At 66.2% G+C, this 114962-nt stretch carries 95 protein-coding genes, 1 tRNA gene and 2 pseudogenes (2 of these 98 running past the window's edge); 36 read left to right on the top strand and 62 right to left on the bottom strand.

What is annotated here, in order from left to right:
- The 4 genes from BES08_RS15115 to BES08_RS15100 all read right to left on the bottom strand — a co-directional run.
- A protein-coding gene (locus BES08_RS15115) for a type I polyketide synthase (RefSeq protein ID WP_069708800.1) crosses the window boundary here: on the bottom strand, positions 1 to 2373 show its beginning. It extends 4239 nt beyond the left edge of the window; only the first 2373 of its 6612 coding nucleotides appear in the window; the start codon lies at positions 2371 to 2373; its stop codon lies off the left edge, out of view.
- Between the two features lie 3 nt (positions 2374 to 2376).
- Positions 2377 to 7047 carry a MupA/Atu3671 family FMN-dependent luciferase-like monooxygenase gene (locus BES08_RS15110; RefSeq protein WP_083274697.1) on the bottom strand — a complete coding sequence of 1557 codons (4671 nt, stop codon included), beginning with the start codon at positions 7045 to 7047 and terminating at the stop codon, positions 2377 to 2379.
- A 132-nt stretch (positions 7048 to 7179) separates the two neighbouring features.
- Positions 7180 to 8106: a glycosyltransferase family 2 protein gene (locus tag BES08_RS15105; protein ID WP_156799879.1), complete on the bottom strand. Its 927-nt coding sequence runs from the start codon at positions 8104 to 8106 to the stop codon at positions 7180 to 7182.
- Positions 8103 to 9287 (bottom strand): glycosyltransferase family 2 protein, encoded by a 1185-nt coding sequence (locus BES08_RS15100; protein ID WP_069708798.1) that lies wholly within the window; start codon positions 9285 to 9287, stop codon positions 8103 to 8105. The genes BES08_RS15105 and BES08_RS15100 overlap by 4 nt, the downstream gene beginning before the upstream one ends.
- 262 nt (positions 9288 to 9549) lie before the next feature.
- Here BES08_RS15100 and BES08_RS15095 point away from each other — a divergent pair, with 262 nt between their 5' ends.
- Together BES08_RS15095 and BES08_RS15090 are read left to right on the top strand one after the other, a co-directional pair.
- Positions 9550 to 10926, top strand: coding sequence for an oligosaccharide flippase family protein (locus tag BES08_RS15095; RefSeq protein ID WP_008830605.1), 1377 nt, complete (start codon positions 9550 to 9552; stop codon positions 10924 to 10926).
- On the top strand, positions 10923 to 12227 hold the full coding sequence (locus BES08_RS15090) for a glycosyltransferase (RefSeq protein WP_069708797.1): 1305 nt from the start codon (positions 10923 to 10925) through the stop codon (positions 12225 to 12227). Before BES08_RS15095 ends, BES08_RS15090 begins: the two co-directional genes overlap by 4 nt.
- Positions 12228 to 12400: 173 nt before the next feature.
- Here BES08_RS15090 and BES08_RS15085 read toward each other — a convergent pair whose 3' ends face one another.
- Genes BES08_RS15085 through BES08_RS15075 form a run of 3 tightly spaced genes read right to left on the bottom strand, consistent with a single transcriptional unit; the run spans position 12401 to position 16470 of the window.
- Entirely contained in the window at positions 12401 to 13987 is a 1587-nt protein-coding gene (locus BES08_RS15085; protein ID WP_069708796.1) for an O-antigen ligase family protein, read from the bottom strand.
- A 20-nt stretch (positions 13988 to 14007) separates the two neighbouring features.
- On the bottom strand, positions 14008 to 15543 hold the full coding sequence (locus tag BES08_RS15080) for a hypothetical protein (RefSeq protein WP_083274696.1): 1536 nt from the start codon (positions 15541 to 15543) through the stop codon (positions 14008 to 14010).
- A 27-nt stretch (positions 15544 to 15570) separates the two neighbouring features.
- On the bottom strand, positions 15571 to 16470 hold the full coding sequence (locus tag BES08_RS15075; RefSeq protein WP_069708795.1) for a WecB/TagA/CpsF family glycosyltransferase: 900 nt from the start codon (positions 16468 to 16470) through the stop codon (positions 15571 to 15573).
- Between the two features lie 257 nt (positions 16471 to 16727).
- Here BES08_RS15075 and BES08_RS15070 point away from each other — a divergent pair, with 257 nt between their 5' ends.
- Genes BES08_RS15070 through BES08_RS15050 form a run of 5 tightly spaced genes read left to right on the top strand, consistent with a single transcriptional unit; the run spans position 16728 to position 21883 of the window.
- Complete coding sequence (locus BES08_RS15070) at positions 16728 to 17444, top strand: polysaccharide biosynthesis/export family protein (protein ID WP_231958049.1); 717 nt, start codon at positions 16728 to 16730, stop codon at positions 17442 to 17444.
- Entirely contained in the window at positions 17441 to 18595 is a 1155-nt protein-coding gene (locus tag BES08_RS15065; protein ID WP_231958046.1) for a hypothetical protein, read from the top strand. Before BES08_RS15070 ends, BES08_RS15065 begins: the two co-directional genes overlap by 4 nt.
- Positions 18592 to 20088, top strand: coding sequence for a GumC family protein (locus tag BES08_RS15060; RefSeq protein ID WP_069708794.1), 1497 nt, complete (start codon positions 18592 to 18594; stop codon positions 20086 to 20088). Before BES08_RS15065 ends, BES08_RS15060 begins: the two co-directional genes overlap by 4 nt.
- A 24-nt stretch (positions 20089 to 20112) precedes the next feature.
- Entirely contained in the window at positions 20113 to 20883 is a 771-nt protein-coding gene (locus BES08_RS15055) for a CpsD/CapB family tyrosine-protein kinase (RefSeq protein WP_008828313.1), read from the top strand.
- A 34-nt stretch (positions 20884 to 20917) separates the two neighbouring features.
- Entirely contained in the window at positions 20918 to 21883 is a 966-nt protein-coding gene (locus tag BES08_RS15050; RefSeq protein ID WP_069708793.1) for a phytanoyl-CoA dioxygenase family protein, read from the top strand.
- Between the two features lie 117 nt (positions 21884 to 22000).
- On the opposite strand, the gene BES08_RS15045 is transcribed toward BES08_RS15050, so the two are convergent.
- Positions 22001 to 23317: a glycosyltransferase family 4 protein gene (locus BES08_RS15045; RefSeq protein ID WP_083274694.1), complete on the bottom strand. Its 1317-nt coding sequence runs from the start codon at positions 23315 to 23317 to the stop codon at positions 22001 to 22003.
- Between the two features lie 235 nt (positions 23318 to 23552).
- Here BES08_RS15045 and BES08_RS15040 point away from each other — a divergent pair, with 235 nt between their 5' ends.
- From BES08_RS15040 to BES08_RS15025, 4 genes are all read left to right on the top strand, one after another.
- The gene (locus BES08_RS15040) at positions 23553 to 24704 is read left to right on the top strand and encodes a cell wall hydrolase (protein WP_069709283.1); all 1152 of its coding nucleotides are present in this window, start codon (positions 23553 to 23555) and stop codon (positions 24702 to 24704) included.
- A 101-nt stretch (positions 24705 to 24805) separates the two neighbouring features.
- Positions 24806 to 26857 carry an acyltransferase family protein gene (locus tag BES08_RS15035; protein ID WP_069708792.1) on the top strand — a complete coding sequence of 684 codons (2052 nt, stop codon included), beginning with the start codon at positions 24806 to 24808 and terminating at the stop codon, positions 26855 to 26857.
- The gene (locus tag BES08_RS15030; protein ID WP_069708791.1) at positions 26854 to 28464 is read left to right on the top strand and encodes a GMC oxidoreductase; all 1611 of its coding nucleotides are present in this window, start codon (positions 26854 to 26856) and stop codon (positions 28462 to 28464) included. The genes BES08_RS15035 and BES08_RS15030 overlap by 4 nt, the downstream gene beginning before the upstream one ends.
- Entirely contained in the window at positions 28461 to 29219 is a 759-nt protein-coding gene (locus BES08_RS15025; RefSeq protein WP_069708790.1) for an SDR family NAD(P)-dependent oxidoreductase, read from the top strand. The genes BES08_RS15030 and BES08_RS15025 overlap by 4 nt, the downstream gene beginning before the upstream one ends.
- On the opposite strand, the pseudogene BES08_RS15020 reads toward BES08_RS15025, so the two are convergent.
- Positions 29132 to 29541 (bottom strand): annotated as a pseudogene (locus BES08_RS15020) (transposase); the annotation flags it as partial. The gene BES08_RS15025 and the pseudogene BES08_RS15020 overlap by 88 nt on opposite strands.
- A gap of 338 nt (positions 29542 to 29879) precedes the next feature.
- Between BES08_RS15020 and BES08_RS15015 the strand changes: the two are divergent.
- From BES08_RS15015 to BES08_RS14995, 5 genes are all read left to right on the top strand, one after another.
- On the top strand, positions 29880 to 30389 hold the full coding sequence (locus BES08_RS15015) for a helix-turn-helix domain-containing protein (RefSeq protein WP_008828305.1): 510 nt from the start codon (positions 29880 to 29882) through the stop codon (positions 30387 to 30389).
- Between the two features lie 25 nt (positions 30390 to 30414).
- The gene (locus tag BES08_RS15010; protein WP_197524393.1) at positions 30415 to 30783 is read left to right on the top strand and encodes a hypothetical protein; all 369 of its coding nucleotides are present in this window, start codon (positions 30415 to 30417) and stop codon (positions 30781 to 30783) included.
- A gap of 147 nt (positions 30784 to 30930) precedes the next feature.
- Entirely contained in the window at positions 30931 to 31278 is a 348-nt protein-coding gene (locus BES08_RS15005) for a hypothetical protein (protein WP_156799878.1), read from the top strand.
- The gene (locus BES08_RS15000; protein ID WP_008828302.1) at positions 31253 to 31726 is read left to right on the top strand and encodes a hypothetical protein; all 474 of its coding nucleotides are present in this window, start codon (positions 31253 to 31255) and stop codon (positions 31724 to 31726) included. The genes BES08_RS15005 and BES08_RS15000 overlap by 26 nt, the downstream gene beginning before the upstream one ends.
- Before the next feature lie 32 nt (positions 31727 to 31758).
- Entirely contained in the window at positions 31759 to 32076 is a 318-nt protein-coding gene (locus BES08_RS14995) for a hypothetical protein (protein ID WP_037517656.1), read from the top strand.
- Positions 32077 to 32099: 23 nt separating this feature from the next.
- Here the strand turns inward: BES08_RS14995 and BES08_RS14990 are convergent, their stop codons facing one another.
- The 7 genes and pseudogenes from BES08_RS14990 to BES08_RS14970 all read right to left on the bottom strand — a co-directional run bounded on the left by BES08_RS14990 (position 32100) and on the right by BES08_RS14970 (position 39060).
- Positions 32100 to 32402, bottom strand: coding sequence for a hypothetical protein (locus tag BES08_RS14990; protein ID WP_008828300.1), 303 nt, complete (start codon positions 32400 to 32402; stop codon positions 32100 to 32102).
- Positions 32403 to 32697: 295 nt separating this feature from the next.
- The gene (locus BES08_RS14985) at positions 32698 to 34338 is read right to left on the bottom strand and encodes an FMN-binding glutamate synthase family protein (protein WP_069708787.1); all 1641 of its coding nucleotides are present in this window, start codon (positions 34336 to 34338) and stop codon (positions 32698 to 32700) included.
- Positions 34335 to 36044 (bottom strand): thiamine pyrophosphate-dependent enzyme, encoded by a 1710-nt coding sequence (locus BES08_RS14980; RefSeq protein ID WP_069708786.1) that lies wholly within the window; start codon positions 36042 to 36044, stop codon positions 34335 to 34337. Before BES08_RS14980 ends, BES08_RS14985 begins: the two co-directional genes overlap by 4 nt.
- A 182-nt stretch (positions 36045 to 36226) precedes the next feature.
- Positions 36227 to 36460: pseudogene (locus BES08_RS34035) on the bottom strand (tyrosine-type recombinase/integrase); the annotation flags it as partial.
- A gap of 212 nt (positions 36461 to 36672) precedes the next feature.
- Positions 36673 to 36746: transfer RNA gene (locus BES08_RS14975), tRNA-Gly, on the bottom strand.
- A 290-nt stretch (positions 36747 to 37036) separates the two neighbouring features.
- Positions 37037 to 37699, bottom strand: a complete 663-nt coding sequence (locus BES08_RS32945; protein WP_156799877.1) for an SGNH hydrolase domain-containing protein — start codon at positions 37697 to 37699, stop codon at positions 37037 to 37039.
- Positions 37684 to 39060, bottom strand: a complete 1377-nt coding sequence (locus tag BES08_RS14970; protein ID WP_008833256.1) for an IS701 family transposase — start codon at positions 39058 to 39060, stop codon at positions 37684 to 37686. Before BES08_RS14970 ends, BES08_RS32945 begins: the two co-directional genes overlap by 16 nt.
- 105 nt (positions 39061 to 39165) lie before the next feature.
- On the opposite strand from BES08_RS14970, the gene BES08_RS14965 reads away from it, so the two are divergent.
- Positions 39166 to 39450, top strand: coding sequence for a hypothetical protein (locus tag BES08_RS14965; protein ID WP_036528601.1), 285 nt, complete (start codon positions 39166 to 39168; stop codon positions 39448 to 39450).
- 55 nt (positions 39451 to 39505) lie between these two features.
- Here the strand turns inward: BES08_RS14965 and BES08_RS14960 are convergent, their stop codons facing one another.
- Together BES08_RS14960 and BES08_RS14955 are read right to left on the bottom strand one after the other, a co-directional pair.
- Positions 39506 to 40327, bottom strand: a complete 822-nt coding sequence (locus BES08_RS14960) for an IS5 family transposase (protein WP_069709282.1) — start codon at positions 40325 to 40327, stop codon at positions 39506 to 39508.
- 84 nt (positions 40328 to 40411) lie between these two features.
- On the bottom strand, positions 40412 to 41779 hold the full coding sequence (locus BES08_RS14955; protein ID WP_069708785.1) for an acyltransferase family protein: 1368 nt from the start codon (positions 41777 to 41779) through the stop codon (positions 40412 to 40414).
- A gap of 410 nt (positions 41780 to 42189) precedes the next feature.
- On the opposite strand from BES08_RS14955, the gene BES08_RS14950 reads away from it, so the two are divergent.
- A complete protein-coding gene (locus BES08_RS14950; protein ID WP_069708784.1) occupies positions 42190 to 43536 on the top strand; it encodes a malonyl-CoA decarboxylase domain-containing protein in 1347 nt (448 codons plus the stop codon).
- A gap of 148 nt (positions 43537 to 43684) precedes the next feature.
- On the opposite strand, the gene BES08_RS14945 is transcribed toward BES08_RS14950, so the two are convergent.
- The 6 genes from BES08_RS14945 to pepN form a co-directional block, all read right to left on the bottom strand.
- Positions 43685 to 44221 carry an adenine phosphoribosyltransferase gene (locus tag BES08_RS14945; protein WP_036528437.1) on the bottom strand — a complete coding sequence of 179 codons (537 nt, stop codon included), beginning with the start codon at positions 44219 to 44221 and terminating at the stop codon, positions 43685 to 43687.
- A 106-nt stretch (positions 44222 to 44327) separates the two neighbouring features.
- Entirely contained in the window at positions 44328 to 45167 is an 840-nt protein-coding gene (locus BES08_RS14940) for a cytochrome c1 (RefSeq protein ID WP_008830911.1), read from the bottom strand.
- Between the two features lie 26 nt (positions 45168 to 45193).
- Positions 45194 to 46495 (bottom strand): cytochrome b, encoded by a 1302-nt coding sequence (locus BES08_RS14935; RefSeq protein ID WP_008830912.1) that lies wholly within the window; start codon positions 46493 to 46495, stop codon positions 45194 to 45196.
- A gap of 23 nt (positions 46496 to 46518) precedes the next feature.
- Positions 46519 to 47052 carry a ubiquinol-cytochrome c reductase iron-sulfur subunit gene (gene petA / locus BES08_RS14930; RefSeq protein WP_008830913.1) on the bottom strand — a complete coding sequence of 178 codons (534 nt, stop codon included), beginning with the start codon at positions 47050 to 47052 and terminating at the stop codon, positions 46519 to 46521.
- A 906-nt stretch (positions 47053 to 47958) separates the two neighbouring features.
- Positions 47959 to 48729, bottom strand: a complete 771-nt coding sequence (pgeF, locus tag BES08_RS14925) for a peptidoglycan editing factor PgeF (RefSeq protein WP_069708783.1) — start codon at positions 48727 to 48729, stop codon at positions 47959 to 47961.
- Positions 48722 to 51376, bottom strand: a complete 2655-nt coding sequence (gene pepN, locus BES08_RS14920; protein ID WP_069708782.1) for an aminopeptidase N — start codon at positions 51374 to 51376, stop codon at positions 48722 to 48724. Before pepN ends, pgeF begins: the two co-directional genes overlap by 8 nt.
- Positions 51377 to 51547: 171 nt before the next feature.
- Between pepN and BES08_RS14915 the strand changes: the two genes are divergently transcribed.
- Positions 51548 to 52351, top strand: coding sequence for a Rossmann-fold NAD(P)-binding domain-containing protein (locus BES08_RS14915; RefSeq protein WP_069708781.1), 804 nt, complete (start codon positions 51548 to 51550; stop codon positions 52349 to 52351).
- On the opposite strand, the gene BES08_RS14910 is transcribed toward BES08_RS14915, so the two are convergent.
- Both BES08_RS14910 and BES08_RS14905 read right to left on the bottom strand, forming a co-directional pair.
- Positions 52316 to 53224, bottom strand: a complete 909-nt coding sequence (locus BES08_RS14910) for a DMT family transporter (protein ID WP_008829720.1) — start codon at positions 53222 to 53224, stop codon at positions 52316 to 52318. The two genes, BES08_RS14915 and BES08_RS14910, sit on opposite strands and share 36 nt — an antisense overlap.
- On the bottom strand, positions 53221 to 54216 hold the full coding sequence (locus BES08_RS14905) for a threonine aldolase family protein (RefSeq protein WP_069709281.1): 996 nt from the start codon (positions 54214 to 54216) through the stop codon (positions 53221 to 53223). The genes BES08_RS14910 and BES08_RS14905 overlap by 4 nt, the downstream gene beginning before the upstream one ends.
- Positions 54217 to 54277: 61 nt before the next feature.
- Between BES08_RS14905 and BES08_RS14900 the strand changes: the two genes are divergently transcribed.
- Positions 54278 to 54568: a GNAT family N-acetyltransferase gene (locus BES08_RS14900; RefSeq protein WP_008829718.1), complete on the top strand. Its 291-nt coding sequence runs from the start codon at positions 54278 to 54280 to the stop codon at positions 54566 to 54568.
- A 118-nt stretch (positions 54569 to 54686) separates the two neighbouring features.
- Here BES08_RS14900 and BES08_RS14895 read toward each other — a convergent pair whose 3' ends face one another.
- Together BES08_RS14895 and BES08_RS14890 are read right to left on the bottom strand one after the other, a co-directional pair.
- Positions 54687 to 55907, bottom strand: a complete 1221-nt coding sequence (locus tag BES08_RS14895; RefSeq protein WP_069708780.1) for a M20 metallopeptidase family protein — start codon at positions 55905 to 55907, stop codon at positions 54687 to 54689.
- A 33-nt stretch (positions 55908 to 55940) separates the two neighbouring features.
- Positions 55941 to 57308, bottom strand: coding sequence for a lipopolysaccharide biosynthesis protein (locus BES08_RS14890; protein WP_008829716.1), 1368 nt, complete (start codon positions 57306 to 57308; stop codon positions 55941 to 55943).
- 149 nt (positions 57309 to 57457) lie between these two features.
- Here BES08_RS14890 and BES08_RS14885 point away from each other — a divergent pair, with 149 nt between their 5' ends.
- Positions 57458 to 58213 carry a phosphocholine cytidylyltransferase family protein gene (locus BES08_RS14885; protein WP_036528447.1) on the top strand — a complete coding sequence of 252 codons (756 nt, stop codon included), beginning with the start codon at positions 57458 to 57460 and terminating at the stop codon, positions 58211 to 58213.
- Positions 58214 to 58334: 121 nt separating this feature from the next.
- Here BES08_RS14885 and BES08_RS14880 read toward each other — a convergent pair whose 3' ends face one another.
- Positions 58335 to 58766 carry an HIT family protein gene (locus BES08_RS14880; RefSeq protein WP_008829714.1) on the bottom strand — a complete coding sequence of 144 codons (432 nt, stop codon included), beginning with the start codon at positions 58764 to 58766 and terminating at the stop codon, positions 58335 to 58337.
- A gap of 5 nt (positions 58767 to 58771) precedes the next feature.
- Complete coding sequence (locus BES08_RS14875; protein ID WP_069708779.1) at positions 58772 to 59905, bottom strand: CDP-alcohol phosphatidyltransferase family protein; 1134 nt, start codon at positions 59903 to 59905, stop codon at positions 58772 to 58774.
- Between the two features lie 162 nt (positions 59906 to 60067).
- Here BES08_RS14875 and BES08_RS14870 point away from each other — a divergent pair, with 162 nt between their 5' ends.
- From BES08_RS14870 to BES08_RS14850, 5 genes are all read left to right on the top strand, one after another.
- Positions 60068 to 61111: a diacylglycerol kinase family protein gene (locus tag BES08_RS14870; RefSeq protein WP_008829712.1), complete on the top strand. Its 1044-nt coding sequence runs from the start codon at positions 60068 to 60070 to the stop codon at positions 61109 to 61111.
- 66 nt (positions 61112 to 61177) lie between these two features.
- Entirely contained in the window at positions 61178 to 62083 is a 906-nt protein-coding gene (locus BES08_RS14865) for a hypothetical protein (RefSeq protein ID WP_069708778.1), read from the top strand.
- Positions 62080 to 62847 (top strand): nucleotidyltransferase family protein, encoded by a 768-nt coding sequence (locus BES08_RS14860; protein WP_069708777.1) that lies wholly within the window; start codon positions 62080 to 62082, stop codon positions 62845 to 62847. The genes BES08_RS14865 and BES08_RS14860 overlap by 4 nt, the downstream gene beginning before the upstream one ends.
- A 173-nt stretch (positions 62848 to 63020) precedes the next feature.
- Positions 63021 to 63794, top strand: coding sequence for a universal stress protein (locus BES08_RS14855; protein ID WP_069708776.1), 774 nt, complete (start codon positions 63021 to 63023; stop codon positions 63792 to 63794).
- Between the two features lie 553 nt (positions 63795 to 64347).
- The gene (locus BES08_RS14850) at positions 64348 to 66657 is read left to right on the top strand and encodes a CDC48 family AAA ATPase (RefSeq protein WP_069708775.1); all 2310 of its coding nucleotides are present in this window, start codon (positions 64348 to 64350) and stop codon (positions 66655 to 66657) included.
- Between the two features lie 263 nt (positions 66658 to 66920).
- Here BES08_RS14850 and BES08_RS14845 read toward each other — a convergent pair whose 3' ends face one another.
- Complete coding sequence (locus BES08_RS14845; RefSeq protein ID WP_069708774.1) at positions 66921 to 67997, bottom strand: type I restriction endonuclease; 1077 nt, start codon at positions 67995 to 67997, stop codon at positions 66921 to 66923.
- Between the two features lie 397 nt (positions 67998 to 68394).
- Between BES08_RS14845 and BES08_RS32940 the strand changes: the two genes are divergently transcribed.
- Entirely contained in the window at positions 68395 to 68622 is a 228-nt protein-coding gene (locus tag BES08_RS32940) for a hypothetical protein (RefSeq protein ID WP_156799876.1), read from the top strand.
- Between the two features lie 120 nt (positions 68623 to 68742).
- Here BES08_RS32940 and BES08_RS14835 read toward each other — a convergent pair whose 3' ends face one another.
- On the bottom strand, positions 68743 to 69867 hold the full coding sequence (locus BES08_RS14835) for a mechanosensitive ion channel family protein (RefSeq protein ID WP_051587067.1): 1125 nt from the start codon (positions 69865 to 69867) through the stop codon (positions 68743 to 68745).
- A 176-nt stretch (positions 69868 to 70043) separates the two neighbouring features.
- Entirely contained in the window at positions 70044 to 72887 is a 2844-nt protein-coding gene (polA, locus tag BES08_RS14830; RefSeq protein WP_069708773.1) for a DNA polymerase I, read from the bottom strand.
- A 200-nt stretch (positions 72888 to 73087) separates the two neighbouring features.
- Here polA and BES08_RS14825 point away from each other — a divergent pair, with 200 nt between their 5' ends.
- Positions 73088 to 73414 (top strand): hypothetical protein, encoded by a 327-nt coding sequence (locus tag BES08_RS14825; RefSeq protein ID WP_036528456.1) that lies wholly within the window; start codon positions 73088 to 73090, stop codon positions 73412 to 73414.
- 73 nt (positions 73415 to 73487) lie between these two features.
- On the opposite strand, the gene BES08_RS14820 is transcribed toward BES08_RS14825, so the two are convergent.
- The 4 genes from BES08_RS14820 to BES08_RS14805 all read right to left on the bottom strand — a co-directional run bounded on the left by BES08_RS14820 (position 73488) and on the right by BES08_RS14805 (position 78441).
- The gene (locus BES08_RS14820; protein WP_081799148.1) at positions 73488 to 74549 is read right to left on the bottom strand and encodes a serine hydrolase; all 1062 of its coding nucleotides are present in this window, start codon (positions 74547 to 74549) and stop codon (positions 73488 to 73490) included.
- A gap of 324 nt (positions 74550 to 74873) precedes the next feature.
- Positions 74874 to 76517, bottom strand: coding sequence for a chaperonin GroEL (gene groL / locus BES08_RS14815; protein ID WP_008829391.1), 1644 nt, complete (start codon positions 76515 to 76517; stop codon positions 74874 to 74876).
- A 41-nt stretch (positions 76518 to 76558) separates the two neighbouring features.
- On the bottom strand, positions 76559 to 76846 hold the full coding sequence (groES, locus tag BES08_RS14810) for a co-chaperone GroES (RefSeq protein ID WP_008829392.1): 288 nt from the start codon (positions 76844 to 76846) through the stop codon (positions 76559 to 76561).
- A gap of 176 nt (positions 76847 to 77022) precedes the next feature.
- Positions 77023 to 78441, bottom strand: coding sequence for an MATE family efflux transporter (locus BES08_RS14805; protein ID WP_037518747.1), 1419 nt, complete (start codon positions 78439 to 78441; stop codon positions 77023 to 77025).
- A gap of 90 nt (positions 78442 to 78531) precedes the next feature.
- On the opposite strand from BES08_RS14805, the gene BES08_RS14800 reads away from it, so the two are divergent.
- Together BES08_RS14800 and BES08_RS14795 are read left to right on the top strand one after the other, a co-directional pair.
- Entirely contained in the window at positions 78532 to 78954 is a 423-nt protein-coding gene (locus BES08_RS14800) for a c-type cytochrome (RefSeq protein ID WP_231958043.1), read from the top strand.
- Positions 78951 to 79385 (top strand): nuclear transport factor 2 family protein, encoded by a 435-nt coding sequence (locus tag BES08_RS14795; protein WP_008829395.1) that lies wholly within the window; start codon positions 78951 to 78953, stop codon positions 79383 to 79385. Before BES08_RS14800 ends, BES08_RS14795 begins: the two co-directional genes overlap by 4 nt.
- Positions 79386 to 79479: 94 nt before the next feature.
- On the opposite strand, the gene BES08_RS14790 is transcribed toward BES08_RS14795, so the two are convergent.
- The 8 genes from BES08_RS14790 to BES08_RS14760 all read right to left on the bottom strand — a co-directional run bounded on the left by BES08_RS14790 (position 79480) and on the right by BES08_RS14760 (position 85050).
- Positions 79480 to 80094 (bottom strand): hypothetical protein, encoded by a 615-nt coding sequence (locus BES08_RS14790; RefSeq protein ID WP_069708771.1) that lies wholly within the window; start codon positions 80092 to 80094, stop codon positions 79480 to 79482.
- A 164-nt stretch (positions 80095 to 80258) separates the two neighbouring features.
- Complete coding sequence (rplL, locus tag BES08_RS14785) at positions 80259 to 80633, bottom strand: 50S ribosomal protein L7/L12 (protein WP_008829397.1); 375 nt, start codon at positions 80631 to 80633, stop codon at positions 80259 to 80261.
- 87 nt (positions 80634 to 80720) lie between these two features.
- On the bottom strand, positions 80721 to 81233 hold the full coding sequence (rplJ, locus tag BES08_RS14780) for a 50S ribosomal protein L10 (protein WP_008829398.1): 513 nt from the start codon (positions 81231 to 81233) through the stop codon (positions 80721 to 80723).
- Between the two features lie 310 nt (positions 81234 to 81543).
- Positions 81544 to 82710, bottom strand: coding sequence for a low temperature requirement protein A (locus tag BES08_RS14775; RefSeq protein ID WP_036528465.1), 1167 nt, complete (start codon positions 82708 to 82710; stop codon positions 81544 to 81546).
- Between the two features lie 83 nt (positions 82711 to 82793).
- Positions 82794 to 83021, bottom strand: coding sequence for a helix-turn-helix domain-containing protein (locus tag BES08_RS14770; protein ID WP_008829400.1), 228 nt, complete (start codon positions 83019 to 83021; stop codon positions 82794 to 82796).
- A complete protein-coding gene (locus BES08_RS14765; protein ID WP_008829401.1) occupies positions 83021 to 83566 on the bottom strand; it encodes a DUF2975 domain-containing protein in 546 nt (181 codons plus the stop codon). Before BES08_RS14765 ends, BES08_RS14770 begins: the two co-directional genes overlap by 1 nt.
- Positions 83567 to 83590: 24 nt before the next feature.
- Positions 83591 to 83758, bottom strand: coding sequence for a hypothetical protein (locus BES08_RS32935; protein ID WP_156799875.1), 168 nt, complete (start codon positions 83756 to 83758; stop codon positions 83591 to 83593).
- Positions 83759 to 83943: 185 nt separating this feature from the next.
- Positions 83944 to 85050, bottom strand: coding sequence for a hypothetical protein (locus BES08_RS14760; protein WP_069708770.1), 1107 nt, complete (start codon positions 85048 to 85050; stop codon positions 83944 to 83946).
- A gap of 445 nt (positions 85051 to 85495) precedes the next feature.
- Here BES08_RS14760 and rpoB point away from each other — a divergent pair, with 445 nt between their 5' ends.
- The 3 genes from rpoB to BES08_RS14745 all read left to right on the top strand — a co-directional run bounded on the left by rpoB (position 85496) and on the right by BES08_RS14745 (position 95084).
- The gene (gene rpoB, locus BES08_RS14755; RefSeq protein ID WP_069708769.1) at positions 85496 to 89662 is read left to right on the top strand and encodes a DNA-directed RNA polymerase subunit beta; all 4167 of its coding nucleotides are present in this window, start codon (positions 85496 to 85498) and stop codon (positions 89660 to 89662) included.
- Between the two features lie 78 nt (positions 89663 to 89740).
- A complete protein-coding gene (rpoC, locus tag BES08_RS14750; RefSeq protein WP_069708768.1) occupies positions 89741 to 94039 on the top strand; it encodes a DNA-directed RNA polymerase subunit beta' in 4299 nt (1432 codons plus the stop codon).
- A 466-nt stretch (positions 94040 to 94505) separates the two neighbouring features.
- Positions 94506 to 95084: a hypothetical protein gene (locus BES08_RS14745; protein ID WP_008829405.1), complete on the top strand. Its 579-nt coding sequence runs from the start codon at positions 94506 to 94508 to the stop codon at positions 95082 to 95084.
- A gap of 76 nt (positions 95085 to 95160) precedes the next feature.
- Here BES08_RS14745 and BES08_RS14740 read toward each other — a convergent pair whose 3' ends face one another.
- From BES08_RS14740 to BES08_RS14720, 5 genes are all read right to left on the bottom strand, one after another.
- Entirely contained in the window at positions 95161 to 96528 is a 1368-nt protein-coding gene (locus tag BES08_RS14740; protein WP_069708767.1) for a carbohydrate porin, read from the bottom strand.
- 124 nt (positions 96529 to 96652) lie between these two features.
- On the bottom strand, positions 96653 to 97528 hold the full coding sequence (locus tag BES08_RS14735; RefSeq protein WP_069708766.1) for an NAD(P)-dependent oxidoreductase: 876 nt from the start codon (positions 97526 to 97528) through the stop codon (positions 96653 to 96655).
- Positions 97529 to 97546: 18 nt separating this feature from the next.
- Complete coding sequence (locus tag BES08_RS14730; protein ID WP_231958041.1) at positions 97547 to 98863, bottom strand: MFS transporter; 1317 nt, start codon at positions 98861 to 98863, stop codon at positions 97547 to 97549.
- Between the two features lie 100 nt (positions 98864 to 98963).
- Entirely contained in the window at positions 98964 to 99971 is a 1008-nt protein-coding gene (locus BES08_RS14725) for a transketolase family protein (RefSeq protein ID WP_069708765.1), read from the bottom strand.
- Positions 99972 to 100002: 31 nt separating this feature from the next.
- Positions 100003 to 100860, bottom strand: coding sequence for a transketolase (locus BES08_RS14720; RefSeq protein WP_036528477.1), 858 nt, complete (start codon positions 100858 to 100860; stop codon positions 100003 to 100005).
- A gap of 162 nt (positions 100861 to 101022) precedes the next feature.
- Between BES08_RS14720 and BES08_RS14715 the strand changes: the two genes are divergently transcribed.
- Positions 101023 to 101895: a LysR substrate-binding domain-containing protein gene (locus BES08_RS14715; protein WP_069708764.1), complete on the top strand. Its 873-nt coding sequence runs from the start codon at positions 101023 to 101025 to the stop codon at positions 101893 to 101895.
- 150 nt (positions 101896 to 102045) lie between these two features.
- On the opposite strand, the gene ispG is transcribed toward BES08_RS14715, so the two are convergent.
- Positions 102046 to 103176 carry a flavodoxin-dependent (E)-4-hydroxy-3-methylbut-2-enyl-diphosphate synthase gene (gene ispG / locus BES08_RS14710; RefSeq protein WP_036528480.1) on the bottom strand — a complete coding sequence of 377 codons (1131 nt, stop codon included), beginning with the start codon at positions 103174 to 103176 and terminating at the stop codon, positions 102046 to 102048.
- 88 nt (positions 103177 to 103264) lie between these two features.
- On the opposite strand from ispG, the gene BES08_RS14705 reads away from it, so the two are divergent.
- Complete coding sequence (locus tag BES08_RS14705; RefSeq protein WP_069708763.1) at positions 103265 to 104287, top strand: zinc transporter ZntB; 1023 nt, start codon at positions 103265 to 103267, stop codon at positions 104285 to 104287.
- 122 nt (positions 104288 to 104409) lie between these two features.
- On the opposite strand, the gene BES08_RS14700 is transcribed toward BES08_RS14705, so the two are convergent.
- The 9 genes from BES08_RS14700 to BES08_RS14660 form a co-directional block, all read right to left on the bottom strand.
- On the bottom strand, positions 104410 to 104922 hold the full coding sequence (locus BES08_RS14700; protein WP_069708762.1) for a GNAT family N-acetyltransferase: 513 nt from the start codon (positions 104920 to 104922) through the stop codon (positions 104410 to 104412).
- Complete coding sequence (locus tag BES08_RS14695) at positions 104922 to 105398, bottom strand: GNAT family N-acetyltransferase (protein WP_069709279.1); 477 nt, start codon at positions 105396 to 105398, stop codon at positions 104922 to 104924. Before BES08_RS14695 ends, BES08_RS14700 begins: the two co-directional genes overlap by 1 nt.
- Positions 105399 to 105517: 119 nt before the next feature.
- Entirely contained in the window at positions 105518 to 106423 is a 906-nt protein-coding gene (locus BES08_RS14690; RefSeq protein ID WP_069708761.1) for an RDD family protein, read from the bottom strand.
- Complete coding sequence (locus BES08_RS14685) at positions 106420 to 107439, bottom strand: stage II sporulation protein M (protein ID WP_069708760.1); 1020 nt, start codon at positions 107437 to 107439, stop codon at positions 106420 to 106422. Before BES08_RS14685 ends, BES08_RS14690 begins: the two co-directional genes overlap by 4 nt.
- Positions 107436 to 108764: a DUF58 domain-containing protein gene (locus tag BES08_RS14680; RefSeq protein WP_069708759.1), complete on the bottom strand. Its 1329-nt coding sequence runs from the start codon at positions 108762 to 108764 to the stop codon at positions 107436 to 107438. Before BES08_RS14680 ends, BES08_RS14685 begins: the two co-directional genes overlap by 4 nt.
- Before the next feature lie 4 nt (positions 108765 to 108768).
- Entirely contained in the window at positions 108769 to 109740 is a 972-nt protein-coding gene (locus BES08_RS14675; RefSeq protein WP_008832972.1) for an AAA family ATPase, read from the bottom strand.
- Positions 109737 to 111056, bottom strand: coding sequence for a DUF4350 domain-containing protein (locus BES08_RS14670; RefSeq protein WP_069708758.1), 1320 nt, complete (start codon positions 111054 to 111056; stop codon positions 109737 to 109739). Before BES08_RS14670 ends, BES08_RS14675 begins: the two co-directional genes overlap by 4 nt.
- The gene (locus BES08_RS14665; RefSeq protein ID WP_083274692.1) at positions 111053 to 111754 is read right to left on the bottom strand and encodes a hypothetical protein; all 702 of its coding nucleotides are present in this window, start codon (positions 111752 to 111754) and stop codon (positions 111053 to 111055) included. The genes BES08_RS14670 and BES08_RS14665 overlap by 4 nt, the downstream gene beginning before the upstream one ends.
- A gap of 159 nt (positions 111755 to 111913) precedes the next feature.
- Positions 111914 to 112813 (bottom strand): prephenate dehydratase, encoded by a 900-nt coding sequence (locus BES08_RS14660; protein WP_008832975.1) that lies wholly within the window; start codon positions 112811 to 112813, stop codon positions 111914 to 111916.
- Positions 112814 to 112948: 135 nt separating this feature from the next.
- On the opposite strand from BES08_RS14660, the gene BES08_RS14655 reads away from it, so the two are divergent.
- Positions 112949 to 113560 (top strand): c-type cytochrome, encoded by a 612-nt coding sequence (locus BES08_RS14655; protein WP_008832976.1) that lies wholly within the window; start codon positions 112949 to 112951, stop codon positions 113558 to 113560.
- A gap of 706 nt (positions 113561 to 114266) precedes the next feature.
- Here the strand turns inward: BES08_RS14655 and BES08_RS14650 are convergent.
- Together BES08_RS14650 and BES08_RS14645 are read right to left on the bottom strand one after the other, a co-directional pair.
- Positions 114267 to 114947 carry an RlmE family RNA methyltransferase gene (locus BES08_RS14650; protein ID WP_008833541.1) on the bottom strand — a complete coding sequence of 227 codons (681 nt, stop codon included), beginning with the start codon at positions 114945 to 114947 and terminating at the stop codon, positions 114267 to 114269.
- Positions 114944 to 114962, bottom strand: partial view of a Ppx/GppA phosphatase family protein gene (locus tag BES08_RS14645; RefSeq protein ID WP_036528496.1) — the 3' portion only. 1346 nt of this gene lie beyond the right edge of the window; only the last 19 of its 1365 coding nucleotides appear in the window; the start codon falls outside the window, past its right edge; its stop codon occupies positions 114944 to 114946. Before BES08_RS14645 ends, BES08_RS14650 begins: the two co-directional genes overlap by 4 nt.

Below are 114962 nucleotides of genomic sequence, written 5' to 3'. Positions count from 1 at the left end.
CGCCGAATGCGCGGCGACCTCGATGGGGATCGGCTGCGCTTCGATCTCACGCGCGCGCAAGTCGTCGAGGAAGGCCGCCACCGCGTCCGCCGCGCCCGATACGACGCACAGGGACGGGGCGTTGATCGTCGCGATCGAAACCCCGGGCGGCAGCATCGGCGCAAGTTCCGCCTCGGAAAGCGGCACGCTGATCATGCCGCCTTTCGCGGTCGTCTCGAACAGGCGGCCGCGCGCGTGGACGATGCGCAGGCCCGCTTCGAGGTCCACCACGCCCGCAACATGCGCCGCAGCATACTCGCCGCAGCTGTGGCCGATCATCGCGGCCGGCGCGATCCCCAGCGCCATCCAGAAGCGGGCGAGCGCGGTCTGGACGATGAACAGCGCAGGCAGCGCGTTGGAGGGACGTTCAAGCTCGGCGGCCGCAGCATCGCGGTCGGCCTCGACCGGGAACAGCCAGCGCTTGAGGTCCGGCACGCCGATGCGCGCAAGCACGGCGAGGCCCTTGTCCACGTCGGCACGGAACGCGGCCTCGGTCTGGTAGAGATCACGCGCCATATCGACATGCTGCAGCCCGCCGCCGCAGAACTGGAAGGCGACCGGGCGGCCGGGCACGCAAACCTGCTTCGCGGACGACTGGCGACTTGCGGTTTCGAGCGCAGCGGCGGCTTCAGCCCCGTCCTGACCCACCGCGAACCGACGCCATGCCAGCGCGCGGCGGCCGGTGTTGAGGGTGAAGGCCGCGTCGGCGAGATGCCGGGCTTCGTCGCCCGTGTTCGCTGCGTTCCCCCTCCCCGCTTCGTCATTGCGAGCCCCGAAGGGGCGCGGCAATCCAGAGGCGGCGTCAACCGCCCTGGATTGCTTCGCTTCGCTCGCAATGACGGAGGTGGTTGCTGGTTGTTTGTTGCTATCTCCGGCGAAATACTGCGCCAGCGCCGCAGCATTGGCATCCGCCGCACCTTGCGTGGCGCCCGAGGTCATCAGCAGCTGGCGACGGCGGCTCGGCCCGCTGGGCGCGCGCGGCGGCGCTTCCTCCATGACGATGTGGGCATTGGTGCCCCCCACGCCGAGTGAGCTGACCCCGGCGCGACGGGGGCGATCGTCGCGCCGGAGCCAGGGCGCGCTGGTGGCCTGTACGCGGAAAAGGCCAGTATCCAGCGCGCATTCGGGATTTGCGGCCCCGAAATGCGGAACAGGGGGAAGCTCGGCGTGGCGCATCGCCAGCGCCACCTTGATGACGCCCGCCGCGCCTGCGGCGGTGTCGGTGTGACCGATGTTGGCCTTCACCGAACCCAGCGCGCAGGGCTCGGGCCTTGCGCCAGACTGGGCGAAGACCTGCCGCAGCGCCGCCACTTCGATCGGGTCGCCGATCGGCGTGCCGGTGCCGTGCGCCTCGACATAGTCGATGGCCGAAGGCGCGATGCCGGACACCGCGAGGGCCTCGGCGATCACCGCCGCCTGCCCGTCCACGCTGGGGGCGAGGTAGCCGACCTTGCCCGCGCCGTCGTTGTTGATCGCCGAGCCCCGGATCACCGCATGGATGTGGTCGCCGGCGGCAATGGCATCCTCCAGTCGGCGCAGCGCCACCACGGCGACGCCGCTGCCGAACACGGTGCCCTTGGAGTCCGCGTCGAAGGGACGGCACAGGCCGTCGGGAGAAAGGATCTCGCCCTGCTCGTAGAGGTAGCCCCGGCGGTGCGGCAGCTCGATCGAGGTTCCGCCCGCGAGCGCCATGTCGCACTCGCCCGACAGCAGGCTCTGCGCCGCCATGTGGATCGAGACGAGCGAGGTCGAGCACGCGGTCTGGACGTTGATGCTCGGCCCCTTGAGGTCGAACAGGTACGACACCCGCGTCGTCAGGAAGTCCTTGTCATTGCTGGTATGGCGCAGCAGGAACAGGCCGACCTCGTTCACCAGCTTGCCGTTGGTGAGCAGGTTGTAGGGCATGTAGGCGTTGTGGCCCGATCCCGCGAAGACGCCGATCACACCGCCTGTTCCCTCGGCAAAGCCCTGCGGCGTATGGCCTGCGTCCTCCAGCGCCTCCCACGAGCATTCGAGGAAGTGGCGATGCTGCGGGTCCATGACTGCAGCATCGCGCTTCGACAGGCCGAACAGCGCGGCGTCGAAGCACTCCATGTCCGCGAGCGGCGCGCCGCGGCGCACGTAGTCGGGGTTGCGCAGCAGGGCGGGCGAGACTCCGGCGGCGAGCAGTTCCTCCTCGGAATAAGTCTCGATCCCGTCGCGGCCTTCGCTCAGGAGCGACCAGAATTCCTCCGGGCCGCGCGCCCTGGCGAAGCGGCACGCCATGCCGACGATGGCCACCGCGCTGGAGGTGTCGAGCGAGGGGTCGAACGGTTCTTCGATGGGCTGGTGCATGGTTTAGACCCTCACGCCGATGCGGGCGGTCGCGCGGCGATTACGTGCCTGATTGCGCATTTCGGCGCGGTTCTGACCGGCGAGCGCGGCGGCATCGTCCTGCCCGCCCGACAAGTGCGCGCCGAGCGCGGCGATGGTCGGGAAGCGGAAGATGTCGGTCAGCGCGACCGCCTGAGCTAGTCCGGCTCCCGTCAGTTCGGCGGACAGGCGGCGGTGGACCTGGATGGCGAGCAGCGAGTGACCGCCGATGTCGAAGAAGTTCTCGGTCAGGCGCACTTGCGGCAGCTTGAGCACGTCGCACCAGATCGCCTGGATCTGGGCCTCCACGCCGGTCGCCGGGGCGGCGCTGTCATCCATGTTGTCGACGACCACGCTGACCGGCTCGGGCAGGGCATTGCGGTCGATCTTGCCGTTGGGCGTGCGCGGCAGGGCTTCGAGCAGGACGAAGTTGCCGGGGACCATGAAGTCGGGCAGCCGCTCCCGCAGATGCGCGCGCAAGTCCTCGACCGCCGGGGCGCCGGTGCGCGGGGCGAGGTAGGCGACGAGGCGGGTGGCGGCGCCTTCCTTGCGGGCGACCACGACGGCCTCGGTAACCTCCGGGTGCGCGGTGAGCGCGGCCTCGATCTCGCCCAGTTCGATGCGGTAGCCGCGGATCTTCACCTGATGGTCGAGGCGGCCGAGGAATTCGAGCGTGCCGTCCTCGCGCTGGCGGGCGAGGTCGCCGGTGCGGTAGACGCGCGCGCGCGGATTGAACGGGTCGGCAACGAAGCGCTCGGCGGTCAGCTCGGGCCGGTCGTGGTAGCCGCGCACGACCCCCGCGCCGCCGATGACCAGCTCGCCCGGCGTGCCCTGCCGCACCGGCTGCAGCCGCCGGTCGAGGATGTAGATCTGCTGGTTGAGCAGCGGCCTGCCGAGCGGCGGCGCGCCCCCTTCATCCAGCGCGTGGACGGCGGACCACACGGTCGTCTCGGTCGGCCCGTACATGTTCATGACGGTGCCGGAAACGAGGCCGGTCATGTCGGTCGCCAGCTGCGGCGGGAACGCCTCGCCGCCGACCATGAGGTGCTGGAGTGCCTGCAGGCGTGGGCGGGCAGCCGGGTCGCTTGCGAGCACCTGAAGCAGGGACGGCGTACACTGCAGGTGCGTCACCCCGTGGCGCGCCATCAGGTCGTGCAGCTGGCGTTCTGCGGCGTAATGGTCCTGTTGAGTGCCGTTGAGTGCCAGTGTGCGCAAACGCGCGATTTGCGGCAGATGTTCGATAACCGTCTGGGAATCCACGCCAAAATCGACGAGGCAGCCGATCTCGTCGACGCCGATCGCCGACAGGCGGTGGACCAGTGCGACGTTGTCCTCAGGCGTGCCGAACAAGCCGCTGGTCTCGAAGTAGCGCTCGAAGGCATGGTCGAGCAGCGCGTCGGTCTCCTCCTCGGAAATGTCGGAAAGTTCCAGTCTTTCAGCACCTTGCGGCGTCTTGAAAGCCGGGAACGACCAGGCGTACTGCTTGAGCAGATTGGTCGAGGTGCGCAGGTACTCGATGAGCGCAGGCTTGACGGCCGCACGCACCGCATCTTCGCTTTCTCCAAGAAAAGTGTGCAACATCAAGGTGATGCGCCCTTCTCCCGAATGCCCGGCCTCGTGCCAGGCGCTACGATAGGCAGCGATCTTGGTCGCCACCTCCTCGATCGACTGCCCCAGCAGGTGCGTCAGCACATTGGCGCCGACCCGCCCTGCCTCGCGGAAAGTCTCTGAATTTCCAGCAGAAGTTATCCAGACCGGCAGCTCCGGCTGGACCGGACGCGGGTACGTGCGCACCGAAACATCGTGCCCCAGCGGCCCCGGATAGGCCCGCGCCTCGCCCCGCCACAGGCCCCGGACATCCTCGACACACCGCTTGAGAACGCCCGCACGATCGGCATAAGCCACTGGATTCAGGACGAAATCGTCCGGCTGCCAGCCGGAGGCGAAAGCAATCCCCACGCGCCCGCCGGACAAGTTGTCGACCAGCGCCCACTCCTCGGCGATGCGAAGGGGATGGTGCAAGGTCCCGATCACGCTGCCGGCACGGATCTGCACCCGCGACGTGATCGCCGCGATCGCCGCTGCGGCGACGGCGGGATTCGGGTAAGGTCCTCCAAAGTCATGGAAATGTCGCTCCGGCGTCCAGATCGCCTCGAAGCCCTCGGCATCGGCGAAGCGGGCGCCTTCCAGCAGGAGGTTGTACTGCTCGGCCGCGCTGCCCGCGCTGGAACTGGCGAAGTAGAACAGGCTGAAACCGACCCGCCGCGCATCCACCGCCGCCACTTCCGGCACATCGCCGCGCACTTCGCGCTCGCTGGCGATGACGATGTGGTAGCCGTGCATCAGCGGCCACATCAGTTCCAGCGTGGAGATGTCGAAGCTGAGGCTGGTGACCGCCAGCCACGTCCCGTCCGGCGCGATCTTGCGGTCCATTCCCGCGTAGAAATTCAGCAGGTTACGGTGCTCGACCATGACGCCTTTGGGCAAACCGGTCGAGCCGGAGGTGTAGATCATGTAGGCCAGGTTCACGCCTTCCGCGCCGCCGTCGAACGGATCGGACGGGCACGCGGCGAAGACCTCGCGCATGGTATCGACGTGCAGGATCGACGCCTCAGTCCGGGGCAGATCGCCCGCCAGAGCGGTCTCGCTGAGGATCAGGCCGAGACCCGAATCCGCCACCATGTGCGCGATGCGATCTCGCGGATAGGACGGATCGAGCGGCACGTAGGCACCCCCCGCCTTGTGCACGCCGATAAGGCAGGCGAGCATCTCGACAGAGCGCGACAGGTGCAGCCCGACGAGAACCTCAGGCCCTACGCCGCGTGCGGCGAGGTCGCGGGCGATACGGTTGGAGAGCGCGTCCAGTTCGGCATAAGTCAGCGAGGTACCGAGGGCGGTCACCGCCGGCTTTTCCGGCGTGCGCGCCGCCTGTTCGGCGAAATGGTGATACCAGGCGGGGCCGGTGAGGAACGGGCCTTCGGTCGCATTCCAGGCGCCGACGATCCGCGCATGTTCCTCGGGCTCGAGCAGCGACAGGCTGCCGACCGGCGCATCGGAGGCACCCGCGCACATCGCCTCGAAGCCGCGCACAAGGTCCTCGGCATCGGCGCGGGCGAGACGGGTGCCGTCGCAAGTCCAACGCAGCGTGCCTTCGGAGGCGCAGACGGCGATGTCGAGTACGGCATCGCTGGCGCGCGCTTCGTCGAGGCGCTTCACGACCTGTATGCTGACAGGGTGGTCGAAGCCGGTCCGCCCGCGCAGTTCCGGGCTGCGAGCGATCAGGTCGGCGGAGATGGCCACGCGGCGGTGCATCCCGGCCACTTCGCGCTCCAGCGTATCGCGCAAGGCGGCGATGGGAGCGCCGAAATCGACCGCAACCTTGAGCGGCATTTCCGGCGCGAACCAGCCCGCCACATCGTCCAGTCGCGCGCGGCTGACACAGTCGCAGTACCCGATCTCGACACTCGCGCGGTCTGCAGCGCGCGCCAGCCATGCGACCAGAGCGGCCAAGGCCTCCCCGGTACCCAACCCCTGCGGCAAGGCGCGGTCAAGGACGAAGGGCTGCGCAGGCCCGTCACCGACGCGCGGAGTGAACTGCGGCAGTTGCAGGCTCTCGCGCTGCTGCAGTCGGCGGCGCCACCATGCCTCGTAGCGTCCGGCGGCGGCATCGAGGCCGTCCAACTGATCACGGCGCGTATCGTCGATCACGGTGAATCCGCCCGCCCCGATGAGCAGTTCACCGACCTGCGCACCACTCAACACTTCGCCCGAAAGCGTGGCGAGGCGATCGATCCGCATGTCCAGATCACCGGTCGCGACCACAGGTGTCGGGCCGGAGACGAGGATAGTGCCCGGTGCGCGGCCCGATGCACTGGCGAGCGGCGTGACCTGCTGTACCAGCAACAGATGCTCGTCCAAGAGCGCCTTTGGAGCGCCCATCGGGTTCGCGTAAGCGCCGAAGTCGAGCGCGCGGACGAAGCGGGCGATCTCCTCGGCCGAGCGGCTCCAATCGATGGTGGCGGCCGCCTGCGGGCGGTCGGCGCGGCCGACCATGCGATCGGGCGCGCGGTCCTGCCGGACGGCCGCTGCGACCGCGCCGCCCAGATCGGCGACGAGCCCTTCGAAGCAGCGCAGGCCCGCCTCGAAGCAGCGGGTGTTGAGCGACAGCGCGGTTTCCTCTTTGGCGATGTCGAAGCGTTCGGCGGCGAGGATGGCGCCTTCGTCCACCGCGCCGGTCATCAGGTGCCAGGTCACGCCGTGGCGCGGCGCTCCGTCCAGCAGCGCCCAGACCGGGGTGTTGAGGCCTGCCAGTTCGGGCAGCGGCCCGTCATGGAAGTTGATCGCCGCGCGCGAAGCCAGCGCCAGAACTTCGGCCGGAAGGACGGCGAGGTTGGAGATGCTGAAGACGTAGTCAACGCTGCCGATTTCGGCCGCCAACAGGGCGCGCGGTTTCTCGAACAGCGCAATGCCGTGACGGCGCGCCCAGTCGGCGGCGGGAGACATCGGCGCCGCGGCGACGGCGGCGATCCGGTGCCCGCGATCGAGGAGCAGCCTGCCGCATTCCGCGAGCAGGGTTTCATTGCCGATGAGAATGCTGCTCATGTCCGAACCAACAGGCGATTGCCCGTTGCCGGTGAAGTCGTCGAAAGACGCCATGTGATGCCCCACGCCTGAATGATTTCCCCCAAGTCGATACCGACTGTATTGGGGCTGAATTTGGAAAACTATGTCCCAAACCCCGCCCCTGTTTTCACCATGGATGGTTACTTGGGTGTTTTAGGGAGCGAATTACTTATACTCGATCAGACGGGCGGGCCGCGCCGTGATGTGCCGGGACTTGCGGCGGCGCCAGTAATCGATCTGGCCCTGCAGATGCGGCAACTTGCCCAGGATCAGCCAGGTCGCCTGAAGCGGGTCCTTGCGCGCCCGGATGCGCAGCCAGAGCACGGGCCAGAGCAGCCATAGCGGCGGCAGCGACCAGACCACGTTGCTCAGGACCTTGCGGCGCAAGTCGCGCCCCGCTTCAGGGTCCTGCGCGCCGCGCATCGCCAGTGCCTCCGCCGTCGCATAGCCGCTGCGTCGGTTGCGCTGCCACCACTGGCCAAAGCGCATCATCGCCGCGTCGTGGATGGTCATGTCGCCCTCGATCCGGCGAATGAGCCAGCCGCGCCGCCGCATGCGATGGCACATGTCCGGCTCCTCCCCGGCGATCAGGGTCTCGTCGTAGCCGTTGACCTGGCGCAGCGCCGCGACGCGGAAAAGGGCGTCGCCGCCGACGCTTTCGGCAAGGCCGATCGGCGTGTTCCACTCGGCCTCGCACAGCCGGTTGTAGCGGCTGGCGTCGGGAGCCCTCTCGCGCCGGCGGCCGCAGACGGCAGCCAGCCCGCTATCGGCCAGCAGCGCGGTCCGCGCCTTTTCGAGCCAGCCGGGAATCAGTTCGCAGTCGCCGTCGATGAAGTGGACGAGTTCCAGTTGCGGGTCGTTGTCGAGATGCCACTGCAGCCCGGCGTTGCGCGCCCGTGCGGCAGTGAAGGGCGCGGCGGGGTCGAGTTCGACCACCGGCAGCCCCCGTGCCCTGACCCGCTCCACGCTGCCGTCGGTCGAGCCGGAATCTACGTAGACCACGCGCTGTCCGGTCCGCATGACGCTGTCGATGCACAAGGTCAGGCGCGCGCCTTCGTTGCGGCCGATGATGACGAAGCCTACTGGCGTCACGGTAAACGCTCCGTGCGGGTCCATTCCCGCTCGCGCCGGGTCACGAACTGGGCGATCAGCGGCAGCTTCCAGACGAAGTAGCCCGGCAGTTCGCGCAAGGACGACCACGGCAGCGCGTCGCGCCCGTGATGCCACCATGCGAGCGACACGCCGAGCGCCGCCGCGACCTGAGCCGCCAGCAAGGTCAGGAACGGCGCCGTCGGTCCCGCCAACGCGAGCACGATCCCCAGAGCGGCCGCCGAGCAAAGCGCCAGCAGCACGGTCGGCGGCACCATGAGGTCCAGCGCCACCACCGCCAGCGCCGGGCGCCGTACCGCGCGTGCCAGCAGTCTGGGAACGTAGCGCCAGGCGGTCTGCATCATCCCATGCTCCCAGCGGCGGCGCTGGCTGCCCGTGCCCTCGACCGAACTGGTGGCGCTCAGGATGCGGGCGCCGGGCTCGACGACCACGCGCCTGCCCGCGAGCAGCAGGTCGAGACCCATCTCCAGGTCCTCGACCAGAGAGCCGCCGGGCCAGCGCATTTCCAAGTACATCGCGCGCGGAAAGGCCATGCCCGAACCCTGCAGCAGCGCCATGCCGGACAGGCGGGCCAGCCCCTGCAGCCGCACGAGGTTCTTGACGAGGAAGGCGAAGCTGGAAACCCGCACGACCGCGCCCGCATCGCGCGGGGCGGCAAGCAGGAAGATGCCCTGCACGGCGGCATCGCGCCGCGCCGCCGTCTCCGCCAGCGCCGTCAGGGAGCCCGGCATCGCCCGGCAATCGGCATCGAGCACGATTACCGCGCCGCAGTCCGGACGATGCTCGGCGATGAAGGCACGGGCGTAGTCCAGCGCATGGCCCTTGCCGCGAAGGTCGGGGTCGCGGCGTTCGATCACCGTCGCGCCCAGCGCGCGTGCTCTTGCCGCCGTATCGTCGGAACAGTTGTCGGCGACCACCAGCAGTTCGTCGTCGCCACGCAGCTGCGCCAGAGCCGCGCGCACGCTAGCTTCGATCCCGGCGGCTTCGTCGTGGGCGGGCATGACGACGATGAAGGACGGCGCCTCCCCGCTCTCCACCGAAGGTCCACGCCGTGCACCGACGAGGCATTCGAGCGCCAGCATCGCCGTCGGCAACCCCGCCGCGACCGCCATCCACCATGCAGAGCCCAGCGCCATGCGATCGGCGAGCGCAAGCACATCCATCCGCTTCCCCCTCTCGCGCCCCCACGGCGCCAGCTTCACCGGGGCCGAGGATAAGGAGCCACCGAGGGGCCGGGCAGCCCTGAAACTCCCTTGGAAGTTCTCATGATCGACACCGGACTGCCCCGGCCAATAGACTTGAGCCCGAAGCTTCATTGCGGATTTTCAAGGAGAGTTGCTGCGTGCACATCGGGCTCTGCTCACATCGTCGGCTGCCGTTTGCGCGCACGATGACCGGACGCGTGACGCCCGGAAGCGCGACACAATGACCGCGCAGGCCCCGAGCGCCGGATGGGCGCCGCTCCGCCCCGGCCTGATGAGCCGACTGCGCGGCGCTGCCCTGCGGGACACCAACGTCGTCGTCGCCTCGGTGGTGGTCACGAACCTGCTGCGGGCGGTGAGCAGCATGATCCTCACCCGGCTGCTGGCACCGGAGGTGTTCGGCATATCGGGCGTCATCGCCTCGCTGCAGTTGACCATCGCCTTGCTCAGCGACTTCGGCTTCCAGGGCTTCATCGTCCGGCAGAAGGACGGCGACCGCAAGCGCTTCCTCGACACGGTGTGGACGGTGGCGGTGCTCCGTTCGCTGCTCCTCACGGCGATCATGGCGCTGCTGGCGGTGCCGATGGCGCATGTCCTCGGCAGGCCCGAACTGGCCCCGCTGATCGCCGCCGCCTCGCTGCTGTTCCTGGTGGACGGCCTCGCATCGACCAGCATGATCACGGCGCTGCGCAGCGGCCGCATCCTGCGGCTGTCGGGCGTCGAACTCTTCGCGCTGATGATGCAGATCGCCGCGAGCGCCCTGCTGGCATGGGCCTGGCCGACCTACTGGGCGATCCTGGGCGGCATGTTCATCGGCACCGGGCTGAAGTCGCTGCTGAGCTTTGTGGTGTTCCCCGACGCCCGGCGCGCCTTCGGGCTGGAGCGCGAGACGCTGAAGGCGCTCTGGGCGTTCTCCCGCTACGTCACGGGATCGAGCATCATCTACCTGATGGTCACCCAGTGCGACAAGCTGGTGCTGGCCAAGTTCATGCCGCTGGACCAGTTCGGGTTCTACGTCCTTGCTGGCAACCTCGCCTCCGCGCCGCTGGCCTTCGCGGGCAACTACACCAGCCGCGTGCTGCTGCCCGCCTATGCCGCGCTGTGGCGCGAGGGTGCGAGCGACCTGAAGGCGCAGTTCTATGCCCGGCGAAGACTGCCTTCCATCCTCTACGCCGCCGCGACCGGCGGGATCATCGGCAGTGCGCCGCTCATCATCGGTCTGTTCTACCACTCCATCTACGCCGAGACGGCATTCTACATGCAGATCCTGTGCATCTCCTCGCTGCTGGCGATGCCCTCCAATGCGGCGAACGAAAGCCTGATCGCGACCGGCCGCGTCAGCGCCTACTTCGAAGCCAACCTCGCCAAGCTCGCGTGGCTGATCGTGATGGGAACCGCGGGCTATCTCCTGTGGGGACAGATCGGGCTGGTCGTGACGGTTGGCACCATCGAAGGCGCGGCGCTGGGGCTCAAGTGGTGGCGCATGTGGCAGGTGAACCTGCTGGACTTGTGGCAGGAGGGACTGTTCCTCGGCGCCGGGCTCGTCGGCGCGCTGCTCGGAGTGGGGGCCAATCTCGTGCTGGGCCCGTTCCTGACATGAGCGACATTCCGGACAACGACACGCTGCTGATCTATGCGCCGGTGCCGCTGCACCGCGATGCGGCGGGCAATCTCTTCGTCGAGGCGCAGGCGGTGAATGGTCTGCGGCTGTGGGCCGCAAACTTCGCGCGCGTCATCGTCATGATGCCGCTGAGCCCGGAGCCGGTTCCTGCGGGCTGGGTGCCGGTTTCCGACACCGGCGGCAAGCTGGACCGGGTCCGCTTCGAGATGCTGCCGATGGCCTACCGCCCGGACCAGTTCCTGCGTCATCTGCCGGCGACGCGTCGCCATATCCGCAGGCTGATCGCCGAGGCGCAGTGGCTCAGCTTCGCGATCGGCGGCCTGTTCGGGGACTGGGGCGCGGTTGCCGGTTTCGCAGCCCACGACATGGGCCGCCCCTTCGCCGTGTGGACCGACCGCGTGGAATCCGAAGTCGTCCGCAAGTCGTCGGCGAGCGGCCCCTGGAAGGAGCGTCTGCGCGCCCGGCTGACTCACCGGCCGATGGCGTGGCTGGAACGCGCAGTGATCCGCCGCGCCGCGCTCGGCCTGTTCCACGGGCGGGAGACTTACGAGACTTACGCGCCCTTCGCCACAGGCCCGGCGGAGGTGGTCCACGACATCCACATCGCGCCCGGCGACCACATCACCGCGGATCGCCTCGCCGTCAAGGTCGCGCAGGCGGGTGAAGGGCCGCTGCGGCTGGTCTACACCGGGCGAGCCGATCCGATGAAAGGCCCGCTCGACTGGATCGAGGTGCTGGAGCGCCTTGCCGCGACGGGCGTGGACTTCCGCGCCCGCTGGCTGGGCGACGGATCGGAACGGCCCGCGATGCTCGCCCGCATCGCCGCCGCCGGGCTGGAAGCGCGCGTCGAGATGCCCGGCTTCGTGACCGACCGCACCGCGATCCTCGAAGAACTGCGCGGCGCCCATGCTTTCCTGTTCTGCCACCTGACGCCGGAATCGCCGCGCTGCCTGATCGAGGCGCTGGCGTCCGGCTGTCCGATCGTCGGCTACGGCAGCACTTATCCGGCGGACCTCATCTCCGTCCACGGCGCGGGCGTGCTCGTGCCGATGGGCGACAGGGCCGCGCTGGCCGGGGAACTGGCCCGGCTGGACGCGGACCGCCCCCGGCTCTCGGACCTGATCGTCAAGGCATCGCGCGACGGCGCGCCGTTTACCGACGAGCACGTCTTCGAACACCGCAGCGAAGTCATCCGCCGCCATCTCGGCCCGGCCAATGCCATGGCGGGAAGCCATCCGGTACGGCCGCGAGCGGGCAAGCCGGCGATCTCCGGGGCCTGACGACCCGCCGCCGTTATCGGGTCCGAAATGGCGCATCCTTGTTCATTTGTATCGTCGTCATTCCCGCGAAGGCAGGAACCCATCTCCTGACATTGCCTGTTGCACGGCTTTCAGATGGGTTCCCGCTTTCGCGGGAATGACTGGCGCTGGTTTCGATCGAGGCAAGGTCAGGTTTACGCCGATGCCAATCCCGGCTGCGCGGTCGCCTGCCGCACACCCGACGCGGGCCGCTGCCGCAGCGTCTGCTGGTACTCTTCCTCCGCCTGATGCGCGGCATAAGTCCGGCTGATGGCCCGGATGGCGGCGGCGAAGCCCATGAAGCCGATCGTCAGGTAGGCCATGCGGGTGGCGAAGAACGTGAAGAACAGCGTTGCCGCCAGCGCGGCGAGGCTGCCGAACACGAAAGCCGCGGGCACCGCCGTCCCCGTCGCGATCTCGGCGCGGCGCATGCGCCACAAGTACGAGAGCGGGGCCGTGAAATTCCACACGAAGGCTGCCAGCCCGATGACCCCCGAAACGAGCGCGAACCACAGGTACGAGTTCACGTAGTCGATGATGCCCTCTCCCTGGCGCATGTCGTTCAGGCGCACTTCGAGCTGGTCACGGGAAAAGCCGACGATCGGGCTGTCCCAGAACTCCTGCACGCCGCGATCGAAGAGGGCGCGACGATATTCGCCGGTCTCGCTCGCCTGGCCCGACAGGCCGAGGGAGTCGGAGAAGGACGGGTAGATGCTGGCCGCAGCGAAGATCAGCGTCAGCGCCGCCGCCGTCGGCGCGGCCTTGCGAACGAGCGCGCTCCAGCGACCGAGGAACATGTCGGCGAGCAGGACCGCGATGCCCAGCGCCACCCAGGCATTGCGCGACTGCGGCGCAGAAAGGCCGAGGAACAGGGCCGCGCAGAGCAGACCATGGCGCATCCGGGTCCGGAAATCGTCGCGAATGAGCCACAAGGCAAGCATGCACAAGGTCATGACCAGCGCGATCGAGGTCGGCTCGTTGAACGGTCCGCCCGGTCGCATGAAGGCACCGCGCACTTTGACCGCGAGCAGCTTGGGCACGTCGTAATGCCAGTACAATTCGTTGTACATCGGCCAGTTCTGCACCATCTCGAATACGAGCACGCCTGAAATCGCGATGCCGGAGCAGGCGAACCAGCGCATCCCCGTGCGCATCGAGGCGAGATCCCTGAAACCCCGGCTGAGGATGAAGTACGGCATGCCGTAATCGAAACCGATGTTGATCGTCGTGCGCAGGAAGTGCGTAAGGCTCGTCTCGCGGGCCGATGCAAAGACCATGACGAGCAGAACCGCGGCGACGCGCATGTCATCGCCGCGCCCGATCCGCGCCTTGCCGGGCGCGATGACGATCGCAATGACCGCGCCCAGGGCCAGCATATCGTGCACGCTGATGTCGAACAGCTTGATGCCGGCCAGCTCGACCGCCTGATCGAGACTGGGAAGCAGCATCAGGCTGTACAGATAGACCCCCGCGATCTCTTCTGACCGACGGGCGAACAGCGGAACCCACATCAGCATGACGAAGTAGAGCATCCACACGTTCGGCAGCAGCCAGGCGACGGCGGGCATGAAGAAGGTGATGAGCACCGCCTTCACCGCCATCTCCTCGCGCAGAGGCGCGCGCAGGCATCGCAGGAACCAGAGCACGCCTGCCGTACTGCAGACGGCGCCGTAGAATCCCGGCTTGGCGACGACGAACAGGATGGCGGCCGTGACCAGCATAGCCACTACGATGAGCGGCATCGCTGACGAATTCTGTCGGTTCAATGGCTTGCCTCCAGGAAGCGGTGCACGGCCTGATACTTGGGCGCCTCGGCGATCGGCTGGCCGCCGTATTCGCGCAGGCCCCACGAGCCGTATTCGGAGATCGGCGCGGTCGATGCATAGAGCATCATCGTGTCGCCGAAGCGGTCGCGCCACTCGGTAAGATAGCGGGCATAGGCCTGCCCCATGCGCGGATCGCGCTGCACCGCCCGGGCGAGCGCCATGTCGGGCGTGACAAGGTGCTGCCCGGCCTCATAAGTGATGTAGCGCTTGCCGTACTGCGCGGCGATCTCGCGCTGCTCGCCCGCCATGTCGAGCGACTTCTCGATCGCGGCGGGCATCGCCGCGAAGACGCGGTCGGTATCGCCGGCATGGTAGGCGTCCATGTCCATCCACACGTAAGGCGCGGTCGCCAGGGCATCGACCCAGTCGGCGGTATCGCGAAAGCCCAGGATCATGCGCGCAAGACCGGCGTTGGCGTTCTGCGTCGCGGCGACCCGCACCAGCGCGCCGGGCCTGTCGGCGAACACCTGCGTCCAGATCCGCATCGTCTCGGTCACCCGCTCGGCGTAGCGCTCCATCGCGGCGCGAGTGGCGTTGCCCTCGCCCAGCCCCCGCGCCAGCCCCTCGCGCTCGGCGTCTTTGGTCGCGTCGAACATGTCGTTCCAGACCTCGTTGCCCAGTTCGACGTAGACCCGGCTGCCCGGATCGAGCCGCTGGTGGACGAGCTGCGCGAAGCTGCGGACGTAAGCCTCGTCGGCGTGGAAGGGCAGGGTGAACCAGGCATCGGCGTGGACCGTGTTGGCAAGGTCGACCATGTCCTCCACCGACGCGCCTGCCGGGCCGGACTGCGAAGAGGTTTGCGGGAGTGCCCGCTGGCTCCAGGTCAGGCGCAAGTTGTCGTTGGTGCGCTGCCAGTCCATGAAGCGCAGCACCCCGAAGCCCGACACGAAGTTCACGAACTCGGGGTCGAAGCGGACGCTGGCGGGCGTGCCTGCCTTGCGGCAGTCGATGTCGCGCACCGGATCGCGCGGGTCGGTGCGGGTAAGCTCGATCCACGCCATCTCGTTCTCCTGGCCGGTCGGCGAGAGTTTCAGGTCGAGGCTGTGCGGCCCGCGCCCGGTCACTTCGACCACGCCGTCGGCTTCAAGCTGGCCGGTGCCCAGGAAAGTGCAGCGCACTTCGACCGGCCGGAACGGCGCGGCGGGCATGACAAGCAGCCGCGTCGCGCTCTGGCCCGGCTCGAGCTGTTTCACCCACCCCAGCGCGTCGAGCTGGCCTGCAGGCATCGGACTCCAGCCCTCTCCGCGCGACTGGAACCATTCGCTTTGCGCGATCATGTTCGCGAAGGCCTGCTGGCGGTTGTACCAGTGCAGCGTGAACAGGTTGATTCCGATGGTCGTTTCCGGCGCGGGCGCGACCCGGACCGACCGCAGTTCGGTGCCCCCGGCGGCCTGCCACGCCCCTCCGACGTAGAGCAGCGCGGACAGCGATGCCGCCCCTCCGACCAGCATCGCCAGTGCCATGCGGTTCATGATTCGCCCCCGGATCATGCCCCGCGCCTATGCGTGCAGCGGCGTTCGCGCCGGGACCGGAGCCCGGCTGCTGCGCCACATCTGGTGGATACGGAAGATTTGCGGCCCCTCGATCAGATAGCGCCGCCAGAGCCGCTGCGGGTTGGAGCAGAGCCGGAAGGCCCACTCCATCGACATCTGCTGGATAACCACCGGCGCACGCTCCTGCTCGCCGGACAGGAATTCGAGGCTGGCGCCGATGCAGAAGCCGATACCCTGCCCGCCGCGCGCTTTGGAGACGCGCCGCGCGATGATCTCCTGCTGCGGCGAGCCGACGGCGAGGAAGGAATAGCGCGCCTTCGCCTCGACGAGGAAGCGCACCGCCCGCGCCGTCTCGCGCGGGTCCTTGATGAAGCCCATCGGCGGGTTGTAGTACCGCACGTTGCGCAGTCCGTAGAGATCCTTGATCCGCGCCACGGTGGCCTCGCTGCCGCCCAGGATCGCGACGGCGTCGTCGGGGGCTATGCCCTGCTCGAACAGGCGTAGCGTCAGGTCGCTGCCCGTCACCACCGGAAGCTCGCGGCCGTCACCGCGCGCCAGGCGGGCGAGGATGCGGCTGTCGCACAAGGTCATCCACGCGTCGCGGTACGCGGGCCACAAGTCCGAACGCCGCCGCAGCAGCCGCACGACATGATCGACGTTGGGCGTGACGATATAGGTGAAGGGCGCCGTGGGCGGCCGCTTGCACACCGCGTCCATCGCCGTCGGCAGGTCGATCGGCGTGAAGTCGATGTCGAGGAATTCGACATCGTCGCGGTGCGCTCCGCGATCGGCAGCCTCATGCCCGGCATCGAGATCGAGCACATCCGGCAGCGGCAGACCCAGGGCGGGTGCCAGTGCGGGCGCAGGAATTTCAAGGCCGGTGATGTTCAGGTGTTCAAGCGACATAGAGCGTACCTCCCCACACGCGATTATGCCGCCGCCCTGCGCCGTGGTCTTCCCGAGCAACTGCGCAGGGTGAAGGGAGAGGCCCATTCCGCCTGCCGAAAATCCCCCTGGGAAATATTCGCAAGGTGCGCGCGACGAGCCGATGCGGGTTTCTCCCCACGGATAAGCACGCCCTCCAATGGGAGAATTTTCGGCAAGTACCGCATGGGGTTAGCTTTTCGACAGACCGGCATTCGATGTCGGCTGTGGGGGTAGACATGCTTCAATCGAACGATTCACATCGGTCGCGCACCGCGCGCCGGTCGATCCGAGCCGTTGCGGCGGCCGCTTCGCTGATCGCCCTGGGCCTTGCGGTCCACCCGGTCGCAGCGCAGGTCAAGGCTGGCAGCCCTGCCGGTCCGGCGATCGCGCCCGCCGTGTCCGGCGCCCAGTCCGCCGCCGCCATGCCCGACGCCGCCTCGGCCACGCGCTACAAGGTGAAGGCGGGCGACCAGCTCGACGTCTTCGTCTGGGGCGAGGAGCGCATGCAGCGCCAGGTCCTGGTCCAGCCGGACGGCACGTTCGCCTTCCCGCTGGCGGGAACGATCCGCGCCGACGGCCGCAACGTCACCGACATCGCCGACGAGATCCGCGGCCGCATCGCGCTCAATTACACGGCCGCACCGCCCGACGTGACGGTGACCGTGCGCGAGACCGACGGCACGCGCTTCTACGTGCTCGGCAAAGTCCGCACGCCCGGCAGCTACACCAGCCGCTCGGTCCCGAACATCCTGCAGGCACTCAGCATGGCCGGCGGCACCGCCGAGTTCGCCGATACCGGCAGCGCAGTGATCCTGCGCCAGACCCGCAATGGCCAGGTGGTGGAGCGCATCCAGCTGAGCAAGCTGCTGAAGGGCGCCCGCTCGCTCAATTCCGGTGCCCTCGGCACCCCGCTGCCGACGCTCCAGAGCGGCGACGTCCTGCTGATCCCGTGACGGCGGTACGTCGTGGCACCCTGCTCCTCCTGGCCGTCGCCCCGTCGACGCTGGGGCTCGCTTCCACCGATGCGGCCGCGCAGGAGCAGCCGCCCTACATCGAGTTCGACATGACGGGGTTCACGGGGCGCAACCCGTTCCTCACCACGGACGACCGCAAGATGACCTCGGGCGGCGAAGTCTCCGCGCAAGGCAGCGCGGGGATCAGGATCGATCCCAAGACCACGCTCGATCTGGACGGCAAGCTCGCCTATCGCCGCTACAGCCGTCGGTACGGGGATTTCGTCACGGGGTACGCCCGGACGGCGATCGACTATCGCGGCAGCGAGCGCTTTTCGGCCCGCACCGAGGGTGGCTTCGAGCGCCTCCTTCCGCTGGAAGGCGGCACCGGCTCGATCGATGCCGCGATCGACCCGGTGAGCCTGCAGGAACGCTACGAACTCAAGCAGAGCATGCGCTGGCGTCCCGACCAGTACATGACGGTCAGCGGCGAGGCGGCGTGGAGCCGGTTGTCGCCGCAAGGTTCGCTGCTGCTGCGCCGAACCGACGCCACCAGCTTCGGCCTCGGCCTGGAGCGCAGGCTTTCGGGCACCTCCTGGGTCGGCCTCGGCGGTATGGCGACGTTCAGCAAGTCGGCGGACCGATCGGAATCGGATTCGGCGATCTTCGTCCTCAAGGCCGGTTCGCGCATCGCGCCGAACCTGTCGATCCAGGCCGAAACGGGCGTCTCGAAGATCACCCGGCGCGAACCGGGACGGCCGAACGAGAACAACCCGTTCCAGCTCACCACCGCCCTGTCGGTATGCTACGATCCGCGCCGTCTGCGGGTGTGCATCGAGGGCCGCATCTCGCCGGTCGTCACCAGTTTCGGCGGCATCCAGCGCGAGAAGGTGCTGACCACCACCTTCGACTTCCAGACCAGCGATCGCGGCAGGCTGAGCGCGAGCGGCGAGTATCGCTCGGTTCCCAGTCCCACCTTCGGATCGGACGCGAAGATCGTGCGCCTGTCCACGACTTACGAGCACCGCCTCGACGACCGCTTTCGCCTTCACATCGGCGCGGACTATGACCGCCGCACCGGCATGACCACCCAGACGCAGAAGTCCTGGACGATCCGGGCAGGCGTCACCTTCCGGATACCCAGCCGATGACCAGCACGACCCAGACATCCGCGCCCGTTTCGCCGCCGGCATCCATCGTGGGCGATACCGACTCCCTCGGCATCTACCCGGTCGAGATCCTGGCCATGCTGCGTCGCCGGTGGCGCTGGCTGATCGCGCCGACCCTGCTCGGAGCCGCCGCAGCGGCGGGCTCGGTGGTGATGCGAGAGCCGGTCTACCGGTCCTACGCGACGTTGCTGATCGATTCCCCGCAGATCCCGCAGAGCCTGATCTCCTCGCCCATCACCGAAGTGGCGGACGAGCGCATCGCCAAGATCCGCCAGCAGATCGTCAGCCGCGACAGCCTGACGCGACTGATCGAGCAGAACAGGCTCTATCCCAGCGAGCGCGCGGCGATGGACTATCCCAAACTGCTCGAGATCATGCGCACGAAGATCGGGGTGAACCTCGTCGCCGCCAACCAGGCGCAGGGACGCGGCGGCACGATCGCCTTCAACCTCACCTTCGACTACCGCGATGCCCGCACCGCGCAGGCGGTGACCGAGCAGCTGACCAAGATGTTCCTCGTCGAGGACAAGCGCTTCCGCACCGAGCAGGCCACCGGAACCGCCGCCTTCCTCGCCAAGCGCTCCGACGAACTGCGCCGCCAGCTGCGCGACCTTGCCGAGAAGCGCCGCGGCGTGCAGGCCCGCTATGCTGGTTCCCTGCCCACCGACGTCGCGCTCAGTTCGCAGTCGAGTTCGGCGATGCGCGCGGAAATCTCGCGCACCGATGCCGAGACGCAGGGACTGGTGCAGCAGTCCAGCCTGCTCGCCGCCCGCCAGCAGGAACTGGAGCGCACCCCGCCCGGCATCGAAGGTATGCAGCGCGCCGAGGAACGCCTCTCCGCACTGCTTTCCACCCATTCGGAAAATTTCCCCGACGTGATCGCCGCCCGCGCCGAAGTGGCACGTCAGCGCGCCCTGGTCGCGCGGGAACCGGGCCGGGGCGAGACGCTGATCGAGGCCGAGATCGCCGCCGGGCGCGAGCGCATCTCCACCCTCGCCGCCCGCCGCGCGGAACTGGTGCGCACGATGGCCGACATCGACGCCCGCGTCGCGCAGGCACCGCAATCGGCCTACGAACTCAACACGATCGAGCGCGAGTACGACAACATCAAGCGCCAGTACGACTCCCTGCGGGAAAAGCAGCTCGACGCGCAAGTCGCCGCCAACCTCCAGTCGGAGGACAAGGGCGAACGCTTCACCGTGGTGGATGCGCCCAACCTGCCGCTGCACCCGCTCGGCCAGAAGGGCTGGATGGTCGTGCTGATGGGCATCGCCGCCGGGTTCGTCATGGGCCTCGTCCTGATCATCGGCCGCGAGATGCTGACCGGCACGATCCACGGCACCGAAAGCCTGCGCCGCGCCGTCCGCGCCCCGCTGTTCGGAGCCGTCGCCACCAGCCGCACACCCACTTTTCTCGATCGGCTCGCACGCTGGCTGCCGGGCCGGGCGCATGCCGCAGCCTATTCGCCAGCCTAAGCCAGTCATAACGGGAGCAGGCCCATGAACGCCGAAGTGCCATTCATTCCGCAAGGCGGCATCGAAGTCCCCGCCGTCGCCGGCATCACCTTCACGCCCGATGCCGCGCACCTGGCCGACAACCACATCGTCGGCCTCGCCCCGCCGAGCAACGAGCTGCGTCCCTTCACGATGATCCGCTCGGCCTTGCTCGACCACGCCCGCGCCACTGGCACCCGCGTCTTCGCGGTGACCTCGGCCGAGCCCGGCAACGGCAAGACGCACATCACCCTCAACCTCGCCATGGCCATGGCGCGCATTCATCCCACCGTCCTCGTCGAGCTGGACCTCCGCCGCCCGGCCCTGGGCGAGCGGCTGGGCCTGCCGGACGACTATGCGGGAGTGGAGGACTACCTTGCCGGTGAGTGTCCCTGGAGCGCCACGCAGGCGCGGATCGAGGGGCTCGACCTTACCGTCCACCGCGTCCGTAGCGCGCGCGACGATGCCGAGGTGCTGCTCGCCTCCAACGCACTGGCGCTGGCGCTGCACAACCGGCACTCGATCGACAGCGGGACGATCTGCATCATCGACACGCCGCCCGCGATCCTCAGCGACGACCTCGCGCTGATCGCCCGCAATGTCGATGGCATCCTGATCGTCGCGGAAGAAGGCCGCACCGCCAAGGCCGCCCTTCAGGAGATCATGCAAGCCGTCAGCCCGACGCCGATCATCGGCACCGTGCTCAACCGTTCCATCTCGCAGACCGCGAGGCGGGTCGATTACGGGTACTACAAGAGCGGCTCCAGACAGGCCTGACGCGGCCGCACACCGCCCCATACCGGAGGATGCAATGACGATCCTGAAGCTGAAAGCGCGCGCCCGATGGCTGCGCGACCTTCCCTCGCAGACGGCGCTTGCGGTGCTCAACGAAAAGCGCCTGCGCCTCTGGCTGGGCAAGCGACACCGGGCCGCCGTAAGCCGCCATGCCCGCCGCCTGCCGGATCTCGACGCCATCGGCAACGACATCGTCGCGCAGCTCAACCGCAAGGGCGTTTGCGTGACCACGCTAGACGCGCTGAAAATCCACGGCGCCGCCGAGGTGGTCGAGACGGCATGGGCTCTGTCCAGCGACTTCGCCCCCGAAGCCCGTGCGCTGGCCGCCGGGGGCAGGCAGTTCATCATCGTTCCGCCCGCCGAGATCGTGCGCAACCCCAACATCTACCGCATCGGCCTGCACGAGCGTCTGCTCGACATCGTCGAGAGCTACATCGGCCTGCCGGTCGCCTACGACGGCGTCGCGATCAACTACACCGTCGCCGACGGGCAGGAGGTCGCCACCCGCAAGTGGCACCGCGACCGGGAGGACCGGCGCATGCTCAAGGTCGCGATCTATCTCCACGACGTCGATGAGGAAGGCGGGCCCTTCCAGTGCATCGCCCGGCAGGACACCATACGCAACGACATCGACGGCTACCGCTACGAATTCGGCGAAGATCCGCTGCTCAAGGCGCGGCTGGGGCCGGACTACATCGACGACATGGTAAGCTGCACCGGCCCGAAGGGCACCGTGGTGTTCTGCGACACCGCGCGCTTCTTCCATCGCGGCAAGCCCGCCACCGCGCGCGACCGGGCCGCGCTGTTCTACAGCTATTTCGCCAGCCCGCCGCGCCATCCCTTCCTGTGCGAACGCAGCGGCATCGATCGCGGTGAAGCATTGGGCATGATCGAGGGACTGGACGAACGCCAGCGCCGCGCTGCGCTATGGCGCCGCCAGCTCTCGCCGGTCATGCGGATGATCCCTCCGGCCAGCGTCTGACGCGCGGGTCACCCTTGTCGGAGCCCGATTTTCCTCGGTTGAAACACCCGTAGTCATCCCCGCGAAAGCGGGGATGACGAGGCTGATCGCGAGCGCAGCATGTGCTCGCAATGACGATCAGCGCACCAGCGGCTCCAACAAATCCACCATTCGGGCCGCGCAGCGTTCGGGATCGTGGCGTTCGAGGACGCGGGCGCGGGCACGCTCGCCCATTTGCTCCAGTTCCTCAGGCCAGGCATCGAGCGCGGCGTCCAGTGCCTGCTCGATCGCATTCACGCAGCCAGAAGGCACCAGCCAGCCGACCTCACCGTCGACCAGTTCCGGGATTCCGGCGATGGCCGTGGCGATGACCGGGCGGCGCAGCGCCATCGCCTCCATGAGCACGACCGGCAGCCCCTCGGCGAAACTGGGCAGCACGAGTGCGCGGGCGGAGCGCAGGGCATCGCGGATCGTCTCCGGACTCGCCCAGCCGTGCAGGGTGACGGCACCGCCCAGCCCCAGTCGCGCGATCTGGGCCGCGATGATCGCCTCGTCCTCGCCGCCGCCGATCAGGTCCAGCCGGATCGGGCGGCGGGCGGCAACCCGGGCGACGGCCTCCAGCAGCAGCGGCAGGCCCTTCTGGGCGCTGAGACGCGCGACGCAGACGAAGCGCGTATCGTCTCCGGGCGCGCCCTCGATCGTCGCCGCGTCATCTGCCGCGAGCCCCGCGAAGAACGCCGGGTCCGGTGCGCAGTGGACGACGTGGATGCGCGGCCAGTGATCCGGGTGCGACCAGCGCATCAATTGCCCACGCCCGAAGCTGGACACGCCCACCACGAAGGCGGCCTCGGCGATCTTGCCCGGCAGGTCGAGGCCGCGCGGCGCATCGAATTCGTCCGGGCCGTGCGCGGTGAAGCTGTAAGTCACACGCGCCAGCCGCGCCACCAGACGCGCCACCATCGCCGGGTTCGTCCCGAAATGGGCATGAAGATGCGAGACTCCCGCCGCCTCCAGCCTGCACGCCAGCAGCGCGGCTTCGGCGAAGTAGGCCAGCGCACGAATGCGATTGCCGCTTCCGCCGGTTCGCCAGGCCAGTTGCAGCGCGCGCAAGGCGGCTCGAGGGTGCCGGGCAAAGCGATCCAACATCGCCGACGCAAGCGCCCCTCGATCCTCCAGCAGCGCCGTAGTGCGGGCCGCCTCGGCGCGCTCAGCTGCATCTGCGGGGGCTTCTCCGGCACGGCGCACGGTGAAGCGGTGGACCGCGAACCCCTGCCGCTCCAGCGCCGCGATCTCGGTCTGGATGAAGCTGTGGCTGATCTTCGGATAGACGTTGCTGAGATAGGCGATCGCCGCGCGCGCGCGGGGCGGCGAAGCGCGGCGTGAAGCGCCTGCCCACTGCATACCCGAATCGTGCCTGAAGGCGAGCGGCGCGGCGGCCGGTTCGATGATCTCCATAATCCCGTCATTATGCTCCCTGCGGGAGCCCACGGCATTGCGGGTTTTACTTAGGGAATTGACGGTGGGAGCCCCGGGAGCGTGATCCCCCGGATGCCCCCCGGGTGCCCACCGTGGGATGAATCGGTTTCACTGCGGGAGACCGGTCTTGTCGGCATTTGCCGCCTTTCGTTCCAGATGGTTGGGCAAGCATCGGAACCGCGAGCAGCCGTCGGCCGGGCGTGGGAGGACGGTCATGCGCCGGGCCATGGTCAAGGGTAGGACGTGGCTCGGTGCATGTCTGGCCCTCGTCGCCGTCGCCACCGTTCCCGCCCAGCACCCCGTCGCCAGTCCGCTGCCGCGCTTCACCGCGCCGCCGGTGGTGCGCGGCGCCTTCGACGCGCCGGACGATGCTCCGCTGCCCCCGGCCGATGCGCAGTCGCAACTGGCGCGCACCTTCAACGCCGCCGTGCCGCTGGCGGGGGGCGTCATCATCGCGGCCCAGCCGTTCTACTTGCGCGCCGCGCCCGAGGATCTGGCACGCGCGACCGACTGCCTCGCAGCTGCGGACTACTACGAGGCGGGCCTCGGCATCGCCGACCAGCGCGCGGTCGCGCAGGTCGTGCTGAACCGGGTACGCCACCGCGCCTTTCCCGCCAGCGTCTGCGGCGTGGTCTTCCAGGGCTCGGAGCGGCGCACCGGCTGCCAGTTCACTTTCACCTGCGACGGCTCTCTGCTGCGCCGCACGCCCTCCGCAGAGGCTTGGCAGCAGTCCCGCCGCGTCGCCACCGAGATGCTGCTGGGCCAGGTCGATCCGACCGTCGGCCTGGCCACGCATTACCACACCGACTGGGTGAGCCCGGCGTGGGATCGCACGATGGACAAGATCGCGGTCGTGCGCACCCACCTGTTCTACCGCTGGCGCGGCACGCAGGTTTTCGAGATGCGCCACACCGGCAGCGAGCCGGACATCGCGATGCTCGCCCGCATCTCCGACGCCCATCGCGCCGCGACGGTCGGCTCGGAAGCGCCGCAGCTGCAGTTCCTGCCGGTTATCCCGACCGGACAGCCTCCCCTTGCGGCACCGACACCGCCGGCCGCGCCGAGGTCGGGTCTCGGCAGCGTCCTGGCTGCACCGCCACCGAACGTCTTCCTCGTGACCCTGCCCGCAGGCGGCACCCCCGCCAGCTTCCGCGCTATGGCCGAGCAGCGCTGCGCCGGGGTGAGCCAGTGCCGCTTCATCGGCTGGACCGACGCCGCCCGCACCCCCCGCGCTCTGCCGATGCCCGGCAGTTCGGTCGATGCGATTACCTTCATCTTCGAGCGCCGCAGCACCGCCACCGCGCCCGAGAACCTGCGCTGGGACTGCACCCGCTTCGCGCCTGAAGGCACGGGGCATTGCATCTGATGCGCAGGGGATGCCCCCTTCCGAAAAGTTCGACCGACCTTTGCCGAATTCCGCCGGGACGGCCCGGAACCTAGACATTCCATCGAGGGAGAAATCGCAACGTGTCGGCAGCCCAGCATGGACCTTATCGCCGGGAAATAGACGGACTGCGCGCCATCGCGGTGCTGGCCGTCGTGCTCTACCACTTCGCGGTGCCGGGCCTGAAGGCGGGTTTCGTCGGCGTCGACGTGTTCTTCGTGATCTCCGGCTTCCTGATCGGCGGGATGCTGTGGTTCGAGCTGCTGGATGCGGGCCGGATCGACCTCGGCCAGTTCTACCTGCGCCGCATCCGCCGCCTGGCGCCCGCCTTCTTCGCGATGGGCGCCGCCAGCGCAGTGATCGGCTGGTTCGTGCTGCTCCCCTACGAGCTGCGCAACTTCGGCAAGGAACTGATCGCGTCCAGCCTGTGGATGTCCAATGTCCTGTTCTACCGCGAGGCGGGCTACTTCGATTTCGGCGCCGACAGCCGGGTGCTGCTGCACACCTGGTCGCTTTCGGTGGAGGAGCAGTTCTACATCTTCCTGCCGCTGCTGCTGACCGTGCTCGCACTCGCGCGTGTCGGGCCGAGGGTGATCCTGGGCGTGCTGATCGCGGTCTGGGCAGGCTCGCTGCTGGCCTGCGTGGCCATGACCGCCGGCTATCCGGTGATGACCTTCTACCTCTTCCCGTTCCGCGCGTGGGAAATGCTGTCGGGCGTGCTGCTGGCGATCGCGCTGCGCGGCGCGGCGCTGACCCCGCGCCTGCAGGCCGTGCTGGCAAGCGCCGGGTTCCTGCTGCTCGCCGCCTCCTTCCTGCTGATCGACAGCGCAGGCTTCCCCGGCTGGCAGGCCCTGCTTCCAGTGGCGGGCAGCGCCGCGCTGCTGGCGGGAGCGACCAATGCAAGAGGCAACCCCGGCACCGTGCTCTCGCACCCGGCGATGGTCTTCGTCGGGCTGATCTCCTACTCGCTGTATCTGTGGCATTGGCCGCTGCTGATCCTCTCGCGGTACTGGCGCGGGCACTATGCCTCACCGCTGGAGACCGCCGCATGGCTGGCGCTGGTCTTCGTCGTCGCGGCGCTGAGCTGGCGCTTCGTCGAGCAGCCCTTCCGCCGCAGCCGCCGCGTCACCTCGCCGGTGCTGCTGGGCAGCGCAGCCGTGGCCGCCGGCGCGACCCTCGCGGTCGGCGCGGTGACGTTCCTCGCCAACGGCCTGCCCGACCGCTTCTCCCCCGAAACGCAAGTCTACATCGCCGCCTCGAGCGGATTCCTGCAGGACACCAGCCGCTGCCGCCATCCAGAGAACGGCCCGCTCGCCGGTATCCGCACATGCGCCATCGGCCCCGACGGCCCGCCCGAGGTGCTGATCTGGGGCGACAGCCACTTGCGCGCGCAGATGGACGGCCTCGCCATGGCCGCGCGCGAGGCGGGGCGGCCCGGCATCATCATCTGGCGCGCCGGATGCCCGCCGCTGTTCGGCCTCGCCAAGCAGGAGAGCGCATCGACGCCCGATCAGGACGTCCTCTGCGCCGAGGAGAACCGGCGCATCCGCGCGGCGATCCGGCAATATCCCGGCATCCGCCGCCTGCTGCTGGTCGGCCGCTGGGCCTACTACGCCGACGGCCGGGGCGTGGGCCGCGACGCTCACAACCTCATTACCCTCTCCCCCGATGCCGGGTCCGGCCTCCCGCAGGGGGACGGACAGGCCGCCTTGTTCGGCGCCGCGCTCAAGCTCACGGTGGCGGAGTTGAACGGCGAGGGCCGCGAGGTCTACCTCATGCGCCAGGTCCCCGAACTGCCCCAGTTCGACAGCATCCGCGTCGCCCGCGATCTCGCCTACGGACGGCTTACCCCCGATCAGGCGCGCACGCTCGCCAGCGTGCAGATGGCCCCCCTGCGCGATCGCAACCGTCAGGCGGAAGCACCGATCGACCAGCTCGTCGCCGACCGGCAGGTGCGCCTGATCGACCCATGGCCACGGCTCTGCCACGGCAGTTGCAGCGGCATGGTAAAAGGCGCTTCGCTCTATTTCGACAACAACCACATGACTTACGAGGGCTCGGTGCGCCTGCGCGACCTGTTCGTGCCGTTCCTCCTCGGCACCGGCCCCACAACCATAGCGGCGGCAGGCCGGTGACCCCGGGCGAACTCACCGAAAAACATTGGGACGTCATCGTCATCGGCACCGGCATCGGCGGGGGTACGATCGGCCGCCGCCTTGCCGAGCGCGGCCTTTCGGTCCTGTTCGTAGAGAAGGGCCGCGCCGGACACCGCGCCGAGCAGAACCACATGGCAAGCGACGAGATCACCGATCCCGTCGCCCGCCTCGTGCGCGGATCGTGGCCCGAGACCATCCACGCCCGCATCGAGGGAGAGGAACACCGCGTCCATCCCGCGATAGGCGCCGCCGTTGGCGGCTCTTCCGTCTTCTACGCCGCCACGCTCGAACGGCCCGAGCCGCACGATCTCGACCACAGCGCCGAGCGCCCGCACCCCACTAACGGTTGGCCGGTCAGCTTCTCTGCGATGCTCCCCTACTTCGACGCGGCGCAGGCCCTGTTCGAGGTGCGCGGTCAGCCGGACCCGCTCGCCCCCCACCCGACACCCAACCTCACGGCAGGCCCCGCGATGTGCGAGGGCGATGCCCGGCTGATGGAGGGCATGCGCCGCTCCGGCCTGCACCCCTACCAGTTGCACAGCGCGATGCGCGGCCTCGACGGCTGCGGCTCGTGCCTCGGCCGCAAGTGCCCCCGCCCCTGCAAGCTGGACGGCCGCTCTGCAGGGGTCGAGCCCGCTCTCGCCACCGGCCGCGCCGCCATAGCCGATCGCTGCGAGGTTACCGAACTGCGCGGTGACGATATCCGTGTCACCCGCGTCGTCGCCCGCCGCGATGGCGAGACGCTGGAGTTCACTGCGTCCCACGTGGTGCTGGCCGCAGGCGCACTGTCCTCGCCGCGCATTCTGCTCGCCTCGCGCTCGGACTGGGCCGAGGGCTGCGGGAACGCGCGCGGCCAGGTCGGGCGATACCTGATGTTCCACCTCAACGAGATGTTCGCACTCTGGCCCCGGCGCGGCGAGGGCTATGCCGAGGCCGCCAAGTCCATCGGTTTTCGCGACCTCTACTATGCCGAGGGGCACCGCTTCGGCATGGTGCAGGCGATGGGGCTGGATGCAGGCGAAGGCGAGATTCTCAGTTACCTGCGCGGCAAGATCGACCGCAGCCCGCTGCGCCGCCTGCCGGGCACTCACCAGATGGCGCGCATCCCGGCCAAAGTAGCGGCGCGACTGCTGGGACAGGCCAAGGTCTTCGTCGGCCTGCTGGAAGACAGGCCTTATGCCGAGAACCGCGTCACGACCGACCCTGACCGTCCCGGCGGCATCCTGATCGATTACCGCTTCAGCCCCGAACTGCACCAGCGCCGCAAGCGCTTCCGCAAACTGATCCGCACTGCGCTGGGGCTGCGGCGCACGCTGTTCCTGACTTACCAGCCGGAGCTGAACTTCGGCCACCCCTGCGGCAGCCTGCGCATGGGGACCGATCCCGCGAAGTCCGTTGTCGATGCCGATTGCCGGGTTCACGGCATGCGCAACCTGTGGGTGGCCGACGCCTCGTTCATGCCGACCTCGATGGGGGTCAACCCCAGCCTGACCATCGCCGCCAACGCGCTGCGCGTCGGCGATGCGATTCTCAAGGCTGCGGGAACATCGGACCTGGAACACCGTGCCATGAGCCTCGTGTCATGACGCTGGCCATCGTCACCGGGGCCGGTCAGGGCCTTGGCCGCGCGCTGGCGCTGGAACTCGTCGCGCGCGGCTGCATTGTCGCGGGCCTCGCCCGCAGCGAGAGCGACCTTGCCGCCACGTCGAAGCTGTGCGCCGCCGCCGGGGCGTTCCACCCCATAGCCTGCGACGTATCCGATTACGACGCCCTGCGCGGCGCCTTCGACGCGATCCGCCGCCTCGGCCCGATCGCCATCCTCATCAACAACGCCGCCGTCTACCCCCGCCGCGATTTCCTCGACGAGACGCCCGAAAGCTTCATGCACACGATGGCGATCAACCTGGGCGGCATGGTCGCCTGCAGCCGCCTCGCGCTGGAGGACATGGTGAGCCGGGGCACCGGCCGCATCGTCAACGTTACCAGCTTCGCCGACCTCGCGCCGATCCCGGCGAGCGGCGCCTACTCGGTCTCCAAGGGCGCGGGACGAATCTTCACCCGCGCACTGGTCGCGGACCTCGAGGGGCGCTTTCCGGACATCGTGATCAGCGACTGGATCCCCGGTGCCCTGCGCACCGCGATGGGCCTGCCCGACGGCATTCACCCGGCCGACGCAGCCCGCTGGGGCGCCGAACTCGCGCTGTCGAGCGATCCCTCGCTGAACGGCACCCTGTGGGAGCGCAACAACGAGGTCCTGGAGCCGCAATCGCTCAAGCGCCGAGTATTCAACCGCCTGATGCTGCGCCCAGCGCCGACGCCGAGGATGCTCTGCGCTGCGTGAGCCATAGAGGTAGCGGGAACGGGATGAGCCACCGCCTTCCGCTTGGCACCAGGCCTCAGAACTTTTTTGCGGTGATCTCCTTGAGCATGGCGTTATCCAGCATCGCATCGGCCAGAAGACGCTTCAGCCGAGAGTTCTCTTCTTCCAGCGAACGCAGCCGTCGGGCTTCGGAAACCTCCAGGCCGCCATACTTGGCCTTCCACTTGTAAAACGTCGCGGAGCTGACCCCATGGCGGCGGCACACGTCCGCCGTCGCCATTCCGGCCTCCTGCTCCTTCGATACCGCGATGATCTGTTCCTCGCTGAACCTGCTCCGCTTCATATCCACCCGACTCCTTCAAGGGGCGGACTCTACTCAAATCTGGAGGAAATCCACGGGCTCAGGCCAGCGGCTCTGCCGACGATACACCGCAGTTGGCGCGGTCGGAGCAACCTGCGAAGGCAGAGCTTGGCCGCGCCAAAGGCGCGGAGGCAGTCATCTTCACCTGCTCGCCGAGCCAGGTTTGCCAGACTTGCATCCCGCGCCGGGCGATGAATCGGTAACTAACGACTTTGGCACTGCGTCAATCAAGCGAGGTTACCGGTTGCAAACAGTGCTAGGATGCTTTTCAGCCTCCAACCGTGTGTGGAAACGAAGGGCGAGGCACGAGGGGCTGCAAGATGCGGGAATGGTCAGAAGGGGAGCTTCGGCAAAAGCTGTCTGCCCGGCAGTACGAGGTTCTCTCGCTGGTTGCCCGGCACCTGTCTTCCAAGGAGATCGGCGCAAGCCTTGGGCTGTCCTACAAGACCATCGACAATCATGTCGCCGACCTGATGGTCAAGCTGGGGGTTTCCAGCCGGGCCGATGCGGCGCGTATTTTCCTAGACGCATCAAAGGGTAGGGAGCGGCTACCTAGTGCGCCGCAACCGCTCGACAGCGACGAGGATGCCGAGGCACAGAGCACTCGTCCGGAAGAAACGAGAGCCGGAGCAGAAGACCAAGCGAGGGCAACGCACCCTCGATGGGAATTCTCGCGGCTCCTCAGTCTTCCTCCGGTCGGGGGCTCCCGTCATGACCTGACGATGGCGCAGCGCATGGCGATGATGGGACAGGTTGCGCTTGTCTCCGTCGTCGGCCTGGCCGCGATCGTCACGGTGATGGTCGGAATTCTCAGCCTGCTCGGCAGGTGAGCTTCACTTCACGGCAAACCTCAGCGTGATTCACGCATCGGAGAAACATATGCGTCTTTCGGAAGCAGGCGGACGAGCGGTCGCCACGGAAATTTCTGGCATGTTCAAGAGCGTCGACACGGCCCTTTTCGACGCCGCGCGCCTTGCCGCGACCATCATGGAGACCAATGCCGCATCCAGCGTCCCGCCGGCCCATCTGCAAAGTGCGCTGGATTCGGCTGCAGCCGGTTTCGCCAAGCTGGTGGAGGGCCGCAAGGACATGGTGCAGATGCATCGCAAGCTCGCCTTCATCAAGGGCGAATCGCAGCACCGGGAGACGGATTGGGGTTGCTTCGGCGACGATAGCCCGAGCGGGCTGCTGAAGACCCCCGAGACGGCGACGGCCCGAGTGTAATCCGGAAAGGGGTGATGGCCTTGACGTCGAACGTCGCAGGTTGAAGTCAAGGCCATGCTCCTGAATCTCGTCTTCGGAATACTCATGTTCGTGTCCTGCCTGCCAGCACTGCTGTGGGGCGGGTGGGAAGGGCGCAGGATATGCCTCATGTTCGTGGTCGCTGCGCTGGCGACCTATATCGGCGCAACGACGTTCAAGACCCAGATCAGCCTCGCGCACTCCACGGTCATGGTGGACTTCGTGCTGCTCATCGGCCTCGCGCATCTCGCGGCGAAGACCGACCGGTACTGGCCCTTGTGGATATGCGCGTTTCAAGCACTCAGCGTCATCTCGTTCCTGGCCTGGGAAATCGTTCCCAATACGCCCCGGCTGTTCAAGGCTGCCTCGGCGGTGTGGAGTATCCCGCAACTGATCGTTCTGTGCGTGGGTCCAATACTCGACCTTCGGCATTCCTCCCGGGGAGCGCGCCGTGCTGAACCTCCATACGCTGACTGACGAACTGGCGCATATCCTCGGAGATCACGCCGAGATCGAGTGCGAGATCGACAACGTTCAATCCTATCTCGACGGGATTGCCGCACGCCGCAAGGTTGCCCCCGACATCGATGAATGCGCCTGGCTGATGCTCCTTGGCCTTTACCGGGCGGGCAGTGCTCGAAAGGGGGAAATGACCGTCGCACAGGTTTGTGCTGCGGCGGCCTGTTCATCGAGCAAGGCCATCACGCACGTTTCCTCCTTGCTCAAGGACGAACTGGTCTGTTTTCAGGCAGAGGATGACCGGTCGCAACCTCCTCTCGTCATCACGAAAAAAGGGAGCAAGATGGTGAGCGCATGGCTATCGCTCATGCATCTCGGCGCCCGTACCCCGATAGCTGTCACAACGACATCGATCGTTTCCGCGCTCGAGACCCTTGCCAGGCGCAACAGCCCCGCCGCCGATTGATGGCGCGGCCAGGCCAAGACATTGAGACATTCATGAGCACCACATACTGGACGGCGTTCGGTATCGCCGACCAACCAAGGCAGGGGCGTTCGCAAATCGATCGCAGGCGCGCGCTCATCGAGGTCGTGTCGAAAATCGCGTGCAGCGCGGTCTGGACTGAAACGCCAGATTTCATGATCTTCGATTCCCGGATCGCGATAGACGACATCACGGACCGCTTCAAATCAGCCATCGACGATGAGGTGGATCTGTTCGTTCTGGTCTGCACGCATTCGAAAGCCGGGCGGATCGTTGGCGCGAACCCGGACAAGGATATCTTCAAACTGATGACCTCGATCGAGTCAGGGTGAGACCTGAGCCGACACTCGCCAGATCAGCTGGGGAAGTTCGCATCCACGAACAACCTCGTGAACTCGAACGGACTGATCTCCAACCCCTGTTCACTGGCGGATCGCCTGCTGGCCTCCCAGACAGAAGCGATCTCGGAAACGTAGCCCTCGCTGAAGCTCATCCGTTCAGCGACGATTTCAAACCAGGGCCGCGTTCCTTCAGCCTGAACAAACGTCGGGGAGAGGAGGTGGATTGCCTGTTCCTGCTGCTCGGTCAGTTCACCGATCGCGCGCAGCACGAAGGAGTCGAGATACTGGAGAAATGGCTTTTCGGCATAACGCATCATGGCCTGGCTCCCTGACGGGCAGTATAGACCCAAAGGTCCCCGGCATCCAGCCGGGAACACGCAAGTGCTGGAATAACAACCTCTTCCCGCAGTCTCATTCGGGCATGAACCACAGTCGACCTGCCCTTGCTGCAAGATTTGTTCCGCCGCAGCCCGTGTCGTCGTAAAGGCAGGCTGGAGCCTGCATATTTAAACACAATTCATGCTTCCTCCGCAGTGAGCAGCCAAATGACCGATGATTCGATTGCCGCCATTTCTGCATTGCGATGAATTGCACGGTCGAAGTGGCCGATTGTCAGACTTCGCATCGCTTGAAAGAGGTTGGATCTGCCTGCGCCCACCACTTCGCAGTGCGAGGATCGCGAGCGCCGGAAAGCAGTTCACCGGGTTCAACGAAGGCATAGAGCTCATCAACGGAACGCATCTCCACCGCACTGATACGCTGGCGCAGACCGTCCGGGGTGAATTCATCGGGCGACTGTAGACCGCAGGCAACGACGATGTCGTGAAGCGCTTCAAGCGTCGTCCGTTGGAAACGGGCGACGCGCTCGGCTTTCTCCGGGATCACCAGAGCCCGCTGACGCGCCGGTGACTGCGTGGCGACACCGGTTGGGCACGTATCCGTGTGACAGCGCATGGATTGCACGCAGCCCAGCGAGAACATGAACGAACGCGCGGCATTGCACCAATCGGCACCCAGCGCTGCATTCATGGCAATACCCGCACCGGAACTTACTTTGCCCGATGCTGCCAACTTCACGGGCCCTTTCAGATTCGCTCCCACCAGCGCGTTGCGCGCCAGGATCAATCCCTCTCGCAGCGGCATTCCTACCCGATCGGAAAGTTCCGTCGGCGCTGCGCCGGTTCCGCCTTCAGCACCGTCGATGACGATGAAGTCCAGAAGGATTCCCGTCTCCAGCATAGCCTTCGTCACGGCAAAGAGCTCGTGCGGGTAACCTACGCACAGCTTGATGCCCACCGGCTTGCCGCCCGACAACTCGCGCATGCGGGCGGCAAATTCGACCAGCTCGACGGGCGTGGAGAACGCTGAATGCCAAGGCGGCGAAAGGCAATCCTCGCCCTCGGGCACATCGCGTGTCCCGGCGATCTCGCGGGTTACCTTCGGGCCGGGCAGAAGGCCCCCATGCCCCGGCTTGGCGCCTTGGCTCAACTTGATTTCGGTCATCTTCACGGCATCGTTCGCGGCCCGTTCGGCGAAGCGGCCGGGATCGAATCGGCCCTCCTTGTCGCGGCAGCCGAAGTAGCCCGAACCGATCTCCCAAACGACGTCGCCACCGTGCTTCAGGTGATAAGGTGACAGGCCGCCCTCGCCGGTGTCGTGATAGAATCCGCCTATCTTCGCGCCCAGGTTCAGCGCCTCGATAGCGTTCGCTCCCAAGGCGCCGAAGCTCATGGCCGAAATATTCAGCCGTGCCGCATCATACGGCTGCGAGCACTGCGCGCTTCCGACGTGCACGCGCGTTTCCTTGGGGGCATCACGCGAAGGCGCAATGCTGTGTGCCAGCCATTCATATTCGTCGGAATAGACGTCGAGTTCGGTTCCGAAGGGGTGGGCCGCGACATCGCCCTTGGCGCGCGCGTAGACCAGCGCTCGCTCGTCGTGGCTAAAGGGCCGGCCGTCGAGATCGCTCTCGACGATATAGGCGCGCAGGAATGGCCGCAGCCATTCAAAGAACCAGCGGAAGCGTGCGGACGCTGGGTAGTTCCGGCGCAGCGAATGCCTCGTCTGGAACAGGTCCACCAGCGAAATCACCAGAACAGGCAGGCTGGCTAGCAGCAGCCATAATGCCATCGGATGGCGCGGCCCCGCGACAAGCACGGCGACCGTTGCAGCCAGCGCCGCCAGCAGAACGAGATTGCGCGACAGCGCATGGTCGCGGGTCAACGCGGCGACCAGCCCGGGCCGGGTGCTCATGGGAGCAAATTGCGGATCAGGCCCGCGACATCGCGGCCCCGGCCGCCCAGCAAGGCCTTTGCAGAATAGAGCGCCATGCCCGCCACCTGCCCGGCCTCGACTTTTGGCGGCATTACCAGTTCGAACCGGTCGGTCACCACGTCCAGCAGTGCGGGTCCGGGCGTCGCCAGCCAATCCCGCACCGCGCCTTCCAGTTCCTCCGCCTTTTCCACTCGGCGCCCCCAGAACCCGACCGCTTCGGCAACACGGCCGAAGTCGGGATTGAGCAGGTCCGTATAAGTGTCCAGCAACCCCTCCACCTTCTGCTCGATCTCCACGAAATCGAGCGCGCTGTTGTTGAACACGGCGACCTTGATAGGCAGCTTCTCCTGCACCGCCGTGAGCAGGTCACCCAGCATCATCGCGAGCCCTCCGTCACCTGAAAGCGAGATCACCGTTCGATCAGGGTACGCTGCCTTGGCGCCCAGGGCCTGCGGCATCGCGTTGGCCATCGTCCCATGGCTGAGGCTGATGACGGTGCGGTTGTGCCCAGTTGAGGTGACGTGACGCAGGCACCACACCATCGGTGAACCGCCGTCTGCGGTGTAGATTGCATCGTCGGGCGCCAACCGGGAAATCGTCTCGGTCAGGTATTGCGGATGGATCGCCCCACCCTTGCCGATGTGCGCGTGCTTGCCCTGCCGTTCCTCGGTCTTCGCCCGGTGCGCCAGGCAGTCGTCGAGGAAAGCACGGTCCGAACGAGCCTGCAAACGGGGCAGCAGTGCACTCAAGGTAGCCTGAACATCCCCGACGACGCCCAGGTCTACCGGATGCCGGCGGCCAAGATGGGTGCCGTCGAGATCGACCTGGATGATCGTCGCCTTTTCAGGATAGAACTGGCGCCAGGCGAAATCGCAGCCGAGCAGCAGCAGCGTGTCGCACGCCATCAGCGCGTGGTAACCGGCGTCTCCGCCAAAGATGCCGGTCATACCGACATCGAAGGGATTGTCGTGTTCGAGGAAGTCCTTTGCGCGCGAGGTATGCGCGACCGGGGCCTGAAGTGCGTGCGCCAAAGCCACCACCTCGTCGTGCGCCTGCTCGCAGCCAGAGCCGCCGTAGATGGCGATCTTCTTGCCCTTGCCCAGCAGGCTTGCGATCTGGTCGAGTTCCGGGTTGGAGGGGCGCACCAGCGGATTTGCACGGTGCACTGCGAAGGGCGGCTCCTCGGGCGCCTTTGCGCTCGATATGTCGGCAGGCACGATCAGCACTGCGACCCCGCGTTTGGCCAGCGCGGCCTGTGCGGCCATCGCGGTCTTGCGACGGGCCTGCTCCGGCGTGCGGATTTCCTCGCAGAACACCGAGCAGCTTTGGTAGACCGAGCGGAAATCCACCTCCTGCGGAAAATCGAAACCCAGTTCGTCGCGCACGATCTGGCTTGCGATCAGCACCACCGGCGCACGGTTGCGATGGGACTCAAACAAGCCGTTTATGAAATGGAGGCTGCCTGGGCCGCACGACCCCGCGCACAGCGCCAGTTCGCCGGTCAGCAGCGCATCCGCTCCGGCCGCAAAACCGCCCGCTTCCTCATGCCGCACGTGGACCCATCGGATGTCGCTGGTTCGGATTGCATCGGTCACGTGGTTGAGCGTATCGCCCGGCACGCCGTAGCAGCGGGATGCGCCCGCCGCCGCAAGGGTTTCGACGATAACTTGCGCGACAGTCGCCATGAATATTTCTCGTGTGTTGCCAGAAGCCACAAGAGAAAGCCCCGAAGGTTGAGCCTGTTCCGAACGAGTGCCTTCGGCTTTCGTGCACTCCGGACACGCGGCGCCCGCCGTAGATGGTCTGTTCGATGGTCCGGCCTGGCCCGGTCCAGACGATGCGGAATCCAGGCAGCGCGCCGTTTGCCTCACCTTTTACTGTTAGATGCGTTCCTGAGGCTATCGAGATTATCGCTCCACCACGGCGACATAGCCACGCGTTCATTCCAGTGAGCGCCGCGATGGTACGCAGCCCGAACTCTATCGCTATCGCCGTGGGCGAGCGCGCATTCGATCGCATCAGGGTGCCATTTCCCGCTTTCGTTCAGCAGCGTGGATGCTGTTGCTCGAAAACCATGGGCCGTCATTTCATCGGTCGAATAGCAATGTCTGTAAGGGCCGCGCCTTTCGCGAGATGACACCCCCAGTATGGGGGTATGTCCAATCGACCCGAGAACGCGAAACCCCAAAAGACCACCACAATGGCATGGATTCCGGTGGACGGGGGTACGCAAACCCGGACGAACCAAGGCACAAAAACCCTAGGTTTTCTGCGGATTTTATACCATTTTCAGGGTGATTTTTGAAGGGGAAATGGAGCGGGTAGCGGGAATCGAACCCGCATAGCCAGCTTGGAAGGCTGGAGCTTTACCACTAAGCTATACCCGCATTACCGGCCCGCCCAAGGACAGACCGTTGATGCGCTCGCCGCTTGCCACGACGATGACCGCCTCGTCAACGTATCTTTTCCAATCTTCGACATCCATGGCACCGCGACGCCTTTACGAAGCGAAGCGATGCGATGCGATCGTCGTTCCGCCTTGCGCCCGGACAATGCCGGTTCACATAAAGATTCGATGCTCGGGAAACTGCAGGCGTGGCGTCACGCGTCCTGTGGCGACGACCGCACAATCGACCGTACGATCACGACCTCCATCGCCATCTGTTTCGAAATTCAATCACAGAAGATGTTCTATGGTTGAAACCACACTTTTTGCGGCATGCGCAGAAATATGGCTGTCATCCAGAAAGTTTGCATTTCGTCCGTTATAAACCGCACAATACTTTTGATCAGGGCACATTACCGGAAGATAATCGACAAGATCGATCTTGGAGTTCTTATCCACCAACCCTTCAAGATCTTTCTGATAGAACAGCGTATCTGAATAAAGATCGGAGCTGCAATTCCTGAAATCCATATTGCGGTAGGCAGCCCTGCTTGCACAGGAAAACGCTTTATTTTCGCCGGTTGGAGCGATACCCATCAGGATCAGTTTATATCCGCCGGGCGGCAGTTGCTCTCGCATTCTTGAAAATCGATCAGCCATGATGCGCTGGGTGCCATCCGGACTTGCGACTTCATCACCATCCGTCAGCAGTCCACCGCCTGAAAGGTAAGTCCTCCAGTTTCCTGCGACGATAAGCCCCTTCAACTTTGGTATGGCCGCAACCCGTTCGATTGCCTCGCTGTTGAACTGCCGGCAATCGCGGCGCATCTCCGAATTCGGCAACATCGTCGTATCGGGGATGGGCGCACACCCCGCCTTGGTTATGATCAGGCCAGCATAGCCATTGGCATCCGCGATCTCAGCTCGACTTTGTACGATCAGGTAGCGAAGCATAGTGCCTGAGCCATACGTTTTAGGCGGGTTGTGGGAATATAGTTCGGTTCTGGGTGCGGCGGGGAGTGTTGATTAATGTCGCCGACCCAGAGTTGGAGACGGACAGCTCCGATGGCGTCACTGAATGTCAGGTTGGTTTTTCGATACCAGGCGGCGGAATAAGGGGTGCTTTTAATGGTCAACAGATCGCAGGCCCATAGCGATATTAGGCTGTAGAGACCCAGCAGCGCCGGCGTGGTTCGCGCTATGGCTTTGTCGGTCCACTGGCGCTGTGTTTCGACACCAAGGTGAGCGCGGGTTTCTGCAAAGGTGACCTCGATCTGCCATCGGCGGACGTAGAGGGCGATCATCTCGGCGGGCTCGAGGGTGATGTCGGTACTGAAGAAGGCCTGCGGGTCGCGCTTTCCGTCAGGATCGCGAACCAGGACCCAGCGGACCGGCAAGACCGGGGTGCCGGGCCTGTACCATAGGGCGATGTCAGATGTGATCTCGAGCGTCTTGCCGCCCGCATGGCCATACCAGGCAGAGACGAGAATGCTGGTCCAGCGTGTCGCCGGGTTGGCGAGCAGGGTCTTGAGTTTTGGTAATGCTCGCCCTTTCTGTGCGGGGCGCCCCATCGTGCGTGCCGTTCGCCCCGCAGGCTGTGCAAACAAGTTGGCATCGAGCCGCAGTCGGCTGATGAGTGTGGCCCGGCGGACAATTGCATGTGCCAGTTCGTGGACAGCAAAGCTGCTGTCGCCAATGAAGATGATCCGCCGACCCGGCAGCCAGCGAGACAGCTGTAGCGCGCCCTGCCGCGCCCAGTCCGTCAGCAATTTATGACGACAGCCGCGTTGACGGTTCGATCGTTCCGAAGGAGCGAGCAACGTCAAGACTGGCAGCGCTTTGATCAGGCGGGTCCATGACACCGGGGTGAGCACCATAAAACTGAGCCAGCGCAGTCCGCTAGCTTTGACGAAATGGCCGTGACTGGAGCGGACCGGGTCGCGGTAGATACCCCGTGCGGTGATCCGGCGCCCCCATCGCCGCTCAATGGTGTCGTCCATACCGATGACCACAGGACCATCGGGCACGAGCCGTTCGACCACAATGCCCAGTAAACGCCTGGCAACGGCACGGGAGCTCCAGCGGGCGCGGTTGAGGATCTGGTGATAGGTTGCAAAGTTGGCAGCATCGCCCCGGCCGGTCACGCGCAGGCAAGACGTGACGGTCCGTTTGCCCGTGGCCAGCACGCCCCCCATCACAAGAACAAGTACATGCTCCCAACTGGGAGCCGTAAAGCAGGGACGCCATGCCTGCAGCCATTGGCGCAGGATCTGGGGGACGGGATCGCCGATCACGGCCTTGTTCTGGTCCAACATCCCATGCTTCGAGTCCTGACTGAAGCACGTTGCAACGCTTAGGCTGTTGCCATGCGGTGAGGTGACTCGGATATGCTGTGACCTGACGGCGGCAATGGATGCACCATGAAAGACGAGGAAATCATTCTGCGCATCGAAACGTTCGACGCGGCCAACGGCGGCGGCGTCGGATGGTATGAGAACAAAGGCGCTTACCATCTCTATCTGCTGGCAACCGAGGCACCGATCGCCCGCCTCAAGCCTGTCGGCACGCGTGACGAAGTCAGGCTCGGCTACTGGTCACACCAGCGAAAATGGGAAAATATCGATGATATGGGCGGATGCGTCTTGCCCCTCGATCAAGCACTCGACCACGTTGCTGAAAACAGCATCTTCTGGACCTGGACCTGACCAAAAACGTACAAAGTCGAGCTCAGTGTCTGATTCAAAATTGCGGGCGTGGCAATCAGGGCCTTGCGATGCGGCGAGCATATAGCTGGATGGATGCGATAAAGAGCCAAGCTGTGGCGGACGCGATGGTTTCCTCGAAGTCCTTTGCCAGACGCCGGTTGCGGCTCAGCCATGCGAGCGTTCTTTCGACGACCCATCGTCGCGGCAAGACCTCGAAGCCCTTGGCAGTATCGGACCGTTTGATGATTTCGACGGTCCACTTTCCGATCCGGCGCAGGGCCTCCCTGAGCTTGTTTCCGGCATAGCCGCCGTCTGCAAACACGTGACGCAGCCAGGGGAAGCGCCTGACGATTTCTCCAAGGACCAGCGGTGCCCCGTCCCGGTCCTGAATGTCGGCGGCGTGCACAACGGCATGGACAAGATTTCCATCGGTGTCGGTCAGGATGTGCCGTTTGCGTCCTTTGATCTTCTTCGCTGCATCGTAACCGCACAGGCCACCGCTTTCGGTCGTCTTGACCGACTGGCTGTCGATCACGCCAGCGCTGGGAGAAGCCTCTCGCCCATCAGCTTCTCGGGCCATCATCAACAAGGTGTGGTTTATCGTCAGCCACAGCCCGTTGTCTCGCCACAAGTAGAACCAATGCCGCACGCTCGACACCGGCGGAAAGCAAGGCGGCAGCATCCGCCATGGCAGGCCTCCGCGCAGTAGGTACAGAATTGCCTCGACGATGCGTCGTAATGGCCATTTGCGGGGCCGTCCGACACGAGACGCAGGTGGAAGCAATGGCTCCAGCAGCGCCCACTCGGCATCCGTCAAATCGCTTGGCAAAGCTAGCCCTCTTCGCGCATGAAGGGCGCGAGTGGTATCGGTCCACATCGTTGAATCCATGGTAGTTTTTGGCGAAACCCATGAATCAATGACAGGCCAAAGCGTCAAGCTAACTTGCTGATACCACTCAACTTATTTTCCGATCAGGCTCTCACGAAACGCCGGGATCAACTGCGTGGCATGAGAATCGCCCCAAAGCACCAAAGTGGGCTGCCGGGTGGGATCGCCGATCACGCATTGCGCAGAAGTCGAAAGTTCCGCGCCGCGCATGAGGCAAGGATCGCGCTGGAATGAACTGGACTCGGCTGCGGCCTGACTCACCCAGGCCGGCATCGGGTGCCGCCCCTGCAAGCCATTGGTGAACAGCATCGACGCGCAAACCAGGCCCATCGCAATTACCGGCGCCACTGCCATCGGTGCCCACACCTTCATGCGCGCGCGCGTTGCCGAGATGCGGCGGAAAATAGGCTCCACCCCCGCATACAGCACATGCGCGGCGCCAAACATGACGGCGATCTGGACGAGTTTCACAGCCATCGACACTTCAGTTGTCGAGGCAAGTCCCCAGAATACGATGATGGGCCAGTGAACAAGGTAAAGAGGATAAGAAATCCTCCCGATATATTTCATGACGACGTTGCATAGAAATGAAGAAACCAGGTTTTCGAATTGCCCGCCGAAAATGATCAATGCCGCGCCAATGCAGGGGATCAGGGCATGCAAACCCGGGAATGGCGTGGTCTTTTCAAAAAAGAAAATGGAATAGCCAACAATCAATATTCCGGCGGATACAAGTACGCCAGCTACGCTCTTTTTAATTTGCAAACCTAGATTGCCGGAAAGGCCAAGAAGGCCTCCGATCGCCAACTCCCATGCACGAGCGGGCAGCATGTAGAAGGAGAAACTGGGATTGCTCTTCAGAAGAAGCTCTGAACAAATAAGACTGATGATGATTACGGCCGATAATACAGCCTTGACCCCATGCCTGCCGAAAAACTTCAGCGACAAAACGATCACCATCGGCCAGAAGATATAGAATTGCTCTTCAACCCCCAGGGACCATGTGTGTAACAGCGGCATCTCTTCCGCAGATGGGCTGAAATAGTCATTTTTCTTAAAGAAATAAATATTTGACAGGGAAATGGACGCCGACAGGGCACTTTTAGAAAAATTTTCCAACTCTGACGGCAGTAATATAAAAACAGCCGCAACGGTCGATGCGATAAGTACAGCAATTAAAGACGGAAATATTCGCCTCACCCGCCGTAAATAAAATTCCATTAAATTAAATTTTTCCGTCACACTTCTGTTGTATATATCCTGGGTTATCAAAAATCCGGAAATGACAAAGAAAATATCTACGCCAACAAACCCGCCCGGAATCGCGGAAAAGCCCATGTGAAAAAGCAGCACACTCAAGACCGCAATCGCGCGCATGCCTTCTATGTCCGGCCGGAACTTGATGAAGTTGGATTTCTCGATTTGTCTCAACTGCGTCATCCGAATTGCCCCTGCCTCATCTTGCGGAAACAGATGAGGTAGAAATACGGAAGCCGAACAAATTGGGTGATGTCAACATCGATTGCGCTGCATCGCAGCATGCGAAGGCGAACTCGAAAGAACTGTCGAAACAGTACTTCCGGCCCATCCCGCTTGATCCTGCAGCCCCGCGAGATTCCAAGGTTCCTGGCTGAAGGCGTTTGCCGGAGCCCAAACGCCGACATCCGTGACACTTTGGTGCGCGTCGACCGATCGCCAGGGCGGCTTCTGCCGTTCAAGGCACGGAAAACTGCCGATCCGGACTATTCTTCCTGTCCCGAACGCCGCGCATCGCGGCTTCGACGTATTCTCTCGCAGGTGCAGCGATGATAGCCTGACATCTCAAAGCTGCTGACGAGAACGAGGTCATCATGAACACGCCCCGGACGCGCACACCCGCCGAAACCGCTTCCGCGCGGCGGCGCAACCCGCTCGACCTGCTGATGAATTCGGGGCTGGGCAAGCTGCTGCGCGGCATCGGCGTCGCCCCCCGGCCAGCGAGCGGGGAGAGCCTGCTCGACCTTGCCGATGCCCTGCTTTCACTGCGCGGGCGCGCTTCCGGCCCGGCGCTCGCCTCGGCGTTCTTCGATCTCTACGAAGCGAGCGACCTTGCCGCGCGGCAGGAATTTCTCGGCAAGGTGCACGATCTCCACCCGGCCGACGCCAAGGCCATCGACCAGGCCATCGCCAGATGGAACGACAAGCGGGACGAGGCTTCCGCCCTCGCCCTCAACGTCGCCAGCAAGTCGCCCAGCCGGCGGCTGATCAACCAGCTCAACCTGGCGCCGCAGGGCACCCAGCGCCTGATCGACTTGCGCGAAGATTTGCTGGCGGTGCCGCGCTCGGCCTCCACCTCGGGCCTGGCCGCGCTCGACCGTGATCTGGAGAACGCCTTCACGGCCTGGTTCAATGCCGGATTTCTCGAACTGCGGCGGATCGGCTGGGACAGCTCCGCGCAACTGCTGGAGCGCATCATCCGCTACGAGGCGGTCCACCAGATCCAGGGCTGGGACGACCTTCGCCGCCGGGTCGAGCCGGTCGACCGGCGCTGCTACGGCTTCTTTCACCCGCAGATGCAGGACGATCCGCTGATCTTCGTCGAAGTCGCGCTGACGCAGCAGATTCCCGGCTCCATCCACGAGATCATCTCCGAGGAGCGTGAGACGATCGCCCCGCGCGAGGCGAACTGCGCGATCTTCTATTCGATCAGCAACTGCCAGGTCGGGCTGAAGGGCATTCCCTTCGGCAACCACCTGATCAAGCGTGTTGTGGGCCTGCTCAAGGAGGAACTGCCGCACCTCAAGACGTTCGCCACGCTCTCGCCGGTGCCGGGCTTTGCCAAGTGGTTGGCGAAGGAGCAGGACGCCGATGCTCCGGTCCCCGGTGCGCAGGAATTGCGGCGGCTGGCGGCGCGCTATCTGGTCGAGGCGAAGAAGAGCGGGCAGCCGCTCGATCCGGTGGCGCGATTCCACCTCGGCAACGGCGCACGGCTTGAGGCGGTGCATGCCAATGCGGACCTCTCCGCCAATGGGCAGAAGCAGGCGCACGGCGTCATGGTGAACTACCTCTACGATCTTGCAGACATCGAGGCGAACTTCTTTGCGCTGACCGAACTGGGCACCGTCGTCACCTCGAAGGCGGTGCAAACGCTTCTGGAGGAGCCGGAAGGCGGGCCGAAGAAGGGTGGGAAGAAGGCCAAGGAGACCGTGGCGGCCTGAGCGGCAGGTCCACCCTCCCACCCCGCTGCGACTAAGTCCTGCGGACTAAGTCTCGCTGCCCCTCCCGCTTGCGGGAGGGGGAAACCCGACCTCTCATTCCCCTCCCGCTTGCGGGAGGGGGCAGGGGCGGGCTTTTTCCCTTAGCGCCTCAATGCCCCTCGAAGGCCATCAGCGCCTCGGCCGGAACGCCTGCATCGCGCAGCCGCTGCGCGCCGCCGAGGTCAGGCAGGTCGATGGCGAAGAGCGAATGCACCACCTCACCCCCTGCCCGGCGTAACAGTTCCACCGCCGCCAGCGCCGTGCCGCCGGTGGCGATGAGATCATCGATCACCACCACGCGGGCGCCGTCCGGCACCGCGCCCGGATCGACCTCCAGCGTGTCTGTGCCGTATTCCAGCGCATAGTCGATCGCGAGGACCGGGACCGGCAGCTTGCCCGGCTTGCGCACCGGCACGAAGGGCAGGCCCATGCGCGCCGCCATCGCCGCGCCGAACACGAAGCCGCGCGCCTCGATCCCGGCGATCACCTCGGCCCCGGCCGCTTCGGCACGGTCCGCCATGTGCCCCACCGCCGCTGCGAAGCCGGGGCCGTCGCCGATCAGGGTGGTGACGTCGCGGAACAGGATTCCGGGCTTGGGGAAGTCGGGGATCGTGCGCACCAGCTGGCGGAGGTCTTCGACGGTCACTTTTGCATCTCCGGCAGCTCATAAGCAAAGCGCCCCGCCATCACCGTGGATGGCGGGGCGCCGGAGCCCTTAGCAGGTGGAAGCGCTTACGTCAGCGCTTCTTGGATCAGTGCTTCTTGCCCGCCCAGATGTTGCGGTAGGACATATAGCCCAGCACCGTCGCGAAGATCAGGAAGAGCACCACGGCAAGGCCGGTCTGGTTGCGCTTCTCCAGCTTCGGTTCGGCGGTCCAGACGAGGAAGGCCGAGACGTCCTTCGCCATCTGGTCGACCGTCGGCTTCGGGTTGCCCGGGCTGTATTCCACCTGGCCGTCGGCAGTCAGCGGCGGCGCCATCGCGAGGTTGAGGTTCGCGAAGTACGGGTTGTAGTGCAGGCCGTCAGGCGTCTTGGCGTCCGGGAACTCCTTGAGCAACGCGGCGGGCTGGGCCTGGAAGCCGGTCAGCAGCGAGTAGACGTAGGGGCCGCCTTCGTGGCGCGCCTTGGTCATCAGCGAGAGGTCGGGCGGGATCGCGTTGTTGTTCGCGGCGCGCGCGGCCGTGTCGTTGGCGAAGGGCTTGGGGAAGTAGTCGGTCGGCAGGCCCGGACGGGTGTTCGCCTCGCCGGTGGTGGGGTCCACGCCGGGGACCTGGAAGCCCGCCGCGATGGCCTTCACCTGGCCTTCGGAATAGCCCAGCGCCGCCAGGTCGCGGAAGGCGACGTGGCTGAGCGAGTGGCAGGCCGAGCAGACTTCCTTGTAGATCTGGAAGCCGCGCTGCAGCTGCTGCTTGTCGAACTTGCCGAAGGGGCCGTCGCTGGCGAGGTGGAGTTCCTTGGGGTGCAGGTGGAACTCGTGCTCGGCAGTCGCTGCGGGCGGTTCGGTGATCTGCGTGTAGGCGCCCTTGCCGAACGACCACGCCAGCGCGACCGTGAAGAACAGCCCGACGAGGATCGAGAGAATGCGTGCCATGTCTTTCGTCTTTCGTTCTGGCTGGATCAGACGGCCGAAGCCGGGGCGGCGGAAACGTCGAGTACGGCCTCGTCATCCTTGCCGAGCACCGATTCGGTGATCGAGAACGGCAGCGGCAGCGGCTTTTCGATCGCCGAGACCACCGGGATGATGATGAGGAAGTGCGCGAAGTAGTAGAGCGCCGCCAGCTGCGAGATCATCACGTAGGGCTCCGCCGCCGCGGCGCCGCCGCAGTAGAACAGCACCAGCATCGCCGGGATCAGGCCGAAGAAGAAGAACTTGCGGTACAGCGGACGGTAGCCGCCCGAACGCACCGGCGACTTGTCGAGCCAGGGCAGGAAGAACCACACCAGGATCGCGCCGAACATGGCGAGCACGCCCATCAGCTTGGCCGGGATGAAGAAGAAGTCCTGCGTGAAGGCGCGGAGGATCGCGTAGAACGGCCAGAAGTACCATTCGGGCACGATGTGCGCGGGCGTGCTCATCGGGTTCGCCGGAATGTAGTTGTCCGGGTGGCCGAGCGCGTTGGGGAAGTAGAACACCGCGATCGCAAAGAGGATCGCGAAGACGCCGATCGCCCAGCCGTCCTTGGCGACGTAGAAGGGGTAGAACGGCACCGTGTCCGAGCTGGACTTCACTTCCACGCCGGTCGGGTTCGACGAGCCGGGGATGTGCAGTGCCCAGATGTGCAGGATCACCACGCCCAGGATCACGAAGGGCAGCAGGTAGTGGAGCGAGAAGAAGCGGTTGAGCGCGGCGTTGTCAGGCGCGAAACCGCCCAGCAGCCACTGCTGCAACGGCTCGCCCACGAAGGGGATCGCGCCGAACAGACCGGTGATGACCTTGGCGCCCCAGAAGCTCATCTGGCCCCAGGGAAGCACGTAGCCCATGAAGGCGGTGGCCATCATCAGCAGGAAGATCACCACGCCCAGCAGCCACACCATTTCGCGCGGGGCCTTGTACGAGCCATAGTAGAAGCCGCGGAAGATGTGGATGTAGATGACGACGAAGAAGGCCGAGGCGCCATTGGCGTGCGCATAGCGCATCAGCCAGCCCCAGTTCACGTCGCGCACGGTCATCTCGATGGTGTCGAACGCCACGGCGGTATTGGCCGCGTAGTGCATGGCCATGACGATGCCGGTGACGATCTGCAGCACGAGGCAGAGCCCCGCAAGGAAACCGAAGTTCCAGAAATAGTTGAGGTTGCGCGGAACCTCGTAGCCACCACCCACGGCATTGTAGACGAGGCGCGGGATCGGCAGCCTGTCGTCCATCCACTTCATGAAGGGATGCGCGGGGGTGTAGTGCTTTGCCCAGGGAAAGCTCATGTTCTTGATCCTCTCTCTTGGGCTCAGCCGATTTTGACGACGGTGTCGGACGAGAACTCGTACTTCGGCACCTCGAGGTTCTTGGGCGCGGGGCCTTTGCGGATGCGCGCCGCGGTATCGTAGGCGGAACCGTGGCAGGGGCAGAAGTAGCCGCCGAACTCGCCCTTCACTTCACCTTCGCCGGCGCCCAGCGGCACGCAGCCGAGGTGGGTGCACACGCCCATGGTGATGAGCCAGTTCTCCTTGCCCTCCTTGGTGCGCTCCTCCAGCGTCTGGGGATCGCGCAGCGAGGCGACGTCCACCTTGTTGGCGGCCTCGATCTCGTGCGGGGTCAGGTTGCGCACGAAGACGGGCTGCTTGCGGAACACCGCCTTGATCGCCTGTCCGGGCTGGATCGCCGAGATATCGATTTCGGTGGAGGAAGCCGCGAGAACGTCGGCCGATGCCGACATCTGGCTCACGAGCGGGACGACGATCCCGATTCCTGCAACGCCTGCAGCGCTGACTGCGGCGATGTTGATGAAATCGCGCCGCCTTACGCCCTCTGTTTCTGCCATGTTTGCCCTTGCCTTGCTTTCGACAACCCTCTCTGCCGGAGGTGCGGCAGGAGGTCTATCAGACCGAATGGTATCCTGGTATCCCCCGTACCGGTTGCGAGCCATGGGCAAAACCCATGAATCTCCCGGCTTTGGGGCTTCTGTTATACATGAACGTCGCCTGTGCCAACCTTGATTTTGGTCAAGGCAAGCTACTGTAACGGACGGAAGTTAGGCCGATCGGCTTGGCGATACCGGTGATTTCGGGGTGGGACGGTGGCGATGGCGCGTTCGGGCTGCCGAAGCATGGCAGGCCGCAGCGCTCGGCCTCGGGGGGCTTCGACAAGCTCAGCCTGAGCGGGTTAAGGGCCTATCAGTGAGACGCCGATGTTGCGCCCCTGCCTTCGTCATCCTGAACTTGGTTCAGGATCCATCGGGCAGCTGGCGCCGAAGCCGGAAGGCGAAAACCGCACCTTCGATTTAGCCGCTCACGAAATGGGCGATCGGCCTGATGGCCCCTGAAACAAGTTCAGGGTGACGGCGGATTTGGGTAGGAAGCAGCTGCTTTATCCTCCCTGTTCCGTAGGAATGGGGAGGTGGCAGCCCGCAGGGCTGACGGAGGGGTTTCTCCCCCTCCACCACCGACTTCGTCGGCGGTCCCCCTCCCCATTCCTGCGGAACAGGGAGGATACACAAGGTCCCCAACGCGGCGGAAGCTGCCGCTCGATAAAAAGCAGAAAAACGGGTTCACGCGGAGGCGCAGAGGTGTTGGGTGACGCCGTGAACTCGCTCCCCATTCCAATGGTGAGGAAAACGCACCGATGAAAGGAAAGGCTCGCTGCCGCAAGCGCTACACCTCTGCGCCTCCGCGTGAATCATTCTTCTTCGTCATTGCGAGCGCAGCGAAGCAATGACGAAGGTACACCCTCAGCCCAGCCCGATCAGCGAAATCTGCCGCCCGTAGCTCAGTTCCCCGCGATGGGTGGCGCGGCGGAAGGAGTAGAACCGCTCGGGCTCGGCATAAGTATCCAGCCGCAGACCCTCGGGATGCGCGATCCCGGCGAGGCGCAACCGGCATAGCACGTAGCCTTCGAGGTCGAACTGGAAATGCTCGGGCCGCCCTTCCTGGAAGAACCGCGCATTGGGCAGGTCGTCGGCGAGGAAGCGCTCGCGGAACGCTGCGTCCACCTCGTAGGAATCCTGCGCGATGCACGGCCCCACCGCCGCGACGATGCTTTCCCGCCGGGCGCCGAGGGCCTCCATCGCGGCGATGGTGGCATCGGTGACGCCGCCCAGCGCCCCGCGCCAGCCGGCATGGGCCGCGCCGATCACGCCCGCCTCGCGGTCGGCGAAGAGCACCGGCGCGCAGTCGGCCGTGAGGATACCCAGCACCGCGCCGGGCCGGTCGGTGACGATGGCGTCGGCCTTGGGGCGGTCTTCCTCGGACCATGGTTCCCCGCCCAGCACCGCGCAGTCGGCCGAGTGGACCTGATAGACCGTGACCAGCCGCGCGCCGGGCAGCACCGCTTCGGCCGCCCGCGTGCGGTTGCGTTCGACGATGTCGAGATCATCGCCCGAACCGCGCCCGACGTTGAGGCCCGCGACTTCGCCCTCGCTTACTCCGCCCCGGCGGCCGAGGAAGCCGTGGGAGACACCTTCGAGCAGAGTGGCGCGGTTGACTTCGACCGGCTCAGCCAAGGGACTTCGACACCTGCTCGCGCACGTCGCGCGAAAGCTCGGGCAGCGCCGCGATGCGCTCCAGTTCGGCGCGCATCATCGCCGCGCGGACCGGCTCGATCCGGCGCCAACGGCCGAGCGAGGGCACGAAGCGCGCCGCCGTCTGCGCGTTGATCGGATCAAGACGGCGGATCAGGTCGCCGATCATGCGGTAGCCCTCGCCGCTGGCGTCGTGGAACGCCTTGGGGTTCGCCGCCGCCGCCATGTAGAGCGCGCGCACGCGGTTGGGGTTGGTCATGGTGAAGTCGGGGTGCTGCGCCAGCGCCGCGATGTGCTCCAGCACCTTCGGATTGAGCGCGCCCGCCTGCAGCGAGAACCACTTGTCGATGACGAGGGCATTGCCTTCGTAGCGATCGTGGAAATCGGCCAGCGCCGTCTCCCGCTCCGGCGCGTCGAGGCTGGCGAGGACCATGAGCGCGCCCTGGCGGTCGGTCATGTTGTCGGCCGCCTGGTACTGCGCGAAGGCACGGCGCGCGCCCTCGGCTGGGTCGCTGCAGGCGATCAGCACCAGCGCCTGCGTCTTGATCTTGCGGGCGCCGCGCGCCGCCGCCTCGCGCGAATAGGCCACGGCGACGGCGCGGTCGTGGAGCGCCTTAAGCGGGGCGGCGAGTTCGCGGCCCAGCCATGCTTTCAGCGCTTCGCGCTCGGCATGGATCGCGCCGGGGTCGGAGACGGGAAGCTGCTCGGCAAGGTAGGTCTCGGCGGGCAGGATCATCAGTTCGCCGCGCATCAGGTCGTCGAGCGCCGGGTCGGCGATCACCGAACCGTAAGCCTCCCCGATCGCCGCGCGCCCCTCGGCGCGCGCGGCATCATCGAGCTTGCCGGAGACGGCGGCGACGAGATGCTGGACGACGAGGCCCTGCATCGCCTCGTAGCGGGCGAAGGGATCGTCGTCATGCGCGGCGAGGAACACGAGGTCCGCGCTGTCGCGTTCGAACTCGATCGCCACCGGAGCCGAGAAGCCGCGGTTGATCGACAGCACCGGCGGCTGGGTGAAACCGTCGAAGGTGAAGGTCTGGCTGTCCTTGTCGAGGACGATCAGCTGCTCGCCCGAATGGGTGCCGGTGTCGCGGTCGAACAGCGCGACGCGCAAGGGGATCGGCATGGCCTGCTTTTCGGGCTGTCCGGGGGTGGCGGGGACGGTCTGGGTGAGCTTGAGTACCGTTTGGGTGCCGTTATGTGCCATCTCGGCAGCAACCTGCGGCGTGCCGGCCTGCGAGTACCACAGGCGGAACTGCGTGAGATCGAGCCTGGCGCCATCCTCGATCGCCTTGACGAAATCCTCGCAGGTCGCGGCCTCGCCGTCGTGGCGCTCAAAGTAGAGGTCGGTGCCCTGGCGGAACCGTTCGAGGCCCGCCATGGTGCGCATCATGCGGATCACCTCGGCGCCCTTGTTGTAGATCGTCGCGGTGTAGAAGTTGCTGATTTCCTGGAAGGAATCGGGCCGGATCGGGTGCGCAAGCGGGCCGGAATCCTCGGGGAACTGGGCAATGCGCAGGACGCGCACATCCTCGATCCGCTTGACCGCCTCGCTGCCCATGTCGGCGCTGAACAGCTGGTCGCGCAGGACGGTGAAGCCTTCCTTGAGGCTCAGCTGGAACCAGTCGCGGCAGGTCACGCGGTTGCCCGACCAGTTGTGGAAGTATTCGTGCCCGATCACGCCTTCGACGGCATCGTAATCGCCGTCGGTCGCGGTCTCGGGGTCGGCCAGGACATAGCGCGTGTTGAAGACGTTGAGGCCCTTGTTCTCCATCGCGCCCATGTTGAAATCGGACACGGCGACGATGTTGAACAGGTCGAGATCGTACTCGCGCCCGAACGCTTCTTCGTCCCACTTCATGGAATTGACGAGGGAATCCATCGCATGCTGGGTGCGGTCCTCGTCACCCGGGCGGACCCAGATGTTGAGGTCGACCTTGCGGCCGCCCATGGTGGTGAATTCCGCGTGATTGGCGACGAGGTCTCCCGCCACCAGCGCGAAGAGGTAGCTCGGCTTGGGCCAGGGATCGTGCCATTCGGCCCAATGCGTGCCGTCCTCGCCCTCTCCGCTGGCGGTGCAGTTGCCGTTGGCGAGGAGGATGGGGAACTGCGCCTTCTCGCCGCTCATCCGCACCGTGTAAGTGGACAGCACGTCGGGCCGGTCGGGGAAGAAGGTGATACGGCGGAATCCCTCCGCCTCGCACTGGGTACAGAGCATCCCGTTCGAGGCATAGAGGCCCATGAGCTGGCTGTTCGCGGCGGGATTGAGCGCGGTTTCGACCTCGACTGCATGCGCCTCGCCGTTCAGTTCGACGAGCAGGTCGGAGCCGTCGAGGCGCCAGTCGTTGACGTCGAGGCCGTCCACCCGGACCGCCAGCGGGGCGATCTGGTCGCCATTGAGGCGCAGCGTCGAAGCGCCGCTTCCTGCGGGATTGCGCGCGACCGAGAGCTTGGCGACGACCTTAGTGGCGTCGAGGCCGAGGCGGAAATCCAGCGCGACCTCAGGCACCAGCCATGCGGGCGGCAGGTAATCCTCGCGCCGGATCACCGGAGGCGCGGCGGGCGGCGGCGCGGCATCCGCCACTTGAGTGTTCTCGGCGGGCTCGGAGGGTCTGCTGGCGATGTCCATGCCTGTTACTTAGAGGCTCGGCGGCCGATTGCCAGCGGGGGATTCGTCATTGGCGATCCGCCCACCCCCAACCCCTCCCGCAAGCGGGAGGGGAGCGAGACTTGCGAAGCCGCAGGCTGAGTTAGTCGCAGCGGGGTGGGCATCGCGCGCTACCTTCGCTAGCTATGGACCATGCGCCGCCTGTTCATTTTCGGTCTCGGCTATACGGCCGGTTTCATCGCCTCACTGTTCGAGGCGCACGGGTGGGAAGTGGTCTCGACCGGCAGCGGGGGCACGCTCGCCTTCGACGACGAGGGCAGTGTGCGCCTTGCTCTGGCGGATGCCGATCACGTGCTCTCCTCGGTCCCGCCGGGACGCGAGGGGCGGGGCGAACCGCTGGACTTCGTACTCGAGCGCTATGGCGATGCGCTAAGGGGAAAGGCGCTGTCGTACTTGTCCTCCACCGGCGTCTACGGCGATACCGCCGGCGCGTGGGTGGACGAGAGCGCGCCTGTCGGCACCGGCCGCCGCACAGCGCGGGCCGAAGCCGATGCGGCATGGCTGGCGCTGGGCGCGCGGGTCTATCGCCTTCCGGGGATCTACGGCCCCGGCCGCTCGATACTGGAACGGCTGACGCTGGGCCGCGCGCATCGGATCGACCTGCCCGATCAGGTCTTCAGCCGCGTCCATGTCGAGGACATCGCGGCCGGGGTGCTGACCGGGATCAGCGCTCAACCGGGCGCCTACAACCTCGCCGACGACCTGCCCTGTGCGCAGAACCTGCTGGTGGAGGAAGCGTGCCGCCTTACCGGGACGCCGCTACCGCCGCTGCAATCGCTGGAGGAGGCTGAGCTGTCACCCATGGCGCGGGCCTTCTACGCGGAGAATCGGCGCGTCGCGAACGGTAGGGCCAAGCGCGTGCTTGGCTGGCGGCCGCGCTACCCCACTTATGTCGAGGGCCTAGCCGCGCTTGCGCGCCGCCAGCGCGATCACTAGCCCCGCCAGCGCCAGCACCGCGCCGCCGACCGCAAGGCCGGTCCAGCGATAGCCTTCGAACAGCGTCGAGAGCCCCATCGCCACCACCGGCACCGCGACGCCGTTGTAGGCCGCGCGGCCAGGCCCGAGTTCGCGGATCAGCATGAAGTAGAGCGGGAAGGTCACCACCGAGCCGGCAATCGCCAGATAGGCGATCCCGGCGAGGTATTCCCAGCGCGTCTCCATCACCGGCGCGCCGACCGTGGCGAGGCTCCAGCAGGCGTCGATCGCGGCGCCCAGCAGCATCGCCCATGCCAGCATCGGCACCATCGGCTGCGCGCGGCCAAGGCTCGTGCCCTGCAGGATGTTGGCGGTGGAGGCGCTGAGGATGCCCGCGCAAGTCATCAGCACGCCGAGCGCGACGCGGCCCTCGGGCGGAGCGCTGCGGTATTCGTGAACCATCAGCAGCGCGATGCCCGCGATCGCCACCAGCGAGCCCGCGATGAAGCCCGGCGTCACCCGCTGGCCGAGGAATATCCGCGCCAGCACCGCATTGGGCAGCATCAGCAGCGCGTAGCAGACAGCGACCAGCCCCGAGGTCAGGTGGATCTCGGCCTGGTAGACGAACTGGAAGTTGCACACGAACTGGCTCAGCCCGACCAGCAGCGCCAGCCCCATCCCCTGCCGCGAAAGACGCAGGCTGTCGCGCCGCAGCAGCGCGAGCGCCAGCATTCCCGCACCCGCCAGCGCGAAACGATACGTGATCGACCATGTCGGCGGCACCGATCCGACCTGATCCTTGATCACCAGCCAGGTCGAGCCCCAGATCGCGGTAACGACGAGGAAGGCGAAGATCACCTTGCCTCGGGAAGCGGGCTCCTGCGCCTCGGTCACAACCCGGCCAATGCCCTGGCGAGAGCGGAGACGTGCGCGTCCTTCGCATCCCACGACGTCACCAGCCGCGCGGCATCGGCGCCCCAGTTGTAGAAGGCGAAGCCTTGCGCACGCAGCGCCTCGCGCTCGGCGGCGGTGCAGGTGAGGAAGATCTCGTTGGCCTCTACCGGATGGAGCAGGCGGCCCGGCACGGCAGCGGCGATTTCGGCGGCGGCGGCATTGGCGGCGCGCGCGTTGCCCAGCCACAAGCCGCCCTCCAGCATCGCGAGGATCTGCGCGGCCATGAAGCGGCCCTTGGACTGCAGGTGCCCGGCGCGCTTGCGGCGGTAGCGGATCGTGCGCGCGGCCTCAACGTCGAAGAAGACGATGGCCTCCGCGCCCATGCCACCGTTCTTGACGAAGCCGAAGCTCAGCGCATCGACCGCGCCTGCGGCCTCGGCGGGAGAGCAGCCCAGATACGCCGTCGCATTGCCGAAGCGCGCGCCGTCCATGTGCAGGCCAAGGCCGCGCGCCTGCGCGAAAGCGGCGATCGCGGCGACTTCCTCGGGACGATAGACGCAGCCGTACTCGCTCGCCTGCGTGATCGAGATCGCATGGGGCTGGACCTGATGGACGTCGTCGCGGATCGGATCGATCACGGCGGCGAGGGTTTCAGGCGTGACCTTGGCGCTGGCCCCGTCCGCCAGCAGCAGCTTGGCGCCGTGAAGGAAGAAGCCCGGCGCACCCGCCTCGTCCATCTCGATATGCGCCTCGCGGTGGCAGACGACGGCGCCGTGCGGTGGCACCATGGCGGCGAGGGCAAGGCAGTTGGCCGCGGTCCCGCTCGCCACCCACAGCACCGCGCACTCGCGCCCGAACAACGCCGAGAACGTGGCGTCGAGGCGCTGGCTCAGCGCGTCGTTGTCATAGGGCGCGTCGGGCGCATCGGCGGCCATCATCGCCTTCCAGACGGCAGGATGGACGGCGGCGGCATTGTCGGACGTGAACTGCATGGCCATATGCCCTGTGAGCGCGCGCACGCCCCGTCAAGCGCGCAACGAGGAGAACCGCCCCATGGTCGGCGTCACCATTACCAAGCACGAGTTCGGCTCGGCCGGAGAGTACCACGCCCACGTCGCGGACAGCGAGCATATCGGCCGCCTGACATGGACCGAACGCGGTCTGGTACGCTCTGCCGATCACACACTGGTCCCCGAGGCGATCGGCGGGCGCGGCGTCGCGATGCGGCTGGTCGAGGCGATGGTCGCCGATGCGCGCGAGAACCACTTCAAGATCGAGCCGGCATGCAGCTACGTCGCGGTGGCGTTCAAGCGGCATCCGGAATGGGCGGACGTGAAGGCGTGAGCGCGCCGGGGGCTCGGCCCTAGCCCCACCCACACTCGTCATTGCGAGCGTAGCGAAGCAATCCAGAGCGGCGCGAAACTGCCCTGGATTGCTTCGCTACGCTCGCAATGACGAACGGTTACTTGGCCCACCCATCCGCCAGAAAGCGCGTCGCCAGCCCGGCGAGGAAGGCCGCGCCGCGCGGCATCACGCTTTCGTCGACCATCATGCGCGTCGAATGGATGCCGCAGCACTGGCGCCAGTCCGCGCCCTCGTGGCTGACGCCGAGGAAGAACATCGCGCCGGGCACTTTCTCCAGCACGTAGGCGAAGTCCTCCGCTCCCATGATCGGGTCGGCGAGGCGCAGGAACGCGGCCTCGCCCAGCAGGTCGCGGGCGACGGCCTCGCCGAAATCGACGGCGCCGGCGTCGCACAGGGTCACCGGGAAGCCCTCGATCACCTCGACCTCGGCCTTGAGCCCGTGCGCGCCCGCGATCCCGGCGGCGAGCAGCGGCAGTTCGTCCTTCAGCCGCGCGCGGTTGGCGGCGGAAAGCGTGCGCATGGTGCCGGTCATGGTCGCGGTGTCGGGGATGACGTTGTGCGCGGTGCCCGCTTCGATCTTCGAGATGGTGACGACGACGGGATCGAACACGCTGAACCGGCGCGCCACCATGGTCTGGATGGCGCCGACGATCTCGCAGGCGATCGGCACCGGGTCCATCGTATCGTGCGGCATCGAGGCATGGCCGCCGCGCCCGGTCACCGTGATCCTGAGCTGGTCCGCCGCCGCCAGCAGAGCGCCCGCGCGCCCGCCGATCAGGCCGTGGGGCGCATTGGGCATGACGTGGAGCGCAAAGGCCGCGTCAGGCAGCGGCCGGTCGAAGCCCTCGCCGCCGAGCAGGCCGTCCTCCAGCATGAAGCGGGCACCGTGGTAGCCTTCCTCGCCGGGCTGGAACATGAAGCGGACCTCGCCCGCCAGCCGGTCGGCCTGCGCGCAGAGCAGCTGCGCGGCCCCGGCAAGCATGGCGACGTGGGTGTCGTGGCCGCAGGCGTGCATGACGCCGGGTATGATGGAGGCGAAGTCCAGCCCGGTTTCCTCGGGCATCGGCAGCGCGTCCATGTCGCCGCGCAGCAGCACCGAGCGGCCCTCTCCCGCGCCGCCCCTGAGCGTCGCGACGAGGCCGGTGGTGGACGGCCCTTCCGCCCATTCGAGGGGCAGGTGCGCCAGCGCCTCGCGGATCTTGTCGCGCGTCTTCGGGGTGTGGAGGCCGATTTCGGGCTCGGCGTGGATCGCACGGCGCAAGGCGACGATGCTGTCGGAAAGGGCGGCGGCTTCGGCAACGAGGGTCATACCGCGCATGATACGCGCGGACGCTTCGCTGTCGAGCCGGGGTTACTCCTCCGGCCCGATCTCGGCGTCATCGGGCAGGCCCACCATGATCTTGCCCGCATCGACCTGACGCAGCGTATGCCACGCCATCACGCCCATGGCGACGTAGGAGGTCGCCCCCGCCAGCGCCACGGCCCAGGCCGCGCCGCTCGGGCCGATGGGGATGAACTGCCACAGGCCCACGCCCAGCGCCGCCAGCGCGATCAGGCGCGCGACGAGCGACTGGCGCGCCTTGCCGGTCGAGTGCAGCACCGGCTCGAACGCCACGCTGGCAAGGTCGAAGCTGGCGGCCACGGCCAGCGGGATGAGGATCGAGGCGCCGCTTTCGAAGGCATCGCCGCCGATCATCGCCAGCAGCTGCTCGCCGAGGAAGTACGCGACCGCCACCACGGCAAGGCCCGCACCGCCCGCGATCAGGCTGGTCTGGAGCGCCAGCTTGCGGAATTCCTCGGCCTTGGAGGCGACGCGGACGCGGGCCACTTCGGCATAGACCGAGCGGGTCAGCAGCGTGGAAAGCTTGCTCAGCGCCTGCGACAGCTGCGAGGCGAGGCGGTAGAGGCCCGCCGCCTTGGTGCCGACCCAGCCGCCGACGACCAGCAGCGGGCCGTTCTTCATGGCCGCATCGATGGCCGAGCCCATGTAGGTGACGAAGAAGAACTGGGTGACGCCCGGGTTCTCCCGGATCGCGCGGCGCAGCTGGAAGAGGTAGGAAATCCGCACCGCCTGCGGGCTGAGGCGGCGGGCCATGGTCCAGTAGAGGATGGCCTCGAGAATATCGATTGCGGCCCAGGCCGCCAGGAACCGGCCGACGGTCGGCCCGGTGAACCAGATGATCAGCGCGGCGACGAGGCGCCCGCTCGGCACGATCGCCTCGACATAGACGGCCATATCGAACCGGTTGAGCGCGCGCACGATCCCGGTCGGGGCTGAAACCAGCGCCCAGAGCGAGCCGACGCAGTACCAGAACGCGATATGGATGAAGCTGGGGTTGAGTTCGAGCAGATGCGCGAAGCCGAAGATCAGGATCGCCGCCAGCCCGCAGCCGAGAATCGCACCGACCGCATCGATCACGCCGCACAGCATGCCGAGGCGGCCGAACTTCTCCCAGTCCTTCGCGTGGACATGCTCCGACCCGTAGCGCACGACGACTCGCCAGGTCTGGAAGCCTGCGAGCGAGGTCAGCGCCTGCGCGGTGCCGAAGATCAGCGAGAAGTGGCCGAAATCCTTGAGGCCGAGGGTGCGCGTCTGGATGGCGAGATACGCCAGGCCGCAAATCGCGCCGAAGCCCTTGCCGCCGAGCAGCCAGGCGGTGTTCTGGAGTATCCGCCCTAGCGGAGATGCACTCTCCTGGCGGTAGCGTTTGGCGGACATTGGCTCGCATTTGGACGAGGGGGCTGTCAGTTGCAAGGGTGGGCTCGCTCTTCTTGTACGTATGGCCGGCTCGGATCGCCCCGCCAGAGCTTTCCCTTTCGCAGTGCAGTCGCTAGATGCCCCCTTCCCCCAAGCAGACTGAATGACACATGATCGAACACGCCATCCTCCTCAGCGCCGGCCAGGGCTCACGCCTGCTCCCCCTCACGGCCGAGCGTCCCAAGTGCCTGATCGACTTCTCCGGCCGCTCGCTGATCGAGTGGCAGATCGAGATGCTGGCGCGCGGCGGGGTCAAGCGGATCGACGTGGTCACCGGCTTCATGACCGACATGCTGGAGGAGCACCTCAATTCCATCCGTGACCCGCGCGTGGAAATCACGGTGCGATTCAATCCCTTCTTCAAGGTGGCCGACAACCTCGGCTCGTGCTGGATCGCGCGCGAGGCGATGCGCGGTGACTTCCTGATCCTCAACGGCGACACGCTGGTGTCGGAGGAGATCGTGCGCACGGTCCAGCAGGGCGCGGCCGGTCCCGACGGCAAGCCCTGGCCGATCACCGTGACGGTGGACGTCAAGGCGGACGGCTACGACAGCGACGACATGAAGGTGGAACGCAGCCCCGAAGGCCGCCTGATCCACATCGGCAAGACGCTGACGGCGGCGCAGTCCAATTCCGAATCGATCGGCTTCCTCGCATTCCGGGGCGAAGGCGCGGACCTGTTCCGCGAGACCGTGCGCCAGGCCATGCGCACGCCCGAGGGCGTCCAGCACTGGTATCTGAAGGTGATCGATTCGATCGCGCCCACCGGCAAGGTCGGCACTGTTTCGATCGAGGGGCTGGACTGGGCCGAGGTGGACTTCCTCAACGACATCGAGATCGCGACGAAGCTCACCGATACGTGGTGAGAGCCCACCGCTGCCCCCTCCCGCACGCGGGAGGGGAATGAGAGCCCATCGTTTCGCCCTCCCGCGTGCGGGAGGGCTGGGAGGCTTGGGGGCGAAGCGATCTAGCCGGACAGGGTGGGCATCAGCCCTCGAAAAACCCCTTCAGCCAAGCCACCAGCGCATCGAGATCCGCGCCCTCCAGCGCCACCGCATGGCCAAGGTCCGGCACCTTGGGCCAGCCGCAGTCGACGAACTCGCGCCCCTGCCACTCGCGCGCGCCTTCGTAGCGGGGGATGACGTGGAAGTGGACGTGCGGGTCCACCATCATCAGCATCAGGTAGTTGAGCTTGGCATAGCCGACCGCCTTGCCCAGCGCCGCCTCGATGGCGCCAGTCGCGCGCTTCAATTCGGCATGCGCCTCGGCCGGTAGGTCGCCGAAGGCGGTGACATCGCTCTTCGCCGCCAACACCAGCGAGCCGAGCGTCGGCTGCGCGGGCCGCGCGAGCACGACCCAGTGGTCGAACTCCGCCACCAGCGTCGCGGGCCAGCCGAACTTCTCGATTGTAGCGTTCATAATCTTCAGCCTTCCGCCAGCCAGGAGGTGATCGTGCCACCGCGCGCCCGCACGATCCATGCCTGCGCCAGCCGCACGGCGTGGATCAGGCACGACAGGGCCGTCCACCAGGCTACCGCGATCAGGCCGAGGTCGGGGCGCGAGAACACCATCGCCGCGAACAGGATCACCATGTTCGGGTTGCGCCGCGCGGTGATCAGGCGGAACTTGCTGTCGAACGGCCGCCACACGTGGATGTGCATTCCGGCAAACCGGATGAACGCCCCTTCGATCAGGCGCTGGACCACATAGCCGCCCTGGATGGCCGCCTGGACCCACCAGAACGTCGCGGTATCGTAGGACATCCCCCAGTACGCGAGGCCCGTCGCCCAGAACCACCACCAGAACGGCGGATGGACAAGGTCCATGCCGTGGTCGAACACGTTGCCCCAGGCCGAGGAGGTGATCGTGCAGCGCGCCAGCTTGCCGTCCACGGTGTCGAGCACCATGAACACGAGGCCCAGCGCCATGCCCAGCCAGTAATGGCCGTAAGCAAAGAGCACGGTGGCGATTACGCAGAACACCGCGCCGACGGTCGTGACCATGTTCGGCGTCACGCCCAGCTTCGCGCAGATCCGCGTCAGCACCAGCGCCCATTCCGGCCAGAGGTACTTGGTCAGCACGTCGGTCACGCCCTTGTAGGCGCCGAAGTAGCTCGCGCGCTCGATCGGCCGCAGCGTCGCGGGGGTCAGCGCCATCAGGAACGGCGTCTCGCGCTTGCGAAGCTGCTTGTTCTCGATGGTCGGGCCGTCTTCATAGGCGACGACCTCGAACCCGGTCGAATCGACCAACGGCAGGCCCGCCGCCATGGCAGCCGCGACTCGCGCCGCCTGATGTGCATCCGCAGCATGGGCAAGTGCCGGAACACCGCCCAAAGTCAGCACCGTGCCCTGCCGTCCGGTGATGTTTCCGAACCACGCCGGGTCCCACGCAAACGCTGCGTTGGAAAGTATCGCCGGGCCTTCGGGCACGCCGTCGACGGGCTCGAGCCCGGCGGCGCGGGCGATCCGACCGACCCGCACCGAAGGGCTCAGGCCCCACAGCTTCACGGGATTTTCACCGATCGTGACGACCGGCAGCACTTGCGTATTGTGGACCATGGACCGCCACGTAGTGCCTCGCGGACCGGGTGACAATCTCAGGCGCCTTGGTTCGGCCACAAGCGTGTCGATACGGTAACAAGCGCCATTAAACTGTAACCCAAATGTGTCAGAGCATATTTCTGGGTGATTTTCCGAGCTAGCGATACTACATGGTACGCCGTGCACGGAAGTATTCACACCTTCGAGACGCTGCCGATCTTCGGCGAGCTTGGTCGCCGCGACGGCGCGCGCACGGTTCGTCCGGCGCGCCGCGGCCGTGCGGTCCCGCTGGTCGGCATCGTCCGCAACCCGCGAAGCCACCGCAACATGGGCATCAAGCCCGAGATGGCGGATTGCTCCAACATCCTGACGCAGACCCCCTCCACGCGTGAGGAACTGCACTACACGCTGGCCGAGTTCGCCCGGCGCGGCATCGACTATCTCGTGGTCGACGGCGGCGACGGCACCGTGCGTGACGTGCTTTCGGCGGGCGCGGACATCTTTGGGAACGATTGGCCCACGTTCATCGTACTGCCCAAGGGCAAGACGAACGCGCTGGCGGTCGATCTTGGTCTGCCCAACAAGTGGTCGCTGGCCGAAGCGCTGGCTTCCGCCCATCGCGGCCGGACCATCTCGCGCAGCCCGCTGCGGATTTCCCCGGCGGACGGCACCGCGCGCTGCGTGCAGGGCTTCATTCTGGGCACCGGCGCTTTCTCGCTCGCGACCGAGGCCGGGCAGGAGGCGCACCGCCGCGGTCTGTTCAACAGCTTCGCGGTCGGCCTCACCATTCTCTGGGGCGTGCTGCAGACCCTGTTCGGCGGGGCCGGCAACGCCTGGCGCGCCTGTACGCCGACCCGTATCGTCGATCGCCGCACCGGCCAGCACCTGCCTTACATGGGCAAGGGCAGTGCGGACGAGCGCTACCTGACCATCGCCACCACTTTCGAGCGGTTTCCGCTCGGCGCAAAGCCCTTCGGGCGCAATCCGGCGCCGGGACTCAAGCTGGCGGTGATGGACTGGCCGATCCGCTGGCTGGTGGCGCTGCTGCCCGCGATGATGTTCGGCTTCAACCTCAAGCTGTTCGCCCGCAAGGGTGCTCACCGCGTGAGCGCCAGCGAGGTCGACATGGACATCGGCGGCACCTTCATCCTCGACGGAGAGGCTTTCCCGGCCGGTCGCTACGTGCTCGAGGAAGGGCCGCAGATCAATTTCGTCGTCCCCTGACGCCGGACCGCCGGGTTTCCAACTGGCGCCTTGTAATTGCGGCTGGCCTGTCCGATTGACGCGGCAATGATCGCGCATTCCCCTCTCGATGACCGCATCGCCTCCGCCCTGACGCGCGAGGTCGTGCCCGAAGTGCGCGCCTTCGCCGGGAAACTGGCCCAGGCGGCGGATGCGCTGGGCGTGCTGTTTTACGGATCGAACCTGCGCACCGGATCGCTGGAGGGTGTGCTGGACTTCTACGTGCTGCTGCCGGGCGCTCAGGTCGAGCGGATCTGGCCGCGCGTGAGCTATCACGAATGGACGCACGACGGTGTTCCGTTGCGCGCCAAGGTCGCGACGATGGCGCTGGAGACCTTCCGCGCCGCCGCTGCCGGAGAGCGCATCGATACCACCATCTGGGCACGCTTCGTTCAGCCGAGCGCTCTCGCCTGGCAGCGCGACGCGGCCGCCGGCGCCGCGATCGCGCAGGCCGTCGCAGGCGCCGCCCGCACGGCGGCGCGCCTCGCCGTAGCGCTGGGGCCTGACGCGGGAACGCCCGAGGACTACTGGCGCGCCTTGTTCCGCGCGACTTACGCCGCCGAATTCCGCGTCGAGAAGGCGGGCCGGGAAGACTCGATCCTCGCCGCCAACCGTGCCCATTTCGACGGACTGCTGCCGCTGGCGCTCGGCGCCGCCGGAATCGCCGTCACGCAGGAGGGCGGCCGCCTGCGCCCCACCCTCCCCGCCAACGAACGGGCGCGCATCCTGTCGTGGTGGGCGCGGCGCCGGCGGCTGGGCAAGCCCTACAATGTTTTGCGGCTCCTCAAGGCATCGACCACCTTCGAAGGCGCGGCCCGCTACGCCGCCTGGAAGATCGAGCGCCACACTGGCGTCCCCGTGAAGATCACCCCTTGGCGCGAGCGGCATCCGATCCTCGCCGCCCCCGGCGTGCTCTGGCAGGTCTGGCGCGGCAAGCGGGAGAAGACCGCATGAACGCCCTGATCCTCGCCGGATCGCGCCCCGGCGCGCCCGACCCCGTCGCCGAGGCCGAAGGCGTCGCGCACAAGTCGCTGGTCGAGATAGCGGGCAAGCCAATGCTCGCCCACGTCGTCGTCGCACTGCGCGAGGCCGGGATCGCACGGATCGCCGTCTCCGCCAGCGATCCGCACGTGCGCGATCTCGCCGCGGAACTCGGCTGCGAGGTGCTCGCCACAGGCACCGGTCCCAGCGCCAGCGTTGCCATCGGGCTGGACACGCTCGGCGCGCCGCTGCTCGTCACCACCAGCGACCATGCGCTGCTGAAGCCCGAGTGGGTCCGCGATTTCCTCGCCGACACGCCGGAAGGCAGCGACGTCGCCATCCTCCTGGCCCGGCGCGAGGCGATCGAGGCGGCGATGCCCGGCAGCCGCCGCACGTACCTGCGCTTCGCCGACGGCCACTGGTCGGGCTGCAACCTGTTCCTGCTGGCGAGCCCTCGCGCGGGCCTTGCGATCGACACCTGGAAGATGGTCGAGGCCGACCGCAAGCGCCCCTGGCGCATCGCCGCCCGGCTGGGGATCGGCATGCTCATCGGCTATGCGCTCGGCCGCCTGACCTTGAGCGACGCGATCGGACGGCTGGGCCGCAGGATCGGCGTCACCGCCAGCCTCGTCGCCGCACGCGACGGGCTCGCGGCGGTGGACGTGGACAAACCTTCGGACCTCGCGGATGCGCGGGCGATCCTGTCTGCGCGGGCAAGCAGCAATTTAAAGCACTGACGGGGCGGGCGCAGCGCTGAAAGGCGCGCACAGCGTTTCAAACCATTGCCCGAAGCACCGACCCGCAACTCGATGCGCGGCCATTCGTTTCCCTTACGCCCCATGTTTGATCCCGGTCATGGAAATCCCACCGCCACGGGTTAGCCTGAGGATGCCTAAGAGGGAGAACGACCATGCGCTCGATACTCGTCAACGCCGACCGCAAGCCGGGCAGCGATGCCCGCCTCCAGACCGCCGTGGACATCGCCCGACGCGAGAACGGCCACGTTACCGTGCTCGTCGACACCCCCGTCTCGCGCTACATCGCGATGGACCCGATGGGCGGCAGCTACGTGATCTCCGAAGCGCTCGACAAGGCGCTGGAGGCCGACGACGAAGTCGCCGCCGCCGCCGAGACCCACCTTGCGGGAACGGGCGTGCCCTTCGAGGTGATCCGCTGCGAGGACGACCCCGTCACCGCCTTCGCCTATGCCGCGCGCCTCGCCGACCTCATCGTCGTCTCGCGCTCGGGTGGGCTTGCCGGAGACCTTGCCCTGCGTGCCCGCGCGCCGGTGCTCGCGCTGGCGGAAACCCCGCTCAAGGTGCCGGTCGGGACTGCCTGCATCGGCTGGGACGGCGGGGAACAGGCCGCCGCTGCCCTGCGCGCCGCCGCGCCGCTGCTGGCGCAGTGCTCCAGCGTGAAGCTGATCTGCGTGGTCGAGAAGGAAGGCGGCTTCCCCGCCACCGATGCCCTGCGCTACCTCTCGCGCCACGGCGTCAACGCCGAACTGGAGGAGCATGAGCGCGTCCACTCGACTCAGGAGACGCTGGCCGCCGCTGCGCAAGGGGCGGACCTCCTCGTCATGGGCGCCTACGGCAAGAATCGCGTGCGCGAGTTCCTGTTCGGCGGCGTGACCGAGTTCTTCCTCAAGGAGGCAACCGCGCCCGCCCTGCTCCTCGCGCACTGATCAGCGTCCGACATAATACCGTACGGCGCCGCCCCGAAAGGGTGCGGCGCCGCAGTTTTATGGCGATTCCGAGTGATATGCTGACCTTGGCAAGCACTTGACGCGTTGCAGCAGGCAAAGGATTGCAGCCCATCGCCCCAGCGTTGCGCGCTCACCTAAGCGTAAAGGTGAATCTGAAGGTCGGTTCATTATCATACATGGCGGAAACCCTGACATTTCGTTCAGGAAAGTACCCCTTGTGCAGCATTTCGCAACCTTGGTTCACATTTTCGCAACACGACCTATCCTTTTCGCACTTGCACAAAAGCCGATTCGGCAGCATACAGACAGTGCCTTTCAGGCATCCTCTCCCAAAACTTCTACGGCCTGGTCGGAAACGACCGGGCCTTTTTTCTTGTCCGGGTAATGCGCGAATTCCGCCACTCGGAAAGGGAACACGCGCGCATCGTACGGGTTCGATTTGCATTCCCCGGTGGCGATACCCAGCTATCCTCCACCGACCGGTCGATCAGCACGATGACCGGCACGGGATCGAGGAAGGAACACCCCGCACATGGCGGATACCGAAACCAAGACCGAAGACCGCACCATAAAGCTGCAGGTCGCCGCCGCTCGTCAGGAAGAGAGCGGCCAGGGCATCGCCCGCCTGTCTCGCGCCGCATTGGGCGAGATCGGCGCCATGGAAGGCGACGTGCTCGAAATCACCGGCAAGGCCGTGACCGTGGCCCGCGCCGTACTCGCCTACGACGAGGACGAGGGCCTCAGCGTCATCCGCCTCGACGGCCTCCAGCGCGGCAATGCCGAAGTCGGCTCCGGCGACCACGTCACCATCCGCAAGGCCGAATCGCGCCCTGCCCAGCGCGTCGTCTTCGCGCCGGCGCAGAAGGACATGCGCCTGCAGGGCCCCTCGGCCGCGCTCAAGCGCAACTTCTTCCAGCGCCCCATGGTGCAGGGAGACCTCGTCGCCACCACCGGCCAGCAGCAGGTCGCGGACATCCCGCCCCAGCTGCGCCGCATGTTCAACGCGCCCGCCTATGCGCTGACCCAGATCCGCCTCAACGTCGTCTCCACCACCCCGCGCGGCATCGTCCACATCGACGAGAACACCGAAGTCGAACTGCGCGAGGTCTTCGAGGAAGCCCACGACGCGCGCGGCGACGTCAACTACGACGACGTCGGCGGCATGAGCGACACCATCCGCCAGCTGCGCGAAATGGTCGAACTGCCGCTGCGCTACCCCGAACTGTTCACCCGCCTCGGCGTCGCCCCGCCCAAGGGCGTCCTGCTCCACGGCCCGCCGGGGACCGGCAAGACGCGCCTGGCACAGGCCGTCGCCAACGAGAGCGAGGCCAGCTTCTTCTCGATCAACGGCCCCGAGATCATGGGATCCGGCTATGGCGAGAGCGAGAAGCACTTGCGCGAGATCTTCGAGGAGGCGACCAAGTCCGCCCCCGCGATCGTCTTCATCGACGAGATCGACTCGATCGCCCCCAAGCGCGACCAGGTCCACGGCGAAGCGGAAAAGCGCCTCGTCGCCCAGCTGCTCACGCTGATGGACGGCCTCAACAGCCGCGCCCACGTGGTCGTCATCGCCGCCACCAACCGCCCCGACGCCATCGACGAGGCCCTGCGCCGCCCCGGCCGCTTCGACCGCGAGATCGTCATCGGCGTGCCCGACGAGAAGGGCCGCCGCGAGATCCTCGGCATCCACACGCGCGGCATGCCGCTGAGCGAGCGCGTGGACCTGAACGAGCTGGCCCGCACCACCCACGGCTTCGTCGGCGCCGACCTTGCCGCCCTCGCCCGCGAGGCCGCGATCGAGGCGGTGCGCCGCATCATGCCCAAGCTCGACCTCGAGGCGCGCACCATCCCCGCCGAAGTGCTCGACAACCTGCAGGTCTACCGCGAGGACTTCCTCGCCGCCCTCAAGCGCGTCCAGCCCTCCGCCATGCGCGAGGTCATGGTGCAGGTGCCGAACATCGGCTGGGCCGACATCGGCGGCCTGGACGAGGCGCAGATCAAGCTGAAGGAAGGCATCGAACTGCCACTGAAGAACCCGGAGGCGTTCCACAAGCTGGGCATCCGCCCGGCCAAGGGCTTCCTCCTCTACGGCCCGCCCGGCACCGGCAAGACCCTGCTGGCCAAGGCCGTGGCGAAAGAGGCCGAGGCGAACTTCATCTCGATCAAGTCCTCCGACCTGCTCAGCAAGTGGTACGGCGAAAGCGAACAGCAGATCGCCAAGCTGTTCGCCCGCGCCCGTCAGGTGGCTCCCTGCGTGATCTTCATCGACGAGATCGACAGCCTCGTCCCCGCCCGCGGCATGGGCGGCGGCGGCAGCGAACCGCAAGTCACCGCCCGCGTGGTCAACACCATCCTCGCCGAGATGGACGGGATGGAGGAACTGCAGTCGGTCGTCCTCGTCGGCGCCACGAACCGCCCGGCACTGGTCGACCCCGCCCTCCTGCGCCCCGGCCGCTTCGACGAACTGGTCTACGTCGGCACCCCCGACGCCCCGGGCCGCGAACACATCCTCGGCATCCACACCGGCAAGATGCCGCTGGCGCAGGACGTACGCCTGGGCGAGATCGCCGACCGCACCGAACGCTTCACCGGCGCGGATCTGGAGGACGTCGTCCGCCGCGCCGGCCTCATCGCCATCCGCAAACGCGGCGCGAGCGTGGAAGAAGTAACGATGCAGGACTTCGAGGAAGCCCTCGAAGACAGCCGCGCCACCGTGACCGAAGCCATGGAAGACGAATACCAGCGCATGAAAGGCGAACTGAAAAAGCGCGCCATGGAAGTGACGCCGATCGGCTTCATCGCCCCGGGCATGGTGGAAAGCACACGCGAACGGAAGCACTGAGGGTCGGGGGTGGGGCGCGAGATTTCCCGCGTCACCGCCCTCGGCGCTCTTTCTCCCCACCCTTCGTCATTGCGAGCGTAGCGAAGCAATCCAGAGCGGCTTGAACCCACGCTCGCGATGCGAACCTTCCGCCAAAGCAAAAACCCGGTCCGTTGCGGCCGGGCTTTTGTCGTTTCAGGCAGGGAAGAAGGGAGAAGAGAAAATGCGAGGGCCATCGCCCTCGCGCTCCCGGGAATTGGCGACGTAAGCGCCGTATCGCTCCGTTACGCAGGGATGCTATCATCCAATTCACGAAGTCGAGCCTCGATTTGAGGCGCGAACTGGTAGATTTGCGTGAGTTCGGAAATCAGGTTTCTCTGCTCTTCCTTGCCGGAAAAAGTACCAAGATACTTCGTTGAAATGCCGTTGAAATGCATCCGCGCAACGGTCTTTCGATTATTATCGTCAAGCAAGATGGCACAATAGGATTTCGCATCACGGATATTGACCCGCTTGGGGTCTACGAGGCGCGAGGCGATAGCTTGTACGATGTGGAAGCCGGAAATCTCTTCCTGCGTGGTAACCACACCCTCTTCGATAACATCATTCGCCGCGCCACCGTCAACGTCTTCAGCAATCACGGGGGCAGAAGCATTGAGAGCGTTGGACAAACGATCCGTAACCAGATCACGGATTATCAAATTGATCGTAGCTCCGAGCATACGTCCGAAATTTTCCTTGATGGCAGGCGTCAAGCGGCCGTCATGGACCCGACTTGCCATCAACCGCACAAATTCTTCTGATGGCTCAGCGAATTCCTTTTCAAGTTCCTTACGAAGAAGCGATTGAACCTTGAGGTTTCCTGCCTCCTGAACAATCTTTTCAATGTCAAAACTTGATTTCGAAAATTTCTCCAACGTCTTTATGTCAGTTGGTTTGATCGCGTCCATGCTGAACGTAAAGAATGGACGATCATCCATTTTATTCGGTTTTTCAACATCAGAATAAAACTGGTAGTTCACGCCGTTTGTCAAAACAGCAAGGCGTGCATCGGTGACGCTGAAATATCTGAACAACTGTGCTGCGTGATTGATATTTAATTCAATCGAGGATGGTTTGCATTCCACCAGAATAGTTACACGACCATCGTGGCAGATTGCATAATCGACTTTTTCGCCCTTCTTGGTTCCTACGTCTGCAGTGAATTCAGGAACCACCTCGCTCGGATTAAAAACGTCGTAACCCAGCGACTGCAAAAAGGGCATCACCAGAGCCGTTTTCGCCGCTTCCTCGGTCAACAGGACCTCGCGATGCTCAATGGTTCGCTTTTGCAGTTCGAGAATGCGCGTGCCCAAATCCATAAAGCCCCCTCAACGCCTTGATAAATGAAAGATTAAACTCCTGTAACGACGTGAGTCCAGCAAAACTACTTATGAGCTAAGGACCTTTTATAGATTACAGAATTTTAATCATTGCATGCTTCGGGACGTGAGGTCGACATTACCGGGAGCGCGAGGGCGATGGCCCTCGCATTTACTTTGTTTTCTATTTTCTCATTCCCTCATGCCAGCATCACGGCACCCCACTTTCCTACATCCCCCGCCCCGTCATACCCTCCCCGGCATGACCCAGCCTCACGCACCCAGATCGCCCCGTCGGAGCAACGCCGACTATCGTTGGACCAGAGCGAGGGTTCATGCCTTCGTCGCGGCGCTGGCTCGGACGGGAGGGGTTGCGGCGGCGGCGCGGGAGGTGGGGATGTCTCGCCAGTCGGCCTATCGCCTGCGCGCGCGGCTCGGGCCGCAGTTCGCCGAGGTCTGGGACGAGGGGCTGGCCTGGGGCGCCCTCTTCCGGCAGGAGCGTCAAGCCGCACAAGGTGACACCTTTACACACAAGGTTACACCACAAGGTGACACATCGGGCGCGCAAGGTGACACATTTGCCCTGCAAGGTGACACTTTCGGCCCCAAAACGGCCCCAAGGTGACACTTTTCCCTCTGGACCGTGTAAACCGTGTAAACCTGCGTCACCTTGCACACCCCCGAGCGCAGGGCACGACGACGACAATAACGGGAGCGCGAGGGCGATGGCCCTCGCACCTTCCTCTTAATTCAAGGCTCCCTTCCCCATCGCCTCCACCATCGAAGGGGCGGCCGCAAGCTCCATCGGCGCGACCTGCAACTGGCGGCGACGGGCGAGCGCTTCGGGCATTTCGCGGCGAATCCAGTCCATCATGCTCTCGCGGATTTCGCAGCGCAGGTCGAACAGGGTCGGTCCGTCGCGGGCGCTCATGAGGAGGCGCACTTCGAGGGTCTGGTCGCGGCAGTCAGTGACCTGAAGGATCTGGGCACGCTGGTCGAACAGGCGGTGGGCCTTGATCTGGCGGGTATATTCCTCGCGGATCGGGCCGATGTCGGTGCCGTGATCAAGGTATAGGAACACGGTGCCCAGCAGCTGCGAGGTGGTCTTGGTCCAGTTCTGGAAGGTGTCCTCGAGGAAGCGGTTGGAGGGGACGACGAGGCGGCGGTCGTCCCACAGGCGCACGACCACGTAAGTGGTGCGGATATCCTCGATGCGGCCCCATTCGCCGTCGAGGATGATGACGTCGTCGATCGAGATCGGCTCGGTCATCGCCATCTGGATGCCCGCGATCAGCGCCTTGAGCGCGGGCTGCGCGGCGGCGCCGACGGCCAGCGCGGCAAGGCCGGCCGAGGCCATCAGGGTAACGCCGATCTCCTTCACCCCGGGGATCGAGGCCAGCATGCCCGAGATCGTCAGGAACACGATCAGGAAGGTGCCGAGGCGGCTCATAATGCCAAGGCGCGTGCGGCGGCGGCGGGCGTTGCGGTTGTTCTCGACGGTGATGTCGGCGCGCAGGATCATCGCCTCGATGAAGGCGCGGAAGATCGCGATGGCCACCCAGCCGGTGAGGAGCGGCATGACGAACGGGGCCAGCCGGTCCCATACGGCGTCGAGTGCCGGAGCCTCGCGCGCAGCCATGACCATGCCGATCGAGAGAAAGGCCCAGCGGGTCGGGCGTTCGAGGCGGTTGACGACGAGGTCGTCGGCATCGCTGGTGCTTCCCCGCGCCACCCGGACGAGGACGCGGAAGAGTATCGTGTGGATCGCCAGCGCCAGCACCACCCCGATCAGCGCGGCGACGATGGCGACCACCGGCCTCTCGGCCCAGCTCGGAAGGCCCGCGATGTGGCTCTCGATAAAGTCGATCATGGGGAGCAAACGATGCTGCAGTGCAGCAGTTTCGCGGGTAGTCGTGGTTTTTGCCCGGCCCACCCCCAGCCCCTCCCGCAATCGGGAGGGGAGAGGATCGGAAGCAGCCCTCTCGCTTGCGGGAGGGCCGGAAGGCTTGGCCCGAAGGCCTTAGCCGGACGGGGTGGGCAGAACCTTCAGTGCGCCGCGCCCCAACTCTCGCCGTGGCCGATCTCGATCCCCAGCGGCACGTCGAGGGTCACCGCAGGCAGCGCCGCCTCGGCCATCACCCGCTCGATTACCGGCGAGGCTGCCGCGACTTCGCCCTCGGGCAGTTCGAAGACGAGTTCGTCGTGCACCTGCAGCAGCATGCGGACATTGGGCAGGCCTGCCTCGACCAGCGCCGGAGTCATGCGCGCCATCGCCCGCTTGATGATGTCGGCGCTGGTGCCCTGGATCGGCGCGTTGATCGCCGCGCGCTCGGAGCCCTGGCGCTCGGCCTGGTTCTTGGAATTGACGCGCGGGAACCACGTCTTGCGGCCGAACAGCGTCTCCGAATAGCCCTTGGCGCGTACGCTCTCCAGCGTCTCGTGGATGTAGCGCTGGATGCCCGGGAAGCGCTCGAAATAGCGGTCGATCATTGCCTGCGCCTCGTCCGAGGACGTGCCCAGACGGCCCGCGAGGCCCCAGCGCGAGATACCGTAGAGGATCGCGAAGTTGATCGTCTTGGCCCGGCCGCGCGTGTCGCGATCGACCGTGCCGAACATCTCCATCGCCGTGCGCGAGTGAATGTCCTCGCCCGCCGCGAACGCTTCCTTGAGGCTGGGCACGTCGGCCATGTGCGCGGCGAGGCGCAGTTCGATCTGCGAATAGTCGGCGGCGAGCAGGACGTTGCCCGGCTCGGCGACGAAGCAGTGGCGGATCTGGCGGCCGATCTCGGTGCGGATCGGGATGTTCTGCAGGTTCGGATCGGTCGAGGACAGACGCCCGGTCTGCGCGCCGACGAGGCTGTAGCTGGTGTGGACGCGGCCCGTCTCGGGGTTGATCGCGGCCTGCAGGGCCTCGGTATACGTCGAGCGCAGCTTGGAAAGCTGGCGCCATTCCAGCACCTTGGTGGCGACCACCTCGCCCTCGGCGGCCAGCTTTTCAAGCACCGACTGGTCGGTGGAATACTGGCCGCTCTTGCCCTTCTTGCCGCCCTTGTAGCCGAGCTTGTCGAACAGGATGTCGCCGAGCTGCTTGGGGCTGCCGATGGTGAATTCCTGGCCGACCTTCTCGAAGATCTCCTTCTCCAGCGCGCCGATGGCCTCGGCGAACTGGCTGGAAAGGCCGAACAATTTCTCGCGGTCGACCTTGACCCCGTGGCGCTCCATCTGCGCTACGACCGGGATCAGCGGGCGATCGACGCGCTCGTAGATGCGGGTGCCGCCCTCAAAGGAGAGGCGCGGCTTGAGCGCCGAGTGCAGGCGCCAGGTGACGTCGGCGTCCTCGGCGGCGTACTGCGTCGCGCGGTCGAGCGGAACTTCGCCGAAGGGGATCGCCTTCTTGCCCGTGCCGCAGATTTCCTTGAACGTCAGCGTGGTATGGCCGAGGTGGCGCTGCGAAAGCTCGTCCATGCCGTGCCCGCCGCCGATGCCCTCGATCTGACGGCCGGCGTCGAGGCAGAAGCTGACGATCATCGTGTCGTCGATCGGCGCCACCGCGATTCCGTGGCGGGCCAGCACGTTGAGGTCGTACTTAATGTTCTGGCCGACCTTGAGCACCGCATCGCTCTCCAGCAGCGGCTTCAGGCGGGACACAGCGGCACCTAGCGATACCTGAACGGGCTTTTCGGCGAACATGTCGCTGCCACCATGGCCCAGCGGGATGTAGCAGGCCTCGTTCGGCCCGACCGCGAGGCTGATGCCCGCCAGATCGGCCCGCATCGCATCGAGCATCGAGGTCTCGGTGTCCACCGCGACCAGCCGCGCGGCAAAGGCCTTCGCAATCCACTCGTCGAGCTGCGCGTCCGTCGTCACGCACTCATAGGCATCGCGATCGATCGCGGGCCATTCGGGCAGGGGCTGACGCGCCGCGCCTTCGGTCGGGCTGGCAGCGGCAGCGGTTGTCGCCTTCGCCGGGTTCAGCTGCGTAGCGCGCTCGGGGCTGCCGTGGCCGGTGTCGAGGCGCTTCAAGAGGCTGGTGAAGCCGTGGGTGGAGAGGAACGCGGCCAGCGGCTCGGGCGGGATCGCATCGAGCTTGAAGTCGTCGAGCGCCATCGGGAGGGTGCAGTCCTCCTTCAGCGTCACCAGCACCTTGGACAGACGCGCCTGCTCGGCCTGCTCGATCAGGCGTTCCTGAAGCTTGGACTTCTTCATCTCCGGCGCGGCGGCCAGCGCGGATTCGAGATCGCCGTAGTCCTGGATCAGCTTGGTCGCGGTCTTGGGGCCGACGCCGTAGACGCCGGGCACGTTGTCCACCGCATCGCCCATCAGCGCGAGGACGTCGCCGACCTTCTCTGGTGGAACGCCGAACTTCTCGATCACCTCGGGAATGTCGATGCGCTGGTTCTTCATCGTGTCCAGCATGTCGACGCAGCCGCCGCCGATGCCGCATTTGCCGACCAACTGCATGAGATCCTTGTCCGAGGACACGATCGTCACGTCCCAGCCCTGCGCCGTGGCGGCGCGGGCGTAGGAGGCAATGAGGTCGTCCGCCTCAAGACCCTGCTCCTCGATGCAAGGCAGCGAGAACGCACGCGTCGCGTCGCGGATCAGCGGAAACTGCGGGACAAGGTCTTCGGGCGGCGGCGGGCGGTTGGCCTTGTAGTCGGCGTAGATGTCGTTGCGGAACGAGTGGCTGGAAGCGTCGAGAATTACCGCCAGATGGGTCGGACCGTCGGCCTTGTTGAGATCCTCGGCCAGCTTCCACAGCATCGTCGTGTAGCCGTAGACCGCGCCCACTGGCGTCCCTTCCGGGTTGGTGAGCGGCGGCAGGCGGTGATAGGCGCGGAAGATGTAGGCCGAGCCATCGACGAGATAGAGGTGCTGCTTGGAATCCATGCCGCAACCCCTAGCAGCGTGTCGTGGCGGCGTCAGCAGCGGTGATTTCTTCGCTGCACAGGAACCGTTCATGTCCGCAGGTGTTTTCGCCGGGCGCTTGAAACGCCGCAGTGTGCCTCGTACCCACGGGTCTGAGCCCGTCGAAGAGGCTCACGCGGCGTTTTCGCCGACGGGGTAACTCGCAGAAAGAGGGATAGAATATGCGCAAGATCGTTTTCGTTGCCGCCGCAGCCGTGGCCGCCATGTCGCTGGCCGCCTGCTCGGAAAAGACCCAGGACGCCGCCAGCGAAGCCGCTTCGTCTGCCGGTGACGACCTCTCCGACACCGCCTCGGACGTAGGTGATGCGCTGGGCAATGCCGGCGCCACCGCATCGCAGGCCGCCAACGACACCGCCGACGCCGCGAAGGACGCAGCCAAGAGCGCCGAAAAGACCACCGACGACATCGCCGCCGACGCCGAGAAGGCCGCGAACGACGTCGCCAAGGAACTCGACGATCACACAGACGGCAATCCGCACACCAATTGATCTGTCGGATCGAAGAAACGGGAAAGGGGCCTTCGCGGCCCCTTTTTTGTGTCCTTCGCCGTAGTCCGGATGCTCAGCGCGCCGAGGCGCTGCGCGGGTAGTTCGGACCTTCGGCCTGATAGCCGTTGTAGATCGTGCGCGCGATGTTGGCGATGCGCGTCTCGCGCCCGGGGCGCCCGCCTTGTCCGGTCACGTAGATGGCAACCGCGAAGACCCGCCCATCGGGCGTCTGGATGATGCCGACGTCACTGGAGGTGTTGTTGAGCGAGCCGGTCTTGTGGGACACCTCCACCCCCGCAGGCAGTCCGGCCGGAATACGGCGCTTGCCGGTCAGGCAGCGGCTCATCGCGCCGAGCAGGACGTTGCGGCTCGACGGGCTCAGCCACTTGCCTTGGTAAATGCCCGAGAGCAGGTTCACCATGGCCTTGGGCGTGGCGCTGTCGCGCTTGTCGACGACGCGGGCGGGATCGATGGCGCCATCGTCGCGCACCAGCGTCGCGATGTCGCGGTCGATGTGCCAGTCGTCGATCCCGGCGCGCTGAATCCAGGCATTGACCGCCTTGGGACCGCCGATGACCTTCAGCAGTGCGTCGGTCGCGTAGTTATTGGAGCGCGTGATCATTAGCTCGATCAGGCGCGTGGCAGACATGTACTCACCCGGCCGCACCGGCGCGATGGCGCTGGAGAACGGCGCCGATCCGACCGGAACCATCAGCGGAAACTCGCTCGACAGGCTCCACTTGCCCTTGTCCACGCCTTCCAGGAAAGTCGCGGCGATGGCGATCTTGCTGGTGCTGGCCATCGGGAAGCGCTGATCGCCCAGCACATCGACCATGCGGCCGCTGGAGAGGTCCATCGCAGCGACGCCGATGCGCCCCTGCGAGGCATTGGCGACGGCGGCAAGTTGCTGACCGAACGGAGAATTATAGGTACGCGGTCCGCGCTGGTCGGTGCCGAAAATATCGTCGAAGCTGTTCTGGACCTGCACCACCTGCTCGGTCGGGCGGGTGAGCGGATCGATCTGCTCCGCCTGCGCGACATGCGGCGATGTGACGGCCGCGAGCATCGTCGCAGCAGCGAAAAAGCGTCCGGCGCCCTTGCGGCACCGCGCGAAAAGTCGGTCTGCCCCGGTCATGCAGCCCACACCCTACCTTCGTCCATATTCCCAAACGGTTAACGTTCCAGCGACGAAACGCCAGAGTCCAGCGATGAGTTGCATTGGACTTGCGGCGATTTCCCAAATGCGCACTTTCCTTTCACGCAGATGAACGAAGTTTACGCGGTGTGCATCGATCGACCTCTGCAAGCTCAGCCTGAGCAGGGTGGAGGTCTGCACTATCTCCGCTCACCCTGAGCTTGTCGAAGGGTCGGGCGCAGCGAACGTCGCAAGAACAAGCAAAAGGGCCGGGAGATTGCTCTCCCGGCCCCTTCGATATGCTGACGCTGGGTCAGGGCTTCATCAGAAGCCCATGTCGCCCATGCCGCCCATGCCGCCGGGCATCGCCGGCATTGCAGGCTTGTCGTCGGCACGCTCGACGATCGCGGCTTCGGTCGTGATCAGCAGACCGGCAACCGACGAGGCGTCCTGCAGCGCGGTGCGCACGACCTTGGTGGGGTCGATGACGCCGGCGGCCTTCAGGTTCTCGTAGACGTCGGTGGCAGCGTTGAAGCCGATGCCTTCGTCCGACTGGTCGAGCAGCTTGCCCGCGACGACGGCGCCGTCGCTGCCGGCGTTCTCGGCGATCTGACGGACCGGAGCGGCAATCGCCTTGCGGACGATGTCGATGCCGCGGGTCTGGTCTTCGTTGGCGCCGGCCAGGCCCTCAAGGGCGCGCGTTGCGTAGAGCAGCGCGGTGCCGCCACCGGGGACGATGCCTTCTTCGACAGCGGCGCGGGTCGCGTGGAGAGCGTCGTCGACGCGGTCCTTGCGCTCCTTCACCTCGACTTCGGTGGCACCGCCGACCTTGATGACGGCGACGCCGCCGGCCAGCTTAGCAAGGCGCTCCTGCAGCTTCTCGCGGTCGTAGTCCGAGGTGGTGACCTCGATCTGCGCGCGGATCTGCTCGACGCGGCCCTTGATCTCGTCGGCCGAACCGGCGCCGTCGACGATCGTGGTGTTGTCCTTGTCGATGGTGACCTTCTTGGCCTGGCCCAGCATGCCCAGGGTCACGGTCTCGAGCTTGATGCCGAGGTCTTCCGAGATCATCTCGCCGGCGGTCAGCGTGGCGATGTCGCCCAGCATGGCCTTGCGGCGATCGCCGAAGCCCGGAGCCTTGACGGCAGCGATCTTCAGGCCGCCGCGCAGCTTGTTGACGACGAGCGTGGCCAGAGCCTCACCCTCGATGTCCTCGGCGATGATGAGGAGCGGACGGCCCGACTGCACGACCGCTTCCAGGATCGGGAGCAGCGCCTGCAGCGACGACAGCTTCTTCTCGTGGATGAGGATGTACGGGTTTTCGAGTTCGACCGTCATCTTCTCGGGGTTGGTGACGAAGTAGGGCGACAGGTAGCCGCGGTCGAACTGCATGCCTTCGACGACGTCGAGTTCGAATTCGAGACCCTTGGCCTCCTCGACGGTGATCACGCCTTCCTTGCCGACGCGCTCCATGGCTTCAGCGATCTTCTCGCCGACTTCGACGTCGCCGTTGGCGGAGATGATGCCGACCTGGGCGATTTCCGACGAACCGGCAACCGGGGTCGAACGCGCCTTGAGGTTCTCGACGACCTTGAGGACGGCGAGGTCGATGCCGCGCTTCAGGTCCATCGGGTTGGTGCCGGCTGCAACGGACTTCATGCCTTCGCGAACGATCGCCTGGGCGAGGACGGTCGCGGTGGTGGTGCCGTCACCGGCCTTGTCGTTGGCCTTCGAGGCCACTTCGCGCAGCATCTGCGCGCCCATGTTCTCGAACTTGTCCTTGAGTTCGATTTCCTTGGCGACCGAAACACCGTCCTTGGTGATGCGGGGTGCACCGAAGCTCTTCTCGATGACGACGTTGCGGCCCTTGGGGCCCAGGGTCACCTTCACGGCATTGGCGAGGGTGTCGACACCGGCGAGAATGCGCTCACGAGCGTCGCGCGAGAACTTTACGTCCTTGGCTGCCATTTTTGAATTCCTTCAGTAAATCAGATGGTAGGATCGGATGCTCAGGCGATGACGCCGAGGATGTCCGATTCCTTCATGATGAGCAGGTCTTCACCAGCGACCTTGACCTCGGTGCCCGACCACTTGCCGAACAGGACGCGGTCGCCGACCTTGACGTCGAGCGGGGTGATCGTGCCGTTCTCGGCGCGGGCGCCGGTGCCGACGGAGACGATCTCGCCTTCAGCGGGCTTTTCCTTGGCGCTATCGGGGATGATGATGCCGCCGGCGGTCTTTTCCTCGGCTTCAACGCGGCGCACGAGAACACGGTCGTGCAGCGGGCGGAAAGTCATTGGGGTGTCTCCCTAGATCCAACGAAATATAAAACTGGGCTTGGCACTCGGTGAAGGAGAGTGCCAATGAGCGGAGATATGGTCCGGTGCCCGGAGGCCGTCAATGGGGCCTTCGCAGAAAAATTTATCTGCCGTTCAACTTCGCGGCGAACTGGTGCGCCCAATAGATGATCGCTCTATGACAGCGCGACGATCGGCGCCGAGATAGGCATCGACCGCTCTGGCACAAGGCCGAATCGACCGCGCCAGTGCCAGCGGCCAAGGAGCAGGATCGCCGCGACCGTCAGGCCGACCGCGAGGCCGATCCACACGCCTACGCCTCTGAGCGGTGTGAACAGGCCCAGCGCCACCGAGGTCGCGAAGCCCGCCAGCCAATAGCCGACGATGGCGATCACGGCAGGAATCCGTGTGTCCTGCACACCGCGGAGCACGCCTGCGGCAATTGCCTGCACGCCGTCGGTCAGTTGGAATATCGCAGCGACGAAGAGATACTGCACCGCCAGCGCGACCAGCGCCGCATTGGCGGGCGCGGAAACATCGACGTAGGCGGAGATGATCGTACGCGGGATCAGCAGCATCGCCAGCGCCGACAGTCCCACGAAACCGAGGCCGATCGCGATCGCCACCCACCCGGCACGCGCGATCGCATCGCGGTCCCCGGCGCCGTAGTGATAGCCGACGCGGATCGTCGCGGCCTGGCCTATGCCGAAAGGCACCTGGAAGGCGAAGGCGGCGATCTGCAGCGCGACGGTGTGCGCGGCCAGTTCGACCTCGCCGACCAGTCCCATCAGGAAGGCGGCGCCGGAAAACAGCCCGCCCTCCGCGATCAGGGTCGCGGAGATCGGCAGGCCCAGCCGCAGCATCTGGCGCAGGCGCTGCCATTCGGGCCGCCAGAAGCGCCCGAAGACGTGGAAGCGGCGCAAGTTGCGATCGTTGCGGATGGCGACGACGTAAGCCAGCACCGTAACGCAGGCGGTGATAGTGCTCGCCAGCGCCGAGCCGGTCAGGCCGAGCGCAGGCATGCCGAGGTTACCGAAGACCAGCGCGTAGTTGCCCAGCGCATTCACGCCGATCGACAGCGCCGTGATCACCGTGGCGAAGACGGGCCTGCCCAGCGCCGAGACGAACGTGCGCAACACATTGGCGACCGCCATCGGCACCAGCGCCAGCGAAATCACGCGGATGAAGTGCCCGGATATGGCCGAAATGCGAGGGCTCTGGCCGGTCAGCAGCATGATCCGTTCACCGAAGAAGCAGATTCCCACCGCCACCAGCCCCAGTCCGAGTGCCAGCCACAGCGCCATGCGGGCGGAACGCCGCACCTCGCGCACGGAATTCCGGCGGCGCCCGATCTCGGCGGCTATCAACGGGGCGACCGCGCCGGTCACGCCGTTCAGGCCCATCATCACCACCGCGACGATGGCGACGGCGAGACTGGACGCCGCGAGCGCCTCCTGCCCCAGCCGCGCCACGAAGATCACGTCGATCGCGAAGACCGCCATCTGCAGCATGTTGGCAAGCGCCAGCGGCCCGGCAAGGCGCAGGGTGGCGCGCAGTTCCTCGCGCAAGGGGTGGTTTCTGGTTCTCTCCCGCATCGGCCCGCGCGATAGATGCTGGCCGGGACGAGGGGAAGCGATTTCGTCCCGGCGCTTTGAATGGCACGGCCGATGTATTACCGGGATACCATGAAACAGATCGCGATCCTTGCCCCCCTCGCCCTTGCCGCCACACTTGCCGGCTGCGGAAAGAAGGCTCCCGAGCAGGCGTCTCCCACGCCTTCCCCGACCGCCGCCGCGCCGTCGTCGGCTGCCATCACAGACCCGGCGCCGATGGCTTTCGCGACATGCCGCTCATGCCACTCGACCGAGCCGGGTCGCAACGGTATCGGCCCGACGCTGCACGGCATCGTCGGCTCCAAGGCTGGCGAGGTGGAGGGCTATGCGTTCAGCCCGGCGCTGAAGGGCTCCGGCATCACGTGGGACCGCAAGACCCTCGACACCTGGCTGCAGGGGCCGATGAAAATGGTCCCGGGCACGAAGATGGTCCTCCCCGTGGCTGACGCGCAGAAGCGCAAGGCGATCATCGACTATCTCGAAACGCTGAAGTGACGCCCGAAGAGTCCATCGCGCTCGCGGAAATCCAGCAGCATCTGGCATGCTGCGCGCAGGCCGGGGATGCGCGGCGAGCAGATGCCTACGCGGACTGCTTCGCGGTGGATGGCGTTCTGGAACTGGCGCATGAGACGATCAGAGGGCGCGAAGCGATCCGCGCCTGGATGACCGCGCCGTCAGTAATCCCCGCTCCGGCAGACGGCACGCCGGGTTTCGTCAGCCACCATCTGACGACCTGCCACGTCGAATTCACCGCTCCTGATGAAGCGGCCGCACGAACCTATTGGCTGGTGACGAGCGTCGTGGGCCTCGACCACAACGGCTTCTACCGCGATCACCTGCGCCGCGAGGACGGGGCTTGGCGCATTGCCCACCGCCGCCCGCGTACGTTGTGGATCAGCCCGGCGAGCGTGCTCCACCGGGGCTGACCGCCAAAGAAAAGGGCCTTGCGCCTGTCCCGACGCAAGGCCCGGTCGATTGACGTCCAGGGGACCAGGGACGTCGCGGAATTACGCGTTCAGGTCAGACCTTGCGGCCGGGCGGCGGGGTCTGCTCGACCGGAGCTTCCGCCTTGGCCGGAATGGCCTGCGAAGGCGCCTTCGCTGCATCGCAGCCATCGGACGCAGCCTGCGTCATTTTCGGCTGTGCGCCCGAGCCGTCGGAACTATACGAAGCCGAACGCGTGCAGCCGCTGGCATCGGTGCTCGATGAATAATACGTCAACTGCGCGCCCTTGGGCATGTCGCCGACCATCGTGAGACCCGGCGTCGCAGCACCGTCCGCGCTCGCCGCCGTCACTTGCTGCTGCATACGGGCCGCCTGCTGCTGCATGAGTGCCGCGCGCTGCATCATGGCGTTCATCTGCGCGTCCATCATCGCGGAGATCTGGTCCATGTGCGCGAAAGGATCGGCCATGACCGGCATGTCCGCCTGCTGCGCTACCTGACCTTGGGCGTCGGCGGGCACGAACTGCACCTTGGGCGCGACGTCACCGGTGTATTGGACGTGGACGACGGTGCCGTCGGGCGCATCGACCTTCATCGTGTGCAACCGGGTACTGGCGGCTTCGGCCGCTCCGGCGCCAAGCAGGGCGAGCACGGCAGCGCCGACGAGGTACTTCCTGGGGGGCATTCGCATTGGGGATGTTCTCCTTCGTGACGCGAGCCTTTGCGGATGGCCTTTGCAGACACGAAGGTGCCTCCCCGAAGCTGAACGCAGGATTACGGGACCGGAATGCAAAAAGGGCGGCGCCTTGCGGCACCGCCCTTTCCGTTATCTGCCCGGAAGAACCGGAAAGAAGATTACTTGAGCTCGACGGTGCCGCCGGCTTCTTCGATCTTCTTCTTGATTTCTTCGGCTTCAGCCTTGGTCGCGCCTTCCTTGACGGCCTTGGGAGCGCCTTCGACGAGAGCCTTGGCTTCAGCGAGGCCCAGACCGGTGATGGCGCGGACTTCCTTGATGACGTTGATCTTCTTGCCACCGTCGCCGGTGAGGATCACGTCGAATTCGGTCTTCTCTTCAACGGCTTCGGCAGCGGCGCCACCAGCGGCCGGGGCAACTGCGACAGCAGCAGCGGCGCTGACGCCCCATGCTTCTTCGAGAGCCTTGGCGAGGTCAGCGGCTTCCAGAACGGTGAGCTGCGACAGTTCTTCAACAAGCTTGGCGATATCGGCCATGATTATAACTCCTGATCTGTGGTCCACCGTGGGCCTCATGCCCGGCGGCGGAATAAATCGTAAGAAACGTTCTGCTTAAGCGAGCGCTCAGGCAGCCTTGTCGGCGTAGGCAGCGAAAACGCGAGCCAGCTTGGCCGCCGGAGCGGTCTGCAGCTGGGCGATCTTCGTCGCCGGAGCCTGAACGAGGCCGATGAGCTTGGCGCGCAGTTCGTCGAGCGAGGGCATCGAGGCGAGAGCCTTGACACCTTCGGGGGTCAGAACCTGCGAACCCATCGCGCCGCCGACGATCTCGATCTTGTCGGTCGTCTTGGCGAATTCAACGACGGCCTTGGCGGCTGCAACGGGGTCCACCGAAGAGGAGATACCCGTGGGGCCGGTCAGGAAGTCGCCGATACCGACGTAGTCGGTGTCCGCGATGGCAAGCTTGGCAAGACGGTTCTTCGCAACCTTGTAGGTCGCGCCCGCATCACGCATCTTTCCGCGCAGGGCGGTGGACTGGGCCACCGACATGCCGAGGTTGCGGGTGACTACCACCGCGCCGGCCTCTGCGAAAACCGCGTTGAGCGAGGCGACCGATTCGGCTTTCTGCGAACGATCCATGCCATACTCCTTCACAATGGCTACGAAAGGCGAGCCCTTCGTAGCCGGCTACGTATTGTCCGGGGCGCTTGCAGCACCTCGGGCGAGTCCGTCGAAGGGGAAGGAGTTCTCGTGCATGACCTTTGGTCGAAACACGATGTTGGCACCACGCTCGAAGGAGTGGGGCCGGGTGATTTCCTTGTCCCCGTCTAGGCTGCGAATTAAGAGGGGAGCCCTCAGCAGCGGTCTCGGACGGATGACAGACGGGAATCACCCCATCAGTCGGAGCGGGCCAATGGCGGATTGCCGGTGCTGAGTCAAGGCCGGACGGTCAGGATTGGCGGCATTGCACCTGGCTGCGGGCAACGACGGCGAGGATGGTGATGAGCGCCATCGCGGGCAGCGCCCAGTGCCCGATGTGCCCCGCCACGATCACCGCCGCCGCGAAGGCGAGCAGGCCGTGACGCCACGGTCCCGTCAGCACCAACCGATCGCGCACGAACCACAGCGCCACCATGTAGACCGCCAGCGGCGCCGCGACGGCAATATTGCTCGCCAGCATGGGCGCATGATGACCCTGCCCTGCAGCATTGTCGATGGCGACCGCAAAGCCCGCCCCGGTCGCCGCGCCGCCCGCGTAGATCAGCGCATGGGCGTAGCTCCAGTTGAACGAGCTGGAAAACCGCGCCTGATCGAGCGGGCCTTCCTGCGAGAAATAGAGCCACCACATCGCAAAGGTGATCGCCAGTGCGGAAAGGGCCAGCACGATGAGTTCGGCGGGGTGCCCGCCCGGCGCATCGGCATATGTGAAGGCCGCCGCGCTGGAGAGCAGCACCTCGCCCAGCACGATGATGACGAACAGCCCGTGCCGCTCGGCAACGTGGTGGTGGTGCCAGGGCGTCTTGCCGCGCGCTTCGGCGATGACGGGAACGGCCATCTCCATCAGCGCTCCCAGCACGAACAGTCCTGCCACCGCGCCGAACCCGGCCGGGCGCAGCACCAGCAGCGCGAGCGTCCAGTAAAGCTGCGTCACCGCGATCCCGACCGCATAGCTCACTGCCGTCGCCCGGTGGCGCGGGTCTGAGCGCGCGGCGATCAGCCAGAATGCCACCATCGCCACACGCATGACGATGTAGCCGACAATCACCAGCGTCAGGCTGCCGCCCGCGAAGACGCGCGGAACCCCGGCTGCCACGGCCAGCGCTCCGGCCATGATGACGCAAGTGATGAGACGATAGACCGGCCCGTCGCTGTCGTAGGCCGAGGCGAACCAGGTGAAGTTCATCCACGCCCACCACGTCGCGAAGAAGGTCATCGCGAACGTCGTCACGCCCATCGCCGCGTGGCCTGCAGCCACCGCATGGTGCAGCCCTTCGGCGGCGCTGGCCACGGCGATGACGATAACGAGGTCGAACAACAGTTCGAGCGGCGTGGAGACGCGGTGCGGTTCATGCGGATCGCGGGCGCCGAACGGTCGCCAGCTGCGGGTCTTGGTCATCTGTGCGGCAGGGCCCCTGCTGTTTGGTCGATGACCTTAGAGGCGAGACCACCGGGGCGGCAAGTCTCGCCGTGGCCCCGGGTTCAGTGCGCCTCGTAGCCCAGCAGATCGCCCGGCTGGCAGCCCAGTTCGCGGCAGATCGCCTCCAGCGTGGAGAAACGGATCGCCTTGGCCTTGCCGGTCTTGAGGATCGAGAGGTTGGCGAGCGTGATGCCGATCCGCTCGGCCAGTTCGGTCAACGTCATGCGGCGGGCGTGGAGCAGGTCGTCGAGCTTGACCACGATGTTCGTGCCTTCCGTTTCGTCGCCCATCACACCATCCCTTCGAGGTCGGCACGCATCTGGGCGCCCTTGCGGAAGACGCGGGCGAGGATGAACAGGATCAGCATGAGCAGCAGGCCGTTGCCGTCGACGCCGCCGATCACTTCCAGGTCGGTATGGCCCTGGCCCTTGGTGAGCGCGTTGATCCACGCGCCGATACCGGACATCGGCAGGCCGACCAGTTGCACCGCGAGCGTCAGCCAGGCCATCTGCGTGAGGCGCGAGGCGTTGTCGGGCACGAAGGGATCGCCTTCGCCAACCGTATCGACGATGCGCTTGAGGAGCTGGAACAGGCGCAGCAGCAAGGCGCAGAGCAGTGCCGCCAGCAGCAGGATGCCCGCGATCGCCCAGAGGAACGGTCCAGTCGGCACGCTCTCCAGATGCTCTGCCAGCGCGGTGCTTGCGGGTCCGTGGAAGATCGCCAGCAGCGGCGCTGCCAGCAGGCTCGCGCCCATGCCGAGCGCCAGGACCGCCATGAGGAACCATAGAACGCCCTTGGCGATGGCGAGGAGCGGGTCACGGGTGATCGTGTTCATCGTCTGGTTTCCTTCCCGTCCGGATCACATGAGCGCGGGGACAACCCGCGCTCCGATGACGATCACTTGCCCGTGGGCCGATGCCTCGGCGGGGGCCGTGACGGTGGGGAGCCAGAAGCCGGCCAGAAAGAGCGTCGCAAGGAGCAGCGAGAGCAGAGGCGGTGCCATCCGGTGCGTGTCAGGGCGGATCATTGTTCGTTCTCCGATATGCTTGATATCGAAATTCAATAAATCCGATTCTTCATATCGTCAATCAATAATATCGAAAAACGATATGTTGCCGATGGGCGCGCAAAAAAGGGGCGGCTCCGGTCTGGAGCCGCCCCCGTTGGGGCTCGACCATTTCGCCGGGCGTGACAACCGGCGGGCCGGGCCGGTCAGGCGTCGGTAAGTTCCCGATTGGTTGCAGGGGTGGAGGCCCCGGGAGTCTTGATCGACGGCCTGTAGGTGCGGAAGTCGAAGCGGTTTCCAGCCTTGCCCTTGGCTTCGAGGTGCTCGCGGTGCTGCAATTGCAGGCGGGCGCGACGCAGGCGGCCCTTGCGCGAGGTGAACGGGTTGCCCTCGTCAGGCTCGGCGGCGGCCATGGCGTCGAGCAGTTCGTAGCGCTCCTCTGCCGTCTGCGGCAGCGGCGAGGCCGCAAGGATCGCCGTGGCCGAATTGCCCGCGATCACGCGATCACGCTGCACCGGAGCGGGTTCGGCAACGATGGGCTCGGCGACTGCAGGCTGCACCGCTTCGACGACTGGCGCGGGGGCCGGAACCGGTGCGACCGTGCCCACCGGCTCAAGCGGCTCGGGCACATACTCGGCCTCCTCGTAGACCGGATCGGAGCGACGGCGACGCATCGCGGCGATGCCCAGGCCCGCCACGCCAAGCGCGGCAAGAATGCCGGCGACTTCGGCCACCGGGAAGCCATCGCCGTCGGTGGTCGGCGGCGCTGGCTGGGCGGCAGGCGGCGAGACTTCGGCGCGCGCGGGAGCCGGAGCTGCGGGCGGAACGGAACCTTGAGCCAGCGTGCCATCGCCTGCAGTGCCGTTATCCTGAGCGGTCGGGACAGTTGGCTGCACCGGCGCGGCGCGTTCGGCGCGCGGCGCGGCAGAAACGCGGGTCGTTGTACGCGTCCGCGCCGCCGTGCTCGACGGTTCGGCTGCAGCCTCATCGGGAGTGGCGGGCGGCGGCACGTCAGGCAGAACGACAGTCTGCTGCTGCGTCGGCGTCACCGAAGTCGGTGCCGTGCCCGCCGTGGTGGCAGTGTCGGTGGGCACGTTGGGCGGCGCGGTCGATTCAGGCGGCAGCGTGACGTTCGGCGTGGTCGCCGGAGCGGCGGAAGGCGGCGTAGCGCTTATATCCTGCGGCAGTGACAGCGAAGGCGTCGTCGCGGGAGCCTGCACTTCCTGCGCAGCGGCCGGGATTGCGGAAAGCGCGAGGACAGCGGCAATCGCGGTCAGTGCGCTGGGCGAGCGGGGGACGGAAAAGTGTATCATACCGGAAACAATGCGCGCCCTGTGCAAAAGTCCTTTCGCAAGTGCGGAATACGGGACGGTCCGACCGACCTCCTGCGACGAGTTGATGCTTTCGGCAAGAACACGGTTTTCGGCGGATTTACGCCAGATTAACGGCATTCGCCCGTTCACGCCGTTTGACACCCCGCACCCCGGCTCCTATATGGCGGCCTCGCTCGATCGCTTCGAGCAAGGCATGTCCATGCGCGGGGACACGCCCGGGAAGGAGGCGATCGGGATTTCATCCGACGTGGAAGGCTGCAGGCCGCATGGAGACCCGAAACCCGGGAATCCGCGTGCCAGGCGGCCTTTCTTGCGTTCCGGATGGTCTGCTTTCGGGCAGGCGACGTCACTCGCGACGACGAATTTTTACGAAGGCCGTGTCCCTTGCGACTCGGCCCTCACACGAAGAGGCAAAGACCAGCTCATGGCCACCAAGCCCATCGACACCACCCCGCTGGTGCGCACTGCAAAGAAGCGCATCCGCAAGATCTTCGGCGACATCCACGAAGTCGTCCAGATGCCCAACCTGATCGAAGTCCAGCGCGAGAGCTACGAGCAGTTCCTGCGCTCGGACCCGTCGGTCGGCTACGTCTCGGGCCTCGAAAAGACCCTGCGTTCGGTGTTCCCGATCCGCGACTTCGCGGGCACCAGCGAGCTGGACTTCGTCCACTACGAGCTGGAAGACCCCAAGTACGACGTGACCGAGTGCCGCCAGCGCGGCATCACCTACGCCGCACCGATGAAGGTCACGCTTCGCCTCATCGTGTTCGAGGTCGACGCCGAGACCGAGACCCGCTCGGTCCTCGATATCAAGGAGCAGGACGTCTACATGGGCGACATGCCCCTGATGACGGAGAACGGCACCTTCTTCATCAACGGCACCGAGCGCGTCATCGTCTCGCAGATGCACCGTTCGCCGGGCGTCCTGTTCGACCATGACCGCGGCAAGACCCACGCTTCGGGCAAGTTCCTCTTCGCCGCCCGCGTGATTCCGTACCGCGGTTCGTGGCTCGACTTCGAGTTCGACGCCAAGGACATCGTCAACGTCCGCATCGACCGCAAGCGCAAGCTGCCCGTCACCTCGCTGCTCTACGCGCTGGGTCTCGACGGCGAGCAGGTGCTGAACCACTTCTACGCCACCATGTCGTGGAAGCGCGGCTCGGGCGGCTGGCAGCTGCCCTACACTCCCGAGGCATGGCGCGGCGCGAAGCCGACCTTCGACATCGTCGATGCGAAGTCGGGCGAAGTCGTGTTTGCCGCCGGCACCAAGATCTCCCCGCGCGCCGCGAACAAGGCGCAGAAGGACGGTCTGGAAGAGCTGCTGCTGCCGACCGAGGAAATCTTCGGCCGCTATTCCGCCAAGGACCTGATCGACGAGTCGACCGGCCGCATCTACATCGAAGCCGGTGATGAAGTGACGCCGGAAAACCTCGACGCGCTCGACGCGGCGGGCTTCGACCAGATCGACCTGCTCGACATCGACGAAGTCAACACCGGTCCCTGGATCCGCAACACGATGAAGGCCGACAAGGCCGAGAATCGCGATATGGGTCTGGAAGCGATCTACAAGGTCATGCGTCCGGGCGAGCCGCCGACGAAGGAAACCGCCGAAGCCCTGTTCGACGGCCTGTTCTTCGACGCCGACCGCTACGACCTCTCGGCCGTTGGCCGCGTCAAGATGAACATGCGCCTCGGCCTCGATGCCGAGGACACCGTCACCACCCTGCGCGTCGAGGATATCCTCGCCGTGGTGAAGGAGCTTGTCGGCCTGAAGGACGGCAAGGGCGAGATCGACGACATCGACAACCTCGGCAACCGCCGCGTGCGTTCGGTGGGCGAGTTGCTGGAAAACCAGTACCGCGTCGGCCTGCTGCGCATGGAGCGCGCCGTGAAGGAGCGCATGTCGTCGGTGGACGTGTCGACGGTCATGCCGAACGACCTCATCAACGCCAAGCCCGCCGTGGCTGCCGTTCGCGAGTTCTTCGGTTCCTCGCAGCTCTCGCAGTTCATGGACCAGACCAACCCGCTTTCGGAAGTCACCCACAAGCGCCGTGTTTCGGCCTTGGGCCCGGGCGGTCTGACCCGTGAGCGCGCCGGCTTCGAAGTCCGCGACGTTCACCCGACCCACTACGGCCGCATCTGCCCGATCGAAACGCCGGAAGGCCCGAACATCGGTCTGATCAACTCGCTGTCGACCTTCGCGCGCGTCAACAAGTACGGCTTCATCGAGACGCCGTACCGCAAGGTGCTCGACGGCAAGGTGACCAAGGACGTCGTCTACCTCTCGGCGATGGAAGAGCAGAAGCACACCGTCGCGCAGGCTTCGGCCGAACTGACCGGTGACGGCTCGTTCGTCGAGGAACTCGTCTCGGCTCGCCAGAACGGCGAATTCGTGATGAGCCCGCGCGACCAGATCACGCTGATGGACGTTTCGCCCAAGCAGCTCGTCTCGGTCGCCGCATCGCTCATCCCGTTCCTGGAAAACGACGACGCCAACCGCGCTCTCATGGGCTCGAACATGCAGCGTCAGGCCGTGCCGCTCGTGAAGGCCGATGCGCCTTACGTCGGCACCGGCATGGAAGAGACCGTCGCTCGTGACTCGGGCGCCGCGATCTCGGCCTTGCGCGCCGGCATCGTCGACCAGGTCGATGCGACCCGTATCGTCATCCGCGCCTCGGGCGACATCGAAGCCGGCAAGTCGGGCGTCGACATCTACCGCCTGCAGAAGTTCGAGCGTTCCAACCAGTCGACCTGCATCAACCAGCGCCCGCTGGTGAAGGTGGGCGAGCTGGTCGAGACCGGCACGATCATCGCCGACGGCCCGTCGACCGAGTTCGGCGAGCTGGCGCTGGGCCGCAACGTGCTCGTCGCGTTCATGCCCTGGAACGGCTACAACTACGAGGACTCCATCCTCATCTCCGAGCGCATCGTGAAGGACGACGTGTTCACGTCGATCCACATCGACGAGTTCGAGGTGATGGCCCGCGACACCAAGCTGGGTCCTGAAGACATCACCCGCGACATCCCGAACGTCGGCGAGGAAGCCCTGCGCAACCTCGACGAAGCGGGCATCGTCTACGTGGGCGCCGAGGTTCACCCCGGTGACATCCTCGTCGGCAAGATCACCCCGAAGGGCGAAAGCCCGATGACGCCGGAAGAAAAGCTCCTGCGCGCCATCTTCGGTGAAAAGGCTTCGGACGTCCGCGACACTTCGCTGCGTCTGCCGCCGGGCGTTTCGGGCACCATCGTCGACGTGCGCGTCTTCAACCGCCACGGCATCGAGGTCGACGACCGTACCCGCGCGATCCAGAACGAGGAAATCGAACGCCTCGCCAAGGACCGCGAGGACGAGCGTGCGATCCTCAACCGCGCCACCTACAACCGTCTGAAGGACATGCTCCTCGGCCAGGTCGCCACCTCGGCGCCCAAGGGCCTCAAGAAGGGCGTGGACATCACCGACGAGGTGCTGGCCGAAGTCGAGCGTCACGAGTGGTGGAAGTTCGGCGTTGCCGACGACCACGTCCAGTCGCAGCTCGAAGCGGTCAAGACCCAGTACGACCTCACCGTCAAGGCGATCCAGGAGAAGTTCGAGGACCGCAAGGAAAAGCTGGAGCGCGGCGACGAGCTGGCTCCGGGCGTCCTGAAGATGGTCAAGGTCTTCGTCGCGGTGAAGCGCAAGCTGCAGCCGGGCGACAAGATGGCCGGCCGTCACGGCAACAAGGGTATCATCAGCCGCATCCTGCCGCTGGAAGACATGCCCTTCCTGGAAGACGGCACCCCCGTCGACTTCGTCATGAACCCGCTCGGCGTGCCTTCGCGCATGAACGTGGGCCAGATCTTCGAGACGCACCTTGGCTGGGCCGCACGCGGTCTGGGCAAGCGCATCGGCGATGCTCTGGACGCATGGCGCGTGGCCAACCCCAACCCGGTCGCAGGGCAGCCGCCCGAGGCCGTTCGTGAACTGCTGACCGAAATCTACGGCGACAACTACGCCGAAGACATCGCGACGCGCACGGACGACCAGATCATCGAGTTCGCCGACTCCGTCCGCAAGGGCGTGCCGATGGGCTCGCCGGTGTTCGACGGCGCGGTCGAGAAGGACGTCACCGACATGCTCCGCCTCGCCGGGCTGGACGAGTCGGGCCAGGTGGACCTGTTCGACGGCCGCACCGGCGACCGGTTCGACCGCAAGGTGACCGTGGGCATGAAGTACGTGCTCAAGCTGCACCACCTTGTCGACGACAAGATCCACGCCCGTTCGATCGGTCCGTACTCGCTCGTCACCCAGCAGCCGCTGGGCGGTAAGGCGCAGTTCGGCGGCCAGCGCTTCGGTGAGATGGAGGTCTGGGCTCTCCAGGCCTACGGCGCCGCATATACCCTGCAGGAAATGCTGACGGTGAAGTCGGACGACGTGGTCGGCCGCACCAAGGTCTACGAAGCGATCGTCAAGGGCGACGACACCTTCGAGGCCGGCATTCCCGAGAGCTTCAACGTTCTCGTCAAGGAAATGCGCTCGCTGGGTCTCAACGTCGAGCTGACCAGCCACGACGATGCCGAAGACGACGACGGCGTCGCCCTGGCGGCGGAGTAAGGATTTCGGGCGGGGCTTCGGCCTCGCCCCTACCCTCTCCCCCCCAGACAAGATTTCACCCTCTAGAGGGATAAAACTATGAACGACCTGACCAAGTTCACGAACCAGATGGCGAAGCCCGAGACGTTCGACCAGATCCAGATCGGACTGGCGAGCCCCGAGCGCATCCGCTCCTGGTCTTTCGGCGAGATCAAGAAGCCGGAAACCATCAACTACCGCACGTTCAAGCCCGAGCGTGACGGCCTGTTCTGCGCCCGCATCTTCGGTCCCGTGAAGGACTATGAGTGCCTGTGCGGCAAGTACAAGCGCATGAAGTACAAGGGCGTCGTCTGCGAAAAGTGCGGCGTCGAAGTCACCGTCACCAAGGTGCGCCGCGAGCGCATGGGCCACATCGAGCTGGCCGCCCCGGTCGCGCACATCTGGTTCCTCAAGTCGCTGCCTTCGCGCATCGGCCTGCTGCTCGACATGCAGCTCAAGCTGCTTGAGCGCGTCCTCTACTTCGAGAGCTACATCGTCATCGAGCCGGGCCTGACCCCGCTCGAGAAGTACCAGCTCCTGACCGAAGACGAGATGCTCGACGCCCAGGACGAGTATGGCGAAGACGCCTTCTCGGCCGGCATCGGCGCCGAGGCCGTCAAGCACATGCTGATGAACCTCGACCTCGAGCAGGAGCGCGCGGATCTGCTGCAAGAGCTTGAGACGACGAAGTCGGAACTCAAGCCCAAGAAGATCATCAAGCGCCTCAAGGTCGTGGAATCGTTCATCGATTCGGGCAACCGTCCCGAATGGATGATCCTCGACGTCGTGCCGGTCATCCCGCCCGAACTGCGCCCACTGGTGCCGCTGGACGGTGGCCGCTTCGCGACCTCGGATCTCAACGACCTGTATCGCCGCGTCATCAACCGTAACAACCGTCTGAAGCGCCTGATCGAACTGCGCGCGCCGGACATCATCGTGCGCAACGAAAAGCGCATGCTGCAGGAAGCGGTCGACGCCCTGTTCGACAACGGCCGCCGTGGCCGCGTCATCACCGGCGCCAACAAGCGTCCGCTGAAGTCGCTGTCCGACATGCTCAAGGGCAAGCAGGGTCGCTTCCGTCAGAACCTTCTGGGTAAGCGCGTCGACTACTCGGGCCGTTCGGTCATCGTGACCGGTCCGGAACTCAAGCTGCACCAGTGCGGCCTGCCGAAGAAGATGGCGCTCGAGCTGTTCAAGCCGTTCATCTACGCCCGTCTGGACGCCAAGGGTCTGTCGATGACCCTGAAGCAGGCCAAGAAGTGGGTCGAGAAGGAGCGCAAGGAAGTCTGGGACATCCTCGACGAAGTCATTCGCGAGCACCCGGTCATGCTGAACCGCGCCCCGACGCTCCACCGCCTGGGCATCCAGGCGTTCGAGCCGGTCCTGATCGAAGGCAAGGCGATCCAGCTTCACCCGCTCGTCTGCTCGGCCTTCAACGCCGACTTCGACGGTGACCAGATGGCCGTCCACGTGCCGCTCTCGCTGGAAGCCCAGCTCGAAGCGCGCGTGCTGATGATGTCGACCAACAACATCCTCTCGCCCGCCAACGGCAAGCCGATCATCGTGCCTTCGCAGGACATGATCCTCGGCTTGTACTACCTGTCGCTCGACCGCGACGGCGAGCCGGGCGAAGGCATGAAGTTCGCGGACATGGCCGAAGTGCACCAGGCGCTGCACGTCGGTGCCGTGACCCTGCACTCGAAGATCGAGGCCCGCGTGCCGCAGACCGACGAGAACGGTCAGCAGTACATGAAGCGCTTCCAGACCACCCCGGGCCGCATGCTCCTGGGTGAATGCCTGCCGAAGTCGCACACGGTGCCCTTCGACGTCGTCAACCGCCTTCTCACCAAGAAGGAAATCGGGGACGTCATCGATCAGGTCTACCGTCACACCGGCCAGAAGGACACGGTGCTGTTCGCCGACGCGATCATGTCGCTCGGCTTCCGCAACGCGTTCAAGGCGGGCATCTCCTTCGGCAAGGATGACATGATCATTCCGGACTCGAAGGTGGCGCTGGTGGCCGAGACCAAGGAACTGGTTGCCGACTACGAGCAGCAGTACCAGGACGGTCTGATCACCCAGCAGGAGAAGTACAACAAGGTGATCGACGCCTGGAGCCGCTGCGGCGACCAGGTTGCGAACGCCATGATGGACGAGATCAAGGCCCAGCCGATCGACCCCGAAACCGGCCGCATGGCACAGATCAACTCGATCTACATGATGAGCCACTCGGGTGCGCGTGGTAGCCCGGCGCAGATGAAGCAGCTTGCCGGTATGCGCGGCCTCATGGCCAAGCCGTCGGGCGAGATCATCGAAACGCCGATCATCTCGAACTTCAAGGAAGGTCTGACCGTTCTTGAATACTTTAACTCGACCCACGGTGCTCGTAAGGGCCTCGCGGACACGGCGCTCAAGACGGCGAACTCGGGTTACCTGACCCGCCGTCTGGTCGACGTTTCGCAGGACTGCGTCGTCGTCGTCGACGACTGCGGCACCGAGCGCGCGCTGGAAATGCGTTCGATCGTGCAGGGCGGTTCGGTGATCGCCTCGCTCGCCGAGCGTATCCTGGGTCGTACCCTGGCCGAGGACATCGTCGACAAGGAAGGCAACGTCATCGCGACCAAGGGCCAGCTCCTCGACGAAGCCGCCGTGGCTGCGATCGAAGTGACCGGCCTGCAGTCGGCGCGCATCCGCTCGCCGCTGATCTGCGAAGCGACCCAGGGCGTCTGCGGCACCTGCTACGGCCGTGACCTCGCTCGCGGTACGCCGGTGAACATCGGTGAAGCCGTCGGCGTCATCGCGGCGCAGTCGATCGGTGAACCGGGCACGCAGCTGACCATGCGTACCTTCCACATCGGCGGTGCGGCACAGCTGAACGAAACCTCGCACCTCGAAGCGATCAGCGCGGGCCATGTCGAATATCGCGACATCCCGACGATCGTGGACAAGCGCGGCCGCATGCTGTCGCTGGCCCGTAACGGCGAGATCGTGCTGTTCGACACCGAAGGCCGTGAACGCGCACTGCACCGCGTGCCTTACGGTACGGTGCTGCTGCACAAGAACGGCGCCAAGGTCGAGCAGGGCGAACGCCTGGCCGAGTGGGATCCGTTCACCCTGCCGATCATCACCGAGACGTCGGGTATCATCAAGTATCAGGACCTGATCGACACCCGCACGCTGACCGAGCACGTCGATGACGCCACCGGCATGACCAGCCGCGTCGTCACCGAGGACCGTTCGACGGCCCGCGCCAAGAAGAAGGAAGATCTGCGTCCGCGCATCACCCTTCTCGACGACGCGAGCGGCGAATCGGCCCGCTACATGATGGCGCCGGGCACCACGCTCTCGGTCGAGGACGGCCAGACGGTCGAAGCGGGCGACATCATCGCCCGTGCCAGCCGCGAAGCCGCCAAGACCCGCGACATCACCGGTGGTCTGCCGCGCGTCGCCGAACTGTTCGAGGCCCGCAAGCCGAAGGACAACGCGGTCATCGCCAAGGTCTCCGGCCGCATCGAGTTCGTCCGCGACTACAAGGCCAAGCGCAAGATCGCGATCATCCCGGAAGAGGGTGAACCGGTGGAGTACCTGATCCCGAAGTCGAAGGTCGTCGACGTTCAGGAAGGTGACTGGGTCAAGAAGGGCGACAACCTGGTTTCGGGCTCGCCCGATCCGCACGACATCCTGGAAGTCCTCGGCGTGGAAGCGCTGGCGGAATACCTGGTTGCGGAAATCCAGGAAGTCTACCGACTGCAGGGCGTGAAGATCAACGACAAGCACATCGAGGTGATCGTTCGCCAGATGCTGCAGAAGGTCGAGATCACCGACGGCGGCGACACCACGCTGCTGGCGGCCGAGCAGGTCGACTACGAGGAAATGGCCGAGATCAACAGCAAGCTTCCCGAGGGCAAGCGCCCTGCAGTGGGCAAGCCGGTGCTGCTGGGCATCACCAAGGCCTCGCTGCAGACCCGCTCGTTCATCTCGGCGGCGTCGTTCCAGGAAACCACCCGCGTGCTCACGCAGGCGGCGGTCGAGGGCAAGAAGGACTCGCTGATCGGTCTCAAGGAGAACGTCATCGTCGGCCGTCTGATCCCGGCCGGTACGGGTGCGGGCATGAACCGCGTTCGCGTGGCGGCTTCCAGCCGTGACGCGGCGCTCCGCGCGGCCACCCGCCGCGTGCAGGAAGCCATGATCCTCGCCAACACCGCCGAGGAAGAGCACAAGGCCGAACTGCTGCGCAACGCGGCGGACGACTTGGGCGACAGCCCGCTCGCGGCGGTCGAGGGCGAAACCCATGGCACCGACGCCGATGCCGGCGATTACCTGATCAAGGGCGACGATCAGGACAACGGGGCCGAATAAGCCTCACCGCCCCGGGCAAATTGAAGAGCCCCGCCGGAGCGATCCGGCGGGGCTTTTTGCATTCGACGCCCGGGCTTAACATCTCCGTCATCCCCGCAGAGGCAGGGATGACGGAGGTGAGTTCCGACGGAATTTTCGTTGCATGAATGTCACACATCCGTCGCCATCGACGAGTTGAGCGGAACCCCCCGTGCACCCTCGGGTTTCCCCTCATGAGATGATCGAAGGTAGCTAAGACACACGAACTGTTGTTGATCAGGTACATGGACCTTTCCCGCCACGGCGGCAGCGCAGCGCGATAGCTGCCGGTCCATCCCGTCACCCCAACGCGAACAGACCTCGTTACCCCCGCACGGCGGTGCCGTTTGCTGCGTCCCTGTACGGACACGGCAGCGATGCCGCGCCCCTCGATCCCTCGTACAACTGGCGGCGCTTTCCCCCCGGCTGCCATGATGGAGTTTGAGTTATGAAGAAGATTGCACTCTGCGCGGCTGCCCTGATCGCCACGCTTCCCGTCGCCGGTTACGCGCAGGACGCCGATACTTCGGCGACCACCGAGGCCACCGCGCCTGACGGCACGCCCGCCTTCGGCATCGAGCCCTATTTCGGGATCATGGGCGGCTATGACAGCTACGACAAGCGCAGCGAGTTCGGCTCCCCGCGCGGCGGCAAGATGAACGGCGCGCTGATCCAGGGCGTCGCGGGTGTGAACGTGCCGCTCGGCCCGGTCTTCGTCGGTGCCGAAGGCAACGTCGCCAAGGGCTTCGGCGACATCGACTGGGAATACGGCGTGAAGGGCCGCGTCGGCGCCCGCGCCGGTGATAGCGGCATGATCTACGCCTCGGCCGGACACGAGTGGGTCAACGGCAAACGCGCCTATTCGGACCAGAAGGACTGGATCTACGGCGTCGGCGTCGAAGTCGGCCCCAAGGACATCGGCCTGGGCGGCGTGACCGGCAACGGCGGACTGCGTCTGCGCTTCGAAGTCGACACGTACGACTTCGACAGCATCCGCCCGATGGCCGGTGTCGTCGCGCACTTCTGATCCATCGGGAAAGGACATCGTCCTTACCGTGAAAAAGGCCCCGCCGGAGCGATCCGGCGGGGCCTTTTGCCATCTGTCAGAAGTTCGCGAAAATGCCGGTGCCCGCGACCAGCACGTTCTTCGCGCCCTGGCGGCCGCCGGGATTGATGTACCACTGCAGGTTCGGGCGCAGGCTCAGGCCGGGCATCAGGGCAATCGAATAGTTCGCCTCGATCGCATATTCGTTGCTCTGCGGCTCGATGTCTTCGCCCAGTGCCGCGTTGCGCGCGTCCTGCAGGTCGCGCAAGTTACGGTTCACGCGTGAGCGGCCGATGGCGAGGCCGATCTGGTCCTTCGGGCGTCCGGGGATCAGGCCCGAATACGTGACGCCCGCTGTGATGACATTGACCAGCTTGTTGGTCCGGTGGTCGGCGCTCACGAAGTTGAAGAAAGCTTCCAGAGCGCCCGCGCCATCGGCATCGGCGGCGGTGAATTGCTGGCGCGCGACGGCGTAGATGCTGGCGCGGCCACGCTCACGCGCGAGCGGGTCGCCGGTCAGCTGCGCAAAGCCGCCATTGTCGTCATAGACGAGATTGTTGCTCTTGGAGGTGTCGAAGAACGCGCCGACCTTGTACGTGCCCGCCAGTTTCGGGTTGCCGCCCAGCTTCACATCGAATCCGCGCTCCACGGCGACGAAGGCGCCCTGGCCCTTGAAGCCCATGTAGAAGCCCTTGTTCTGCGGGAAATTGTTGTCGTTGCGCTGGTAGACGCCGACCATCGTGTAGCCCAGCTTGTCCTTCACCTTCACCCGGCCGCCCCAGGTGGTGACGGGGAAGTTGTACCAGTAGTTGAAGCTGGTGTGACCCGGCACGACGCCGCAGAAGTACAGGCTCTGGAAGTGGCAGGTGGTGGAGCCGAAGTCCTCGCCCATCGACATCTTGCCCAGCTTGATCTCCGCAGGACCCAGCTTCTGCTGATACCACAGCGCCGCCAGACGCCATATCTGCCCGGCGCCGAACACGCCCTGCGGGTACTGCAGCAGGTCGAGGTCGTTGGTGTCGTTGATGTTGTTGCCGTGCCGGTTGGTGACGGCGGCGCGGAAGGTGCCGCCCTCGATCCCGGCAATCTTGCCCATGTCGAAGTCGAGACCGGCGCCCAGCTGCCCGGCGTACTGCGCCTGCTTGCTGGTGCCCGAATTCAGGTTGCCCGCGACGAAGCCGATGTAGCTGATGGTCGGCTTGATGCCGATGTCCTCCAGCGAAGTGCGGATGCCCGCCCAGTCGCCCAGCAGGTGCGGCTGTTCGGCCGGGGCGGAAGCGGCGGTTGTCTTCGGGCCCGATCGTTCGAACGGCTCCGACTGCTTGGGCGTGGTTTCGGTGGACCAGGTCTGGTCCTTGGTATCGCGTGCGGCGACCTGCACGACCTTGATCGAGGGCGGCGGCGGGGGAAGCGTAGCTGCGGGCATTTCGGTGTCCTCTCGGATGGACGCAGCGGGCCGCTCGCCGGGGCGCATGCGCGCGCCCGGCGGCGTGCCGGTGGGTCCGGCAGCCCGTCTCAGCGTGGGTTGGGGTTAGGGCGAGTTTGGGCGCTCAGGCCCCGTTGAGCAGGTCGTAGGCGCGGATCACCTGGCTGTCGTCGACGGTGCCGTCGCCGCGCCCCGAGGTACTCAGGAAGAACTGGTGGGCCAGCGCCGCCAGCGGGGTCGCCGCCCTGGCGCCGCGTCCGGCCTCCAGCACGAGGCCGAGGTCCTTGACGAAGATGTCGATCGCGCTTGTCACTTCGGGCTCGGCCTCCAGCATGCGCGGGCCGCGATCGTTGAGCATCCAGCTCGCCGCCGCCGATCCACCGAGGATCTCCAGCGCCATCGCGGGTTCGACGCCCACCTGCTTCGCCAGCGCCAAGGCTTCGGCGGCGGCGGCGATGTGGACGCCGCACAGCAGCTGGTTGACGACCTTCACCGCAGAGCCCTGCCCGGCGTTCTGGCCGACGTGGAACAGCTTGCCGCCGACGCCCGACAGCACCGGATTGAGTTCGGCGAAAAGCGCATCCGAACAGGCGACCATCATCGACAGCGAGCCCGCCTTCGCCCCCGCCGTACCGCCCGAAACCGGCGCATCGACGAAACGGCGGCCTGCGGCCTCGACCTCGGATGCGATCGCGGCGACTTCCATCGGCGGGCAGGTCGCAGTCAGCAGCACCACGGCGCGTTCGGGCAGCGCCGCCAGCGCGCCGCCGTCGAACAGGACCGAACGGGCCTGCGCGGCGTTGACCACCATCAGCATCAGCACGTCGGCTTCCTCGGCCGCGCCCGCCGCGCTGGTGGCGGAGGAGCCGCCTGCCTTGACCAGAGCCTCCATCGGCTCGGTGCGAAGGTCGAAACCGGTGACGGCGTGGCCCGCCTTCAGGAGATTGAGGGCCATCGGCATGCCCATGGCACCCAGACCGACGAATGCTACCTTGCTCATTTCACGTATTCCCATGGATCAGCGATTGACCTGGCGGGCGGGGATCAGCAGCACGAGGGCCACGCCGATCAGTTCGACCGCGGTGATGGTGTAGAGCCCCGCCGACAGCGACTTGGTGGCGTCCACCACCCAGCCGATGACGAAGGGCGAGACGAAGCCCGCGACATTGCCGATCGCGTTGATCGCGCCGATGCCTGCCGCCGCCCACACACCGCCGAGGAAGGCGGGCGGGATCGACCAGAACTGCGCGGTCTGGGTCAGCAGGCCCGCCGTCGCGAACGAGAGGATCAGCACCGAGAGTGGCAGGTTGCCGATCGCCAGCGGCGAGAGCGCAAGGGCGATCGCACCCATCGCCATCGGCAGCATCAGGTGGAAGCGGCGCTCGCGGCGAAGGTCGGCGCTGCGGGCAAGGACGAGGATGACGACGACCGCGAACAGGAAGGGGATCGCGCTGATCAGGCCGTTCTCCAGCGGATCGGTGACGCCCGCCGCTTTCACCATCGTCGGCAGCCAGAACGAGATCGCGTACTGACCCATGACGATGCAGAAATAGAGCAGGCTGAGCAGCCACAGGCGCTTGTCGGCCAGGAACTGGCGGAGCGACATGTGCGCGGTCTTCTCGCGGTTGTCCTCGGCGAGATCGGCCTCGATCATCTTTTTGTCGTCAGCCGACAGCCAGTCGACGTCGGCCGGGCGGTTGGGCAGCATCCAGAAGGTGGCGATGCCGGCGATCAGCGCGGGGATCGCTTCGAGCAGGAACAGCCAGCGCCAGCCGCCCCAGCCCGACGAGCCGTGGAAGGTGTCCATGATCCAGCCCGACAGCGGCGAGCCGAGCACGCCCGAGATCGGAATGGCGATGAAGAAGATCGACATCGCGCGCGACCGGCGGGCCGAGGGGAACCAGTAGGTGATGTAGAGCAGCACGCCCGGCGCGAACCCGGCTTCGGCAAGGCCCAGCAGGAAGCGCAGGATGTAGAAGTGCATCGGCGTCTGCGCGAAGGCGAAAAGCCCTGAGACGATGCCCCAGGTAATCATGATCCGCGCGATCCACAGCCGCGCGCCGACCTTGTGCATGATGAGGTTGCTGGGCACCTCGAACAGCGCGTAGCCGATGAAGAAGATGCCCGCGCCAAGGCCGTAGACATATTCGCTGAGGCCCAGCTCGCTCGCCATCTGCAGCTTGGCGAAGCCGACGTTCACGCGGTCGAGGTAGGCCGCGAAGAAGCAGAAGAACAGGAACGGCATCAGCCGCCAGGTCACCTTGGCATACAGGCGTTCGCGGTGTTCGTCCTTGGGCGCGGCGACATCGCGCGGCATCTCGGTTGCGAGACTCAACGCCTCTCTCCTTTTATGTTCTTTGATACGGTTTTCGAAGGAGCGCTTCACGGGCCCGTTGAGAACGGCCGGGAAGCGCTCCCGTTGCGACCCGGAAGGGTTAACCCAGCCAGGAAAGCGTGCGGGCAACGACCTGGTCGGTCGAGATGCCGTAGCGGTCGTGCAGCGTGGGCAGTGCGCCCGCGTCGAGGAACTTGTCGGGCAGGCCGATCTGGCGGAAGCCCGAAGGCACCGTGCCGCTGCCCAGCAGGCAGGCAGCGACCGCTTCGCCCAGACCGCCGATCACCGAATGGTTCTCGGCCACCACGACGAGGCGCCCGGGCTTGGCGGCGACGGCCTTGATGATGGTCTTCTCGTCGAGCGGCTTGATCGTCGGGCAGTGGAGCACGGCGGCCTCGACCTTGTCGGCGCGCAGGCGGTCGGCGGCTTCAAGGGTGCGCATGGTCATCAGGCCGGACGAGATGAACAGCACGTCGGCGCCATCGCGCAGCATCTTCGCCTTGCCGAGTTCGAATTTGTAGTCGTACTCGTCGAGGACGGCGGGCACCTTGCCGCGCAGCAGGCGCATGTAGACCGCCCCCTTGTGGTCGGAGATCTGCGGCACGGCCTGCTCGATGTCGATCGCGTCGCACGGATCGACGATGGTGAGGTCCGGCATGCCGCGGAAGATCGCCAGATCCTCGGTCGCCTGATGCGAGGGACCGTAGCCGGTGGTGAGGCCGGGCAGCGCGCAGCACACCTTCACGTCCAGCCCTTCCTCGGCGATGGCGAGGCACAGGAAGTCGTAGGCGCGGCGGGCGGCGAAGACGGCATAGGTCGTCAGCCAGGGCTGGAAGCCTTCGCGCGCCATGCCTGCGCCCGACATCATGAGGAGCTGTTCGGCCATGCCCATCTGGTAGAACCGGTCGGGGTGGTTCTGCTGGAAGATGTGCAGGTCAGTGTACTTGGCGAGGTCGGCGGACATGCCGACGATGTTCTGCTTCGTCTCGGCCAGCTTCGAGAGCGCATGGCCGAACGGGGCAGCGACGGTGCGCTGGCCCTCGGCGGCGATCGAGGCGATCATCGCGGACGTCTTCAGGCGCGGTTTAGCGGGTGCTTCAACGGACATTGCGGTCAGTCTTTCGTAAATCTGGGGAAGGTCAGGCGGCTGCGGCGGCGTAGCCGGCGTCGAGCACTTCGATGGCCTTGTCCCACTCGTCCTCGTCGACGCGGATGAAGTGCGTCTTCTCGCGCTCCTCCAGGAACGGCACGCCGCGCCCCATCAGGGTGTCGGCGACGATCACGCGGGGGCGCGGATCGTCGAGTTCCCGGGCCTTGTCGAAGGCTTCGACGAGGGCCTCCATGTCGTTGCCGTCCACGAACTGCGCATGCCAGCCGAAGGCGGCGAACTTGGCGGCGATGTCGCCCATGCCCAGTACCTGCGTGGAGGGGCCATCGGCCTGCTGGTTGTTGAAGTCGACGATCGTGATGAGATTGTCGAGCTTCCAGTGCGCGGCCGATGCGGCGGCTTCCCAGGTCGAACCTTCGCCCAGTTCACCGTCCGACATCAGGTTGTAGACGAACTGCCCGGTGCCCTTGCGCTTGAGGCCGAGCCCCATGCCCACCGCGATGCCGAGACCCTGCCCCAGCGAGCCGCCCGAGATTTCCATGCCCGGCGTGTACGAGGCCATGCCCGACATCGGCAGGCGGCTGTCGTCCGAACCGTACGTTTCCAGTTCCTCGAGCGGGATCACGCCCGCCTCGATCAGCGCGGCGTAAAGCGCGATGGCGTAGTGGCCGATGGAAAGCAGGAACCGGTCGCGGCCTTCCCATTCCGGCTCACCGGGACGGTAGGTCAGCGCGCGGAAGTACGAGACGGCGAGCACGTCGGCGACGCCGAGAGCCTGTCCGACATAGCCCTGACCCTGAACCTGACCCATCTTCAGCGCATGGCGACGGATGTTGTAGGCGCGGCGCGAAAGCTCGGCGACCGGCATGTTGGTTGCGGAAACGGTCATCAATTCTCCTCACGACGCGAGGAGATTGCCTTCTGCCCGGTCTGCGGGCGTTTGGTGCGATCCTCTCGGCGTCAGTTTTTCTGATCTGTTGCCGCTTTATCAATTCCACATGCACCTATGACAAATGGACGTTTCTCACTATATGGTGACTGAGATTCACCTATGCCGATTGCATTACAGCCTCTCAGCGTCTTCGAAGCCGCCGCCCGCCAGGGCTCCTTCCGTCAGGCCGCCGACGAACTCGGCCTGACGCCGAGCGCGGTGAGCCACGCGGTCACCAAGCTGGAGAACAGCCTCGGCACCCGCCTGTTCGACCGCAGCCTCCGGCAGATAAAACTGAGCGCGGACGGCGAGGCCCTGTACCGCCACGTCGCCGCCGGGTTCGTGGAGATCCGGCGCGGGCTGGAAGAAGTCTCGGCCCGCCGCGCCCGGTTCCTGCGCCTGCACGCCGCGCCCAGCTTCGCGGCCTTGTGGCTGACCCCGCGCCTGCCCGCGTTCCTCGAAAGCCACCCCGGCATGGACATCCGCATCACCGCCAGCACCGACTATTCGCGCTTCGCCGCCGACGAGGTCGATGCCGACATCGTCAACGGCCCGCCGCTGCCCGGCCCGGTCAAGGCGATCCCGCTGGGGGAGGAGGAGGTGACGGTGCTCTGCACACCGCAGATGGCGGCTTCGATAAGGTGCCCGGCGGACGTGATGGCGCTGCCGCTGATCAACGGCGACCGCAACCGCGTGACCTGGGCGCGCTGGGCGGAACTTGCCGCCGTCCCGGCGCCGAAGGCTTACGCGATGCGCTTCGACCGCAGTTTCATGGTGATCGCCACTGCTGCCAACGGGCTGGGCGTAGCGCTCGAATCGACCCGCCTCGCCCAGCGCGAACTGGCGGAAGGGCGGCTGGTCGCGCCGCTACCGGGATGCACGATTCGCGAGACGCTGCATTCGCTGGTCTATCCGCTGATCCACGCCGACCGCCCGATCATCCGTGCGTTCGAGACGTGGCTGCTGGCGGAACTGGCTTCGGCCGAGACCTGAAATCCTGCCGGTGGGGGCTTCGACAAGCTCAGCCTGAGCGGGGTTGAAAAGTCCATCTTACCTCTGCTCAACCCAAGGGTGCGGAGAGGTTGTTACACCATACCCGCTCACCCTGAGCTTGTCGAAGGGTCGCAGCCCCACCTCAACACCTCACTCCGCCGCGACGGCTTCCTGCGCGGCGTTGGCGGCCTCGATCTCCGCCGCCTTGGCTTCCACCAGGCTGACGATGTGGTCGAGCATGGATTCGCTCTGCACGGTGTGGTCGGTCACGCCCGAAAGGTAGACCATGTGCTTGCCGTTGCCGCCGCCGGTCAGGCCGATGTCGGTCTCACGCGCCTCGCCGGGGCCGTTGACGACGCAGCCCAGCACCGAGAGCGAGAGCGGCGTCTTGATATGCTGCAGGCGTTCTTCCAGCGCCTCCACGGTGCGGATCACATCGAAGCCCTGCCGTGCGCAGCTGGGGCAGGAAACCACGCGAACGCCGCGCGTGCGCAGGCCGAGCGCCTTCAGCATCTCGAAACCGACGCGCACTTCCTCTTCCGGCTCGGCCGAGAGCGAGACGCGCAAGGTGTCGCCGATGCCCGACCACAGCAGCATGCCCATGCCGATCGAGGACTTGACGGTGCCGCCGATCAGCCCGCCCGCCTCGGTGATGCCGAGGTGCAGCGGGCAGTCCACCGCGTCCGCCAGCCCCTGATAGGCGGCGACGGCGAGGAACACGTCGCTGGCCTTCACCGCCACCTTGTACTCGTGGAAGTCGTGGTCCTGCAGCAGCTTGATGTGGTCCATCGCCGATTCGACGAGGGCATCGGGGCAAGGCTCGCCGTACTTTTCGAGGAGGTGCTTCTCGAGGCTGCCCGCGTTCACGCCGATGCGGATCGCGCAGCCGTTGGCCTTGGCGGCGCGCACCACTTCGGCGACGCGGTCGGACGAGCCGATGTTGCCGGGGTTGATGCGCAGGCACGCCGCGCCCGCGTCGGCGGCTTCCAGAGCGCGCTTGTAGTGGAAATGGATGTCCGCGATCAGCGGCACGCGCGATCCGCGCACGATCTCCCGGAACGCCGCCGTCGATTCGACGTCGGGGCAGGAGACGCGGATAAGGTCCGCCCCGGCGTCCTCGCAGCGGCGGATCTGCTCGATCGTCGCCTTCGCGTCGGATGTCAGGGTGTTGGTCATTGTCTGGACCGTGATCGGCGCATCGCCGCCGACGGGGACGCTGCCGACCATGATCTGGCGGCTCTTGCGGCGCTCGATATCGCGCCAGGGTCGGATGGAGGACATGAAGCCTCTATAGGCGCTCTGCCTTGCGGATTGAAGACGCATTCCGGTGTGCTGGCGACTTCGCGCGATTTCGGGCATTCACGCGTCCATGACTGTGCATGCTTCCGACAAACCCCTCACCGACGACGAGTCCTCCGAACTCCCGCTGCTGTTCGGGCGCGTGCTCGACGGCCGGGGCGGCGCGCGCGTGGTCGGATGGAAAGAGGCACAGCGCTGGAAGCCCGGCGTAGAGGGCGAAGTGCTGTGGATCCATCTCCTGCGCACCCATCCCGGCATGCAGGAGTGGCTGGAGGCGCACTGCGCCATCCCCGAGCCGACCGCCGAATTGCTCACCAGTGACGCCAACCGCCCCCGCGCCTTTCGCGAAGGACAGACGCTGGTGGCGACGCTGCGCGGGATCAACTTCAACCCCGGCGCCGCGCCCGAGGACATGCTCTCGCTGCAGTTGTGGAGCGACGGCAGCCGCGTCGTCACGCTGCGCCGCGCGCCGCTGCAGACACCCCGCCTCGTCGCCGACGACCTCGACGCAGGCAGCGGGCCGCATGACGCGGGCGCGCTCGTCACCGCGCTCACCGAGCACCTGATCGACCGCATGAGCCACGCCATCGTCGACATGAACGCCATGATCGACGACCTCGAGGACGAGACGGCCGATACTTATACCGACCAGACCCTCGACAAGATCGCCATGATCCGCCGCCAGAGCCTTGCCCTCAAGCGGCACATGTCGCCGCAGCACGAGGCGCTGACCGCCATCGCCAACGGCGCGCCCGGCTGGTTCGAGGACCACGACCGGCGCGAGATCGCCGAATCGATCGCCCGCCTGCGCCGCTATCTCGACGACCTCGACATCAGCAAGGAATCGGCGGTCGTGCTGCAGGACGACATCCGCGCCCGAGCCGCCGCGAACAGCCAGCGCACGCAGTATGTGCTGGCGGTGGTGGCTGGGGTGTTCCTGCCGCTGACCTTCATCACCGGCTTGCTGGGGATCAACGTCGGCGACATTCCGCTGGCGGAGCAGGGATCGCACGGCTTCTGGATCATCGTCGGGGTTTGCGCGGCGATCCTGGGCGTGGAGATCGCGCTGCTCAGGCGGTTGAAGTGGTTTTGATCCTCCCTGTTCCGCAGGAATGGGGAGGTGGCAGCGCGAAGCGCTGACGGAGGGGTTCGCCCCCTCCACCACCCGCTACGCGGGCGGTCCCCCTCCCCATCGCTTCGCGACAGGGAGGAGCCTTAAAGAACCTTCGCGAACAGGAACTCCTCGTCCCGCTGCTCGCCGACCATGAAGTGGATGTCGGCGACCTTCTCGAACCCATACCGCGCGTAAAATTTCTGCGCCCCGGGGTTGTCGGAATAGACCGAGAGCTGGACCTCGCCCGCCCCGAAGGCCGCCGCTTCCGTCAGCGCCCAGTCCATCAGTGCCGCGCCGATGCCCTGCCCGGTCGCCTCGGGCGCGGTGTAGAGTTGCTTGAGTTCGATCACGTTCCCTGACCGCGCATGTTCGGGCCAGCCGCAGGCCATCACCAGCTTGCAATAGCCGAGCAGGTGCCCGTCCCGCTCCGCCAGCATCACCCGCATCGCAGGGTCGGCGATCTCCTTCGCCACCTTGGCCTCGCTGTGCGAACCGGCAAGGAAGTTCGCCAGGTCGTCCGGCACGTAGAGGTGGCCGAACTTGGCGACGAAGCTGTCGGTGCCCAGACGCGCCAGCGCGGCGGCATCGGCGGGGGTGGCGGTACGAAGCTCCATTACAGTTCCTTGGTCATGCAGATCGAAAAATCATCGGAGACGTAGTCCCCGAAAGGCGCGCACTCGACGAAGCCGTGCGCGCGGTAGAGGCCGTGGGCCGGGTGGAACGGCTCGGGCCGCCCGGTCTCGAGGCTGACACGGGCGTAGCCGCGCACGCGGGCCTCTTCCAGCAGCCGCAGCAGCAGCGCCTTGCCCACGCCCCGGCCGCGATACTCGGGCGCGGCGCGCATCGACTTGAGTTCGCCGTGGCTTTCGGAAAGGTGCTTGATCGCGCCGCAGCCCGCCAGCACATCGCCGTCCCATGCGGAGAAGAACGTGACGTCCGGCTGGCGCAGGCGCGCTGCGGGCATGGCGTGGACGCTCTCGGGCGGGGACCAGCGATGCATCTCGTCGAGGTGGAACTGGAGCAGCGCCAGCACCGCTTCTGAGGTGAGGTCGTCGGGGACGATGCGCAGGTCGATTGTCACGGGTTCCATCTTCTCATTCGTCATTGCAAGCGTAGCGAAGCAATCCAGGGCAGTTCAAGTCCGCCCTGGATTGCTTCGCTACGCTCGCAATGACGGCGTATGGGGGCGAAGGAAGAGAGACAAGAACCCTATCCGCCAGAATGCTTGTCGGCCTTGCGGCGGCCCATCCGCATGCCCGCTTCCAGCCGCGCCCGCAACTGGGTGTAGTAGTCCGAGAGGAAGCGCCGCTCGGCGCCCCAGCCGTCGTTGCGGCCGATCTTCTCGGCGATGGTCTGGTAGACCGTCTCGACCGCGTCGGTCCGGTCCTCGCGCAGCACGCGCTCCAGCGCCTGCAGCTCGAATTCGCCGTAGACCGCCAGTTCGTGCTCCTCGAAGCGGAACTGGAAGCGCTCGGCCACCGGCGCTTCGGAGGTCGTCATCGCCGCCTCCAGCTTCTGCTTCGGGCGTTCGAGCACCCAGCTTCCCGCAATCACGTCGCCCGCGCGCAGGGCATCGCGGTTGAACAGCGGGAACAGCAGGAAGATCGCCAGCCACCCCGCCGCCGCCAGCCAGGCCATGCCGTTGTCCGGCCCCGCCATGGCGATGAGCGGGATCGGCAGGAACATCTCGATATCGCGCAGGAGATTGCGGGCGATCACCATCTCGGCGGTGAGGCGGCCGCCGTCGCGCGCGGCGATGCGGATGCCGGTCATGCGCTTGCCCGGCGTCGCGCCCCTCGGCCCCAGCTCGAAGTAGAGGAAGTAGGCGTTGCGCAGCAGGAACATCGCCACGATCCACACGACGATGAGGAACTGCAAGACCTGCGCCCCGGCCCCCTTGCCGTCGACCGCCTGCGCGATCTGCGCCGCGCCGCCAGCGACCTGCATCAGCGCGATCGAGGTGCCGATTATCAGCATGACGATGATAAGAAGGTCGAGGATCAGCGCCCCCACCCGCGCCCCGCGCCCCGCCACGGTGACCGGCAGCGCGATGCCCTCCGGTGTCACGAGCACGCGCTGCTTGCCGGAGCGCGCACGGTTGATCCGGCGCTTCATCGCCCGGCCCTCCCGCGATAGGCGAAGAAGTAGGCGCTCCACGCCAGCAGCATGAACCCGCCGACGGCCAGGCGCGCCGGCGTCTGGTCGACCAGCTGGCGCGCAAAGCCCTCCAGCAGCGCGGCGACGACGAGCATCAGCACCACGCCCACCATCACCACCGCCGCGCGGCGCCCGGCCTCGGCGGTCGCGGTCAGCACCGGGCGGTTCCCGGGAAAGGCGATCGCGCGCCCGACATGCAGCCCCGCCGCGCCCGAGAGCAGGATCGCGAACAGCTCGGTCGTGCCGTGGATGCTGATCCAGCCCGCGAAGTCGAGCAGCAACCCCGCCTTCCAGTAGACCCAGCCCATCGCCCCCAGCCCGGCGAGATTATGGACCAGCAGCAGCAGCGACGGAATTCCGAGCGCAAAACCGAGCGCAAAGGCGAGGATCGAGACTTGCGCATTATTGCTGAACAGTTGGGCAGCGAAAATGCTCATGCCCGTCTTCTCGGTATTGCCGAAGATCGTGCCGCGCAGCGCATCGGCGCTGGCGCCGGGGACGCGCTCGCCCGCCATCTCGCGGCCCATCAGGGCGAAGTACCATTCGGGATCGTGCGAAACGAGCAGCCAGCCGACCACCGCGCCCGCCACCATGACGAGCAGGGCGATGCCGATCTCGAAGCCGATGCCGCGCACCGCCCGGCTCCAGCCGCCGCCGAGGAACCCGCGCAGCCACTCCCACAACGACGAGCGCGGGCCGTAGACCACGAACCACGCCCGCTGCACCAGCGATTCCAGATAGCCCAGCGTCGCCGCATCGAGCGAGGTTTCGCGCGCGATCGAGAGGCTGGACGCGACGGTGCGATAGAGGCCGGGCAGCGCCAGCAGGTCCTCGTCCGAGATGCCGCGCAGGCGCCCCTTCTCCATGCGCACGACGATATTCTCGAGCCGCTGCCAGTCCGCCTCGCGCTCCAGCCGGAAGCGGTCGGAACGCAGCGCGGCGCTTTCGATGGCGGCATTCGATATCGCGTTCATCCGATCGCTCCCGAACGCTTGATGGCAAGGTAGGCATCGATCAGCCGGGTGCCGACCTGCCGCCAGGGCGCCTCGATCACATCGACGCCGATCTGCCGCAGCCGCCGGGTGACGACCGCGCGCTGGCGTAGCAGGCCATCGGCGGCGACCGCCATCGACAGCACTTCCATGTCGTCGGGCTCGGCGGTGGACAGCGTCTCCAGTTCCTCGTCCGCCATCGTCACGAACAGGACGACATGGCGCGACACCAACCGTCCGATGCTTTCGATCATCAGTTCGGCGCTGGTGGGGTCGGAAAAGTCGGAGAAGATCACGATCAGCGAGCGGCGCTGCAGCCTTCCCGCGAGCGTCGCCAGCGCAAGGGTGAAGTTGGGCTCCTCCGTGCGGTACTCCAGCCCCGCCGCCGCGCGCTGTAGGCGGTGGAACTCGCTGCTGGCGGTGACGAAGGGCGTCGCCACCTCGGGCCGCGAAGCGAAGCCGAACAGCGAGACCCGGTCGCCGCCCTTGAGCGCCACGAAAGCGGTCGCCAGCGCCGCCGAGACCGCGCGATCGAGGCGGGGCATCCCGGCGATCGGCTCGCACATCGCCTGCCCGCAGTCGAAGGCGAAGACGATCTGGTTGTTGCGCTCGACCTCGTATTCCTTGGCATAGAGGTGGACGTGACGGGCCGACGATTTCCAGTCGATCCGGCGCCGATCCATGCCGGGCTGGTACTCGGCGAGCGATTCGAACTGCGTCCCCTCGCCCCGGATGCGGCGGGCAAGCAGGCCATATTGCGCATCCTTGAGGAACGTCTGCAGCGTGGGGGAGCGCACGGCGGCGACGTTGGGCCAGACCCGCACCGTCTCGTCCAGAGTCCCCGCCAACTGCCGCGCGCCGAGGCCCAGCGGCCCGGTCCAGCGCAGCCATGCGCGGGTAACCTTGCCGGTGCCGCGACGCGAGGGCGTGAAGGTGCCGGAGCCAAGCCAGCCGCCATCACCGGCGGTGAGCGGAAACACCAGCCGCCCGCCGGGTGCGAGGCGCGGGTCGCACTCCAGCGCCAGTTCCGCGCGCGAGGGCCTGCCGGAGCGCAGCGCGACTGCGGCCTCCATCCGGCCCTCGGCGCCGACTTCGACGTCGCCGGGCACCGTAACCCGAAGGTCCGCGACCCGGCCGCCAAGCAGTGCATCGATCACCACCAGCACCAGCACGGCGAGCCCCGCGACCGGCGCGATCACCCACAAGTCCGGGCTCGCCGCCGCGATCACCAGCGCGACCGGCGCGATCGCCGCCAGCGTCACCGCCGCGCGGGCCGTCGGGACTATCGGGGCGAAGGCAAACTTCACCGGATCAGCGCGGCGCTTCGGTCTGCTCGACCAGCTGGGCGACCAGCGCCTCGACCTGCTTGCCCTCGATCTCGGCCGCCGGGCTGAGCAGCAGGCGATGGCGCAGCACCGAAGTCGCCAGTGCCTTCACATCATCGGGCACCACGTAGTCGCGCCCATCGAGCGCGGCGCGGGCGCGGGCGGCACCGGCCAGCAACACGGCGGCGCGGGGGGAGGCACCGCTCGACAGGTCCGCAGACTCGCGGGTCGCACGCACGAGGCGCACGATGTAGTCGGTGACACTGTCCGCCAGCTTCACCGAGGCCACTGCCCGCGTCACCGCTTCCAGCTGCGCAGGGGTCGTGACCGTGACGATGCCCACCTCCGCCGGTGTCGGCGCACCGCGATTCTCGCCATAGCGCGCGACGATGCGACGCTCCTCCTCGGCGCTGGGATAATCGACCAGCACCTTGAACAGGAAGCGATCGAGCTGCGCCTCGGGCAGCGGGTAGACGCCCTGGCTCTCGATGGGGTTCTGCGTGGCGACCACGGTGAAGTGCGGCGGCAGCGGATGCGCGGTGCCGTCCAGCGTCACGCGGCGCTCCTGCATCGCTTCGAGCAGCGCGGCCTGCGTCTTGGGCGGGGTGCGGTTGATCTCGTCCGCCAGCAGCAGGTCGCAGAAGATCGGGCCGTGCGTCAGGGTGAACTGGCTGGTCTGGAAGTTGAACAGGTTGGAGCCGAGAATGTCGCCCGGCATCAGGTCCGGCGTGAACTGGATGCGCCCGAAGTCCAGCCCCAGCGTCGCCGCGAAGCACTGCGCAAGGAAGGTCTTGGCGGTCCCCGGAGGTCCTTCCAGCAGTACATGGCCGCGCGCCATCAGCGCGATCAGCAGATGCTCGATCGTCTCGGCCTGCCCGATCACGCCCTTGCCCACTTCGGCGCGGATCGCCTGCGCGAGCGCGCCTACTTGTGCGATATCGGGTGCAGTCTCGGTCATCGGGTCAGCGTCCTTTCGAGCGCGTGGAGATCGCGCGCGGCCTTGAGGAGATCGTGCGAACGCCCGGCCGCATGGAGGCGGGCGGCGATCACGGAGAAGGGCTCACCATCAGCCCCGCGCGCGGCAAGCGCCCGGTCGATGGCGGCGTCGGTGTGCTCGGCATCCACGCCGCGCGGCAGGGCCAGCGCCGCGACCAGCCGTTCCCGCGCGCGGTCGGCGTAAGGCGGGCCGAGCAGGTGGAAACGGCGCGTGCGGCGCACCAGCCCGGCAGCATTGCTCACCAGCGCGCGCTTGCCGAAGGCGATGGCCCGCTCGGGCACCAGCAGCGGCCCGAAGCGCAGGAACGCGCGCCAGCCCACCGCCACCGCCGCCAGCAACAGGCACAGCGTCGCGGCAAGGAACGGCGGCGTGAAGGCGAGCGTCAGCAGGTTCTGCGCATGGCCGTAGCCGGGCAGGGTCATGTCGAACACGACAGCGCCGCCCGGCCTGACCCCGGTGGCGCGCACCAGAGCTTCGGCCAGCTGCGCGCTCTCGATCCGGGCCATCCCGTAGTTGTCGAGGAGGTCCGGCTCGAAGACCATGACCACCGGATAGCGCCCTTCGTCGTAGTCCTCGCCCTCGATATAGTGCTGGCCGTCCTGCGCCATCGCGTCGAGGCCGTCGTAGCGGCCACCGTCGTCCATGAAGCCCGCCAGCACCAGCTTGCCGTCGCGGCTGACGGCAAGCGGCACCAGCCCCTCGCCCTTGCCCGCCTGCACGGTGCCGGTGGGCAGCGTCCCGGCGATCCCGTCGGTCCGCCAGCCCGCCTGCGCTTTCGGCAAGGTATCGTCGCTCAGCGTCAGTTCGTCGAGGAATCCCGGCCAGTCCAGCGTGCTTTCGCCGCCGAGGCGCACCCAGCCTTTCTTCGCCTTGTCGCGCTGCTCGCGGATCGGCGGCATCGGCTGCCACTTGGGCGCGATCACCAGCGTCGGCCCGATCGAGCGCCGGGCGCTGACGATCTTGTCGATCTCCTTGCCCTTGATGATCGCGGGCGGGGTAAGCACCAGAAGTCCCGGCCTTTTGAGTGCCGCAGGATTGCGCGTCGCCTCGACCGCGAAGCCGCGCCGTTCGAGGTAGTCGGCCATCGCCGCATAGCCGTTGAGGCCCTTGCCCTCCGCATGCGCCTTGCCGTCGTTGGCGGTGCCCATGCCGATACCGGTGCCGATCATCCACAGCAGCGCCACGAACAGCAGCGCGCCGAGCACCACCATCGCCAGCACCGCCCAGAGCGAGAACGGATTGGCGCCGACTGCTACGCCTTTCGTCTTCACGTTCATGCCCGAAGCTCGACTTGCGCGAACTGCGCATAAGCGGTGCGGGCGGCGGTCCAGTCCTGCGCGTCGAGATCCCGCAGCGCGAACAGCGCACGCTCGACCCGCCCGGCGATCACGGCGAAGGCGCTGCGGCCGCTCTCGGGCAGCATCGGCAGCACGGCGATCTCGCGCGCGGTGCTGGCGGGATGGAGCCAGTCGGGCCGCGCGTCGGAAATCTGGCGCACGCTGCGCCGCAGCAGCAGATGCGCGGCCTCTCCATAGCGACCCTGCGCGGCGAGGGTGTCGGCGTCTTCCAGCAGCGCCACCGCCTCGGCCTGCGTCGGAGTCCAGTGGACCTCCTCCAGCTTCGGACGGCGGCTGCGCCAGGCGTCGAGGCTAGGCTCGATCAGCAGGCGCCAGAGGATGAACAGCGCCAGCGCCGCCGCTCCGGCGATGAGAATCCACTGGAACACCGGCCACGACATGCCGAGCAGCTTGCCGACCGGCGCGAAGATCGCCTCCAGCAACCGGCCGAGCGCCTTGAGCCATTCGGGAATGTCGGAGGGGGGAACGGGCTTGGGGTCCGGGAGCGGCGTGAACTGGATGTCCGCCGCGTCGCGCACGGCCTTCCAGTCCCGCGCCGCGTCTGCGGCCGAACCCGCTTCAGTGCCCCCGCCAATCGTCACGCCCGGCACGATTGCATGGCGGGAAGTGCGGCGCAAGCGGTTGAAAGGGTTCGTCGTGTCAGGGAAAGGCCCCCTCCGTCAGTCGCTGCGCGACTGCCACCTCCCCATCGCCACGCGACAGGGAGGATCAGGCAAATCCTCCCCGTTCCGCAGGAATGGGGAGGGGGACCACACGCGTAGCGGGTGGTGGAGGGGTCAGCCCCGCTTGCGCGCCTGCTCGTACGTCCCCAGCGGGCGCACGTACTTGCAGTGGAACGCCAGCTCCTGCAGCGCCGAATCGATGCGTGCCTCGCCGGGGGCGCCTTCGATATCGGCGTAGAAAGTCGTCGCCGCGAAGCTGGCGCCGATCTGGTAGCTCTCCAGCTTGGTCATGTTGACGCCGTTGGTCGCGAAACCGCCCAGCGCCTTGTAGAGCGCCGCCGCGATGTTCTTCACCTCGAAGATGAAGGTCGTCATCGCCTGCGTGCCCTTGAGGTCGAACGGGTCGAGCGGCTCGCGCGCCAGCACCACGAAGCGGGTGGTGTTGTCCGAGGCGTCCTCCACCCGGTCCTCGACGATGTCGAGACCGTAGAGTTCGGCCGCCAGCCGGGGTGCGATGGCGCAGGCGTCGGGGTCGCCCTGCTCGCGCACCAGTGCCGCAGCGCCCGCGGTGTCGGCATAGGCCATCGGCACGATGCCCCGCTCGCGCAAGTAATGGCGCGACTGGCCGAGCGCCTGCGGGTGGCTGTAGGCCGCCGAAAACGGGCCTTTCGCGCCGGGCAGCGCCATCAGTGCGTGGCTGATCGGGGTGAAATGCTCGCCCACGATCGACAAGCCGCTTTCGGGCAGCAGGAAGTGGATGTCGGCGACGCGGCCGTGCTGCGAATTCTCGATCGGGATGATCGCGCGGTCGGCCCGCCCCTCCTTCACCGCGTCCAGCGCATCCTCGAACGAGAAGCACGGCAGCGGCAGGCAACCGGCATCGTATTCGAGCGCGGCGCGGTGGCCGTTGCAGCCCGGCGCGCCCTGAAACGCGACGGCGCGCGCGGGCTGTGCCTGGGCGGCGGCTTCCATCTCGGCGACGAGGGCGATGGCGGGCTGGGGATAAGCATGCATGACGTGCGCGCGATTAGGCGGCGTGGCGAACAAGCGCAATGGCCGAATTCCGTATCGGCACTTGCGCTGGATCAAGGCGGACATTAATGCCCGAAGCCAACAGGATGAGTGAATAATCACCGCGGGGCATGCTGAATGGACGATCGTTTCAATACTATCGCCGGTTGGACTCTTTTTTCGGGCATCGTCGGCCTGGGACTGACGATCGCCAGTTCGATGTATTTTCAGGCTGACAAGCATCACGCGCCGGAGACTGCGGGCTATGCCGTCGAAGGTGTGGCCGAGGAAGGCCCGGGCGGCGGCGATCCGCCGATCGCGACGCTTCTCGCCGCCGCCGACGTGGCCAAGGGCGAGGCGACTTTCGCCAAGTGCACCTCGTGCCACACGATCAATGCGGGCGGCGCCAACGGCATCGGCCCGAACCTGCACGGCGTGGTGGGCGAGGCGATCGGCCAGGGCGTGGGCGGCTTCGCGTTCTCCGACGCGCTCAAGAGCAAGGGCGGCAACTGGTCGTTCGACAGCCTGAACGACTGGCTCAAGAGCCCCAAGGCCTTCGCGCCCGGCACCAAGATGACCTTCGCCGGTCTGTCCAAGCCGGAAGACCGCGCCAACGTCATCGCCTACCTGAATTCGCAGGGCTCGAACCTGCCGCTGCCGGCCGCAGACGCGGCTCCGGCGGCCGACGCTGCGGCAGCGCCTGCGGCGGGTGAAGCCGCACCGGAAGCGTCCGAAGCGGCGGCGCAATAACCCGATCCGGCCCCTTCAAGGGATCGCCGGTTGAAAACGGTCCGCTAGCGCCGCCGAGTCGCTAGCGGGCCGTTTTCGTCTTTACGAGACAAGTTCGGCGCGACCTTGCAAACAACCCCGTCATCCCAGCGAAGGCTGGGACCGCTGGCCTGTTACGGCCAACTATCGTTCAAACGCCTTGCCGAGGGTTGAGCTTTACTCGGCCAGCGGTCCCAGCCTTCGCTGGGATGACGGGGTTGTGCGTGCAGTTAGCACACGCGGAAACACCCGCTGGCGAGTGCGGGCCATTACGCCGGGGAAATCAACGCGAATACCGAGAACATCGGGTCGGCGTCGGGAGCGTCCAAGCTGGGACGCGGGGTTTTGTTTTCCGTGAAGCTCTGGCGAGCGGCCGGGTAACTCACGGTGCAGCCCGGCTCGACCTGTATTCCATCGGACTTGTCCCATGTGGCCATCGTTAGGGTTCGCAGCGTTATCGGCCGAAGGCTATCCGGGATGGCCCTCCCAAGTCCTGCCGTGTGTCGCAGGATCGTATGGACGGCGTTTCCGGTAGCGCAGAGACAGTCCGGGTCTTCGATGGGCGCGTGGTTTGCACAGCTGCGGCTTGAAACCGCATCCCGGCCCACGACGCCGACCCGATACACCGAAGCAATGTGATCTGCATTGCTCCGGATGTTGGGCCATATAACCTATTTGGCGAAAAATGTCAATCCTCAACCGCCTCGCCGCGCCCCTTGAAGCCCTTGGCGATGACATACCACTCGGACGAATCCTTGCGGCTGGCGGGCGGCTTGGCGTGCTTGACGCTGGTGAAATGCTTCTTGAGCAGCGCCAGAAGCTGCGTGTCCGTCCCCCCGGCCAGCACCTTGGCCAGGAACGTCCCGCCGGGTGCCAGGTACTGGATGGCGAAGTCCGCCGCCGTTTCAACCAGGCCCATGGTGCGCAGATGGTCGGTCTGCTTGTGCCCCACGGTGTTCGCCGCCATGTCCGACAACACGAGGTCCGGCGCTCCCTCCAGCGCCGCGTCGAGCGCCGCCGGGGCCGCGTCCGCCATGAAATCCATCTCGAAGATGGTGACCCCCTCGATGGGGTCGGTGGGCAGGAGATCGATGCCGACGATCTTCGCCTTGGGCCGCTTCAGGCGCAGCACCTGGCTCCACCCTCCCGGTGCGATACCGAGATCGACGGCGCGCTCCACGCCCTTGAACAGCTCGAATTTCTCGTCGAGTTCCAGCAGTTTATAAGCGGCGCGGCTGCGATAGCCGTCGGCCTTGGCCTTCTTGACGTAAGGATCGTTGAGCTGGCGCGTCAGCCAGCGCGCCGAACTGGTCGAGCGCTTCTTGGCTGTCTTGAGCCGCTCGCCGGGATCGCGGCCGGAGCGGCTCATCGGGCGTGGACTGCG

Origin of the sequence: Novosphingobium resinovorum, assembly GCF_001742225.1 — a bacterium.
In the GTDB taxonomy this organism is placed as follows: Bacteria; Pseudomonadota; Alphaproteobacteria; order Sphingomonadales; family Sphingomonadaceae; genus Novosphingobium; species Novosphingobium resinovorum_A.
The sequence above is the reverse complement of the archived record's forward strand: the minus strand, read 5'-3'. Positions and strand labels throughout refer to the sequence as shown.

What these genes read in the sequence shown, in the direction of transcription:
- BES08_RS14845 (WP_069708774.1), bottom strand. Translation starts at nt 67,997, where the DNA reads ATGGATTTGGGCACGCGCATTCTCGAACTGCAAAAGCGAACCATTGAG.
- BES08_RS14855 (WP_069708776.1), top strand. Translation starts at nt 63,021, where the DNA reads ATGCGCTCGATACTCGTCAACGCCGACCGCAAGCCGGGCAGCGATGCC.
- BES08_RS15070 (WP_231958049.1), top strand. Translation starts at nt 16,728, where the DNA reads ATGCTTCAATCGAACGATTCACATCGGTCGCGCACCGCGCGCCGGTCG.
- BES08_RS15005 (WP_156799878.1), top strand. Translation starts at nt 30,931, where the DNA reads ATGTTCGTGGTCGCTGCGCTGGCGACCTATATCGGCGCAACGACGTTC.
- BES08_RS14980 (WP_069708786.1), bottom strand. Translation starts at nt 36,044, where the DNA reads ATGGCGACTGTCGCGCAAGTTATCGTCGAAACCCTTGCGGCGGCGGGC.
- BES08_RS32935 (WP_156799875.1), bottom strand. Translation starts at nt 83,758, where the DNA reads ATGATCCGCCCTGACACGCACCGGATGGCACCGCCTCTGCTCTCGCTG.
- BES08_RS14965 (WP_036528601.1), top strand. Translation starts at nt 39,166, where the DNA reads ATGAAAGACGAGGAAATCATTCTGCGCATCGAAACGTTCGACGCGGCC.
- BES08_RS14735 (WP_069708766.1), bottom strand. Translation starts at nt 97,528, where the DNA reads ATGAGCAAGGTAGCATTCGTCGGTCTGGGTGCCATGGGCATGCCGATG.
- BES08_RS14865 (WP_069708778.1), top strand. Translation starts at nt 61,178, where the DNA reads ATGATCGCGCATTCCCCTCTCGATGACCGCATCGCCTCCGCCCTGACG.
- BES08_RS14955 (WP_069708785.1), bottom strand. Translation starts at nt 41,779, where the DNA reads ATGACGCAGTTGAGACAAATCGAGAAATCCAACTTCATCAAGTTCCGG.
- BES08_RS32940 (WP_156799876.1), top strand. Translation starts at nt 68,395, where the DNA reads ATGTCTCGCCAGTCGGCCTATCGCCTGCGCGCGCGGCTCGGGCCGCAG.
- BES08_RS32945 (WP_156799877.1), bottom strand. Translation starts at nt 37,699, where the DNA reads ATGCTTCGCTACCTGATCGTACAAAGTCGAGCTGAGATCGCGGATGCC.
- petA (WP_008830913.1), bottom strand. Translation starts at nt 47,052, where the DNA reads ATGGCAGAAACAGAGGGCGTAAGGCGGCGCGATTTCATCAACATCGCC.
- polA (WP_069708773.1), bottom strand. Translation starts at nt 72,887, where the DNA reads ATGGATTCCAAGCAGCACCTCTATCTCGTCGATGGCTCGGCCTACATC.
- BES08_RS15100 (WP_069708798.1), bottom strand. Translation starts at nt 9,287, where the DNA reads ATGGATGTGCTTGCGCTCGCCGATCGCATGGCGCTGGGCTCTGCATGG.
- BES08_RS14875 (WP_069708779.1), bottom strand. Translation starts at nt 59,905, where the DNA reads ATGGTCCACAATACGCAAGTGCTGCCGGTCGTCACGATCGGTGAAAAT.
- BES08_RS14740 (WP_069708767.1), bottom strand. Translation starts at nt 96,528, where the DNA reads ATGCCCGCAGCTACGCTTCCCCCGCCGCCGCCCTCGATCAAGGTCGTG.
- BES08_RS14745 (WP_008829405.1), top strand. Translation starts at nt 94,506, where the DNA reads ATGAAGAAGATTGCACTCTGCGCGGCTGCCCTGATCGCCACGCTTCCC.
- BES08_RS14915 (WP_069708781.1), top strand. Translation starts at nt 51,548, where the DNA reads ATGCGCCGCCTGTTCATTTTCGGTCTCGGCTATACGGCCGGTTTCATC.
- BES08_RS14950 (WP_069708784.1), top strand. Translation starts at nt 42,190, where the DNA reads ATGAACACGCCCCGGACGCGCACACCCGCCGAAACCGCTTCCGCGCGG.
- BES08_RS14650 (WP_008833541.1), bottom strand. Translation starts at nt 114,947, where the DNA reads ATGAGCCGCTCCGGCCGCGATCCCGGCGAGCGGCTCAAGACAGCCAAG.
- groES (WP_008829392.1), bottom strand. Translation starts at nt 76,846, where the DNA reads ATGACTTTCCGCCCGCTGCACGACCGTGTTCTCGTGCGCCGCGTTGAA.
- BES08_RS14835 (WP_051587067.1), bottom strand. Translation starts at nt 69,867, where the DNA reads ATGATCGACTTTATCGAGAGCCACATCGCGGGCCTTCCGAGCTGGGCC.
- groL (WP_008829391.1), bottom strand. Translation starts at nt 76,517, where the DNA reads ATGGCAGCCAAGGACGTAAAGTTCTCGCGCGACGCTCGTGAGCGCATT.
- BES08_RS14995 (WP_037517656.1), top strand. Translation starts at nt 31,759, where the DNA reads ATGAGCACCACATACTGGACGGCGTTCGGTATCGCCGACCAACCAAGG.
- BES08_RS15060 (WP_069708794.1), top strand. Translation starts at nt 18,592, where the DNA reads ATGACCAGCACGACCCAGACATCCGCGCCCGTTTCGCCGCCGGCATCC.
- BES08_RS14685 (WP_069708760.1), bottom strand. Translation starts at nt 107,439, where the DNA reads ATGAACGCGATATCGAATGCCGCCATCGAAAGCGCCGCGCTGCGTTCC.
- BES08_RS14695 (WP_069709279.1), bottom strand. Translation starts at nt 105,398, where the DNA reads ATGGAACCCGTGACAATCGACCTGCGCATCGTCCCCGACGACCTCACC.
- rpoB (WP_069708769.1), top strand. Translation starts at nt 85,496, where the DNA reads ATGGCCACCAAGCCCATCGACACCACCCCGCTGGTGCGCACTGCAAAG.
- BES08_RS14990 (WP_008828300.1), bottom strand. Translation starts at nt 32,402, where the DNA reads ATGATGCGTTATGCCGAAAAGCCATTTCTCCAGTATCTCGACTCCTTC.
- BES08_RS14705 (WP_069708763.1), top strand. Translation starts at nt 103,265, where the DNA reads ATGACTGTGCATGCTTCCGACAAACCCCTCACCGACGACGAGTCCTCC.
- BES08_RS14880 (WP_008829714.1), bottom strand. Translation starts at nt 58,766, where the DNA reads ATGAACGCTACAATCGAGAAGTTCGGCTGGCCCGCGACGCTGGTGGCG.
- BES08_RS14900 (WP_008829718.1), top strand. Translation starts at nt 54,278, where the DNA reads ATGGTCGGCGTCACCATTACCAAGCACGAGTTCGGCTCGGCCGGAGAG.
- BES08_RS14935 (WP_008830912.1), bottom strand. Translation starts at nt 46,495, where the DNA reads ATGAGCTTTCCCTGGGCAAAGCACTACACCCCCGCGCATCCCTTCATG.
- BES08_RS14800 (WP_231958043.1), top strand. Translation starts at nt 78,532, where the DNA reads ATGAAACAGATCGCGATCCTTGCCCCCCTCGCCCTTGCCGCCACACTT.
- BES08_RS14770 (WP_008829400.1), bottom strand. Translation starts at nt 83,021, where the DNA reads ATGGGCGACGAAACGGAAGGCACGAACATCGTGGTCAAGCTCGACGAC.
- BES08_RS14760 (WP_069708770.1), bottom strand. Translation starts at nt 85,050, where the DNA reads ATGATACACTTTTCCGTCCCCCGCTCGCCCAGCGCACTGACCGCGATT.
- BES08_RS14940 (WP_008830911.1), bottom strand. Translation starts at nt 45,167, where the DNA reads ATGGCACGCATTCTCTCGATCCTCGTCGGGCTGTTCTTCACGGTCGCG.
- BES08_RS14675 (WP_008832972.1), bottom strand. Translation starts at nt 109,740, where the DNA reads ATGACCGAGACTGCACCCGATATCGCACAAGTAGGCGCGCTCGCGCAG.
- BES08_RS15025 (WP_069708790.1), top strand. Translation starts at nt 28,461, where the DNA reads ATGACGCTGGCCATCGTCACCGGGGCCGGTCAGGGCCTTGGCCGCGCG.
- BES08_RS14775 (WP_036528465.1), bottom strand. Translation starts at nt 82,710, where the DNA reads ATGACCAAGACCCGCAGCTGGCGACCGTTCGGCGCCCGCGATCCGCAT.
- BES08_RS14655 (WP_008832976.1), top strand. Translation starts at nt 112,949, where the DNA reads ATGGACGATCGTTTCAATACTATCGCCGGTTGGACTCTTTTTTCGGGC.
- BES08_RS15095 (WP_008830605.1), top strand. Translation starts at nt 9,550, where the DNA reads ATGACCGCGCAGGCCCCGAGCGCCGGATGGGCGCCGCTCCGCCCCGGC.
- BES08_RS15090 (WP_069708797.1), top strand. Translation starts at nt 10,923, where the DNA reads ATGAGCGACATTCCGGACAACGACACGCTGCTGATCTATGCGCCGGTG.
- BES08_RS14850 (WP_069708775.1), top strand. Translation starts at nt 64,348, where the DNA reads ATGGCGGATACCGAAACCAAGACCGAAGACCGCACCATAAAGCTGCAG.
- BES08_RS15085 (WP_069708796.1), bottom strand. Translation starts at nt 13,987, where the DNA reads ATGCCGCTCATCGTAGTGGCTATGCTGGTCACGGCCGCCATCCTGTTC.
- BES08_RS14725 (WP_069708765.1), bottom strand. Translation starts at nt 99,971, where the DNA reads ATGTCCGTTGAAGCACCCGCTAAACCGCGCCTGAAGACGTCCGCGATG.
- BES08_RS14905 (WP_069709281.1), bottom strand. Translation starts at nt 54,216, where the DNA reads ATGCAGTTCACGTCCGACAATGCCGCCGCCGTCCATCCTGCCGTCTGG.
- BES08_RS14825 (WP_036528456.1), top strand. Translation starts at nt 73,088, where the DNA reads ATGCGCAAGATCGTTTTCGTTGCCGCCGCAGCCGTGGCCGCCATGTCG.
- BES08_RS15045 (WP_083274694.1), bottom strand. Translation starts at nt 23,317, where the DNA reads ATGGAGATCATCGAACCGGCCGCCGCGCCGCTCGCCTTCAGGCACGAT.
- BES08_RS14700 (WP_069708762.1), bottom strand. Translation starts at nt 104,922, where the DNA reads ATGGAGCTTCGTACCGCCACCCCCGCCGATGCCGCCGCGCTGGCGCGT.
- BES08_RS15110 (WP_083274697.1), bottom strand. Translation starts at nt 7,047, where the DNA reads ATGGCGTCTTTCGACGACTTCACCGGCAACGGGCAATCGCCTGTTGGT.
- BES08_RS15050 (WP_069708793.1), top strand. Translation starts at nt 20,918, where the DNA reads ATGACGATCCTGAAGCTGAAAGCGCGCGCCCGATGGCTGCGCGACCTT.
- BES08_RS15040 (WP_069709283.1), top strand. Translation starts at nt 23,553, where the DNA reads ATGCGCCGGGCCATGGTCAAGGGTAGGACGTGGCTCGGTGCATGTCTG.
- BES08_RS14885 (WP_036528447.1), top strand. Translation starts at nt 57,458, where the DNA reads ATGATCGAACACGCCATCCTCCTCAGCGCCGGCCAGGGCTCACGCCTG.
- BES08_RS14805 (WP_037518747.1), bottom strand. Translation starts at nt 78,441, where the DNA reads ATGCGGGAGAGAACCAGAAACCACCCCTTGCGCGAGGAACTGCGCGCC.
- BES08_RS14720 (WP_036528477.1), bottom strand. Translation starts at nt 100,860, where the DNA reads ATGACCGTTTCCGCAACCAACATGCCGGTCGCCGAGCTTTCGCGCCGC.
- ispG (WP_036528480.1), bottom strand. Translation starts at nt 103,176, where the DNA reads ATGTCCTCCATCCGACCCTGGCGCGATATCGAGCGCCGCAAGAGCCGC.
- rplL (WP_008829397.1), bottom strand. Translation starts at nt 80,633, where the DNA reads ATGGCCGATATCGCCAAGCTTGTTGAAGAACTGTCGCAGCTCACCGTT.
- BES08_RS14715 (WP_069708764.1), top strand. Translation starts at nt 101,023, where the DNA reads ATGCCGATTGCATTACAGCCTCTCAGCGTCTTCGAAGCCGCCGCCCGC.
- rpoC (WP_069708768.1), top strand. Translation starts at nt 89,741, where the DNA reads ATGAACGACCTGACCAAGTTCACGAACCAGATGGCGAAGCCCGAGACG.
- BES08_RS14960 (WP_069709282.1), bottom strand. Translation starts at nt 40,327, where the DNA reads ATGTGGACCGATACCACTCGCGCCCTTCATGCGCGAAGAGGGCTAGCT.
- rplJ (WP_008829398.1), bottom strand. Translation starts at nt 81,233, where the DNA reads ATGGATCGTTCGCAGAAAGCCGAATCGGTCGCCTCGCTCAACGCGGTT.
- BES08_RS14895 (WP_069708780.1), bottom strand. Translation starts at nt 55,907, where the DNA reads ATGCGCGGTATGACCCTCGTTGCCGAAGCCGCCGCCCTTTCCGACAGC.
- BES08_RS14890 (WP_008829716.1), bottom strand. Translation starts at nt 57,308, where the DNA reads ATGTCCGCCAAACGCTACCGCCAGGAGAGTGCATCTCCGCTAGGGCGG.
- BES08_RS14820 (WP_081799148.1), bottom strand. Translation starts at nt 74,549, where the DNA reads ATGACCGGGGCAGACCGACTTTTCGCGCGGTGCCGCAAGGGCGCCGGA.
- BES08_RS14860 (WP_069708777.1), top strand. Translation starts at nt 62,080, where the DNA reads ATGAACGCCCTGATCCTCGCCGGATCGCGCCCCGGCGCGCCCGACCCC.
- BES08_RS14670 (WP_069708758.1), bottom strand. Translation starts at nt 111,056, where the DNA reads ATGAACGTGAAGACGAAAGGCGTAGCAGTCGGCGCCAATCCGTTCTCG.
- pepN (WP_069708782.1), bottom strand. Translation starts at nt 51,376, where the DNA reads ATGGACATCGCCAGCAGACCCTCCGAGCCCGCCGAGAACACTCAAGTG.
- BES08_RS14970 (WP_008833256.1), bottom strand. Translation starts at nt 39,060, where the DNA reads ATGTTGGACCAGAACAAGGCCGTGATCGGCGATCCCGTCCCCCAGATC.
- BES08_RS15055 (WP_008828313.1), top strand. Translation starts at nt 20,113, where the DNA reads ATGAACGCCGAAGTGCCATTCATTCCGCAAGGCGGCATCGAAGTCCCC.
- BES08_RS14690 (WP_069708761.1), bottom strand. Translation starts at nt 106,423, where the DNA reads ATGAAGCGCCGGATCAACCGTGCGCGCTCCGGCAAGCAGCGCGTGCTC.
- BES08_RS15080 (WP_083274696.1), bottom strand. Translation starts at nt 15,543, where the DNA reads ATGAACCGCATGGCACTGGCGATGCTGGTCGGAGGGGCGGCATCGCTG.
- BES08_RS14985 (WP_069708787.1), bottom strand. Translation starts at nt 34,338, where the DNA reads ATGAGCACCCGGCCCGGGCTGGTCGCCGCGTTGACCCGCGACCATGCG.
- BES08_RS14765 (WP_008829401.1), bottom strand. Translation starts at nt 83,566, where the DNA reads ATGAACACGATCACCCGTGACCCGCTCCTCGCCATCGCCAAGGGCGTT.
- BES08_RS14790 (WP_069708771.1), bottom strand. Translation starts at nt 80,094, where the DNA reads ATGCGAATGCCCCCCAGGAAGTACCTCGTCGGCGCTGCCGTGCTCGCC.
- BES08_RS14660 (WP_008832975.1), bottom strand. Translation starts at nt 112,813, where the DNA reads ATGCATGCTTATCCCCAGCCCGCCATCGCCCTCGTCGCCGAGATGGAA.
- BES08_RS15015 (WP_008828305.1), top strand. Translation starts at nt 29,880, where the DNA reads ATGCGGGAATGGTCAGAAGGGGAGCTTCGGCAAAAGCTGTCTGCCCGG.
- BES08_RS15075 (WP_069708795.1), bottom strand. Translation starts at nt 16,470, where the DNA reads ATGTCGCTTGAACACCTGAACATCACCGGCCTTGAAATTCCTGCGCCC.